At 55.9% G+C, this 114,740-nt stretch carries 103 protein-coding genes and 1 riboswitch (1 of these 104 running past the window's edge); of the genes, 62 read left to right on the forward strand and 41 right to left on the reverse strand.

The genetic code is table 11. The annotated features are described in order from the left end of the window. Together K0I63_RS03390 and K0I63_RS03395 are read right to left on the reverse strand one after the other, a co-directional pair. Positions 1-1,773: the 5' portion of a nitric-oxide reductase large subunit gene (locus K0I63_RS03390; protein ID WP_220082528.1), read on the reverse strand. Its footprint begins 519 nt before the window's first position; 1,773 of the gene's 2,292 nt are visible here — the first part of the coding sequence; its start codon is at positions 1,771-1,773; its stop codon lies beyond the left edge, outside the window. A gap of 292 nt (positions 1,774-2,065) precedes the next feature. Continuing rightward, complete coding sequence (locus K0I63_RS03395) at positions 2,066-2,992, reverse strand: LpxL/LpxP family Kdo(2)-lipid IV(A) lauroyl/palmitoleoyl acyltransferase (RefSeq protein ID WP_220082529.1); 927 nt, start codon at positions 2,990-2,992, stop codon at positions 2,066-2,068. Between the two features lie 105 nt (positions 2,993-3,097). On the opposite strand from K0I63_RS03395, the gene hldE reads away from it, so the two are divergent. Together hldE and K0I63_RS03405 are read left to right on the forward strand one after the other, a co-directional pair. After that, positions 3,098-4,528 (forward strand): bifunctional D-glycero-beta-D-manno-heptose-7-phosphate kinase/D-glycero-beta-D-manno-heptose 1-phosphate adenylyltransferase HldE, encoded by a 1,431-nt coding sequence (hldE, locus tag K0I63_RS03400; RefSeq protein ID WP_220082530.1) that lies wholly within the window; start codon positions 3,098-3,100, stop codon positions 4,526-4,528. Further along, positions 4,525-5,361, forward strand: coding sequence for a hypothetical protein (locus K0I63_RS03405; RefSeq protein ID WP_220082531.1), 837 nt, complete (start codon positions 4,525-4,527; stop codon positions 5,359-5,361). The genes hldE and K0I63_RS03405 overlap by 4 nt, the downstream gene beginning before the upstream one ends. A 70-nt stretch (positions 5,362-5,431) precedes the next feature. Here K0I63_RS03405 and K0I63_RS03410 read toward each other — a convergent pair whose 3' ends face one another. The 4 genes from K0I63_RS03410 to K0I63_RS03425 all read right to left on the reverse strand — a co-directional run bounded on the left by K0I63_RS03410 (position 5,432) and on the right by K0I63_RS03425 (position 8,814). After that, a complete protein-coding gene (locus K0I63_RS03410; protein WP_049766562.1) occupies positions 5,432-5,716 on the reverse strand; it encodes a hypothetical protein in 285 nt (94 codons plus the stop codon). Positions 5,717-5,980: 264 nt separating this feature from the next. Continuing rightward, positions 5,981-7,363, reverse strand: a complete 1,383-nt coding sequence (locus tag K0I63_RS03415; RefSeq protein ID WP_011864468.1) for an NAD(P)(+) transhydrogenase (Re/Si-specific) subunit beta — start codon at positions 7,361-7,363, stop codon at positions 5,981-5,983. A 6-nt stretch (positions 7,364-7,369) separates the two neighbouring features. Continuing rightward, on the reverse strand, positions 7,370-7,645 hold the full coding sequence (locus K0I63_RS03420; RefSeq protein WP_011864469.1) for an NAD(P) transhydrogenase subunit alpha part 2: 276 nt from the start codon (positions 7,643-7,645) through the stop codon (positions 7,370-7,372). Further along, positions 7,645-8,814 carry a Re/Si-specific NAD(P)(+) transhydrogenase subunit alpha gene (locus K0I63_RS03425; RefSeq protein ID WP_220082532.1) on the reverse strand — a complete coding sequence of 390 codons (1,170 nt, stop codon included), beginning with the start codon at positions 8,812-8,814 and terminating at the stop codon, positions 7,645-7,647. Before K0I63_RS03425 ends, K0I63_RS03420 begins: the two co-directional genes overlap by 1 nt. A 331-nt stretch (positions 8,815-9,145) precedes the next feature. Between K0I63_RS03425 and K0I63_RS03430 the strand changes: the two genes are divergently transcribed. The 4 genes from K0I63_RS03430 to K0I63_RS03445 all read left to right on the forward strand — a co-directional run bounded on the left by K0I63_RS03430 (position 9,146) and on the right by K0I63_RS03445 (position 15,647). After that, positions 9,146-10,930, forward strand: coding sequence for an assimilatory sulfite reductase (NADPH) flavoprotein subunit (locus K0I63_RS03430; protein WP_220082533.1), 1,785 nt, complete (start codon positions 9,146-9,148; stop codon positions 10,928-10,930). 77 nt (positions 10,931-11,007) lie between these two features. Then, complete coding sequence (gene cysI, locus K0I63_RS03435) at positions 11,008-12,705, forward strand: assimilatory sulfite reductase (NADPH) hemoprotein subunit (protein ID WP_220082534.1); 1,698 nt, start codon at positions 11,008-11,010, stop codon at positions 12,703-12,705. Then, positions 12,698-13,450 (forward strand): phosphoadenylyl-sulfate reductase, encoded by a 753-nt coding sequence (locus tag K0I63_RS03440; protein WP_258406164.1) that lies wholly within the window; start codon positions 12,698-12,700, stop codon positions 13,448-13,450. Before cysI ends, K0I63_RS03440 begins: the two co-directional genes overlap by 8 nt. Positions 13,451-13,931: 481 nt before the next feature. Next, positions 13,932-15,647 (forward strand): hypothetical protein, encoded by a 1,716-nt coding sequence (locus K0I63_RS03445; RefSeq protein WP_220082535.1) that lies wholly within the window; start codon positions 13,932-13,934, stop codon positions 15,645-15,647. Positions 15,648-15,748: 101 nt separating this feature from the next. Here K0I63_RS03445 and K0I63_RS03450 read toward each other — a convergent pair whose 3' ends face one another. The 3 genes from K0I63_RS03450 to K0I63_RS03460 form a co-directional block, all read right to left on the reverse strand. Further along, entirely contained in the window at positions 15,749-16,279 is a 531-nt protein-coding gene (locus K0I63_RS03450; protein WP_220082536.1) for a peroxiredoxin family protein, read from the reverse strand. A gap of 76 nt (positions 16,280-16,355) precedes the next feature. Further along, a complete protein-coding gene (locus K0I63_RS03455) occupies positions 16,356-17,822 on the reverse strand; it encodes a S41 family peptidase (RefSeq protein WP_220082537.1) in 1,467 nt (488 codons plus the stop codon). Positions 17,823-17,866: 44 nt separating this feature from the next. Beyond that, complete coding sequence (locus K0I63_RS03460; protein ID WP_220082538.1) at positions 17,867-18,793, reverse strand: phospholipase A; 927 nt, start codon at positions 18,791-18,793, stop codon at positions 17,867-17,869. A gap of 232 nt (positions 18,794-19,025) precedes the next feature. On the opposite strand from K0I63_RS03460, the gene cobA reads away from it, so the two are divergent. Continuing rightward, the gene (gene cobA, locus K0I63_RS03465) at positions 19,026-19,847 is read left to right on the forward strand and encodes a uroporphyrinogen-III C-methyltransferase (RefSeq protein WP_220082539.1); all 822 of its coding nucleotides are present in this window, start codon (positions 19,026-19,028) and stop codon (positions 19,845-19,847) included. A 23-nt stretch (positions 19,848-19,870) separates the two neighbouring features. Here cobA and K0I63_RS03470 read toward each other — a convergent pair whose 3' ends face one another. After that, positions 19,871-20,707, reverse strand: coding sequence for a TIGR03899 family protein (locus tag K0I63_RS03470; RefSeq protein ID WP_220082540.1), 837 nt, complete (start codon positions 20,705-20,707; stop codon positions 19,871-19,873). A gap of 97 nt (positions 20,708-20,804) precedes the next feature. Next, positions 20,805-21,971 carry an MFS transporter gene (locus K0I63_RS03475; protein ID WP_220082541.1) on the reverse strand — a complete coding sequence of 389 codons (1,167 nt, stop codon included), beginning with the start codon at positions 21,969-21,971 and terminating at the stop codon, positions 20,805-20,807. A gap of 202 nt (positions 21,972-22,173) precedes the next feature. Here K0I63_RS03475 and K0I63_RS03480 point away from each other — a divergent pair, with 202 nt between their 5' ends. The 5 genes from K0I63_RS03480 to K0I63_RS03500 all read left to right on the forward strand — a co-directional run bounded on the left by K0I63_RS03480 (position 22,174) and on the right by K0I63_RS03500 (position 27,844). Then, on the forward strand, positions 22,174-23,610 hold the full coding sequence (locus K0I63_RS03480; protein ID WP_220082542.1) for a hypothetical protein: 1,437 nt from the start codon (positions 22,174-22,176) through the stop codon (positions 23,608-23,610). A gap of 33 nt (positions 23,611-23,643) precedes the next feature. Next, complete coding sequence (locus K0I63_RS03485) at positions 23,644-24,792, forward strand: imelysin family protein (protein ID WP_220082543.1); 1,149 nt, start codon at positions 23,644-23,646, stop codon at positions 24,790-24,792. Between the two features lie 114 nt (positions 24,793-24,906). Then, positions 24,907-26,538, forward strand: coding sequence for a di-heme oxidoredictase family protein (locus tag K0I63_RS03490; protein WP_220082544.1), 1,632 nt, complete (start codon positions 24,907-24,909; stop codon positions 26,536-26,538). Positions 26,539-26,733: 195 nt separating this feature from the next. After that, complete coding sequence (gene hemG / locus K0I63_RS03495; protein WP_220079907.1) at positions 26,734-27,255, forward strand: menaquinone-dependent protoporphyrinogen IX dehydrogenase; 522 nt, start codon at positions 26,734-26,736, stop codon at positions 27,253-27,255. Positions 27,256-27,319: 64 nt separating this feature from the next. Further along, positions 27,320-27,844, forward strand: a complete 525-nt coding sequence (locus K0I63_RS03500; protein WP_220082545.1) for a cytochrome b/b6 domain-containing protein — start codon at positions 27,320-27,322, stop codon at positions 27,842-27,844. 87 nt (positions 27,845-27,931) lie between these two features. Here K0I63_RS03500 and K0I63_RS03505 read toward each other — a convergent pair whose 3' ends face one another. Further along, positions 27,932-28,804, reverse strand: a complete 873-nt coding sequence (locus K0I63_RS03505) for a LysR family transcriptional regulator (RefSeq protein ID WP_220082546.1) — start codon at positions 28,802-28,804, stop codon at positions 27,932-27,934. Between the two features lie 109 nt (positions 28,805-28,913). On the opposite strand from K0I63_RS03505, the gene K0I63_RS03510 reads away from it, so the two are divergent. Further along, the gene (locus K0I63_RS03510) at positions 28,914-29,993 is read left to right on the forward strand and encodes a linear amide C-N hydrolase (protein WP_220082547.1); all 1,080 of its coding nucleotides are present in this window, start codon (positions 28,914-28,916) and stop codon (positions 29,991-29,993) included. A gap of 76 nt (positions 29,994-30,069) precedes the next feature. On the opposite strand, the gene K0I63_RS03515 is transcribed toward K0I63_RS03510, so the two are convergent. Next, a complete protein-coding gene (locus K0I63_RS03515) occupies positions 30,070-31,134 on the reverse strand; it encodes a DUF2955 domain-containing protein (RefSeq protein WP_220082548.1) in 1,065 nt (354 codons plus the stop codon). Continuing rightward, positions 31,124-32,158: an HlyD family secretion protein gene (locus K0I63_RS03520; protein ID WP_258406930.1), complete on the reverse strand. Its 1,035-nt coding sequence runs from the start codon at positions 32,156-32,158 to the stop codon at positions 31,124-31,126. Before K0I63_RS03520 ends, K0I63_RS03515 begins: the two co-directional genes overlap by 11 nt. A gap of 426 nt (positions 32,159-32,584) precedes the next feature. On the opposite strand from K0I63_RS03520, the gene K0I63_RS03525 reads away from it, so the two are divergent. Together K0I63_RS03525 and K0I63_RS03530 are read left to right on the forward strand one after the other, a co-directional pair. Further along, positions 32,585-32,992, forward strand: coding sequence for a hypothetical protein (locus tag K0I63_RS03525; protein WP_011864490.1), 408 nt, complete (start codon positions 32,585-32,587; stop codon positions 32,990-32,992). Between the two features lie 66 nt (positions 32,993-33,058). Then, positions 33,059-33,766: a DUF4328 domain-containing protein gene (locus K0I63_RS03530; RefSeq protein ID WP_220082550.1), complete on the forward strand. Its 708-nt coding sequence runs from the start codon at positions 33,059-33,061 to the stop codon at positions 33,764-33,766. Between the two features lie 88 nt (positions 33,767-33,854). On the opposite strand, the gene K0I63_RS03535 is transcribed toward K0I63_RS03530, so the two are convergent. From K0I63_RS03535 to nfsB, 3 genes are all read right to left on the reverse strand, one after another. After that, positions 33,855-34,517 carry a thiol:disulfide interchange protein DsbA/DsbL gene (locus K0I63_RS03535; protein WP_220073107.1) on the reverse strand — a complete coding sequence of 221 codons (663 nt, stop codon included), beginning with the start codon at positions 34,515-34,517 and terminating at the stop codon, positions 33,855-33,857. Between the two features lie 184 nt (positions 34,518-34,701). Continuing rightward, on the reverse strand, positions 34,702-35,361 hold the full coding sequence (locus K0I63_RS03540) for a DNA-J related domain-containing protein (RefSeq protein WP_220082551.1): 660 nt from the start codon (positions 35,359-35,361) through the stop codon (positions 34,702-34,704). Between the two features lie 161 nt (positions 35,362-35,522). Continuing rightward, entirely contained in the window at positions 35,523-36,176 is a 654-nt protein-coding gene (gene nfsB / locus K0I63_RS03545) for an oxygen-insensitive NAD(P)H nitroreductase (RefSeq protein ID WP_220082552.1), read from the reverse strand. Between the two features lie 331 nt (positions 36,177-36,507). Here nfsB and K0I63_RS03550 point away from each other — a divergent pair, with 331 nt between their 5' ends. The 5 genes from K0I63_RS03550 to K0I63_RS03570 all read left to right on the forward strand — a co-directional run bounded on the left by K0I63_RS03550 (position 36,508) and on the right by K0I63_RS03570 (position 41,226). Beyond that, positions 36,508-37,338, forward strand: a complete 831-nt coding sequence (locus tag K0I63_RS03550) for a hypothetical protein (protein WP_220082553.1) — start codon at positions 36,508-36,510, stop codon at positions 37,336-37,338. Between the two features lie 174 nt (positions 37,339-37,512). Then, positions 37,513-38,592 (forward strand): endonuclease/exonuclease/phosphatase family protein, encoded by a 1,080-nt coding sequence (locus K0I63_RS03555; protein WP_220082554.1) that lies wholly within the window; start codon positions 37,513-37,515, stop codon positions 38,590-38,592. Between the two features lie 189 nt (positions 38,593-38,781). Further along, positions 38,782-39,915 carry an AI-2E family transporter gene (locus K0I63_RS03560; RefSeq protein ID WP_220082555.1) on the forward strand — a complete coding sequence of 378 codons (1,134 nt, stop codon included), beginning with the start codon at positions 38,782-38,784 and terminating at the stop codon, positions 39,913-39,915. Between the two features lie 4 nt (positions 39,916-39,919). Then, positions 39,920-40,846, forward strand: a complete 927-nt coding sequence (locus tag K0I63_RS03565) for a hypothetical protein (protein WP_220082556.1) — start codon at positions 39,920-39,922, stop codon at positions 40,844-40,846. A 191-nt stretch (positions 40,847-41,037) separates the two neighbouring features. Further along, positions 41,038-41,226: a hypothetical protein gene (locus K0I63_RS03570; RefSeq protein WP_220082557.1), complete on the forward strand. Its 189-nt coding sequence runs from the start codon at positions 41,038-41,040 to the stop codon at positions 41,224-41,226. Here K0I63_RS03570 and K0I63_RS03575 read toward each other — a convergent pair. From K0I63_RS03575 to rihA, 4 genes are all read right to left on the reverse strand, one after another. Next, positions 41,223-42,164 (reverse strand): DMT family transporter, encoded by a 942-nt coding sequence (locus K0I63_RS03575; RefSeq protein ID WP_220082558.1) that lies wholly within the window; start codon positions 42,162-42,164, stop codon positions 41,223-41,225. The genes K0I63_RS03570 and K0I63_RS03575 overlap by 4 nt on opposite strands. A 148-nt stretch (positions 42,165-42,312) precedes the next feature. Further along, positions 42,313-42,534: a ribosome alternative rescue factor ArfA gene (locus K0I63_RS03580; protein ID WP_220082559.1), complete on the reverse strand. Its 222-nt coding sequence runs from the start codon at positions 42,532-42,534 to the stop codon at positions 42,313-42,315. Positions 42,535-42,760: 226 nt separating this feature from the next. Continuing rightward, a complete protein-coding gene (gene rbsK, locus K0I63_RS03585) occupies positions 42,761-43,675 on the reverse strand; it encodes a ribokinase (RefSeq protein WP_220082560.1) in 915 nt (304 codons plus the stop codon). Between the two features lie 43 nt (positions 43,676-43,718). Beyond that, complete coding sequence (gene rihA, locus K0I63_RS03590) at positions 43,719-44,726, reverse strand: pyrimidine-specific ribonucleoside hydrolase RihA (RefSeq protein ID WP_258406931.1); 1,008 nt, start codon at positions 44,724-44,726, stop codon at positions 43,719-43,721. Between the two features lie 614 nt (positions 44,727-45,340). On the opposite strand from rihA, the gene K0I63_RS03595 reads away from it, so the two are divergent. Further along, on the forward strand, positions 45,341-46,723 hold the full coding sequence (locus K0I63_RS03595; protein WP_144199540.1) for a Na+/H+ antiporter NhaC family protein: 1,383 nt from the start codon (positions 45,341-45,343) through the stop codon (positions 46,721-46,723). Positions 46,724-46,827: 104 nt separating this feature from the next. On the opposite strand, the gene nhaD is transcribed toward K0I63_RS03595, so the two are convergent. Next, the gene (nhaD, locus tag K0I63_RS03600) at positions 46,828-48,303 is read right to left on the reverse strand and encodes a sodium:proton antiporter NhaD (RefSeq protein ID WP_220082561.1); all 1,476 of its coding nucleotides are present in this window, start codon (positions 48,301-48,303) and stop codon (positions 46,828-46,830) included. Positions 48,304-48,609: 306 nt separating this feature from the next. Further along, positions 48,610-49,470, reverse strand: coding sequence for a pirin family protein (locus K0I63_RS03605; protein WP_220082562.1), 861 nt, complete (start codon positions 49,468-49,470; stop codon positions 48,610-48,612). Positions 49,471-49,828: 358 nt separating this feature from the next. Between K0I63_RS03605 and K0I63_RS03610 the strand changes: the two genes are divergently transcribed. The 5 genes from K0I63_RS03610 to K0I63_RS03630 all read left to right on the forward strand — a co-directional run bounded on the left by K0I63_RS03610 (position 49,829) and on the right by K0I63_RS03630 (position 54,084). Further along, complete coding sequence (locus tag K0I63_RS03610; RefSeq protein ID WP_220082563.1) at positions 49,829-50,410, forward strand: hypothetical protein; 582 nt, start codon at positions 49,829-49,831, stop codon at positions 50,408-50,410. Positions 50,411-50,424: 14 nt separating this feature from the next. Beyond that, positions 50,425-51,507 (forward strand): rhomboid family intramembrane serine protease, encoded by a 1,083-nt coding sequence (locus K0I63_RS03615; protein WP_220082564.1) that lies wholly within the window; start codon positions 50,425-50,427, stop codon positions 51,505-51,507. 183 nt (positions 51,508-51,690) lie between these two features. Further along, positions 51,691-52,053 (forward strand): response regulator, encoded by a 363-nt coding sequence (locus K0I63_RS03620; protein WP_011864509.1) that lies wholly within the window; start codon positions 51,691-51,693, stop codon positions 52,051-52,053. 186 nt (positions 52,054-52,239) lie between these two features. After that, positions 52,240-52,836: a hypothetical protein gene (locus tag K0I63_RS03625; RefSeq protein ID WP_220082565.1), complete on the forward strand. Its 597-nt coding sequence runs from the start codon at positions 52,240-52,242 to the stop codon at positions 52,834-52,836. A 417-nt stretch (positions 52,837-53,253) separates the two neighbouring features. Then, entirely contained in the window at positions 53,254-54,084 is an 831-nt protein-coding gene (locus tag K0I63_RS03630; RefSeq protein ID WP_220082566.1) for a hypothetical protein, read from the forward strand. A gap of 88 nt (positions 54,085-54,172) precedes the next feature. Here the strand turns inward: K0I63_RS03630 and K0I63_RS03635 are convergent, their stop codons facing one another. The 3 genes from K0I63_RS03635 to K0I63_RS03645 all read right to left on the reverse strand — a co-directional run bounded on the left by K0I63_RS03635 (position 54,173) and on the right by K0I63_RS03645 (position 56,417). Further along, complete coding sequence (locus tag K0I63_RS03635; protein WP_220082567.1) at positions 54,173-54,850, reverse strand: SDR family NAD(P)-dependent oxidoreductase; 678 nt, start codon at positions 54,848-54,850, stop codon at positions 54,173-54,175. A gap of 142 nt (positions 54,851-54,992) precedes the next feature. Further along, the gene (locus K0I63_RS03640) at positions 54,993-55,472 is read right to left on the reverse strand and encodes a YbaK/EbsC family protein (RefSeq protein WP_011864513.1); all 480 of its coding nucleotides are present in this window, start codon (positions 55,470-55,472) and stop codon (positions 54,993-54,995) included. 117 nt (positions 55,473-55,589) lie between these two features. After that, positions 55,590-56,417, reverse strand: coding sequence for an SseB family protein (locus K0I63_RS03645; RefSeq protein ID WP_220082568.1), 828 nt, complete (start codon positions 56,415-56,417; stop codon positions 55,590-55,592). Positions 56,418-57,277: 860 nt separating this feature from the next. On the opposite strand from K0I63_RS03645, the gene katG reads away from it, so the two are divergent. Beyond that, positions 57,278-59,548 (forward strand): catalase/peroxidase HPI, encoded by a 2,271-nt coding sequence (katG, locus tag K0I63_RS03650; protein ID WP_286670299.1) that lies wholly within the window; start codon positions 57,278-57,280, stop codon positions 59,546-59,548. 1,004 nt (positions 59,549-60,552) lie between these two features. On the opposite strand, the gene K0I63_RS03655 is transcribed toward katG, so the two are convergent. The 3 genes from K0I63_RS03655 to metH form a co-directional block, all read right to left on the reverse strand. Continuing rightward, the gene (locus K0I63_RS03655; protein WP_220059929.1) at positions 60,553-61,485 is read right to left on the reverse strand and encodes a hypothetical protein; all 933 of its coding nucleotides are present in this window, start codon (positions 61,483-61,485) and stop codon (positions 60,553-60,555) included. After that, complete coding sequence (locus K0I63_RS03660) at positions 61,478-61,753, reverse strand: hypothetical protein (RefSeq protein WP_220082569.1); 276 nt, start codon at positions 61,751-61,753, stop codon at positions 61,478-61,480. Before K0I63_RS03660 ends, K0I63_RS03655 begins: the two co-directional genes overlap by 8 nt. Positions 61,754-62,453: 700 nt before the next feature. Then, positions 62,454-66,176 (reverse strand): methionine synthase, encoded by a 3,723-nt coding sequence (gene metH, locus K0I63_RS03665; protein ID WP_220082570.1) that lies wholly within the window; start codon positions 66,174-66,176, stop codon positions 62,454-62,456. Between the two features lie 329 nt (positions 66,177-66,505). Here metH and K0I63_RS03670 point away from each other — a divergent pair, with 329 nt between their 5' ends. The 17 genes from K0I63_RS03670 (at position 66,506) to K0I63_RS03750 (ending at position 83,977) form a co-directional block, all read left to right on the forward strand. After that, positions 66,506-67,117: a histidine phosphatase family protein gene (locus K0I63_RS03670; RefSeq protein ID WP_220082571.1), complete on the forward strand. Its 612-nt coding sequence runs from the start codon at positions 66,506-66,508 to the stop codon at positions 67,115-67,117. A 51-nt stretch (positions 67,118-67,168) separates the two neighbouring features. Further along, positions 67,169-67,347: riboswitch (cobalamin riboswitch) on the forward strand. Positions 67,348-67,451: 104 nt separating this feature from the next. Continuing rightward, positions 67,452-68,408 carry an ABC transporter ATP-binding protein gene (locus K0I63_RS03675; RefSeq protein ID WP_220082572.1) on the forward strand — a complete coding sequence of 319 codons (957 nt, stop codon included), beginning with the start codon at positions 67,452-67,454 and terminating at the stop codon, positions 68,406-68,408. Next, positions 68,395-69,438: a FecCD family ABC transporter permease gene (locus tag K0I63_RS03680; RefSeq protein ID WP_220082573.1), complete on the forward strand. Its 1,044-nt coding sequence runs from the start codon at positions 68,395-68,397 to the stop codon at positions 69,436-69,438. The genes K0I63_RS03675 and K0I63_RS03680 overlap by 14 nt, the downstream gene beginning before the upstream one ends. A 132-nt stretch (positions 69,439-69,570) precedes the next feature. Beyond that, a complete protein-coding gene (gene cobT, locus K0I63_RS03685; protein ID WP_220082574.1) occupies positions 69,571-70,599 on the forward strand; it encodes a nicotinate-nucleotide--dimethylbenzimidazole phosphoribosyltransferase in 1,029 nt (342 codons plus the stop codon). A gap of 41 nt (positions 70,600-70,640) precedes the next feature. Further along, complete coding sequence (locus tag K0I63_RS03690) at positions 70,641-71,408, forward strand: adenosylcobinamide-GDP ribazoletransferase (protein WP_220082575.1); 768 nt, start codon at positions 70,641-70,643, stop codon at positions 71,406-71,408. Then, complete coding sequence (cobU, locus tag K0I63_RS03695; protein WP_220082576.1) at positions 71,405-71,953, forward strand: bifunctional adenosylcobinamide kinase/adenosylcobinamide-phosphate guanylyltransferase; 549 nt, start codon at positions 71,405-71,407, stop codon at positions 71,951-71,953. Before K0I63_RS03690 ends, cobU begins: the two co-directional genes overlap by 4 nt. Before the next feature lie 12 nt (positions 71,954-71,965). Further along, a complete protein-coding gene (locus K0I63_RS03700) occupies positions 71,966-73,570 on the forward strand; it encodes a cobyric acid synthase (protein ID WP_220082577.1) in 1,605 nt (534 codons plus the stop codon). A gap of 14 nt (positions 73,571-73,584) precedes the next feature. Next, positions 73,585-74,214, forward strand: coding sequence for a cob(I)yrinic acid a,c-diamide adenosyltransferase (gene cobO / locus K0I63_RS03705; protein ID WP_220082578.1), 630 nt, complete (start codon positions 73,585-73,587; stop codon positions 74,212-74,214). A 358-nt stretch (positions 74,215-74,572) separates the two neighbouring features. Further along, the gene (locus tag K0I63_RS03710) at positions 74,573-75,397 is read left to right on the forward strand and encodes a cobalamin-binding protein (RefSeq protein WP_220082579.1); all 825 of its coding nucleotides are present in this window, start codon (positions 74,573-74,575) and stop codon (positions 75,395-75,397) included. Between the two features lie 48 nt (positions 75,398-75,445). Beyond that, positions 75,446-75,829: an MAPEG family protein gene (locus K0I63_RS03715; protein WP_041406383.1), complete on the forward strand. Its 384-nt coding sequence runs from the start codon at positions 75,446-75,448 to the stop codon at positions 75,827-75,829. A gap of 349 nt (positions 75,830-76,178) precedes the next feature. Next, entirely contained in the window at positions 76,179-77,441 is a 1,263-nt protein-coding gene (locus K0I63_RS03720; RefSeq protein ID WP_011864527.1) for an efflux RND transporter periplasmic adaptor subunit, read from the forward strand. Between the two features lie 23 nt (positions 77,442-77,464). Further along, positions 77,465-77,689 carry a hypothetical protein gene (locus tag K0I63_RS03725; RefSeq protein ID WP_220082580.1) on the forward strand — a complete coding sequence of 75 codons (225 nt, stop codon included), beginning with the start codon at positions 77,465-77,467 and terminating at the stop codon, positions 77,687-77,689. Between the two features lie 64 nt (positions 77,690-77,753). Next, positions 77,754-78,476, forward strand: a complete 723-nt coding sequence (locus K0I63_RS03730; RefSeq protein WP_011864529.1) for an ABC transporter ATP-binding protein — start codon at positions 77,754-77,756, stop codon at positions 78,474-78,476. 11 nt (positions 78,477-78,487) lie between these two features. Further along, positions 78,488-79,798 (forward strand): ABC transporter permease, encoded by a 1,311-nt coding sequence (locus K0I63_RS03735; RefSeq protein WP_220082581.1) that lies wholly within the window; start codon positions 78,488-78,490, stop codon positions 79,796-79,798. Between the two features lie 10 nt (positions 79,799-79,808). Then, positions 79,809-81,005: an ABC transporter permease gene (locus K0I63_RS03740; RefSeq protein WP_220082582.1), complete on the forward strand. Its 1,197-nt coding sequence runs from the start codon at positions 79,809-79,811 to the stop codon at positions 81,003-81,005. 114 nt (positions 81,006-81,119) lie between these two features. Further along, positions 81,120-82,604 (forward strand): sigma-54-dependent transcriptional regulator, encoded by a 1,485-nt coding sequence (locus K0I63_RS03745; RefSeq protein ID WP_220082583.1) that lies wholly within the window; start codon positions 81,120-81,122, stop codon positions 82,602-82,604. Continuing rightward, positions 82,604-83,977 carry a sensor histidine kinase gene (locus tag K0I63_RS03750; RefSeq protein ID WP_220082584.1) on the forward strand — a complete coding sequence of 458 codons (1,374 nt, stop codon included), beginning with the start codon at positions 82,604-82,606 and terminating at the stop codon, positions 83,975-83,977. Before K0I63_RS03745 ends, K0I63_RS03750 begins: the two co-directional genes overlap by 1 nt. A gap of 86 nt (positions 83,978-84,063) precedes the next feature. Here the strand turns inward: K0I63_RS03750 and pyrC are convergent, their stop codons facing one another. Beyond that, a complete protein-coding gene (gene pyrC, locus K0I63_RS03755; protein WP_011864534.1) occupies positions 84,064-85,092 on the reverse strand; it encodes a dihydroorotase in 1,029 nt (342 codons plus the stop codon). A 248-nt stretch (positions 85,093-85,340) separates the two neighbouring features. On the opposite strand from pyrC, the gene K0I63_RS03760 reads away from it, so the two are divergent. From K0I63_RS03760 to K0I63_RS03775, 4 genes are all read left to right on the forward strand, one after another. Then, positions 85,341-87,041 (forward strand): FAD-dependent oxidoreductase, encoded by a 1,701-nt coding sequence (locus K0I63_RS03760; protein WP_220082585.1) that lies wholly within the window; start codon positions 85,341-85,343, stop codon positions 87,039-87,041. 88 nt (positions 87,042-87,129) lie between these two features. Next, complete coding sequence (locus K0I63_RS03765; protein ID WP_220082586.1) at positions 87,130-87,558, forward strand: YeeE/YedE family protein; 429 nt, start codon at positions 87,130-87,132, stop codon at positions 87,556-87,558. A gap of 8 nt (positions 87,559-87,566) precedes the next feature. Further along, positions 87,567-88,037 (forward strand): DUF6691 family protein, encoded by a 471-nt coding sequence (locus K0I63_RS03770; RefSeq protein WP_220082587.1) that lies wholly within the window; start codon positions 87,567-87,569, stop codon positions 88,035-88,037. Between the two features lie 366 nt (positions 88,038-88,403). Beyond that, positions 88,404-89,672: a diguanylate cyclase domain-containing protein gene (locus K0I63_RS03775; RefSeq protein WP_220082588.1), complete on the forward strand. Its 1,269-nt coding sequence runs from the start codon at positions 88,404-88,406 to the stop codon at positions 89,670-89,672. Positions 89,673-89,702: 30 nt separating this feature from the next. Here the strand turns inward: K0I63_RS03775 and K0I63_RS03780 are convergent, their stop codons facing one another. From K0I63_RS03780 to yjjX, 6 genes are all read right to left on the reverse strand, one after another. Then, entirely contained in the window at positions 89,703-90,458 is a 756-nt protein-coding gene (locus K0I63_RS03780) for a phosphatase PAP2 family protein (RefSeq protein WP_220082589.1), read from the reverse strand. Positions 90,459-90,667: 209 nt separating this feature from the next. Continuing rightward, entirely contained in the window at positions 90,668-91,120 is a 453-nt protein-coding gene (locus K0I63_RS03785; RefSeq protein WP_220082590.1) for a SufE family protein, read from the reverse strand. A gap of 20 nt (positions 91,121-91,140) precedes the next feature. Next, positions 91,141-92,352, reverse strand: coding sequence for a cysteine desulfurase (locus K0I63_RS03790; protein ID WP_220082591.1), 1,212 nt, complete (start codon positions 92,350-92,352; stop codon positions 91,141-91,143). Positions 92,353-92,456: 104 nt separating this feature from the next. Beyond that, positions 92,457-93,497, reverse strand: coding sequence for an NADP(H)-dependent aldo-keto reductase (locus tag K0I63_RS03795; protein WP_220082592.1), 1,041 nt, complete (start codon positions 93,495-93,497; stop codon positions 92,457-92,459). Positions 93,498-93,620: 123 nt separating this feature from the next. Beyond that, the gene (locus K0I63_RS03800) at positions 93,621-94,589 is read right to left on the reverse strand and encodes a bifunctional helix-turn-helix transcriptional regulator/GNAT family N-acetyltransferase (RefSeq protein WP_258406932.1); all 969 of its coding nucleotides are present in this window, start codon (positions 94,587-94,589) and stop codon (positions 93,621-93,623) included. A 136-nt stretch (positions 94,590-94,725) separates the two neighbouring features. Then, positions 94,726-95,298 (reverse strand): inosine/xanthosine triphosphatase, encoded by a 573-nt coding sequence (yjjX, locus tag K0I63_RS03805; RefSeq protein ID WP_220082593.1) that lies wholly within the window; start codon positions 95,296-95,298, stop codon positions 94,726-94,728. 454 nt (positions 95,299-95,752) lie between these two features. Here yjjX and K0I63_RS03810 point away from each other — a divergent pair, with 454 nt between their 5' ends. Together K0I63_RS03810 and K0I63_RS03815 are read left to right on the forward strand one after the other, a co-directional pair. Beyond that, positions 95,753-97,024, forward strand: a complete 1,272-nt coding sequence (locus K0I63_RS03810) for a serine/threonine transporter (protein ID WP_220082594.1) — start codon at positions 95,753-95,755, stop codon at positions 97,022-97,024. A gap of 56 nt (positions 97,025-97,080) precedes the next feature. Beyond that, positions 97,081-98,448 carry an L-serine ammonia-lyase gene (locus K0I63_RS03815; protein ID WP_220082595.1) on the forward strand — a complete coding sequence of 456 codons (1,368 nt, stop codon included), beginning with the start codon at positions 97,081-97,083 and terminating at the stop codon, positions 98,446-98,448. An 86-nt stretch (positions 98,449-98,534) separates the two neighbouring features. On the opposite strand, the gene K0I63_RS03820 is transcribed toward K0I63_RS03815, so the two are convergent. Continuing rightward, complete coding sequence (locus K0I63_RS03820) at positions 98,535-98,978, reverse strand: GNAT family N-acetyltransferase (RefSeq protein ID WP_220044314.1); 444 nt, start codon at positions 98,976-98,978, stop codon at positions 98,535-98,537. A gap of 141 nt (positions 98,979-99,119) precedes the next feature. On the opposite strand from K0I63_RS03820, the gene K0I63_RS03825 reads away from it, so the two are divergent. Together K0I63_RS03825 and K0I63_RS03830 are read left to right on the forward strand one after the other, a co-directional pair. Beyond that, positions 99,120-99,425 carry a DUF4234 domain-containing protein gene (locus K0I63_RS03825; RefSeq protein WP_220082596.1) on the forward strand — a complete coding sequence of 102 codons (306 nt, stop codon included), beginning with the start codon at positions 99,120-99,122 and terminating at the stop codon, positions 99,423-99,425. Positions 99,426-99,592: 167 nt separating this feature from the next. After that, positions 99,593-100,891, forward strand: coding sequence for a dicarboxylate/amino acid:cation symporter (locus K0I63_RS03830; RefSeq protein WP_041406394.1), 1,299 nt, complete (start codon positions 99,593-99,595; stop codon positions 100,889-100,891). Between the two features lie 90 nt (positions 100,892-100,981). Here K0I63_RS03830 and K0I63_RS03835 read toward each other — a convergent pair whose 3' ends face one another. Further along, entirely contained in the window at positions 100,982-101,395 is a 414-nt protein-coding gene (locus tag K0I63_RS03835) for an META domain-containing protein (protein ID WP_220082597.1), read from the reverse strand. Between the two features lie 196 nt (positions 101,396-101,591). Between K0I63_RS03835 and K0I63_RS03840 the strand changes: the two genes are divergently transcribed. Next, positions 101,592-101,831, forward strand: a complete 240-nt coding sequence (locus K0I63_RS03840) for a hypothetical protein (protein WP_220082598.1) — start codon at positions 101,592-101,594, stop codon at positions 101,829-101,831. A gap of 25 nt (positions 101,832-101,856) precedes the next feature. Here K0I63_RS03840 and K0I63_RS03845 read toward each other — a convergent pair whose 3' ends face one another. Both K0I63_RS03845 and K0I63_RS03850 read right to left on the reverse strand, forming a co-directional pair. Further along, complete coding sequence (locus K0I63_RS03845; RefSeq protein WP_220082599.1) at positions 101,857-102,801, reverse strand: GGDEF domain-containing protein; 945 nt, start codon at positions 102,799-102,801, stop codon at positions 101,857-101,859. Between the two features lie 219 nt (positions 102,802-103,020). Continuing rightward, positions 103,021-103,977, reverse strand: a complete 957-nt coding sequence (locus tag K0I63_RS03850; RefSeq protein WP_220082600.1) for a nucleotidyl cyclase domain-containing protein — start codon at positions 103,975-103,977, stop codon at positions 103,021-103,023. A gap of 121 nt (positions 103,978-104,098) precedes the next feature. Between K0I63_RS03850 and K0I63_RS03855 the strand changes: the two genes are divergently transcribed. The 3 genes from K0I63_RS03855 to K0I63_RS03865 all read left to right on the forward strand — a co-directional run bounded on the left by K0I63_RS03855 (position 104,099) and on the right by K0I63_RS03865 (position 105,575). Further along, positions 104,099-104,659 (forward strand): GNAT family N-acetyltransferase, encoded by a 561-nt coding sequence (locus tag K0I63_RS03855; RefSeq protein WP_220082601.1) that lies wholly within the window; start codon positions 104,099-104,101, stop codon positions 104,657-104,659. Between the two features lie 14 nt (positions 104,660-104,673). After that, positions 104,674-105,075 carry a hypothetical protein gene (locus tag K0I63_RS03860; RefSeq protein WP_220082602.1) on the forward strand — a complete coding sequence of 134 codons (402 nt, stop codon included), beginning with the start codon at positions 104,674-104,676 and terminating at the stop codon, positions 105,073-105,075. 62 nt (positions 105,076-105,137) lie between these two features. Then, the gene (locus K0I63_RS03865; protein ID WP_220083368.1) at positions 105,138-105,575 is read left to right on the forward strand and encodes a VanZ family protein; all 438 of its coding nucleotides are present in this window, start codon (positions 105,138-105,140) and stop codon (positions 105,573-105,575) included. A gap of 69 nt (positions 105,576-105,644) precedes the next feature. Here K0I63_RS03865 and metK read toward each other — a convergent pair whose 3' ends face one another. Continuing rightward, positions 105,645-106,796, reverse strand: coding sequence for a methionine adenosyltransferase (metK, locus tag K0I63_RS03870; RefSeq protein WP_220073159.1), 1,152 nt, complete (start codon positions 106,794-106,796; stop codon positions 105,645-105,647). A 523-nt stretch (positions 106,797-107,319) separates the two neighbouring features. On the opposite strand from metK, the gene tkt reads away from it, so the two are divergent. The 6 genes from tkt to K0I63_RS03900 all read left to right on the forward strand — a co-directional run bounded on the left by tkt (position 107,320) and on the right by K0I63_RS03900 (position 114,614). Next, the gene (tkt, locus tag K0I63_RS03875; protein WP_220082603.1) at positions 107,320-109,314 is read left to right on the forward strand and encodes a transketolase; all 1,995 of its coding nucleotides are present in this window, start codon (positions 107,320-107,322) and stop codon (positions 109,312-109,314) included. Between the two features lie 133 nt (positions 109,315-109,447). Continuing rightward, the gene (gene epd / locus K0I63_RS03880; RefSeq protein ID WP_144199445.1) at positions 109,448-110,464 is read left to right on the forward strand and encodes an erythrose-4-phosphate dehydrogenase; all 1,017 of its coding nucleotides are present in this window, start codon (positions 109,448-109,450) and stop codon (positions 110,462-110,464) included. Between the two features lie 102 nt (positions 110,465-110,566). Beyond that, complete coding sequence (locus tag K0I63_RS03885) at positions 110,567-111,742, forward strand: phosphoglycerate kinase (protein WP_220082604.1); 1,176 nt, start codon at positions 110,567-110,569, stop codon at positions 111,740-111,742. Positions 111,743-111,894: 152 nt separating this feature from the next. Further along, positions 111,895-112,959, forward strand: coding sequence for a class II fructose-bisphosphate aldolase (fba, locus tag K0I63_RS03890; protein WP_011864561.1), 1,065 nt, complete (start codon positions 111,895-111,897; stop codon positions 112,957-112,959). A 211-nt stretch (positions 112,960-113,170) separates the two neighbouring features. Beyond that, the gene (locus K0I63_RS03895; RefSeq protein WP_220082605.1) at positions 113,171-113,911 is read left to right on the forward strand and encodes a DUF481 domain-containing protein; all 741 of its coding nucleotides are present in this window, start codon (positions 113,171-113,173) and stop codon (positions 113,909-113,911) included. 247 nt (positions 113,912-114,158) lie between these two features. Then, positions 114,159-114,614, forward strand: coding sequence for a winged helix-turn-helix domain-containing protein (locus tag K0I63_RS03900; protein ID WP_011864563.1), 456 nt, complete (start codon positions 114,159-114,161; stop codon positions 114,612-114,614). The last annotated feature ends 126 nt before the right edge of the window (positions 114,615-114,740 follow it).

Below are 114,740 nucleotides of genomic sequence, written 5' to 3' on the forward strand. Positions count from 1 at the left end.
CATGATGGCCCACTTGTAGCGAATCATCCAAGGGCTGGCATTACGCATACGGTAGCTCTCGATGGCTTCGAAGCCGATGAGGGCTAGCGGAACCACTTCCAGTGCCGAGAAGATGGCGCCCCAGGCGATCACACCCGTTGGTGTACCTGTGAAGTAGAGGTGGTGCAGGGTACCGATAAGACCACCGGTGAGGAAGATAACCGTGGCGAATAGTACGGCGCCGTTGGCACTGCGGGCACGGATGAGTCCCAGACGAACCAGCATCAGGGCGATCACCGAGGTCGCAAAGGTCTCGAAGAAGCCTTCAACCCATAGGTGAACGACCCACCAGCGCCAGTATTCGGCGATGGCCAGGTTGGTGTGCTTGCCCATGAAGAGACCGGCACCGTAGAAGAGGCCGATGGCGACACAAGAGGCGTACAGTACCCAGATCACAGGGCGCATCTCGCCTTGAATCTTAAGGGCTGGGCGCATGGCGGCGGTGACCAGGGTTAGCCAGATCAACAGGCCTGCCAGTAGCAGTACCTGCCAGACACGGCCGAGGTCGATATATTCATAGCCTTGGTGGCCGAAGAGGAAGTTGGTATCCAGGTCGAAGTACTGCTGTACGCCGATCCATTCACCGGCCATAGAGCCCAGTACCACAACAACCAAGGCTACCCAGAGGACGTTGACGCCCAGACGTTGGAACTTAGGCTCATATCCAGATAGCGCAGGTGCGATGTAGAGGCCTGTGCCGAGCCAGGCGGTGGCGATCCAGAATACCGCTAGCTGGGTATGCCAGGTACGGGTGACCGAGTAGGGCAGTATCTCTGCCAGTGGGATGCCGTAGAAGTTTTGCCCTTCTACCGCGTAGTGCGCCGTCACGCCCCCTAAGAGGATCTGCAGCAGGAAGAGGCCGACCGCGGTGACGAAATACTTACCCACGGCCTTCTGTGAGGCGGTAGGCTTCTTGAGGAACAGAGGATCTTGCTCGGCTGGCTTAGGCAGCTCTTCATGTTTGCCTGAGGCGTGGTGCCATACCAGGGCGCCAATACCGGCGATAAGGGTGACGATACTCAGGATAGACCAGACGATGTTGTCTGAGGTTGGGGTGTTACCCAGCTGAGGATCGAAAGGCCAGTTGTTGGTGTAGGTATACTCTTGTCCTTCACGCTCTGTGATGGCGGCCCAGGCGCCCCAGAAGAGGAAGGCGTTGAGCTGTTGGCGACGCTCAAGGTCAGGCACTGTGCCTTCCTTCATCGCATACTGTTCGCGCAGAGTTGAGAGCTTAGGATCGTCGCCGAACAGAGACAGGTAGTGGTCTGATACCTGGCCGATGGCCTGAATGCGGGTATCAGACAGGCTGATGCGAATCTCGCCATTGGCCGAGGTAGTCAGGGTGTTGCGACGTAGGTCGTCACGCAGCGACTGCTCAAGACCGGCCTGTTTAATCGAGTCCAGCTCGTTGAAGCTTCTGCCAAACTGCGCCTTGGCGGTGATATCTAACCAGGCCTGCGCCTCACGGTGTAGCCAGTCGGCGGTCCAGTCTGGGGCGACGTAGGAGCCGTGACCCCAGATAGAGCCTAGCTGGTGTCCGCCCATAGAGCGCCAAACCAGTTGGCCGCGCTCTATATCGTTTTGAGTGAACAGGGGTTGACCCTGCACATCGGTAAAGGCGGTGGGGATAGGGGGTTTTTCGCGATAGATCTGACTGCCTATGCTCAGCAGTACAGAGAAGGAAGCGATAAGTACTATCAAGAGTGCTATCGCCGTTAGCCGTTGTTTATTCATAGAGCCTCTCAGCGCAATATATTGTAGGTGTGGAGTATCCTGCTATAGCAGCTAACGTGCCATACTTGTAAGTTGTTGATTATTTCAAAATAAACATATATTGGTGTCTTATTAAATTGTCATAATGACAATTATGGCAAAGTGTAAAAATGACACAGAATGTCAAAAAGACAGTGTGTATTTTGTCTGTGTCGATTTGATACTTGTTGGGTTATGGGGAGATGTGCGGCAAATAAAAAAGCCAGCCTAAATGGCTGGCTTTTACCGAGCGACTAACGCTTTGGCAGTCGGGCTAGCGATAGAGCGACGGGTCATCCTTATTGGGACGGGTCTTGAAGCGTCTATGCAGCCACATGTATTGGGCTGGGCTGCGTTCGATGATCTCTTCTATGATGCGGTTACCCCGCTTGGCATCTTCCAGCTCGTTTTCGCCGGGGAAGTCTTTTAGCGGCGCTTGTATCTCTATGGTGTAACCCTTGTCATCTTCATTGCGCACCACAATGAAAGGCAGCACCTTGGCCTTGCCCAATTTGGCTAGGGTGGTGGCGCCCGTGATAGTCGCGGCCTCAGGCACGGCGAAGAAGGGGATAAAGACGGCGCTTGAACGGCCGAAATCTTGATCCGCCGTATACCAGATCACATCTGGATTGCGCAGGCTGCGCACCATCTGTCTGAGATCCCGCTTGGGCACCAATCCCTTGTTGGAGCGCAGACGTCCCTTAACCTGAAGGTATTCCATCAGCGGATTGTTGTGGGGGCGGTAGACGCCTATGCCCGGCTGAAACTGGCCGAAGATGCGAGCGCCCATCTCCAGAGGTAGACAGTGTACGGCGAAGAGGATCACGCCCTGTCCGGCAGCCAGGGTCTGCTCAACATGCTCGCGGCCTTTAATGGTCATGTGGCTCTGAATGCGCTCGTCACTCCACCACCAGGCGTTGGCGATGTCGAAGATCGCCTTGCCCGTCTCTTCGAAGTTGCGGGTCAAGAGTTGCTGCTGGTCTGCCTGGCTCATCTCGGGGAAACAGAGTGCTATGTTGCGCTTGGCGGTATTGACGCGACTGCCGGCTATCGCCATGGCCAGGCGGCCTATGCTTTGTCCCAATTTCATCTGAGCCCGCAGGGGCAGAAGTTGGGTCAGACGCATAAAGCCGACACCTAACCAGATGAGCCAATACTTGGGATGGAAAAATTGAGCGGAGAATTGAGCGTTTTCGACCACGGTTGACCCTATGGGGTTTACAAAAATTACTGCTTATTCTAACTCAATTTGTTGGGAAAATTAGGTATAATCAGGGATTAATTTTCGCAAAAAGATAAGTGCCATATGAAGATTTCTCTGCCAGCTTTCGAAAAAGCAAACGTTCTGGTCGTCGGTGATGTGATGTTAGACAGATACTGGAGCGGTCCTACGGGGCGCATTTCGCCCGAGGCGCCTGTGCCCGTGGTACGAGTGAATCAAATCGAAGACAGACCCGGCGGGGCAGCCAACGTGGCCTTGAATATCGCCACTCTTGGCGGTCAGGTGAGCCTGGCAGGTATCGTCGGTGAGGATGAAACCGCCGCGGCCCTGACCCAGGGCATAGAGGCGCTTGGCGTCGTACCTAAGTGGCACACAGTTGCCGAGCTTCCCACCATCACTAAGCTCCGGGTGATGTCGCGCAATCAGCAGCTGATTCGCCTCGATTTCGAGGAGGCCTATCCGGCCGAGCAGAGCCTGGCACTGCTGGCGAGCGCCGAGAAAGAGCTGGATAAGGTAGCCGTGGTTGTGCTGTCCGATTACGCCAAGGGCGCAATCGATAAGCCCGAGGCTTTCATCGCCAAGGCCAAGGCCAAAGGGGTCAAGGTGCTAGTGGATCCTAAGGGTAGCGACTTCTCCCGTTATCGCGGCGCGACCTTGCTGACGCCTAACATGAGCGAGTTCGAACAGGTGGTCGGTAAGGTTGCCGACGAGGCGGATCTGGTGGCTAAAGCCAAGGAGCTCCTCAAAGAGTTCAACTTCGAGGCCCTGTTGGTGACGCGCTCCGAGAAGGGGATGACGCTGATCACCGCCGATGCCCCCGAGCTGCATATTCCGACCGTTGCCCACGAGGTCTATGACGTGACCGGCGCCGGTGACACTGTGATCTCGGCCCTGGCCACCTCGCTAGCGGTAGGTTGTGAGCTGCCTGTGGCCTGCGCCCTGGCCAACACGGCCGCGGGCATAGTCGTCGGCAAGCTGGGCACCTCTACCGTGAGTCGTATCGAGCTGATTGCGGCGCTTAATCTGAGTCATGGCGAGAGCGGCTACGGGGTGGTCAGCGAAGATCAACTGGCCTACGCCCTGGAGCAGGCCAAGCTGAAGGGCGAGCGCGTGGTGATGACCAACGGCTGTTTCGACATTCTCCATGCCGGTCATGTGAGTTACCTGCAGCAGGCGAGGGCGCTGGGTGACAGGCTTATCGTGGCGGTTAACGATGACGACTCGGTGAAGCGTCTCAAGGGCGATGGCCGTCCGGTTAACAAGCTGGATCGCCGTATGGCCGTACTGGCGGGGCTGGCCTCGGTCGACTGGGTGGTGCCATTTAGCGAAGACACGCCGCAGCGCATCATCTCCAGACTGCTACCCAATAAGCTGGTGAAGGGCGGCGACTATAGTGTCGAGGATATCGCCGGTGGCAAAGAGGTGATCGCGGCTGGTGGCAGCGTCGAGGTGCTGGGCTTCGAAGATGGCGTCTCTACCACGGCCATCATAGAAAACATCATGGCCAAGCAGTGATCCCAGAGACGTTATTGATCGCCAGCGCCTGGTTCTGGGCGCCTATGCCTCAAGGTCAGGCCCTGGTGTGTCAAACGTCTCACATTCAAGAGTGCCTCGGGCAGTTACCGAGTAATGCCAGGGCACAATTACCCCTCAATCCTCAGACGCTTTTGAGCCAGATGGCTCGGCGCGGCGCCATGGTCAGGCCGCTGACCGATGCCGATATTACCGGTCTTGTGTTGCTGCATGATGAGCGAATCCCCAAGGCATATTCGGCGCTGTGGAATGGTCAGGTCTATGCCCTGCCGATAGAACAGGCCTATCAGATGACGTTGGCCCATGAGCTGGGGCACCTGGCGGTGAGCCGCTCGAACTCCATCTACCTAAAAGCCGACAAGCTAACCCCCTATCAACACGAGTGGTTGGCGGACTTCTATCTGCTCTGGTTCCTGGCCAGAGAAGGGCAGGCCGAGACACTGGCCTGGCAGCAGTATCACAGGCGTAACCTGGAGGTGTTTGAGAGCGTGACGGCCATCTCTCACTGGTCGACCCCTATGCTCGCACAGCTTCTGGACAGGTACAGCTGGCAGGCGCTTGGGGCATTTGAAAATTTCGATTCGCTTATCGACGCCATCTATCCAGAGCTGATCCAGTATGATCAGGAGACGCTCGATGAGTTTGCCAGCCTGCTGCACTGGCTGTTCGGCGCCGCGAATCAGGCTAAGTTACCCCAGTATATGTTTTGGCGGAGAGCTGAGATGGGGGCGTTTATCCGCCCGACCCTGAGGCAGCTGATGGGTGAGCAGGCCGCCGAGAACTGGATGACGGAGCAGGCGATGCAGGGGGAGTAGTCGCGTGGTTTTAGCAATCGTTTGTGAGTCAGATAGAAAATAAAAAGGAGCCAGAGGCTCCTTTTTTTGCTTATTGCTTTCGAGGTGGACGGCGTTCGCGCAGGACGACATCTGGATGAAAGTCGATATCACCTTCGTCGTCAATGGTAGCGAGTTGATCTTCCTGTTTGGCGATAGCGGTACTCGTCGTTGGGGTTTGCCTCACAAAGAGCAGCTGATAACCAAGTTTCGCTAAGGTGTAGAAGGCGAATCGCTGCGCCGTCGTCAACCTGTCCCAATGTTCGTTAGCGTGAGCCTGAGAAACGCGCCTATCCTCGAAAGATAGCAGTCCATTATTTAGCACTTGAGTTTGCATTTTCAAAGCCTCTTTAGGAAACGCTAACATTGTTACATGATGATTATATAATCAGATGTTAATCCAATATGCAAGCGATTCACCCGGCCAAAGCGCGGCCTCTCAGGCTAAGTATAGCCGAAATGTTTAGATAACTTTCCACCAAAAAGCAAGGCGGTGGCGGGTAAAAAATAAACTGCAAACTAATCAATAAGATTTATCTAATTTTATTTTCAACAGGCAATAAAAAAGGCCGTTAAACGGCCTTTTTTCGATTTTGTGCGCTTAGTCCGCTTCTTTGAGGGACTGGGTCAGATCGACAATCGCCTTCTTACCGTCGCCAAACAACATCAGGGCGTTGTCCTTGGCAAACAGCGGATTAGGCAGGCCGGCGAAGCCCGGGCTGAGTGAGCGCTTGACGACCACCACGGTACGGGCCTTGTCGACGTTGAGAATCGGCATGCCGTAGATAGGGCTGCCCTTGTCTTCACGCGCCATAGGGTTGGTCACGTCGTTGGCACCGATGACGATGGCCACATCTGTCTGTTCAAACTGGGGATTGATCTCATCCATCTCGATCAGCTGCTCATAGGGCACCTCTGCTTCGGCCAGCAACACGTTCATGTGGCCAGGCATACGACCGGCAACCGGGTGGATGGCGTACAGCACCTGGGCGCCGCGCGCCTCCAGTACCGAGGCCAATTCGCGCACCGCGTGTTGCGCCTGAGCCATCGCCAGACCATAACCAGGGACGATCACCACGCGCTCTGCGGTTTCCAGTAACATGGCCACCTCTTCCGGCGAGGAGGAGGTCACCTTACCGGCATAGACTTCGTCGGCATCTACCGTCTCGCCACCTTCGGCCATGACGCCGAAGAGCACGTTAAACAGTGAGCGGTTCATCGCCTTACACATGATCTGGGTCAGGATGATGCCCGAGGCGCCAACCAGAGAACCCGAGACGATCAGTACTGTGTTGCCCGTGATAAAACCTGTGGTCGCGGCCGCGATCCCCGAGTAGGAGTTCAGCAGGGCGATAACCACTGGCATGTCGGCGCCGCCGATAGGCACCACCAGGAAGAGACCCAGTAATAGCGATACGGCCACCAGGGCGTAGATGAAGGTCGGATTGCTTGGTGTGGTGACCACGGCGACGGTCAGCACCAAGGCGGCGATCAACAGGCTGGCGTTAATAAATTTGTTGCCCGGCACCCGGATTGGATTGCCCGAGATCAGCTCCTGCAGCTTAGCAAACGCCACGAAGGAGCCAGACAGGGTAACAGAGCCGATGAGCACGGTCAGACCGATTGAGATCAGCGCCACCACATGAGTCGCCGAATCGGGATCTAGGAAGCTCGCCAGGGCGATAAACAGCGAGGCGCCGCCACCGAAACCGTTAAGCAGGGCCACCATCTGCGGCATGGCGGTCACCTGGATCTTGGTGGCCATTACGGCGCCTATGGCACCCCCCAGCAAGATACCTGCGATGATCCACTCATAGCTTAAGATGCTCTTATCCAGCAGAGTCACCACCACGGCGATAAACATACCCAGGGCCGACAACTGGTTACCACGCACCGCTGTGCGCGGCTTGGTCAGCCCCTTGATCCCTAAAATAAACAGACTCGCAGCCACAAGGTAGGCGAGATAGATAATCGTCATACTCATGTTGGCTTATTTCCTCTTAAACATGGCAAGCATACGGTTGGTGACCATGTAGCCACCCACAACGTTGATGGTGGCCAGTACCACGGCGATAAAGCCCAGCACATTGACCCAGAGTCCCGCGCCTGAACCGGCGGCGAGCAGGGCGCCGACCAGGGAGATCCCCGAGATGGCGTTTGAGCCCGACATCAGCGGCGTGTGCAGGGTCGGCGGCACCTTAGTGATCAGCTCAACCCCAAGGAATACTGCCACCACGAACAGGGTCAGTAGTAATAAAATTTCCATTATTGAGCCTCCTCTGTTGCCGCAAGTGGCGGCAGTGATAACAGATCACGTAATCTGGCGTTAGCCACCTCACCCTGATGGGCCACGACTGTGTCGCGGACAATCTCGTCGTCGAAATCCAGGTTTAACTGGCCTTCATTGTCGACGATCAGTTTGAGCAGGTTCTCTATGTTGGTGCCATACATCTGGCTGGCGTGGGTCGCGGCGCTGCCCGGCACATTTGAGGGCCCGAGTATGGTAACGCCGTTGTGGACAACGGTCTGGTCCAGCTCCGTCAGCTCGCAGTTACCGCCGGTTTCGGCGGCAAGGTCGACGATAACTGTGCCAGGTTTCATGGCATCCACCATCTCCTTGGTGATCAGCACGGGCGCCTTGCGGCCTGGGATGGCGGCCGTGGTGATGACGATATCCTGCTGGGCCAGCACATTGGCCATCGCCTGCTGCTGACGCTTGAGAAAATCATCGCTCTGCTCGGCGGCGTAGCCACCCTTGGTTTCAGTGTTCTCGGTTTCCAGATCCAGCTCAACCGGTTTGGCACCTACAGAGAGGATCTGCTCCCGGGCGGCCGGGCGAATATCATAGGCTTCTACCACGGCGCCCAGGCGCTTGGCAGTGGCACAGGCCTGTAGGCCGGCGACGCCGACGCCCATGATGAAGGCGCGGGCGGGTTTGAGCGTACCGGCGGCTGTCATCATCATAGGGAACATGCGCGGCGCCTCATGGGCGGCCAGCAGCACGGCCTTGTAACCGGCGATGGTGGCCATGGAGGAGAGGATATCCATGCTCTGGGCGCGGGTGATCCGCGGTACCAGCTCAAGTGCCAACGCGCTGGTACCTGTTTGGGCCAGGGCGGCGGCATTTTCCGGTTGCGCCAGGGGATCCATCATGCCGATAAACAGCTGCTGGGGCTTCGCCTTGGCCTTGATCTCCTCGAACTGCTCACCCTTGAGGTTGACCAGGGTGATGATATCGGCGCCGAGTACCTCGTCTCTGTTGGCAATAACGGCTCCTGCTTCCTGATAGGCTTGATCGCTAAAGCCCGCAGCGAGACCCGCTCCGCTCTCCACGAGAATTTGGAGGTTTTTTTTGATTAACCGAGTCACATTGGCCGGGATCAACGCAACGCGTTTTTCGTCGGCATGGCTCTCTTTAGGTAGACCTAGTTTCACTGAGAAACCTCTTAGTTGGGGACAGACGTCGTTTGAATTGTTGGCTCGCTATTGTGGCGAGTCTGGACTTAGACACAAGCGCGAATTTTTCATAATCAGCGCTGGTGCACTGGTCGGAGCAAAAAGTTTGCGCCAGTCCACAAAATTTCATTTCAAATTCTGTGGTTAAGGGCACAGCTTAAGCAAATATCGCTCACCACTCTCACTTTTGTAGCTCAAATTATGACCTTTGCATATTCCAAAAATGAATTAAAAATTAGATTTTATTCTTTTTTGCTTTTCTCTTAAGCCACTAAGCTAGGCTAATTACACTGTTATAGGGCCGTCTTCCATGCTGTTAAAAGAGCTTTCATCACTGGCTTCTCCTCTGTCTGCGACGCAGGTGGATAAGCTTAAGCAACTCACCTCTGAACTCAACGCCGTGCAACTTGCCTGGGTAGGCGGTTACCTGTCGGCCACGGCCGAACTGAGCGGCGTGGCCGGCGAGGTGCAGCAAGCGCCCCAGCAGACCATCACCATTCTCTACGGCAGCCAGACAGGTAACGGCCGCGGTATCGCCACCGAGCTGGCAGAGAAGGCGCAGGCCCAGGGCTATAGCGTCAATCTGGTCTCCATGGCCGACTACAAGACGCGCCAGCTCAAGCAGGAGACACTGCTGCTTGCCGTGGTGAGCACCCATGGTGAAGGCGAGGCGCCGGACGACGCCATCGAGCTGCACAAGTTCCTGGCCTCTAAGCGCGCCCCTCAGCTAGACACCCTCAACTATGCCGTATTGGCGCTGGGAGACTCCAGCTATGAGTTCTTCTGCCAGACAGGTAAAGATTTTGATGCGCGCCTGAGCGCACTGGGCGCCAAGGCGATCGTGCCGCTCACCGAGTGTGATGTGGACTACGAGAGCGCGGCCAGTCAGTGGCAAGAAGCCGTGTTGGGCGCGGTCAAGCCATTGGTGGGCACCGGCGCCAGCGTGGTCTCCATCGGTAGCGCAAGCAGCACAGTCAGCAGCTCAGCCTTCAGCAAGCAGAAGCCCTACAGCGCCGAGCTACTGGTGAGTCAGAAGCTCACCGGCCGCGATTCGGACCGCGACGTGCGCCATGTGGAGATAGACCTTGGCGAGTCGGGCCTGAGCTATCAGGTGGGCGATGCCCTGGGCGTCTGGTTCAGTAACAGCGACGCCCTGGTGGATGAGATCATCCAAGGCCTGTCTCTGGATGGTGAGGCCGAGGTGACTCTGGGTGACGCGACCTTGACTCTAGCCCAAGCCCTCAAAGAGAAGCGCGAGCTGACCCAGCTCTATCCTGGCCTGGTGCAAAACTGGGCGCAACTGAGCGGCAACGAAGAGTTGCAGGCGATCAGCGAAGACAGAGAGCAGACCCGCCAGTTTATCCTCAAGCATCAGCTTGCCGACCTGGTGGCCAAGTATCCTGTGGATATCGGTGCCTTCCAGCTGGTCGAGCTGCTGCGTCCAATTACCCCAAGACTCTACTCTATCGCCTCGAGCCAGTCTGAGGTGGAGAGCGAGGTACATCTGACCGTGGCCCTGGTGGCTGATGAGCGCGACTCGGGCACCCGCTTTGGCGGCGCGTCCCACTTCCTGGCAAGCGCCGAGGAAGGCGCCGAGGTCAAGGTTTATGTGGAGCCGAACAACCACTTCCGTCTGCCAGAAAACCCAGACACGCCTGTGGTCATGATTGGCCCTGGTACAGGTGTGGCGCCGTTTCGTGCCTTCATGCAGGAGCGTGCGGCCCAAGGCGCCCAAGGTGACAGCTGGCTCTTCTTCGGTAATCCGCACTTCGAGCAGGATTTCCTCTATCAGACAGAGTGGCAGCAGTATCTCAAAGATGGTGTGTTGACCCGTTTAGATTCCGCCTTCTCGCGGGATCAGGCCCATAAGATCTATGTGCAGCATCGCATACTGGAGCAGGGCGAGACCTTGTGGCAGTGGATCGAGCGCGGCGCGCATCTCTATATCTGCGGCGACGCTGAGCGCATGGCCAAAGATGTGCATCAGGCGCTGATCGAGGTGATCAAGCAGCATGGCGGCAAGAGTGAAGAGCAGGCCGAGGCCCTGCTCGAGAGCCTGCGCAGCGACAAGCGTTACCAGAAAGACGTTTATTAATTGAGACAGGCGCCAGTCGCCGACAGATTAACTTGCATGGGCAGAGCCGGTGCAAAAGAGACAATAGGGCAGCAGCCATGAGCGACCAGAAATTATCAGTAAACGAGTACCTAAAGACCGACAGCAACTACCTGCGCGGCACTATCGAAGAGGGGTTAGACACCTCGCTGACAGGTGCCTTCAACGACGCGGATCAGCAGCTGATCAAGTTCCACGGTTTCTACCAGCAGGACGATCGCGATCTGCGTAACGAGCGTAAGGAGCAGAAGCTAGAGCCTCTCTACAGCTTCATGCTGCGCGCCCGTGTGGCTGGTGGTGTCTGTACGCCTAAGCAGTGGCTGGGGGTAGATAAGATAGCTTCGACCCTGACCAGCTCCAACAGCATTCGTCTGACGACCCGCCAGACCTTTCAGTACCACGGTATCCCTAAGCGTAACCTCAAGACGCTGATCCAGGATCTGGACAGAGAGGCGCTCGACTCTATCGCCGCCTGTGGCGACGTGAACCGTAACGTCATGTGTAACCCTAACCCGGTAGAGTCCAAGCTGCATCAGCAGGCCTACTACTGGGCCAAGAAGCTGTCGGACAACTACCTGCCACGCACCAAGGCTTACGCCGAGATCTGGTTGGGCGATGACAAGGTGGCGGTGAGCGAGAGCGAAGAGGTGGAGCCTGTCTATGGCAAGACCTATCTGCCACGTAAATTTAAGATGGCCGTGGCCGTGCCGCCGGATAACGATGTGGATGTCTACACCAATGACCTTGGCTTCATCGCCGTGGCCGAAGAGGGTGAGCTGGTGGGCTTTAACATGGTGGCCGGTGGCGGCATGGGCTCGACCCATGGCGAGGTCGCGACCTTCCCGCGTTTGGGGGATGACTTTGGTTTCATCAAGGCCGAAGACTGCCTGAAATTTGCCGAGGCCGTGCTCAAGGTACAGCGCGATTGGGGTAACCGCTCAGATCGTAAGCAGTCGCGCCTCAAGTACACCATAGTCAAGTATGGTTTTGAGGCCTTTAAGGCAGAAGTGGAGCAGCGCGCCGGGGTAAAATTTGAGCCTAAGCGTGAGGTGGTGATCGGCGATCGCGGCGATCGTTACGGCTGGATCAAGGGCGTGGATAACCACTGGCACCTGACCCTGTTTATCGAGGGGGGCCGTATCAAAGATCTGCCGGGACAACCGCTGCAGACCGGCCTGCGTGAAATCGCTCTGGTACACAAGGGTGATTTTCGCATGACAGCCAACCAGAACATCATCATCGCCGGTGTGGCCGAAGAGGATAAGGCGCAGATCGAGGCTCTTGCCCGCAGTCATGGCCTGATGGGTAAGCTGATCAGCCCGACCCGTGGCCACTCTATCGCCTGTGTGGCGCTGCCAACCTGTGCCCTGGCGATGGCCGAGGCCGAGCGTTACTTCCCAGATTTCATGACCAAGGTGGAGGCACTGCAGGAGAAACATGGCTTCCTGGAGCAGCCGATAGTGATCCGCATGACGGGCTGCCCTAACGGCTGTGCCCGTCCATTCGCCGCCGAGATTGGCCTGGTGGGTAAGGCGCCTGGACGCTACAACCTCTATCTGGGGGCGAGTTTCGAGGGTACGCGCCTCAATAAACTCTATCGTGAGAATATTCAGGAAGCCGAGATTCTGGCGGCCTTGGACGAACTGTTTGCCCGCTACGTCAAAGAGCGTGAAGCTGGCGAAACCTTTGGTAACTTCACCGTGCGTGTCGGCGTGGTGAAGGCGGTTATCGATGCCGCTAAGGATTTCCATGGATAATTCAGTGATCTCTGCCCAGGCGCTGCAAGCATTGCTTAGCGCGCCCAAGGCGGAGCAAGACGCAGAGCTGGCTCGAGTCAACGCCTTCCTGGCGGGACTGACGCCCGCCGAGCGGGTGATCTGGGGCCTGGCTTACCTGCCGGGCACCCATGCGCTGTCATCGAGCTTCGGTATTCAGGGCGCCGTAATGCTGCATCTGGTCACCCAGGTACAGCAGGATATCCCGGTGATCCTCACGGACACTGGCTATCTGTTTCCCGAGACCTATCAGTTTATCGATGAGCTGACCGAGCGACTCAAGCTCAACCTTAAGGTGTATCGCGCGCCCATGACCAGCGCCTGGCAGGAGGCTCGTTTCGGTCGCCTGTGGGAACAAGGGCTGGATGGCCTGGAGCAATACAACCGCCTCAACAAGGTGACTCCTATGCAGACGGCACTTAAGGAGCTGGAAGTAGGCACCTGGTTTGCTGGCCTGCGCCGGAGCCAGTCCAGCACTCGCGAGGACCTGCCGATTCTGGCGATCCACGGTGATCGCTACAAGTTGCTGCCAATCTTAGAGTGGAGCAACAAGGATGTGCATGAGTATCTCACCAAGCATGACTTGCCATACCACCCGCTTTGGGAGCAGGGCTATGTGTCGGTGGGCGATACCCATTCGAGTCGCCCGCTGGAGCTGGGGATGACCGAAGAGGAGACCCGCTTCAACGGCCTCAAGCGTGAGTGCGGTCTGCACTATGAGATCTAACGCTGCGGAGTAAATCTCACTGCACTAGCAGTATGATTAATTAGTACTTTTTTCTGATTTGTGCACTTTTTTTACACAGGGTTATGCACAGAACAGAAATTTGAACTATAGTGGTAAGTTCCCGTAGATGGTTTTGGATTGTTGTCTGTATCGGATCCCACTTGGATCCAGTCGCTTTCTCTTCCTCTTTGATGCGACAGGCAGAGCCGCCGACAAGATCGAAACCCAACTCGCTTGGCGAGAGCTAGATGTTTGATTGGTCTGCTGGCGCATGCTAATTAATAGCCATAGGCCCTGGATAGTCCGCTGCGGCTATCCAGGGATATCCCCGCTAATCTTATTTCCCTTTTTATTCATCTATATAGTAATATCGACCCCATTCTTTTCTTATACCAATCAAAGTAAGTCATTGATCGGTATTACGTGCTTGCCAGCTTGGGATAGGCCCGACTGCTGCGCGAATTAACAGGGAGTTTAGTGAATGAAGAAGGCATTAGTGGCGGCGGCGATCCTTGCCATAGGCGCGGGGGGCTACTGGGCGATGCAACAGGCGCCTAAGTCGGTGGATAATCAGGTATTGGCCTATGTACCTGCCGATACCCCCCTGTTTTCCGCACAGTTTGAGCCTTTTCCCATAAAGGACTATATCGACGCGCTCCCAGAGGCGCAGAAGCAATATCCCGTAGAGATGAAGACCCTGCTGTCTGAGGACGAGGATCCCAGAGCCCAGTTTATCTTCAGGGTGTTGGAGCGTTACTTCGACGCCTCGAAAGATGGCCAGCAGCTGATCGATACCTTCGGCCTGCCCGAGAAAATCACCAGTTATTTCTATACCTTAGGCGTCTTGCCCGTGATCAAGCTGGATATCGCCAATCCAGATCATCTCTGGGCGGTGCTGGATAAGGCCGAGGCCGAAAGCGGCCTGACCCACACGGCGAAGCAGCTTGGCGAGGTCAAGTACCGTGCCTATCGTCTTACCGACGAGGGCGAGAACGAACGCGTTGATCTGGTGTTTGCCATCGACAAGGGCATGCTGACCCTGACGCTGGAAACCAGCTTCCTCGAGCCTGAACTGCTTGAAACCGCACTGGGGCTAAAGCCGGTTCAAGACTCGCTGGCCAAGGCTGGTACGGTCGATGAGATCATCAAGAAACACGGCTTTAAAAAGGACAGCGTCAGCTATATCAATCATCAGGAGTTAGTGAAGGCGATCACCACCCTGGATGCTAATCAGATGGCGCGTCAGCTGACCAAGATCTTTAAGTTGATTCATGATGATCCCTTCGTTGAGCTGCGCTCTCAAACCTGTCAAAGCGAGCTGGCCGGCATCGCCGCAAACTGGCCACGCACAGTGATCGGTTATACGGATTTCGAGGTGAAGAACAAGCGGGCCAAGATAGGCTTTAGCACTGTTATCGAGAGCAATAACCAGGTGATCCTCGGCGCCCTGAGTCAGATGCGCGGCTTTATTCCGGCCCATACCAAGCGCATAGACGCTGGGGTGTTCTCCATGGCCCTTGGCCTGGATGTGAATCAGTTTGTGCCTAGCATCTCTAAGATCTGGGATGATCTGCTTACCCCAAGCTATCATTGTGAGCCGCTGGCGCAGCTACAGGGTGAGATGGAAGGGCAGAGCCCGGCCATGCTCGGCATGTTTACCGGTATGGCCAACGGCGTGAAAGGGGTCTCCTTCTCGCTGCTGGATTACGCCCTAGAGCAAGACACCCAAGAGATCTCCCTTAAGGATCTCGATGCCATCGTTACCCTGACGGCGGACGACCCGGCGACCCTGTTTAACATGGTGAAGCCGTTTGCCCCCGAGCTGGCCAATGTCAATCTGCCTAGCGACGGTAGCACGGTCGACCTTGGCGCAGCGCTGCAACTGCCGCCATCCCTCGGGGTGCGGGCGCAGATGGCGCTTAAGGGTCAACACCTGACCATCTACACGGGCGAAAAGAGCCAGGCGATCGCCGATAAGCTTGCCGATGAGAAGCCAACGGCGAATGGCCTGTTTTCTATGACGGCCGATTACGCCAAGCTGTTCACCCCTGCCATGAACCTGATGGCCATGAGCGGCGAGCCTATTCCTGAGGAGCTGGAGGCGCTGAAAGATTATCGTACTCAGCTGAAGGTGGGGATGGATATCACTGCCAAGGGGATCGTCATCGACAGCCTGGTGGAGACCCGCAACGACTAAGCGTCATTCATCGTTGCAAATAAGTCATTGCACATAAGTCATAGCAAATAAAAAGCCCCGGGGCCTGAGCGCACGGGGCTTTTTTTATTGCTAATTTTAACTTACTCGGCCTTGGCGATGCCTAAGGCAGCCAGGTTGGCGGCGATATCTTCGGCGGCCGTCTTAGGATGAATATCTTCATCGATTTTCAATATGGTGCCGTCCTCGCCTATGTAGAAGGTGACCCGGCTGGCGACGCGCACCAGGTTGAGCACGTCATAGGCCTTGGCGGTCTCCTTGGTGGGGTCGCTGAGCATAGGGAAATCGGCCTTCTGCTCCTTGGCAAACTTCTGGTTGTCTTCGAGATCATCGACGCTGGCCATCATGTATACGGCCTTGTACTGACGGATAAGCTCCCCTTTCTCCACCAGAGATTTGCACTCTAGCGTACAGCCTCGGGTATTGGCCATGGGGTACCAGGCCAGTACCAAGGTCTGTTTGCCCAGGTAGTCGCTGAGCTGATAATAGTGGCCGTCGGTGGCCTGTAGGCGGAAATCTGGGGCCTTATCGCCCACCTTGAGATCGGTGGCATTGGCCTGTGCGGCGAGAAGTAGGCTCATGCCGAGCAGGAGTCTGGTGACTAACTTATTCATGTGTGATCCTTTTTAGTGAGTTGGCTGTGTTAGTTGTAGGCTTGGTTATATTAGCTGCTTGTATTAGCTACTTGTATTAGTTACTTGTATTAGTTGAAGTCGGCGCCTGGCTGTCTGTATCCGGCGCAAACAGGGCGATCAGGTTTTCCCAGTAGACGGCATCATCCAGTGGCTGCTCGATATCCGGCTGGGTCGGCACGCCCGATAGCGCCTTGCCCGTGGCGTCATATACCTGGGTGGCGTTGAAACTTATCTTAAAGCCACTGTTTGGCAGGGTGAGCTGCTGCTGTCTGCCATATTCCCCCCGCGTCGCCTCACCCACCACTAAGGTGTCTGGCCAGGTCTTGGCGAAGTGGGCTACCCACTGGCACTGCTGACGACAATCTGGGCCGATCAGCAATATCAACTTACCCCGTTTAGGACGGGGAAGATACGACCAGGGTAAGCTGGCCAGGTGCCAAAACTTGGCCTGCCAGGGGCTAAAACCGGGTTCCTCTTCGGGCAGGTGTGGGCGTAGTAGTTCCAGCTGTAACTGCTCCGCCTGACTCAGGCTAGCGGGCGGCAGGAAGCCTAGGGGCTTGAGGTAGTCGCTGCGCAGATTGGGCCCCTTCTTGTAGCGTGCCACGGCCTGCAGGGAATCTGGCCAGCCCGCCAGTAGCGGCGGCCTGATGTCCGGGCTGAATGCCTGGGCCAGCATTTTCAGCAGTTCATCGCCCGCGCCATGAGCCTGACGCAGATCCAATATGGTGACTGGGCTGGTCAGCGAGTGCTTGAGATGCTGCCCGAGGGGGCTGCCTGGATTGAAGCTCGACAGGTCATGGAGGCTAAACACCCCTTGCAGGTCGGCACTGACCTGCTCATTGTCATTGCCACTGAGCGCCTGAGGTGGCTTGCTGGTCAGCGCCAGGCTAACTTGGTGGCCGTTGCCCTGCTCGTCGCTCAGGGTGAGGCGACAGTGCTCGCTGGGCGCCAGGCCTATCTCGCGCCTGAGCATGGTGATCATCGTAAGATACCTGGCCTGTTCGCTTACCGTGTCGGCCAGGCTGGGGGGCAGAAAGCCCTGGGTGGCTGCTACCCAGAGGGCGATGGGCAGGCCATCGATATGGGTGATAAAGGGTGCCTCACTGTCCAGTGGGCGATTGTCCTGGGTCAGCGCCAGCCATTTATCGTCTAACTTGCGCAGCTTGATCGGCAGATAGGCCTGGGCGGTAACACCCTCGAGCCGAGCGCTGGGATCGTCAATGGCCGTCAGTATCTTAAGCAGTTGCTGGGCAAATAGCTGACGCTCACCGCCCAGGGGCAGCTGGCCAAGGGCCTTGTTGATTTGGGTTTCCAGGCTCACTAAGCGCTGGGGGGAAGCGGCTGCGCTGGCGGAGTATTGGCTGAGATGCTGTTGCAGATAGTTAAGATCAGACAGCATCTCCCGGGCGGAGAGCTGCGGCTTGGGCGGCTCCTCGCGCAGGGCGATCACCGTCAGCTGAATACAGCTCAGCAGCATGATGAGGCCGAAGCCATTGATGATGCTCTGGTGTCCGAATTTCATTCTGCTTCCTAATGCGAGCGGCGGGCATAGCGCGCCGCCTATGGTTAGAGAATGTCGTTGATTGCGAAGCCGATGCCGATCCGCTGGGTATGGGCGTTGTAGTCGATAAGACTCTCGCCATAGCCATTAAAATATTGTGTATAGAGACGCAGATTGCCAATGATGGGATAGCTCCAGGTAAACTCCACCGCGCCGCGGTTAGGGCTCTCTAGGTTGTTGCGCAGCATCAGCGAGAACCTGTGTTTGTCTACACCATAGACCCCCATGAGCTCGAAGTTGCCCATGTAATCCAGGATATCCGGGTTATCGTCTCCCTTGGGTGAATCGGGCATCTCTTTCTCATCTTCCGGTATACGCCACCACACCTTGGTGGCGAGGGCGAAGGGGCCGCTATCGAACACCATGGTGCCATAGATACGGTTCCAGCTGCGGGACAGATCACCGGACTTGCCGTTGGACTGATGTACGGCGCCGACGCCCCAGAAGGAGTTGGTCAGCGGGCCTATCTGCCAGTCGTTGTTGAACAGCATGAAGATCTCTGGTTCATGGTTGGTTTCGCGAAACGGCGAGGAGATATCCTTGTTATACACCTGCCAGTAGGACTGGTTGGTGTAGGCGAAAAACAGGTGGCCGTTGTCGCCGAACACGTTATACATCAAGGGAAACTTAAAGCTAATCTGAAACTTGGCTTCCAGGTTATCGATTTCCGAGTTGTTCTTGGCCAGCTCGTCGGCAAAGGGATCCCTATTGGGAGAGCTGTTATAGGTCACGGGCAAGATGTAGTTGACCTTGTGCGGCGTGATCACGAAGGGCCTCTCCGAGGTGGCCAGCTCATCTTCGACGCGCTGGTCCAGCAGCGAGCTATCCTCTGTGGTTTTCTTCTCTTCTGTGGGCTCGGCGCCCAGGCAGGTTGCAGGCAGTGAACATAGGGTGATCAGGGGAAGCCATTTAAGGTATTGGGTGGTTTGCATCCTTGTTTCCTCTCTTGTCGCAAGCTTAGCGCGTCGTCTCCAATCTAGGCTATGTTGTAACATTTGCGCCCGCCGCGCGCACCTATTTTAATTCTGTCTACTTGATTTGTTTCATGAAAATTTCGCCAAGCCCCACTAATAACTAAAAAGTATAAAACCTAATAAACTTCTATTTTTTATGGAATAAGAATGACGCTATATTAACCTCATCACTATTGTATGAGATGCGGATATGGAACTATTTACTCTACCCGGGCAGCAGGCACAGGGCAAAGTCTGGCTTGTGGGTGCCGGCCCTGGCGACATTGAGCTATTAACGCTCAAGGCCTACCGCATCCTGAAGAAGGCCGATGTGGTCTTGTTCGACGCCCTGGTGAGCGATGAGATCCTGGCTTTAGCGCCGAAAGAGGCGGAGTTGATCGCCGTGGGCAAGCGCGCCGGTAAACACAGCGCCGCCCAGGAGGAGATCAACCAGCTTTTGGTGACCAAGGCTTATACCCGCAAGAATGTGGTGCGTCTCAAGGGGGGCGACCCCTTCATCTTCGGCCGTGGTGGCGAAGAGCTGGAGACCCTGGTAGAGGCGGGGGTGGAGTTCGAAGTGGTGCCAGGCATCACGGCGGCCAGCGGCACCTCTGCCTACGCAGGTATTCCCTTGACCCATAGGGATCATGCCCAGGGAGTCACCTTTATTACCGGTCACTGCAAGTTAGAGAGTCGTCCCATGGACTGGCAGTCCTATGCCAACAGCGCCAATACGCTAGTGGTGTATATGGGGATCCTCAACGCGGCCAGCATTCAACATGGGCTTATCTCGGCCGGGCGCTCGTCCAAGACGCCGGTGGCCATCGTCTCAAAGGCGACCACGGCGGCTCAGCAGCGCTTTATCGGCACCCTAGGTGAACTGGCGGAACTGGCAGCCGATCCGGCACTGGAGATGCCAGCGCTGATGATCATAGGTGAGGTGGTTGGCCTGGCCGATAGCCTGCACTGGTTCAATCCAGAGACCAGCCCTAAAACCCTGGATGCGGCGCTGAAACAGTCGCTAGGTCAGTAATCTACGTTTCAGTAATCTTCTTTTCAGTAGTCTACTTTAAAGTCTTTCTTAAATAGTGCCTGCAGCGCGCGGGCATACTCTTCATCTGCCTTGGGGCGCACCAGCTGCGCCAATTCGTCGCCAGTCGGCGTCAGTCGATAATAGCTAAACACTAAGTGCCCGTGCTTGGGCGTCAGCGTCATGCGCTTGCCCGACAGGGTAAAGCTGATGGGGTTCTTGGCGTTGAGCTGGCCCGTCTCAAACTCGCTCCTGTGCAGCAGGCCCGCATCCACCAGAGTGAGCACAGAGGAGTAGGGCAGACCAAATTGCGACAGGGCGATCTGGGTGGTATCCGTCTTGCGAAACAGCTGGCCTATGCCGCCGGCGTGGCGAAAGCCGATCACCAACTTGAGCTTAGATTCGTTGTTGAAGGTGACTGCCATCCCCAGGGCCTTCTCGAACATCTGCGCCTCTTTGTGGGTCAGCTGCTTCAGGGTCGCCAGACTCCTGAGGCTAAAGCTGCCTGGGCTGGTGATCTCATTGGCCAGGATCCGTCCCCACAGGGCCTGCATGTTGCGGTTGTGGATCTGCTCCGCCAGCTGAAAGAACTGGTGGATCCAATCGGGGTCGAGATCCGCCCCGGTCACATCAGATGGCGTATGGGAGAGGGCGATGGCGTAGATGTTTTCCAGGTTAGCCTGATACTGGCTGGCGAGCTTGCGCAGGCGATGGTCCGAGCGCTCGGCCACCGAGGCCTGAGAGGGACGGTAATCCTCATCGCTGCCTAGACCGATAAGGCGCCCAAGCAGCAGGGCCTTGCGGCGGGCAGATACATCGGGTTGATTGGACCCTGAATTGGATAGCTTAACGATCTCGGTCATAATCTTTTCTTGTGAATAGTCTTATCTTGTAAATAGTCTTATCTTGTGTCGCTTTATCGTCCGATTCTATCTGAATTTCTAGCCCCAAGCCCTAGTTTCAGGCGTTGGCCGGCCAGTTGACATGCTTGTCCTGGGCCGGATGGCGTGGAATGTTGAAGGCTAGCACCAGTGAGCAGAGGGCGAAGCCTGCCCCGATAAAGAACACCCACTTATTGGAGTAGAGCCAGAGCATCCCCAGCAGCGCCGGGATCACCACGGCCGCGATATGATTGATGGTGAAGCTGACCGACATGGTGGCGGCGATATCTTTGGGCTCGGCGATCTTCTGGAAATAGGTCTTGATGGCGATGGCCATGGCAAACAGCAGATGATCCAGCACATAGAGCACGGCCGCCATCTCCGCCTGCTGCACGAAGGCGTAGCTGGTGAAGATCACTATCAGGCCCACATACTCTATCATCAGGGCGTTGCGCTCGCCGATGCGGCCGATAAAGCGGCCAATGGCGGGAGCGAACAGCAGGTTGACCACATAGTTGATCAGAAACAGCGCGGTGATCTGGCTGACGCTATAACCAAACTTCTCCACCATCATGAAGCCGGCAAACACCATGAAGATCTGTCGCCGCGCGCCGGAGAAGAAGGTCAGCAGATAGTAGAGCCAGTAGCGTCGTCTGAGGATCACCTTCTTGTGTTGCACCTCGCCTTGGGGAAACTGGGGGAAGTAGAGGGTCAGGGCGAGCACCATCAGCAGCCCCAGGCCCCCTATGATGGCGTACATCCACTGATAATCCAGATGCAGATAGGTCATCACAATCCAGATGCTGCCGTAGCCGGTGAGGGCCGCCGCCGAGCGCCAGGCCAGCGCCTTGCCCAAGAAGCCTGCGGTCTCCCCCTTGTCGACCCATTGCAGGGTGAGGGACTGATTGATGGTCTCATAGTAGTGAAAGCCCACCGACATCAATACTGTCGTCAGATAGAGCCCCAGTACCTGGGGGAAGAAGCCTGTGATGCCGACCCCTATGGTCAGCAGGGCGAGAGAGACCAGGGCGAAGGTCTGTTCTCTGAGCAGCAGTAAGATGAAGATGGCGGTAAAGGCCAGAAATCCGGGTACCTCCCGCAGACTCTGCAATATGCCTATCTCGGCGCCGGTAAAGCTGGCTCGCTCGATGACGAAGTTGTTCAGCAGCACCTGCCACACAGAAAACACCAAGGACATCACGAAGGTCATCAGCAACAAGAGGGTTTGTGGGTTCTTCTTTAACATTCCATTGGCTTCCAGTCTTTCCCGGGGCGATCAGTCTACCCCATAGCTTGGGCGGCACAAACTGGTTTCAATCATTACGCCCTAGCATGCTTTGTCATCAATTTGTTATTAACAAATGTAAATTGTAATGCAAATTATTCTCATTTGAAATATTGTGCCCGCAATTTAATGGGGGATGCTGTTTATTCAGCATGGAGAGAAGATGACACTAAAATTAACCACCTTAGGGATGGCTATCGCCGGCTTGCTGGCGGGCAATGCCTATGCCGACACTCAAACAACCAATACCGCGACCAATACCGCCACCTTAGCCGAGTCGATCGCCAGGCAGGAGCAGGCGCTTATTCAGCTGAAACAGGAGCTGGCCCAGCTTAAGGCGCAACAGGCCGACAAACAGGCAGAGCAACAGGCCGAGCAAGAGATTGACCGACAGGCGCTGACCAAGGCGGTACAGGAACAGGTTGCTCTGGAGGCCGCTAACAGCCCCTGGAGCCGCTTCAAGTTTGAATCCTACGGCAGCATGAATTACACCAGCGACGAGTATTTCGATAACGTGCAGGACACCTCGCCCGAGCGTCGCGGCCGCCTGGATCTGGAGCGGATCGTCACCGAATTTGGCTACCAGTTCAACGACGAGTGGGACATGGAGGTGGAGATCGAATATGAACATGGCGGCACGGGCAGCGCCCTGGAATATGACGGTTTCGACGAGTTCGGCGAGTTCGAGTCGGAGGTCGAAGCCGGCGGTGAGGTGATGATCGAGAAGGCCCAGCTCAGGTATCGCCCGAGTAAAGCCTTCGGCGTCAAGTTCGGTAACATACATCTGCCTGTGGGGCTTTCCAGCGTGCTGCACAAGCCTAACCAATACCTGACCGTACTGCGTCACCGCAGCGAGGCGGCCATGTTGCCCGCGGTGTGGAACGAGACGGGTATCGGCATCTTCGGCGACCTGGGGGATTTTCACTATCAGGCTCAGGTGGTCAGCGGCCTCAACTCTGAGTATTTCCGCACCTACGACTGGATAGCATCGGGCCATCAGAAGCGCTTCGAGCACATCAACGCCGACGAGCTGGCCTATGTGCTGCGCCTGGATTACGGCAGCTTCAAACAGCCAGGTCTGGCCCTAGGCGCCGCCTACTACTATGGCAACACCAGCGGTAATCGCCACAAGAGCAACAAGCTGGCCGGTGATGGCAGCGTGAGCCTGCTGGCGCTTTCCGGTGCCTATGTGGACGGCCCCTGGATACTGCGCGGGCAGTATCTGCAGGGCACCCTGGATGATGCCGATGCGATCACTCAGGCCAACAAGACCACCCCAGGCCTCAAGCCGGGTAACTTCGCCCAGCTGGGCAGCAAGGCAGAGTCCTTCTTCGTCGAGGCGGGGCTGGATCTCAACCACTTCTTCTCTGTGCCGCTGACTGTGTTTGCCAACCTGGATTACGCCAACCCGCTGAGCGAGGTGGAAACCGGTACGGCCACCAAGCGCTATGAGAACACCTGGACCAGCGTCGGCATCAACTACTCACCGATCCCCGAGATAGTGATCAAGGCCGAGGGCGGCCTGCATCAGGTGGCGGTAGCTGCCATCCCGGATACCCATTTCTTTGCCCTGGGCGTGGGCTATCAATTCTCGCTCTAACGGCCGACAACTTTGATTTTTATGGAGAGACAGATGAAACAATTTAAATATGGCGCGATCGCATTGGCACTCATTTCGGCCCTGGCGGCCTGCGGTGGTTCGGGCAGCGATGAGCCCGAGGTGGTGGTGCCCGAAACTGGTTTTAGTTTCGATGCCGACGCCCTGATCGTCAACCTGAGCGACGAGGTGATCGTCAAGGGTTACAGCACACTGGCGGATCGCGGTGAGGCTTTGCTACAGGCCACCCAGACCCTGGTTGCCACTCCGACCCAGGCCAACCTTGAGGCGGCGCAGTCGGCCTGGAAGGCGGCCCGTCAGCCCTGGGAGCAGGGCGAGTCACACATCTTCGGCCCGGTGGACTCTCTGGGGATCGACCCACACCTGGATAGCTGGCCGCTGAACACCACAGATCTTAAGACGGTATTAATCAACAGCAGCGGCTTCGATGCCGAGACCATCAAGGGCTGGAACGATGACGTGCAGGGCTTCCACACCATGGAGTTTCTGCTGTTCGGTGACGGCATAGACGACAACGTCAAGCAGATAGGCGAGTTGACCGCCAATGAGCGTGACTACCTCATGGGACTGGCCGAGGTGTTTCGCGACTACACCAAGCAGCTGGCCGATGCCTGGCTGGTCAGCCATGACGGCCAGAGTGGCAAGGCCTATGGCGAGTTGCTGAAATCGCCTGGCGTCGATGGCAACACCTTCTACAGCTCGCAGGTGGGCGTGTTGGAGGAGCTGATCAAGGGGATGATCGGCATAGTCGATGAGGTGGGCAACGGTAAGATCGCCGATCCCTTCGGCGGCTCGCTGGCCAGCGCCGACACCTCCAAGGTGGAGTCGCAATACTCTTGGAACTCGCTGACCGACTTTAGCGACAACATCATAGGGGTACGCAACGTCTATCAGGGCGAGTTCACCGGCGAGGCCGACAAGCAGGGGATCATCGACTTCGTGCGCGCCGCTGACAGCGAGCTGGCTAGCCGGGTTGCGGCAGAGATAGACGCTGCCATCTTGCAGATCCGCGCCATCGAAGGCACAGGCAAGATGCCGTTCCGTCAGGCGATAAAAGATGAGGCGGGCCGCGCGCGCATCCAGAAGGCGGTCGATGCCCTGGCCACCCTGCAGGCGAGTCTGGAAAACCAGGTGTTGCCGTTACTCAAAGAGTGGAAGGTATAAGGCCAGTTAAGAAGAGAGCCCAGGCTCTCTTTTTCTTGCCTATATAACCTCATAAAAACAAAGGCTAAATGGCAAAAGGCCCATTTAGCCCGACTGCAATAAAGTGTGATAAAGATGATGAATTGCTTAACCAAATCCTCCGCCCTGTTGGCGGCCTTGACCCTAGCTCAGACATTGGCGTTGACCGGTTGTGGCGGCTCGGGTGATGAGATAGAAGTGCCAGAGCCCGAGAAGCAGTATCCCGACTATACCCAGGTGACGGCATTGGGCGGTGACACCACCACCTTCGATGCCTCGAGTTCGGGCCACGGCTATTCGACGCCGGCGCTGAATCTCAACCAGGCGCAGCTCGCCCAGCACCTAAGCGGTGACCTGAATTTTGAGACCGCCTTTACCACGGCGCCCAACGAGGAGCATCCAGAGCTCGACGGCCTGGGGCCAGTGTTCAACAACGCCGACTGTAACTCCTGCCATCAGCGCGACGGTCGTAACTCGACGCCGATAGTGCCCGCAGGGCATGCGCGCATTAAGCTGGGCTCCGAGGCGGGGATCTTCCTGCGTATTAGCAAGGCGCCGGACCAGCCCTGCCTGCAAGGGACGGCAGCGAACAACTACTGCGCGCCTATCCCTGTGCCAAACTTCGGCACTCAGCTGTTCCACCGCGGGGTGCTTAAGGCCAGGGAAGACTGGCAGCAGAACCTATTCGGCGGCCAGGCGGATGTCTACCTCTCCTACGAGCTAATGACGGTAACCTATCCCGACGGCACTGAGGTGACGCTCAAAAGACCACTGTTTGCGGTGGAGAACCCCTTCGATGCGCCGGGTGAGAGCCTCAACAGCATCAACGTCACCTCTGAGCTTTTGCAGAGCGATGTCTTGATGGGTTGGCGTAACGGCATGCCTGTGTTTGGTCTTGGGCTGCTGGAGGCGATCCCCGAGGCGAGCATTCTGGCGCTGGTGGATGAAAACGATGCCGACGGCGATGGCATTTCAGGGCGGGCAAACTATGTGTTCGACGCCGTCAAGGCCCAGCGCGGCGAGAGCCATCCCGTCTCTTTGGGGCGTTTCGGCTGGAAGGCCAACACCCCCAGCGTACGGGTGCAGTCATTGGGCGCGCTGCGCGGCGATATTGGGATCACTAACCCCTTGTTTCCCGAGGAGAGCATCCAGGGCACCAGCATGCATGACAGCTACCTAACCCGCACTGGGTTTGTCGATACTGGCAGCGGCGTCGACGGCGAGCCGGAGGCGAGCGCCGAGTTCAGCGACGACGTGGTCTTTTACGCCGAGACCCTGGCGGTGCCAGCGAGGCGCCAGGTGGATGATATTAAGGTGAGGGAAGGGGCGCGACTGTTCGAACAGGTCAACTGCAGCGGTTGTCATCAGCCTAAGTTTGTCACCAAGAGCAGCGGCGAGATCGGCGGCCTGCCTATGATAGAGGCCCTTAAGGGGCAGACCATCTACCCTTTCACAGATATGTTGCTCCATGACATGGGTGAAGGCCTGAGTGACGGTCGCCCCGACTTCCTGGCCAGCGGTAGCGAGTGGCGCACCCGGCCGCTATGGGGCATAGGCCTGACCCAGACGGTCAACCCCCAGGCGGGCTTCTTGCACGATGGCCGCGCGGCGAGTGTGGAGGAGGCGATCCTCTGGCATGGCGGCGAGGCCCAGGCCAGTACCGATAAGTTTATGGCCCTGACTCAAGAGGAGCGCTCGCAACTGCTGGCCTTCGTGATGTCCCTCTAAGGGTTAGAAAGATGATGAAAAGCGTGGCCTAGGCCGCGCTTTTTTATGACAAAATGTATCCAGAAGGCAATTTGTGACCTCGGTAAACTTAAGCCGGATTTTGCCCTTAGTCCTCGTGATCTGTTTCAATTAAATATTGCCCGATTTCCCCTATCATGATGCTATAGCAAGAGTTAAGTCGACTTAGGGGCCTTCGTGAGCAAAATATTAATCATCTATTCCAGTGTGCATGGACAGACCCGTAAGCTGTGCGATTTCATGCAGCGCGAGCTCGAGGCGCTGGAACATAGCGTCACCTGCGCCAGCATAGACAACCCGCCCGCCCTGGAAGGGTTCGATAAGATAGTCCTGGGCGCCAGCATTCGTCACGGCAAGCACAATCCCAGGGTGTATGACTTTATTCGCGAGAACATCAAGGTGCTGCAGGAGAAGGCCAGCAGTTTCTTTTCGGTAAGCTTAGTGGCGCGCAAGCCCGCCAAGAATACCCCTGAGACCAACCCGTACATGCAGGCGTTTCTGGCCAAGTCGCCCTGGCAGCCTAAACTGCTGGCGGTGTTCGGTGGTAACCTGGATTATCAGGGTTATAACGCCCTGGATCGCAATATCATACGCTTCATCATGTGGATCACTAAGGGGCCGACGGCGCCGGATACCAAGGTCGAGTACACCGACTGGGACAAGGTGAAATACTATGCCCAGCAGGTCGATGCGCTCTAGTATTGCGTGCTTTCGTAAAGTGCAAGCGTCAAGATAGCGTGAGTCATATCAAGGGGAGAGCAAGATGAAGACACTGACCAAGCTGCGCGAGGTGCTGGAGACCTATCAGCATCTGTTTGTCATCCTGTTAACCCTGTTTCTGGTGGGCACCAGCGGCTGGCTCATGATGGGGCGGGGGCTGCGGGCTAACGCCTCGGTCTGGGACATCCTGCATGTCTACCTTGGGCTGCTGGCGGGGATCTTCTCGGTCACCATGTTGGCGATCAACCTGATGCGCGGTCAGTGGCGACAATATTTTCCCTATCTGGTGGGCGACTTTACCCAGCTGAGTAACGATGTATGCGGCCTGAAGCGGGGCAAGTTGCCCCTGGCCGGTGGTCGCGGCTTGTTTAGCGTGGTCGAGGGGATTGGTATGCTGCTGTTTGTGGCGGTATCCGTTACCGGCCTGATGTGGTTTATCACCCAGGGCAGCAGCGAGGCCCTCAACTGGCGTAGCTATCATCACAGCCTTGCCCATGGTTTCATCGTCTTCATGGTGATCCACGCCCTGTTTGCTCTGTCGCACCTGCTGGACTTTATTCGCCGCTAGGCCAGGGCTAGGCCAGGGCTAGGCCAGGGCTAGGCCAGAGCTAGCGCCCGCGAGAGTTTAAGCGCCGCAAGACAAGGCTAGAGTTGATCACTCCTCATCGATCAACTGCTCGATAAACCAGTTGCCCGCCTGGCCCAGTCCCTCCTGCCAGATAAGATCTATGGGCCAGTGATTGCCCTGCTTACCATAATCGAAGTTCAGATCCTTAAGCTTACCCTCCTCGATGAGCGGCTGGGCGAGCGCCTGTGGATACATGGCAAAACCACAGCCCGCTAGCAGTAACTCCCGCAGCTGATAGAAACGCTCGACGGTCACCAGCTTGCTGGAGTAGCGCATCACCTCGAGGTAATGGGGCAGTATGATGTTGCCCGCAGGCGGCATCAATTGGTGATGGTGATCGAAATCTTCCAGCTCGGGGGCACTTCTTAGCTGCGCCAATGGATGCTGGGGGGCACTCACCAGCAGCCATTTAATACGGCTGATGGTTTGGATGTTGACCCCCCTGAGGTTTGCCAGGCGATTGGGTGCGATGATGATATCGCACTGAAGATTTTGCCAGTCCAGGGTCTCCGCCTCGACTATGTTGATTTCCAGATCTGGGTAGCGCGCCGCTAGCTCGCCGATGAGCCGGGTGTATTCGGGGTAACAGGTATAGGGATGCAGGCAGATGGAGAGCTGGCTCTCTATTCCTTCGCTCATCATCTGTGCCTGGCGCTCCATGGCGATAAGCTTGGGCAGAATCTCCAGCGCCTTCACATAGAGGCGTTTGCCCTCCTGGGTGAGCTGTGGTTTCTTACCGCCATGGCGCTCGAACAGGGTCAGCTCCAGATCAAACTCCAGATGTTGTATCGCCTTGTTGACCGCGGCGACGCTGACCCCCAGCTCCTTGGCGGCGCCGGAAAAGCTGCCATGCTGGGCTACGGAAACAATGTATTGCAGTCTCTCTGTGGTGATGATCATCGGCGAACCTTTAACTTTAGGTTGATAGTTCTTAGCGTAGCACTTTTTTCGCCTTTGGTACGATTAACCCGTCAACGAATCAACATCCTTAGTTACGGAGATTGTTACCATGAAAAAAGTACTACTAAGCACCACTATCGCAGCCCTATTTGCCACTACTATGGGCGCCGCCATAAACGCCGAAGCCTGTTCTCGTCTGGTGACAGAGACCCAATACGGCACTATGTTAATGCGCACCGCAGACTGGGTGAGCACAGCCCCCTTCGACGGTCACATGTCTGTCTTCCCTGTCGGCACCGAGCGCACCATGCGTGGTCAGGTTGCCGAGTACCAGCAGGCCATGACTAAGTGGCAGACTAAGTACCACACCCTCTCTATCGAAGAGCATGGCGCCTTCAGCGGCTTGTCGGGTCAGACTTCTAACGAGAAGGGACTCAGCGTGATGGCACTATCTCAGCATGACAGCGAGCCTTATCTGAGCCAGCACAAAGATAATGGCGCGCCAGCGGTCAACACCGCCGACGTAGTGAGCTTTATCACCGAGCGTTATGCCACCACCGCCGAGGTGAAAGCGGCTCTGGATAATGGTGAGTTCCAAATCGCCTGGGCCTCTGCGCCAAATGGTATGGAGCACGCTGCGCCGCTGCACTACTCTGTGGTCGATGCCGACGGTAACATCATGCTCATCCAACTGGTGAAGGGCGGTGAGCAGAAGATCTATCTGGGTGATGCCGAATCGGATCTGCGCGTCAAGACTAACGACCCGCTGCAGGAGAAGCACAGAGAGTATATGCAGCAGTTCGACCTTAAGGATCCTAGCGTTGCCACTAAGATGCCTTGGAGCATCGGCGGCCTGGAGCGTAACTCTCGCCTGCTGGCCATGTCGACTCACATGGACTTAGAAGGGCTGAGCTACACAGAGACAGTTGCTCGTCAGAAGGGCACCTTCGATGCGGCGGCGCTGGTGCCATTCGGTGTGCAGGACCCTAAGACGGGCGAAGACTACCCAAGCTTCTTCAGCATGCAGTACAACCTGGATAATGGTGATATCTGGTTCCGCAGCCTGATGAGTGGCAAGGAGATCAAGTTTAACCTGGAAGACACTAAGCATTTCAAGACGCCAATGCATGCCGATATCATGGCTCAGGTAGACAAAGGCGCTCAGACCATCACCTGGTCTAAGATGTAAGCTAGGCGAATGCCTTAACAAAATGGGTTTAAAAAAGCGCGGCTTAGGCCGCGCTTTTTCTTATCAGCCCCTATGGCTAGTTGCCAGCTTGTGCCGCCTCAGGTTCCTTTGCGGGAGCATTGCTAGGCCCCTCATCGGAGCGCTTCTCTTCATCCGCGCCCGTCTCATGGTGCAGCAGGCTGAGCAGCAGGCCACCAATAATGATGGCGATACTGATAGAGATAAGACGCACCAGCTGGGCATAGAGGGCATCGGATCCTATGTGGGTGATGATCTGATACACAAGCACCACAAAGTTGGTAAATAGCAGCTGATAGATGGCCAGGGGAGTGGCTCGCCTGATGGCAAAGCCCGCCAGTTGCAGGCCGCAGAAGATGGCCATTCCCAACACTACCCAGGTCGGCAGACCGAAGGCGAAGGTCAACATCACGGGGAAGGTGAACAGGATACCTATGGCCGTGGTGATCAGACGATTCTGTTTGAAGCTCTTGTGCTCCTTGGGATCCGCCAGCTTGATCATGCTGCCTATGGTGATAGCAATCAGCATGCTCTGGGAGCTGCCGATGCCGATCAGCGCCGCGAGTACTATGGTCATGGCGGTGGTCTTAAATAAGATGGTGCCCATATGGGTGCTGCTGCCATCGGCCTGGGTCTCATCGGCCAGTATGTCTTGCTCGTCGCCGGGAAACAGCAGGAAACTCAGATAGGTGAGGATCAGCGCCAGGACCGCAGATTTCATCAGCAACCAGGGCAGCACCTCGATGGGCGCCTGCATCTGCTTACTCATGATGGTCATGATGATCACCACGATCAGCATCAGAGTGGCGAGCAGATCTTTGCCGTCGTTGTGGCTGCGATAGAAACTCCAAAACAGCAGCGACCAGCAGAACAGCAGGTAGCCGCTGGGGGAGTCCAGTAAGAGCCCGCCGATAAACACCAGTCCCAGGCTGACAAACAGGACGATCAGCAGCAGCTTGAGCATCAGGCTCAGGGGCGGACGCGAAGGCATCAGGGTGAGAAAGATCACCATGAACATGGGCGCCAATATGGCTAGCGGCGCCGCCTGGGACCAGAGGTAAAACAGCAGCGCCAGCGGGCCGAATACCAGGCGTATGATAGGGTTGGCTGGGCTATGAAACATAGGTCCAGATACTCACTATCTGCATCCAGATGCCGGCCAAGAACTCGCCTATGCTGCTCTGCTCTGTGTAGAAGGCCACTGTGGCCTGAGAGCCGTAGCGAATATTGCCTGGCGGTTTAGTGCCGGTGAAGACTATGTTGACCGGGTAGCGCTGGGCCTTGATGCCATTGCTGTCTGCGGTAAGAAACCCTGTATTCTGGTCGATATTGTTACTGCCGCCCGTGCCCCAGCCTATGCTGTCGACCTTGCCTTCTAGCACTCGTCCCGGCAGGGCATCGAGGACTATCTCCACCTTGTTGCCCACCTTGATATGCTCCAGCGAGTTTTCTCTGACCAAGGCCGAGATCCACACGCCCCTTGGGTCGATAAAGGTCAACATGGGCGAGCCGACGTTGGCGCGCTGGCCCAGGGTGAGCTGAAGGTTGGTGACCACGCCCTTAGAAGGGGCCTTGACCTGAGTCTTTTGCAGATCCAGCTGAGCCTTCTCCAGGTTTGCCATGGCCGCGAGGATCTGCGGATTGTCCTGACCTGCCGGGCCCAGGGCCTGTCTGGCCTGCACTAACGAGGCCTCGGCCGCTTCGAGATTCGCCTGGGTTCTGTCTCTGGCCTCGATGGCATTGTCCAGCTCTGCCTGGCTGAGTACCCCCTGTCCGGCCAGCTCGCTGACGCGCGCGGCCTGCTCCTTAGCGTTGTTACGCGCGGCGATGGCATCTACCACCTTGGCCTGTGCTACCTCTACCGCCGCCGTGCTGGCACCGATATTCTGCCCCGCCAACGACAGATTGGCCTGAGCCGATTGCAGGGCAAGACGATAGTTGCGCGGATCGATCTGAAACAGGGGCTCGCCGGCCTCGACGATCTGGTTATCTCTGACGCTCACCTCTGTGATGTTACCGGCGACCTCTGAGGCCACCCTTACCAGATAGGCATGCACCCTGGCATCGCTCGTCATGGGCGTTACCCTGTCGGCCCACAGGCTATAAAGCCAGACGACTAAGATTAAGCCTATGATGTAAAAACTCATTTTCCGTGATGATTGTTCCGCAGCAGACATGCCTTCGCCTCGATGAATAGAGATTGTTTCATGGTAAACCTCGATCCTGTTACCAGCAAGTAACAAGTCTCGTTTTAGTGGTGTTTATATGACCTAGGTATCTAAAAAGGCGGGGAAAGAGAGTTAGCCTGATTTAGCCTAGGTCTTGGCAAGCTTATTGTGAAGGGCTAAGAGCAGAGCTAGGCATAGCCTGCTTTGCAGAGCATTGCGAGTATGTTAGCTTGGGAGCGTATCGCCATGGCGAGCGGATAAACGTCTTCGTCGGTGCGTGCAGGGAATGGGTCAATTCATGGAAGGCATCTGGGATCTCTCCTGGCAAATACACTCCTTCAGCAGTCTAGATTTACCGACATTGCCTAATGTTTTTCGCTAAAAAAATTAGAGGATTAATTAGATATGCCTAGATTGAGCAAGGTGAATTTGCTGTTTCTAATCGGCCTTGGCGGCTGCCAGGTCTCCCTTAACGGTATCCCACCTATGCCCGAGGTGATCGAGCTAGCCGATGGTACCTATAAGGTGTTTGTTGCCCACCCCAGTAAGACACAGGTGGTGAAAACCTCTAAAGGATTCATGAATAAGATATGTAGTGATAAGGGACTGAGTTACGACATCATCTCTGAAAATATCGAGATGACGGGTGAAGCCATCGACCAAACCAAGAAATCTTCCTCTGTATCAGTCTTGGGCGTGAGCCGCACCGAATCAGAATATGAAACTAAACATATGCAGGAAGGGGAGGTGCATTTCAAGTGTGTCCCTGAGGATGAAGCGGCCTCAAGCCTGGTGCATCGCACGACGCCTTGAGCTGGTGCCTTACAATTAGCGCTTTAGTAAACGGATAATGCCAGAAATAATAATAGGAAAATCAAAATGTCAGGGAATATCTTTAAATTTAAAGATGCAAGACTATTAACTCAATGGGTGCGTTATCTGCTTTATGCCCAAGTCTTTGTTGCATTGCTCGCGATTAGCTCCAATTACATGGAATATCAGTTGCTGATGGATTATCAGTCTGGGGCTTATTCTTCAGAGGAGCAGGCGATTGCCGATGGTGACGAAAATGATCGACGCCAGCTGGGGGTGGCAGGTCTCTATTTTGTTGTCTTTATCGTTTCGGGGATCATGATCCTCAAGTGGATATACAGGGCGAACTTCAACGCGCGTCAGCTGGGCGCCACTGATATGAGCTTCACTCCTGGCTGGTCCATCGGTTACTTCTTCATTCCCATCTTCTGCATCTGGAAACCCTATCAGGCGATGAATGAGATCTGGCAGGCGAGCCATGATCCCGAGAACTGGAGTTTGAGCGGCTTCAACTCCAGCATCAGCCTGTGGTGGCTACTATGGATCGTCAGTAATGCCCTGGGTCAGATGGTATATCGATTAACCGATAGGGCAGAGGAGTTACAAGATTTCATTAATCTCAACATGCTAGCTCAAGTATCAGAGGTTTCCACTATCTTATTGGCCTTCGCTACCCTAAGTGTGATTAACACTATTTACCGAGCACAGACCGAGGCGTTGGCGCGGGGGGAGCAACAGACCTATCAGGGGGCGCAGCAGGTGGTTGTCGGCTAACGCCACAAGGTTAAAGCCAATGCGATTAATAACAACGAGAAACGAAAAAGGCGCCGTAGGGCGCCTTTTTTATGTCATTTTGCCGAGCCTATTTGTGCTCGACGGCTAGGTAGTTGATCAGATCGATCAGCTCACCCAGGGTGCGGATCTGGCTTAGGTTGACCGCATATTTATCGTTAACGATAAAGGTGGGCACACTCTGAATGCGGAACTCACGCTGCTGGGCGCGCCATAGGTCTAGCTTACTGCTGACCGTCTTACCATCGGCGATTTCGTCATACTTGCTGATATCGATCCCCTGATCGGCGAACACCTTCTTGATGTCGTCGCGGGTATTAATAGCAGGTTTCTCATGGGCGCTATGGTCATGATCATGGCTGTGTCCGTGGCCGCCTTGCTCGCCCTGAATGGCGCTAAACATGGCGTGGACCATCTTGTCTTCGACGCCCAGCTCCTGGATCACCCCAAGTGAGCGCATTACCTCTGTGCCTATGTCTGAGTTCATGAAGTCCACATGCTTGCTGTCGAAGCTCACTCGCTTGTCCAGGTTAGCCTTGATGTCTCCCAGGAACTGAGTCTCCATGTTGAAGCAGTTGTGGCAGTAGAAGGAGTAGAACTCGGTCAGCTTAGGGCTGGCACTGGGGGCCTTGTCAGACACCGTCATGAAGTGTTGCCCCTCGACAAACTGGGCGGCAAAACTGGTGAGCGGCGCCACGGCTAGGGTCAGGGCGAGTGCGATATGTTTAATCATGATGATCCTTAAATTGATAGCGTCGTTGTGCAATCAATGGCTAACGTCAATCGACAATAGGGTTAGCCTAAATGCCAAAGCTTAATTATGACTGAAGGCGCAGTGAGAAACAGGGGCCAGAGTGTGACCTGAGCTTAAGTTCTGCGTTTTGTTTGTCGGTAGAAAGGGCGGATCTGTGACGGGGCTAGCGCGACTCTCTCAGTGTCTGCCAGGCCTCGCAGACCCGCTTAAACTGAGTGGCGTCGCCGCCGTCACGATCGGGGTGCCATTGCAGGGCCAATTTTCGCCACTGCTTGCGTATCTCTCTGTCGCTGGCGTCTTGGGGCAGCTCGAACACCTCAAGCGCCTGACGCTTGGGCAGGGCGTCGTGGCGGGTGCCGATATAGTCCTCATAGCGCTGCCAGAAGGATTCCAGCATCTCCTGAATGATATCCGGGCAGGTGTCGTAGTGCTGCCAGTCCTGATAGTAGCTTCTCAGGGCGTCATCCTGACTCAGCTGGCTATCTAAATTGCTGGGAGGAATGCGAAAGATCTGTATCTCCATCGCCCTGACCTGCAGGTAGCTGCCGGGCAGTAGCATGGCCTGTAACTCGAACAGGGCGTTCATCAGCAGGAAATTCTGCTTAAACAGGGCCTTCTGTGGGTCTGTGTCCAGCGCGCGCATCAGGCCTTTCTCTTGTAGGGCAGCGGCCAGGTGATGCACCTTCCAGCTACGATTGCTGCGCTGTAGCAGGGTGAGGAGCGGCCAGATGAGCGGGTTATCACCTTTGATGGCGAAGCATTGGCTGGACGATGAGGCGTCTTGCAGCCTAGCGGCTGTCGGGGTCGATTTGGCAAGAAGCATACAGGTGTCTCATCCGTGACTGGCGATAATTTCTACTATGACAATGGTGAAAATAGAACGCAAGTCTTATCGGTTGAGCCTGGGCTAGTCGGGCCAGCAACCAATGAAAAGGCGATGCATGGCATACGCATCGCCCTATGGCAGATCATGAGTTGAGACGATTAGAGCTCGGTGAAGAGCGTCTCGATAGGCAGGCGCGATTTAGGCAGCTTGGCGTTAAAGTCATCCTCGCTGTGATAACCCAGGGCCACCACCACAGAGGCGGCGTAGCCTTTGGCCGGCAGCTCCAACACCTGGTTGAGCTTAGTGGCGTTGAAGCCTTCGATTGGTGTAGCGTCAATATCCAGCAGGCTGGCGCCCAGCAGCAGGTTACCCAGCGCCAAGTAGACCTGCTTCTCCATCCAGTGCTGGCTGTCTTTCAGCTCGATTCTGTGCATGTTGGCGAAGAAGGAACGACCATTGTGCTGGCCCTGTTTGGCGGCTTCGTCGGCGAAACGGCCATCCGCATCTTCCTGCTCGAGTACCTTTAATAGGTGGGCCTCATCCATGTTTGTCTTAGTGCAGAGCACCAGCACGTGGGAGGCGTTGAGGATCTTGGCGGTGTTGAAGGCGAAGTCGCTGGTGGCCTCGGCGATCTGCGCCTTACCTTCCTCGGTCGAGGCGAGCACGAAGTGCCAAGGCTGTGAGTTGGTCGACGATGGGCTCATGCGAAGCAGCTGCTTGATCTCCTCGACCTTGTCGTCGGCGATCTTGCGGCTAGGGTCGAATGCCTTAGTGGTGTAGCGCTTATTGGTGTAGAAACTGAGTTGTTGCATGACAAGCATCCTGTAATTGAGTCGATTCTTTATGTCGATTCTTTATGTCGATTCTTTATGTCGAGAGTGAGGCTGATTCTACGTGACTCTTTCACCGATAAAAACAGAGGAAAGTCACATATACTTTCAAAAATATATTGATAATAGGCGGTCGCCAGTCTGCTGAGGCCATTATGATCGTCTAGGCATAACCCTTAGCGATTGCTCAACGGATAACAGTCGCATAAGTGAAGCTAATTACCTGACAAAAAAGATGATTTATGCTTAACTTTCAGAGCTGTCATCTTGAGTCGAGCGCTCCGCCCGACTCGCCTACGCCGGAGAAGAAAACATGGCTTTTCGAATCGATTCATCCATCATCGCCTGGCCCCTGATGGGGGCATTGTTGAGTGCGCCCGCCATGGCCCTGGACTGGCGCCTGGGCATAGGCGGACACGATTACTATGTGGATGAGGCTGACTCCCACACCTTAGGTGCTGGGGTGAGTATCGGCCTGACCCATCTTACCGAGAGTGAGATCAAGCTTACCGGCGAGCTGAATATCTTCGTGGATCATGATGTGGACGAGCTCGACCCCGACCATATTCCCGTCTGGTTTAGCTCTTACTACAGTGCCAGTGGCGACCTCTTCTCGCTATCCCAGCATTCTCGTCTCTTTTGGGACATAAGCCTGGGGGGCAAGCGTAATACCGTCAGCTCGGTGGAGAAACAGGTCAGGCTGTTTCCGGCCCTGGGTTATGGCTATCAGAGAGAGGCTTTTCAGGCCGACGTTAAGCTGGGAGGCGGTTACTACTTCCTTGAGATCGACGATGATGTGCCGCGCATGCGTGGCTATGACAGGGAAGATTTCCAGAATAAGACAGGCGCCTATACGCTGGCCGCGGCGACCCAGTTTGCCCTGGGTAAAGATTTCGATCTGAGCCTGGCGGCGCAGCAGTGGCACGATGGCAGCGATTGGCTGGAGAACCAGCTGGAGGCGCGCCTCAGCTATGACGCCGACCATTGGTCATCTAAGAGTCAGCTCGTCTTCAGCGTGAAATATAACGAGTATAATCTGGATTCCTATGCCAGGGTGCCAGTGGACTCGCCGGACTATCTGCCAATCCTGCCTTGGAACAAAGATCTCTTCGTCAGAGTCTATTTCGACATGCCCTGGGGTTAAGCCTAGTTGCACCTTAGATAGAAGAGATGCGTAATGGTGCTAGCGGCAGGGCTTGTCTACTCATGATGGCTTTGCCGCGAGTAAGGGCCTTGCGGCTAGTATAGGTTTGGCCGTTAGTATAGATTTGGCAGTTAGTATAGGTTTGGCAGTTAGTAGAGGCGTAGAGGAGGGGACGTGACCCAAACGTCAGCAGCGGCGGGCCAGATACGAATCGCCAGTTTCAATCTGTACAACTTCATCGCGCCGCCCGACGCCTATTACGATTTTAATAACATCTACACTCAGGCCCAGTGGCAGCAGAAATGTGACTGGATAAGGCGCTACCTGGCGAGCCATGACCCCTGCGTCATCGGCTTTCAGGAGGTGTTTTCGATAGAGGCATTGCAGGCCCTGCTGGCCGAGGCGGGTTATCCCTATTTTGTTACCGTCGACAGGCCCGAGGTCAGCGACGACTTCATCTATCGCCATCCAGTGTTGGCCCTGGCCAGCAAGTACCCCATCCTTAGTTACGAGCCATGCGACATAGATCAGACGGTCGCTAGCCTCATGGGGATTGCTCCCGGCTTTCAATACAGTCGCCTGCCCTTGAGGGCGACCATAGCGCTGCCACATCTTGGCCCCTGCGACTGTTATGTGGTGCATTTTAAGTCCAAGCGGGCTCAGTTTGAGCCCGAGATAGCGGTGACGCCAGACTCCGGGAGCGAGCCTGCCGCAACGGGGGCTCAGAGCGATGGCCTGACCATTGAGAAGCGTGGAGCACTGTTTGCCATCGAGGCGGCGGCCAAGTGGGCTTCTTCGCTGATACGAGGCAGTGAGGCGAGCCTGCTGCGAGTCGCCATCGCCAGGCGCCGTATCGATACCCGCTACCCAGTGATCCTGATGGGCGACTTTAACGATAGCCTGGCCGGTGGCGTGTTGTCGGCCCTGGTGAGTGAGGATAGTCGCCTGCTTGGGAGCTTGGGTGAGGAGGCGTTTCATGACTATCGTCTGCAGGATGCCTACCTGCTTCATGAGCGCTCCGAGTACAGCCCTACCTCGGTGGCGCGGGCCCCGACCCACTATCACCTTAATCGCGGCGAGGTGATCGACTATATCCTGCTCTCCAACGAGTTCGATCCCCATAATCATCAGTGTCTGGCACAGGTGAGTCAGTATCACACCTATGATAGCCACCTGATCAATCCGCAATATGATCGCGACAGCCACAGCACAGATCACGCCCCCGTGATGGTCAGCCTCAAGATCAGGGAATAGGGCGAGGTCCAAAGAGGCAAAATGTGGGCTATATTCTTGTTTTACTTGTGGGATTAATTAACACTATCGGCTATATTTTGCTCAGACTAGGTGGTGAGGCCTAAAGCAAAGATTCTAGTTTAGCGTTTAACGCTTTGGGCCTTGGTCGGGTTATCGGTACGCACTTACACACGCTGGGAAGGGAAAGTTATGGACAATGAAGCCAAGGCGCAGCAGCGCAAAGAGTTTATCGGTAATATGACGGAATCGGCGATTCGCATCGGCCTACTCGCCATCTTAGTGATCTGGACCTACGACATAGTGCGGCCCTTTATCGTGCCGGCCCTGTGGGGTGCCATCATCGCCGTCGCCCTGATGCCGTTAACCCACAGATTAGAGCGCATGTTAAAGGGACGTCGTGGCCTGGCCGCGACCCTTATCGCTCTGGTGGGGATAGCCCTCTTGGTGACCCCTTTCGTGGTCGTCTCGGGCTCCATCTTCGAGGGGGTCTCCAACACCCTTAAGGTGCTGCAGAGCGGCGAGATCCACCTGCCAGAGCCGACCCAGCGAGTGGCGGAAATTCCCATCATAGGCGAGCGCCTGTTTGAGGTGTGGCATAACATCGCCAGCAACCTGGAGAAGGCGATATTGCACTTCCTGCCGGAGATCAAGGCGGGCTTCTCCGCGCTGGCTGGGGTGATAGGCAGCAGCCTGGCCACCCTGGTGATGTTTATCATCTCGCTGCTGATCGCCGCCGGCTTCATGGCGAACTCAGAGCAGTGCGCCGCTGCCATGAGTAAAGTGGCGGTGCGGGCTGTCGGCCCCAATGCCCACGCCTGGACCAGTCTGACCGCCGCCACCATCCGCAGCGTGCTCCTCGGGGTGGTCGGTGTCGCCTTCATCCAGGCCATGCTGATCGGCTCTGCTTTGTTTGTCTTCGGCTTGCCCGCCGCCGGACTGCTCACCCTGGTGGCCCTGTTCCTGGGGATCGCACAACTGCCGGCGCTGATCATAGTATTGCCCCTGATTGGCTATGCCTACTCCTCCATGGAGGGCACCTCGGCAACCATCTTCAGCGTGTGGATCTTCCTCGGCGGAATCTCGGACAATATCCTCAAACCTATGTTGATGGGCCGGGGCGTGGATGTGCCCATGCCGGTGATACTGATAGGTGCCATCGGCGGCATGCTGTTTGCCGGGATCATCGGCCTCTTTCTGGGTGCCGTGGTGCTCGCCATCTGGTATGAACTCTTCATCGCCTGGTTAAATGGTGGAGAACCCGAGGCGGTATTGGCCCAGACGGAAGCGCCTGAGTCACCGCGCGATGCCGAGACGGCGGAGTAGGTCTATGCTGGATGCCGTCTGCCGGGTCGAGGGCCAGGCCGAGAAAATCTATTCTGTGTTTACCTTTCAGCGCCTCAGCGAGCAAGAGATAGAGGCGCTGCGCCAGCAGCTCTATTGCCCCGTGTGTGACGGCAAGGCCTATTTTCGCAAGGCCTCGCGCGACGGCAAGGCCGCCTGTTTCGGCTCGCGCTATCATCTGGTGGACTGCAGCGAGTTTAATCCCTCGGCCAGTCGCAAACAGGAGGAGCATGATGCCCTGGAGGTGAATCAGCAGCTGCTGGAGAGTGACGCCCTGAAGATAGACTTCAGCATGCCGCTCAGGCGTAAAGCGTCGCCTTCGCAGCAGGCTCAGACCAGAAAAACTCAGGCCGAACAAGCTCAGGCCAAACATGAGCCAGCGGAAGGCGTACAGAGCCCCAAGGGGAGTTATCTCGCTGAGGCTAAATCAACAGCCGAGCCAAAAGCTGAATCTGAGCACCAGCCGAAGGGCTCGCTAGAACCTAAGATAGCGACCCAGGGGCTACAGAAACTCCTTCACAGCCTGCTGCGGGGCAGCGATCTGGCCAGCTCAGATCTCTGGGTCTATACCGACGACAAGTACCGCTGGCGGGCCAAGAACCTGTTCGTCAACTTTGCCGATGCCGAGCCCAACGAGCGTCACGCCCCACGCATGTATTGGGGCACCATCTCCCACGCCGATAAGGCGCTGCTCTGGCTCAATCCCGCCGACTGTAAGGATGTGGGCATCCCCATCGAGGAGGTGAAGGACGAGCTGTGTAAGAAATACGATATCCAGCAGCGGGAGGATCTCGAAGGGGCCGGTATCATCCTCTTCGGCAAATGCTTCTGGAACAAGGACAAGACCCGCAAGATCATCCAGCTGTGGAACAAGGACCTTAGTCGGCTGCATCTGGTGAAGGCCGAGGATTAGGAGGCGTTTTGCATTGCAAAGCGCATTTTCTTGACGCCGCTTGGGCTTTCCTCTCTGCTAAGCATCGTCAAATCATATTAACAACCCCTGCCGATTGAACCACTTGAGTGGCTTTCTCATGGATTGGTACGCCTTATGCTCAGCTAGGTTATCGAACCAGATACCTCTATTTTGAGGATAAGGAGTCGGCGATGAGGTTATGCAATCAAGCTCCCCCGCTGGGATTTGTGGTCAACCGGACCCTGTATGCCAGCAGCGAGGCCTACCGGCAACGTATCGACTATATCTGCAAGTTAATGCGCCTGGCGGGCGCGGACAGGGGCCAGGCAGACAGAGGCCGCACCCGACGCGAGCGCCAGGCCTGCCTGATAAAGCGTTAGAGCTGTGAGGTGACTCTGGCTCTTCGTCGGGCCAGTAGGGTATCGCCCCACTGAAACAGGCCGAGCCCCGCCAGCACCAGGCCGGCACCTATCATCAGGGTCTGGGAGATCTGCTCATGATTCACCATTGCGCCCAGGGCCATGGCAAATACCGGGGTGATCAGTGTGACCAGGGCGACTGTGCTGGCATTGAGGTGCTGCAGAATATAGAAGTAGCCGATGAAGCCTATCAAGGAGCCGAAGATCCCCAGGTAGAAGATGGCGGCGATGGAGCGTGTCGACCAAGTCTCCACCGGCAGGCTGGCATCGAATATCAACCAGGCCAGGGCAAACAGTGGGGTCGAAAACAGCAGGGCGCCGACCGTGCTGGCGATGGGGTGAATCGCCAGATCCACCGTCTTGATTAGCACGCCGCTGAGGCTGAAGAGAAATACGGCAAAGAGGATCAACACCAGGCCAATCCAGGTATCACTGCCCAGGGCGAGCTTGGCCGAACAGACCACGCCAAGGCCGCAGAATGCCAGAATGAGCGCCATGATCCGCATGGGGCTGAATTTAGGTTCGTTTAGCAGCCGCTGTGCTAACAGGCCTGACACCAGCGGGGAGAGGCCGAACAGCAGCGACATGGTGCCCGAGGCCAGATAACGGGCGGCAAAATAGCTCAGCAACATGCCGCCCACTATGCCTATGGCCGAATAGGCGTAGAGTTTGAAGGCGGTGCGATGCCAGGGCAGGCGTATGCTGCTAAAGAGGATGATCAGGCTGCCTATGATCAGGGCGATCACCATGCGCGAGAGTACCGCCATGGTGGGATGCACAGTCTCGCTGCTCCAGACGATCCCCAACGGAGTCGTCGACCAGATGAGCACCACGGCCAGAAACGAAACTGGCACCAGGCGCGGCAGTTGAGCTGCGTCGGCTTGAGTAGGGGAAGACATGCTAGCGGGGCCCTGGTACAAAAATAAGCAAAGAGTGATAGAGGCGATTTTGACCCAGTTTGCGTGGGAAAGCTATTGCCAAATGTGCTGTTGAGAAAAATTACTGATGTGGGATAAAAGGGGATGGAATGAGGTGTCAGTAGACGGCTTAGCACGCAATGGCGGGGCTTAATAAGTCAAAAGGGGCATTGCCCTTTAGCATATGCCCCTTTTGTTGTTGGCGTTTGTATGACCCTTTGCCTTTCTTGGGTTTCTCGACGCGCATCTTAAACAGTTCGCTGGTGACTATCGCCTTTAAGGCGTTGTCCTTGATGACGCCACGGCCGCTCTCGTGGGGAGCGTGCGCGTTGCGGCGCGATTGTTTGCTCATGGTTGTTCCTCTTACTATCAGTATTAAACTGTCTGTATTGTCGTGCCTGACTCTGTCAGGCGGCGCAAGATTACTTCTTGGTTGCTTAAAAAGCAAACAGTATTTTATCACAAATTAGCAAATAATGTTTTAGCTTTTAATTCAGTTGCTTATGTTTAACTGTATAGGGTGGTATAGGGTTGACCCCTGCCTCAAAGAAGAGGGCAAGGGTCAACCCCAAAGCTTGCTAGATATCTGCCAGTTCGTGGCGATAGGGGATGGCGCGCTGGGCACCGGCGCGGGTCACCGAGATGGCGGCTGCGCGGTGGGCAAAGGCGACGGCCTCCTCGACAGACTTGCCCTCGCCAAGGGCCACCATGAGGGCGCCGTTGAAGGTATCGCCGGCGGCGACCGTGTCTACGGCTTTCACCTGAACGCCTGGGATCAGAGCGCAATAGTCCTTGGTGCTGAGCAGGGCACCTTGCTTGCCCAGGGTGATGATCACCGTCTGCGGCCCGAATTGATGCAGCATCTGCGCCGCCATTCTGGCGCTCTGCTCATCGGTCACCTCTATGCCAGTGATGGCTTCGGCCTCTGTCTCGTTGGGGGTGATCACATCCACCAGGCGGAACAGATCTTTGCCGATCACCATGGCCGGTGCCGGGTTGAGTATGGTGGTCACGGCATGTTTCTTAGCGTGCTTTAAGGCATCCAGCACAGTCACCGCCGGGGTCTCCAGCTGCACCAGCAGATAATCGGCCTTTTCGATCAGCTCAAGATGGGCCTTGAGCGCCTCAGGGGTCAGGGTCGCGTTGGCGCCGGCTGAGACGCCTATGATGTTCTCGCCTTTATCGGCGACGAAGATCATCGCAGTGCCCGTGGGTTGATCGTCCGTATAGGTGATGCCATCGGGCGCGATGCCATCTTGCTGCCAGGCCTGGGCCATTGCCTGACCTATGGCGTCCCGGCCCAGATGACAGATGAAGTCGACCCGGGTCTCGTCTTGGCTAAGGCGTGCGGCGGCCACCGCCTGATTAGCCCCCTTGCCGCCGTGTTCCAGCCTATAGCCGCGACTCATCAGCGTCTGTCCTGCGCTGGGCAGGTGTTCCAGGTTCATCACATGATCGGCATTGGCACTGCCGAGGATTAACAGTCTGGTCATAGTGTCCTCTCGCCTGAGGGGAGGGCGAACCCTCCCTGGGCTATTAATTATAGGCGCTGAGGCAGTCGACAATCAGGTCGACGAAGCCTTGGCGATCTAAGTCAAACAGCACTGTGGCGTTAGGGGTCTTGCCTGTGAGCTGATAGCGATCCACTACAGTCATCCCTTGGGTATATTCCCCCTTGGTCTCGACGCCGACCCAGCACTCCTGGGCGGTGAACAGCTCAGGTTTTAGCAGCCAGGCGATGGTGCAGGGATCGTGCAGCGGCGCGCCGGTGAAGCCCCACTTAGGATCTCTGTGGTAGATCATGAAGAAATCCAGCAGCTCGGCGACACACTGGGCCACAGGGTTGGGGATGGCGCGGATCCGCTCAACATCCTCATCCATGATCTGCGCCTCGTGGGTCACGTCCAGGCCGCACATGGTGATAGGAATGCCCGATTTGAACACCATATCGGCCGCCTCTGGGTCGACGAAGATGTTGAACTCGGCGGCCGGGGTCCAGTTGCCAACCCCCGCGGCGCCGCCCATCAGCACGATTCGCTCAATCTTGCTGTGCAGCTCGGGATAGTTAGCGATAAACAGGGCGATATTGGTCAGTGGCCCAGAAGGTACTAAGGTCACGGGCACTGCGCTCTGACGCACCTTCTCGGCCATCAGCTCGATGGCGTTTTGCGTTAGGGGATCAAAGCTGGGATCTGGCAGCTTAGGGCCGTCGAGGCCGCTCTCGCCGTGGACGTTGTCGGCGATAATCAGCTCCCTGGCCAGAGGCTTCACCGCGCCGCCGGCCACCGGCATGTCGGCGCGGTTGAGCAGGGTCAGGATGCGCAGGGCGTTGTTGAGCGTCTTGTCTGGCGTCTGGTTGCCCGCGCTGGTGGTGACCGCCAACGGATTGAGGCGCTCGCTGCTCAGCGCCAGGATCAGGGAGATCGCATCGTCATGGCCTGGGTCGCAGTCGAGAATAATCGGGGTCGCCGAGGCGAGCGGGCGGATGGCTTTTGGAGAAGCGTTTGCTGCGTGAGAATGTGGGGCAGCGTTTGATTGGGTCATGGTCATGCTCCTTTGATTGACACCTGTGGCAGAGTAACACGCTTTAGGTGCGTGTCATCTTTGAGATGAAAATTTGTGATTAAGCAGACAAAGCATGTCTTTGGCCGCAAAGATAAACTGAAACGGGCTCAGTGGTTTATCGAGATGACAGCTTATCGACATGCCGGCTTATCGACATGGCGGCATATCGAGTTGCTGGCGAATGGGGTTAGCGGTTGATCGACCTTTTTGAGGGGCAATCCCGCCTTCGAAGATTAATTGAGCATGGCCTTATTAATTAAGCGCTTTCACTGCATAAGCTTAATTTTGAAGGCGTGCGAAATTAGCGCATTCTATTTTACTTATATTGTTAATTATCAATGGTTTGGTTTGTTTGTGTTTGAGGTCGAAAAATTATTTATCGCCGGATAACTATTTCTGATTGACTCAGTCTCCAATGCAGATTATTTTGCGCCCGATGTTTTAGCTGGGGTACAAAAATAAAGGCATGGTTCGCTAAGGGCGAACGTCGTTATGTCCATAATAAAGCAGCAATTAAGCGTATAAACTTTGGGGTTTTACGCCGAGTAAAATGAGTTTGCCGTATCGGCTCAATTTTAGAAGGACCTTAAGCCATGTCTGACGCGACAGCCTTAAGTCTTATCCCACCTGTGGTGGTCTTGGTGTTAGCGGTTTGGCTACGCCGTCCAATCCTTTCGTTAATCATAGGTGCCTTAGTGGGTCTGGTCTTGTATCAACCCGATCAGGTGCTGAATAACTTCTCTGATATCTCGCTCTCTGTCATGGCCGATGAAACCATAGGTTGGTTGATTCTGGTGTGTGGCGGTTTTGGCGCCCTGATCGCCCTCTTGGTTAAGACGGGGGGCTCCATGGCCTTCGGTCGCCATGCGCTCAAGTATGCCAAGGGGCCTAAGTCATCTCTGCTGATGACCTTTATCCTGGGCGTGGTGATCTTTATCGACGACTACCTCAATGCCTTGACCGTGGGTTCAACCATGAAGTCGGTGACCGACAAGTTTAAGGTGTCGCGGGAGATGCTGGCCTATGTGGTGGACTCTACCGCCGCGCCCATCTGTGTGCTGGTGCCGCTATCGACCTGGGCCGTCTTCTTCGGCGGTTTGTTGGTGGACAACGGCGTGGCGGGCGAGGGCCAAGGGATCAGCGTCTATATGTCGGCCATTCCCTACATGCTCTACGCCTGGTTGGCGGTGGCCATGGTGCTGCTGGTGATCCTGGGTATAGTGCCTGCTTTCGGTCCGATGAAGAAGGCGCAGCTGGCGGCTTTGGCGGGTAAACCGGCCAAGGCGGTCGATGCCATTGACGAGGTGCAGACCTCGGATGATTACAGCGTCAAGGCGATCGAAGAGGAGTTTAAGCATGCCGATAACCTGGGCAAGCTGCATAACTTCATGGTGCCAATAATCTTGCTGGTGGGCTTTACCGTTTACTTCGATATCGACGTGCTCAAGGGGTTGATCGCCACGTTGGCGGTGACCCTGCCTTACTATGGCGTGCAGCGTCTGATGCCTCTGTCAGAGATGATGGAGCAGATGCTCGACGGCTTTAAGTCTATGCTGCCGGCCATAGGCACGGTTATCGCCGCCTTCGTGTTTAAGGATGTGTGCGACAAGCTGATGCTGCCGCAATATGTGATTGGCAATCTGAGCCCCTTCATGACCTCACAGTGGCTGCCGGCCGTGGTCTTCCTGACCATGTCGATTCTGGCCTTCGCCACTGGCTCTAGCTGGGGGATCTTCGCGGTGTCTATCCCTATCGTGATGCCATTGGCCCAGGCGGTCAATGCCGATATTCCTCTGGTGATCGGCGCCTTGCTGTCGGCCTCATCCTTCGGTAGTCAGGCCTGTTTCTATTCAGACTCTACCGTGCTGGCGGCCCAGGGATCAGACTGTAATCTGGTGAGCCATGCGGTGACTCAGCTGCCCTACGCCCTGCTGGCGGCGGGATTGACCTTTATCGGTTTCCTTATCTTGGCTTAAGTCAGTAAGAGAGATGCAAGAGAAAGGGGCGTTGACTAGTCTAGTCAACGCCCCTTTTGATTAACCCATAGGGTGACTACAGGTAATCTAACCTTTACGACACTTTAGAATAGTGAGCTGTTCAGCCAGAGATGCACCAGGATACTGGCGACGTAGCCCAGGGCGATCACGGGCGTCCACTTGAGGTGGCTGGCGAAGGTGTAGATGCCGCGAGCCTGTCCCATCAGGGCCACACCGGCGGCGCTGCCGATAGAGAGCAGACTACCGCCCACACCTGCGGTGAGGGTCACCAACAGCCATTGGCCAAGAGCCATCTCAGGGTTCATGGTCAGCACGGCAAACATTACAGGGATGTTATCCACGATTGAGGAGAGTACACCCACGGCGATGTTGGCATAGGTGACGTCCCAATGGGTATACATGGCCTCGGAGACCAGGCTGAGGTAGCCCATGAAGCCCAGGCCACCGACACAGAGCACCACACCGTAAAAGAAGAGCAGGGTATCCCACTCGGCGCGGGCGATGCGGCTGAATACATCGAAGGGCACTACGTTACCTAGCTGCTCCAGGCGCTTGAGGTTGTTGTCGCGCTCCGCTTGCTCTTTGGCCTTGAGCACCGCCTTGGGGAAGCTCTTACGCAGGTAGAAGCCGAAGAACTGCAAAAAGCCGAGGCCCGTCATCATGCCGAGCACGGGTGGTAGACCCAGCAAGCTGTGGGTGCAGACGGCGGTGGCTATGGTGAGCAGAAACAGGCCGACTATGCGTCTTGCGCCGCGCTTCATCATCACCTTCTCCTCTTCCGCTTCTTGCACCTGATTGACGATGAAGGCGCTCATAATCGCCGCCGGTACCAGGAAGTTAACCAAGGATGGGATGAAGAGATCGACGAATTGCTCGAAATGCACCACGCCTTTTTGCCATACCATCAGGGTGGTGATATCGCCGAAAGGACTGAAGGCGCCGCCGGCGTTGGCCGCCACCACTATGTTGATACAGGCCAGGGCGATAAACTTCTTGTTGTCGCCGCCCACCTTCATCACTACGGCGCACATCAACAGGGCCGTGGTCAGGTTATCGGCGATGGGGGAGATGAAGAAGGCCATGAAGCCGGTGAGCCAGAAGACGGTGCGCTGACTAAAGCCCTTGCCCACCATCCAGGCCCGCAGGGCGTCAAACAGGTTGCGCTCCTCCATGGCGTTGATATAGGTCATGGCAACCAGCAGGAAGAGCAGCAGCTCGGCATACTCCAACAGGTTGTGCTTGAAGGCGGTCTCGGAGAGCTCCGACATGCCATGCTGCACATAGATGTAACCTATGATGCCCCAGATCAAACCGGCGGCGACCAGCACAGGCTTGGATTTGCGCAGATGCAGCACCTCTTCACCCATCACCAGTAGATAGGCCAGGACGAAGATCACCACGGCGACATAGCCAGCGCCGGTGGCGGTGAGATCTAACAGCTGCCCATGGGCCTCGCCACTGCTGGCAAAGACAGCCGGGCTAAACAGTGCGGCCAAACATATAACTAAGCTTGCTAAGGTACTGGCAAGGTTGCCAAAGTGGGGCTTAAGGTTTCTCATTAAGTATTCTCTGTGTTAGGAATAGCTTAAAAATTACCACAGCTTTCCTGCTGTAAATTTTGATGCGCCTCAAGTTTATGTGTATTAGTTACGGCTAAGTCACATAAAATTGACAAAATTATGTATGAAAAATAAATATTTACCTACAAAGTGGTAATAAACCTATCGTCAGAATTGTGACGATTGCGCGTTTTGCGTTGTTAGAAACTTAGCACAGGATCACGCTTTTGGCGCCTGCGGATGCTGCTGAATTTACATAAAAAAAGAGGACCCTAGGTCCTCTTTTTGTGTGGTTTATCTCAGGCATTAGTCCTTGATGCTGCCAAATCGACCCGCCTGATAGTCGGCGATCGCCTGCTGGATCTCCTGCTCAGTGTTCATCACGAAGGGGCCCATGTGCACTATCTTCTCGCGAATGGGTTGACCGGCAAACAGCAGGGCACCGGCGCCTTGTTCGCCCGCCTTAAGCGAGATGAGCTGCTGGCTATCGACAATCAGGTATTGTCCCGCGCTATAGGTTTTCTCCGGCGCTGCCTGGCTGACTATCTCTCCCTGATAGAGGTAGAGGCCGACATATTCGCGTTCATGCAAGTCCAGCTTGGCCGAGCCATTTGGCGCGAGCATGAGATCGGCAATCTTACCTTGACCCGCTAGCTGTTGAATCGGCGCCTCGATGGGATCGGCCCCCGTTAACTGCCAGCTGCCGGCCAGGGCGCGCAGCTTGGCGCCGCTGTCGTTTTCGGTCTCGGGTAGCGGCTCATCTGTGCTGTCGCGATAGATGGCCGGGCGCATCTTCTCCTTGGCGGGCATGTTGAGCCAGATCTGAAAGCCGTGCAGGCCATCCTGGGCGTCGGCCAGGGGCATCTCTGAGTGCACCACGCCGCTGCCGGTGCTCATCCACTGCACATCGCCAGCCTTGATCGCCTTGACGTTCCCCAGCTGATCCCTGTGCTCGAAGCCCCCCTTGCGGATATAGGTAAAGGTCTCTATGCCGCGGTGAGGGTGGGGCGGGAAGCCACCAATATAGTCGTTGGCGTCGTCTGACTTGATCTCGTCCAGCATCAGGAAGGGATCGAAGCGGGTATTCATAAAATCGGCCACACGGCGGATGTTGACGCCGTCGCCATCCATAGCCGGGCGGGCGGTAAATTGGCTGATCACTTTCATCGTTAGTACCTCATGATTAGGAACCGCCTGGTGCTGCTTCAGTACTGTTTTAGTGCTGCTTAAGTGTAGCTGGCGGGAATGGGATCAGCCTATCACTTGATTAATCGAACGAATATCGCTAAATACCGCATATTAGCTTCTAAAAAATAGGATGGTTAGTCGGGTTATGATTAGCCAATTGGCGAAGGCCGAGTGAGGGTTTTATCAAGAAAAAGATTGGTAATCCTTGTTTTTGTTATCAAAATTTAATCTCTCTGTACAAAATCATCATTGGCCTGTGTTAGTATTCGCGCTTGCCTCGCTTCCCCCATTATTGTCATGGGGCGGCGAGCCTGTTATTTGTTACCGGAGCCAGGATATGGATGTTAATGACAAAGCCGCCTTTGATGAGGGCAAGCGCTTTCCCCGTTTAGACAATAGGGAGCTGGTAAAGACCAGCTTCTGGATCAGCCAGATCTTCATGATCATCGCCACGGTTGCCGGTGTCTATCTGGCGGCTCAGGAGGGCTTGTCTCAGGCGATCACCTTCGATAATCTGACCAACAAACAGAACAACTATTACCTGCGTCATGCCCTGTACGATGAGGTGCAGGACAATGTCGGCATCATCAACGAGTACGCCGACTTCATCGCAGGTAAGGCGCCTTTTGACATCAAGAATCACAGGCCTGCGCTGGCCACCTTCGTGTGGGAGAATATGCGCTACTCGCCCTATACCCTGGAGACGCCGCCTCAGCTGCTGTCGCAGACGCGGCGCTTCTACCTGCAGGTGAACGATATCATCGGCAAGATTGAGGGGCGTGTCTATGGCGCTAAGTATGGCGGCGACCTGCTCAAGGCCCAGACCAAAGCGATGAGCGACAACACCCTGCCTGCATTGAAGGCTAACTACACTGCGTTGGCCGATGAGCTGAGACGCAACGACATCACAGTAGATTAGGAAAGGAACTCCCCATGACCAATATCTGTCCGGGTTGCCACGATGGGCGACTGAGAGTGTTTAAATTTCACGGCGAAGAGGTAGATTGCTGCCGCCAGTGCGGTGGCCTCTGGTTCGAGAATGGTGAGCTGAACGCCGCCCTGTCTAAGGCGGATAACGGCGACGATAACGTGCGCATCGAAGAGACCCTGGGCGATCAACTGGGGATCTCCAGTCGCTGCTGTCATCGTTGCGACCTTGCCATGCAGCGCTACCATCTAATGGCTGGCTATGAGATTGAGGTGGATCTGTGCCACGGCTGTAGCGGCATCTGGATAGACGAACATGAGCGCACCAAGGTGGTACAATCGCCCAAGGTGCGCCAACTGCTGGAGGAGTTGAATGGCAGCATCAGTGTCAAGACCTGGCTGTTCCAGTTCCTCTCTAAGATGCCGGTGGAGTTTAACCTCAAGCCTAAGTCTACGCCCCTGGTGACCTATCTGCTGCTGGCGCTCAATATCCTGATCTTCTTCGCCTATGGCTTTAACCTGAGCACCACAGATATGGTGTTTGAAAACTTCGCCATGCGTTCGAACGATCTGCTGGCGGGTCATCATCCCTGGACCCTGTTGAGTCACATGTTCCTCCACGGCGACATCATGCACCTGGCGGGCAACATGTATTTCCTCTATGTGGTGGGGGATAACCTGGAAGATGTGCTGGGCCGCGCTAAGTTTTTCGCGCTCTATCTCCTGTGTGGCCTGGCGGCCGCCGCGGCGCAGATCGCCGCCGATCCTGGCTCCGGCATCTATATGGTGGGTGCCAGCGGCGCCATTGCCGGCCTGTTCGGCATGTACCTCATGTGGTTCCGCCACGCTAGCCTGACCTTCATGTTTGTGGTGTTTCAGAAGAAGCTCAGCCCTATGGCCTTTTTCGCCATCTGGCTAGGCTTCAACATCTTTGGTCTGGTAATGGCCGGCCAAGGCGTGGCCTACTGGGCCCACATAGGTGGCTTCGTGATGGGGCTTATCCTGGGCGTGACCTTAAAGACTCGGGTGATGAATAATAATCCTATGCTGGCGCTGCTCAACGAGCCTGAGGTGAAGATCGCCCGCTAGCTATCTTATGGTGATTTAAGGCCCCGTCTTTGGATGGGGCTTTTTTATGGCCGCGTTTTTTGTGGCTGAAACTTAAGCGAAAAAGCCGGGTCTAAGCTGTAGGCTTAACGAGTCGTGGCAGGCTGGTATTCAGGCCAGACTTGGATACAATGTAATCAATTTAACAGCGAGAGCGAGAGATAAATGTCCAGAGCGAAAATCTTGATCATAGATGACGATCCCGTCTGCACCGGGATATTACTCGCCATGCTGGGGGACGACTATGACGTGACCTCGGTGAACTCGGGGAGCGGCGGCATAGAGGTGCTGAAATCCCTGACGCCGGATCTCATCTTGCTGGATATCACCATGCCACATGTCAACGGCTATCAGGTGATCCAGTATCTTAAGGGCAGCGAGGAGACAGCCAAGATCCCCTTGGTGGTGATAAGCTCGCTGGCGGAGCAGTCGGACAAAGACTTTGCCCTCAAGCTGGGGGTGGATGACTATATCACCAAACCTGTGATGCCAGATGCTATTCAGGAGATGATAGAGGCTTACCTCTAACCCATATTCATACCTCTGTCTCGATTAGATGTGCATATCTGAGCCATTTATCTATCGACCAGCTTCTCACTAGACAGGCCTGAGTGGGCTGAGCTATCTTATGGCGGCAACAAGGATGTCACCGCCTGGTCGACCGACCATCACCGGCTCTTAACATCACCGATTTTTCACATCAATAAGGGATTAATGATGAAAGCAACACTCTTACTACCACTGTTTTTTATCCTCACCAGCGCCCAAGGCACCGAGCTGCCCGACAACGCCCCCTATGACTTGGCTAGCATGGAGGTGGACGTCGATAAATTTATCGAGATGAATGTCTCGCATATGAAAGCCGGCGGCGACTTTACCGCCATGGAGCAGGTATCTGGGATCGACAGCGGCAAGCTGGAGCGTGGTTACCGCAGCGCCATGAAGTTCTGTTTCGATAAGTATGAGCAGATGACAGAAGAGAACGCCGACGCCTTGTCCAACTGTTTCATCGACCAGACCGCCACTGAGGTGGGCGTGACTAATCAGCAGTTTTACGCCTGGCTGGATGAGCTCGACCGTCAAGACGCCGCCAATCCCGACTCCTTGGATGCCATCTTCGACGAGATGGATAGGGTTAGCGAAGCCATCTATGCCCTGCAGGATAAGCCCGAGCGCAGCGCGGCGGATGAGGCGCAGCTCGAGGCGTTAGAGCGTCAGCTTATCGAACTCACCGAGAAGCGTGACCGGGTACAGGCCGAGGAGACAGAGGCGGTAGCCGTTGAGATGGAAGCCATCTTCAAGCGCAAGTAATACAAGGTTAATCGCACGGCTAACTGTGTGAGCAGCCTAATTAAAAAAGGCTCGGTACTGAATTTGCCTTCAGGCCGAGCCTTTCTCTTTATGGATAGGGTTAGCAGTATCTCGAATGCCAATTCGAGTGCTAGCTTTAGTGTCTGCTTTTGTTTAAGTCTCGCTGATTCTTGCAGCCGCCTTGCCTGGCTATTTTCCAAGAGTATGCTTGGCATAATCGGGAAGTATTACAGCGCAGATTTTCTAGTATGGATTTGTTACGGATGACAAACTCAAATCAAGGAGATTGCGATGAAAAAAACAATTGCACGCTGCCTATGCTTAACCGCCCTCTATTGCGTAAACCTCCAGGCGACTCAGCTATATGTTTGTGATAATTGTACTCAGACGAAACTTAACGCCCTGATAGAGATACATGTGGAAGCGACTCATTCCCTAGAGACGAGTGGCTCTGAAATAAGTGGCTCTGAAATAAGTGGCTCTGAAAAAAATGCTTATGAGAGTCTGGTTGTCCTGGACAGAGAGAAGGCGACGGCGACCGAGTTCAGGCTGCGCTACGCAGAAGATAGTCCGGCGACCGCTTCGGCCCCCTATGTTGTCGAGATTAATAGCGACAAGCCACATCTGCTCGAAGCCGCTAGCGCATTGGCCGAACTCAAGGCCATCAATTTGCAGCTAGCCAAACAGGCAAAGCAGGGCATTAAATTGCCGCCAGATACGGGGTTTATCACGGTTGCCGACGCCTTAAGGGAGACCGCCGATTTTGAGGGCGTTCTAGCGACCGACTTAAGTAGCGCAGATCTCTCAAGACTCAATGAACGGGTCACCCGGTTGAGTCATCAGGTGCAACGACTCGGTAATGCGCTCGGTTTTAGCTACCGAAATGTTGCGACCATCTTGGGGCTTTTGACGCAAGAGCGTTCCTGGGTCGTCAGTTTATCAGACTCCTCCCAAATCCTGGTCGATATCCGTCTAAAGGCATTCGATGATCAATTGCGATTAGCCTTCAAAGCCATTCCCGAACTGGCAAGAGACAACCTAGGTAAACGAGTGCCGCTTTCTGAGATAGCCAGTGACGGTTATGGTTTCGGTGGAAGTCTGGCTCAGGCACAGAGTTACGCCGAGCTGATGCGAGGCATGGGGATCGAAGGTTCGGTTCCTAACAAGCACGGCAAGATCTACTGTACAGTCACCAAGCAGGCAGGAGCCCGGCCGGATAAGACCAGCTATGGCTTCGCCTGTAACTAGGGGGTAACAAAGGCTCGGTACTGAATTTGCCTTCAGTCCGAGCCTTTGTTGTTCTTCTGCTGTTAGTCTAACTTAGCGCTAGCCCAGCCTAACCTCTTGCGATGGTGATATCGGCTATATGGCCATGGGCGGTGGCCTTCAGGGCGCCCTGTAGCATCTCGGCGGCTTCGTCTGCGCTCATGAAGCTGGAGGTATCGAGAGACTTACCGCTGCTAGGCCAGAAGCCTGTGTCCATGCCGCCGGGATAGACGGCGATGATCTTCATCGGCTTGCCCTTGAGTTCCAGACGCACCGACTCGATAAAGCCACGTACGGCCCATTTCGCCGCGCAGTAGGTCGACTCCCCCGCCTTGGGCTGCTGGGCCGCCGTCGACATCACCACCACCAGATGCAGCGGCGTGTCCTGATAGCGTTTCACCAGTTCGCGTACCAGCAAGATGCTGGAGGTGACGTTGTTCTGCATCAGCTTGTGGATCTCATCGGCCTGCTGCTCGGCGATGGGGCCGAAGTAGCCGCTGCCGGCGCAGTGAACCACAGTGTCGAGTGCGGCGCCGCCGCTCATGGTCGCCAGGGTATCGAGTAATGTCGCGACGCCCTGCTCATCACAAAGGTCGGCCGCTAGCGGGTGCAGATTCGTTGACGCTTGTGCGACGCCGGCCAATCTGGCCTGGTTGCGACCCGAGATCATCACCTGCTCGCCCAGATCGGCGTATCGCTTGGCCAGGGAGGCCCCCAGGCCGCTGCTGGCACCGGTAATTAATATCATGATTCATTCACTTAGAAGCTGTGTTAGGTTGACCTATTATGCCGCAACTTGCGCTCGATGCCAGTGGGCGGAATATCTAAGCGATGTGAGCGTGAACCTGGGCAGAAAAAAGGGAAGCCGCAGCTTCCCCGATAAGAGAGGGTTAGTGGATGCTCTGATAGCTGAATCTCAGGTGTTTTGCGTCTTTGATCAGCTTGATGAAATCTTCGCGGCTGAGCCTGACCAGGCTGGTGTGATCGCCGGCCTCTAGGTAGAGCTCCTTGGCCTCGATCAGCAGGTCGTCATAGATGGTCTCGATATTGTAGGCCGCGCCGAGGGAGGGGATGGCGCCATGCTCGCAATCGTCAAACATTTGGTAGACGGTTTGCTCCTTCACCAGATGCAGATCGCGGTTGAGCTTGTCGCCCAGCGCCTTGAGGTTGATCTTATGATTGGTGGGTAGCACAGCCATGACCCTGCGTCCCTGATGATCCTCCAGAATCACCCCCTTGGCGACTTGGGCGGGGGCCAGCTGGGCGGCAATGGCCGAACTGATAGAGTTGTGGCTGTGGCGGTGCAGCACTATCTCATAGTTCACTTCATGTTCCGCCAGGTAGTGATTTAAGCGGTTTGAAATACTCATATACTTGCCTCGTTAACGTTGTGAAACGTTATCGCTAAGTATAGTTCAGCCAGGCCCCAATGCTGGCTGAGTAGCGTCTTTCATCGATTAAGTCACCCGCCGAGCCTGGCTTGCCGATCAGCTAAACCAGGTCTTGAATTTGCTCAGCAGCGAAGGGCGATAGAAGGGCTCAAGCTTCTTCAGGCAGAAGTCGCTTATCTCATCATGTTTGTCACTTCTTAGCAGGTAGGGGCGTATCTCCCAGCCATGAAGCTCAATCTCTCTATGCAGGTTGCGGCAATCGCTGCGAATGCGGCTGAAATCATCGCTAATCCTGTCTCCCTCCAGGGTGAGCGCCAGGGTGAAGGCGCTGTCTGTGCCGCCGCGGCGGATATCCAGCTCGCATGTTTCGATGAAATAGCCCGCCTTGACGCTGGGGTAGTTAGCCAATATTTGGCGCACCGCGCCAAACATGGGCAGCCCATCATCAAGAACCTTACCAAGCAGCAGGAGCTGATTGCCCTGGGGAAGTAGCGCCATGTCGGGCAGCAACATATAGCGGATCTCATCGCTGCTGACGACTTTCGACAAATTGCTATTGGGGTTGAGCGCCATATCCATCTGGTTGGTCAGTAGCAGCTGAAATGCCTGAGGCGCATCTATCTCTATCTGACCGTGAAATTCTGTGCCCTCACTCTCCATTATGGCCTTGGCCTGATCGACCGCCTCCTGGGAGGTAAACAGCGGGACGAAGTAATGCACCTGATCATTGCTGACGGGGATGTGCCATTGCATGATGGAGAGCTCTGTGGTGCCATCGGGCTGAGGATCTTCTTGGCCATCGCTCAGCAGGTAGAGCCTGGCCTTAATCAGCTGTTCATAGAGGGCTTTGGCCTGGGTGTGATCGGCAAGCGCCTCCTGCAGGGCGGTTTCGAGGGCGTTGCTCGGGGTGAGTGTGACTTCCATTTTCTTAAATCCTTGTTGCCAGCTGGTATAGACCAGACATCCTGGTGAGTAGGCATAGTAGATCAAGGTGTTAGTTGGGTCTAGAGGGGAGTGGGGGCAAACTTCGTTTGGGATTCTATTCCTCACTCGAGGGGGAGTTGGTCTGGCGACCGAAGAAAGTCGTGGGTTTTCAACCCACACCCGGGCAAGGAGGACTGCTCGTCCTCGCCAAATACTTCCTTGTAAAAAAGCCAGTTCGGCATCCCTGCCTCTCGTTCGTAAGCACAATCATCAAAGATGATTATTCACCTTGCATCTCCCCGTGCCGCCCCAGACGAAGTTAACTGCATTGGTTAGGAGCCTCATACTCCAATGAAAATCGCCTAACGACTCGGATGGGACTCCTGTCCCCCCGAGCCTTAGCCATCGTCCATGATGGCTATACGGCATTTTCATCTACGCATTTCGGCTCTGGCATCCTGCTTTGCTCTAACTCCTGCATCCATGCAGTCGTCGGCAACTTCGTTGAGGATTTGCTGTAGCCACGACCTGTATTGTTGTTGCTAGTACCATCTCACTGAGATGGTTGTGCCGATCTTTTCGAGGCAGTGTGGGGCAGAGGTTTGTCGGGCTATGGTCAGAACTGTGGTTTTTGCCACTAAAATTACTTTATTGTTTTCGATTAAGATAATCGTTTTTATTCGATATATGCTTTTAGCATCTTGCTTCTAATATATTCCTGATGACTAAATAATGCCCTGGAAATTTAGCCTTGCCGCTTGCTGTCTCTTTTTTGTTTTTTTGCGGCTTGGCGAAATCCACTCTGGGCTGACAACAGGCTTCGCCTCGGCGAAGCGTAATTAACCTGAAGGAAGCTAACCATGAAAGGAAAAACAGTAAACAAGCAAACGCTCGCGGCGTTAGTGAGTGCCTTGTTGGTGTTTAACCCTGCCGTCGCCGATGAGCAAGAATCCGCACAGATGACTAAGCCCAAAGGGGCTGCCGCCACTGGCACCGCCAAAGCGTTTCAACCCAAGAGCAAACAATTTTGGTGGCCCGATCAATTGGATCTTTCCCCGCTGCGGGATCACGACTCCCGCTCCAATCCCTACGGCGAAAGTTTCGACTACGCCAAGGCCTTCAACTCGCTGGATCTCGACCAGGTAAAAACCGATATCGATCATCTACTCACCCAATCGCAGGATTGGTGGCCTGCCGACTATGGCAACTATGGTCCTTTCTTCATCCGCATGACCTGGCACAGCGCAGGTACCTATCGCACCTTGGATGGCCGTGGTGGCGCTGGTGGCGGACAGCAGAGATTCGAGCCGTTAAACAGCTGGCCCGATAACGCCAGCCTGGACAAGGCGCGCCGACTGCTCTGGCCGGTGAAGCAGAAATATGGTGAGGCGCTCTCCTGGTCAGACTTAATTGTGCTCGCGGGCAACGTCGCCCTGGAAAACATGGGATTCAAGACTTTCGGATTTGCCGGTGGTCGTAACGACGACTGGGAGCCAGACATGGTGTACTGGGGACCGGAGGTCGAGATGCTCGCCAGCGATCGTGAAGACAGAGACGGCAAGCTGCAAAGGCCCTTAGGCGCGACCCACATGGGGCTCATCTATGTCAATCCGGAAGGCCCGAAAGGGGTGCCAGATCCATTAGGTTCAGCCAAGAATATCCGCACCGCCTTCTCCCGTATGGCGATGAATGACGAGGAAACTCTGGCACTTATCGCCGGCGGCCATACCTTCGGTAAGATGCACGGCGCCCACAAGCCGACAGATTGTCTGGGGGCAGAACCTGCCGCGGCAGGCATCGAAGCTCAGGGGCTGGGCTGGCACAACAAGTGTGGCAAGGGCCACTCAGAAGATACCATCACCAGTGGCCTGGAAGGGGCCTGGACTCAGGCGCCGACTAAGTGGACCTCGCTCTATCTGAGTAACCTGCTGACCTACGACTGGCAACAGACCCGCAGTCCTGCCGGTGCGATCCAGTGGATCCCAACCGACGAGTCGGTGCAGAAGGCCGTGCCCGATGCTCATGTCAAAGGTAAGTTTCATGCGCCCGTGATGACCACGGCGGATCTCGCGCTCAAGTATGACCCAGAGTATCGAAAGATCGCCGAGCGCTTCCTGGCCGACCCGGAAGAGTATCGTCTGGCCTTTGCCAAGGCCTGGTACAAGTTGACCCACAGAGACATGGGGCCTGCCCGTAACTTCCTCGGTAAAGAGGTGCCTCAGGGCAGCTTCATCTGGCAAGATCCAATCGATGATAAGACCCAATCGCGTCTCAGCGCCGGCGATATCAAGCAGCTTAAAAAAGCCATCAGCAAGTCTGGGCTGAGCGTTGCCGAGCGCGTGCGCCTGGCCTGGGCGTCGGCGGCCAGCTATCGTCAATCAGATATGCGTGGCGGCGCCAATGGGGCGCGTATCGCTCTGGCTCCGCAGAAGGATTGGGCGGTGAACAACCCAGCCGAAACCGCCAAGGTGTTTAAGACGCTGGAGGCGATTCGTGCCGACTTTAATAAGGGCGCCGGTAAGAGTCAGGTTTCCTTGGCCGATCTTATCGTACTCGCGGGGGCGAGCGCCCTAGAGCAGGCCGCCAAGCAGGCGGGCTTTGAGGTCGCCGTGCCTTTCACCCCAGGACGAGGTGATGCCACACAGGCGCAGACGGACGAAAACTCCTTTAGCCTGCTGGAGCTGCATGCCGATGGCTTTAGAAACTACTTCGACGTAAACCACAGCTATAAGTCGCCCACCGAGATGCTGGTGGATAAGGCCGACCAGCTGGATCTGACGGTGCCCGAGATGACAGTGTTAGTCGGTGGCCTGCGTGCCCTCGATGCCAACTATCAAGGGACTAAGCACGGGGTGTTGACCCAGCGTCCCGGCACGCTTAACAATGACTTCTTCGTCAACCTGTTAGATATGTCGACCCTGTGGCAGAAGTCAGATGTCGATGGCATCTATCAGGGGCTGGATCGCAGCAGCGGCAAACCTAAGTGGACCGCCACCTCGGTGGATCTCATCTTCGGCTCTAACTCTGAACTGCGCGCGGTTGCCGAGGTATATGCCTTCGATACCTCTAAGCAGAAGTTTGTCGATGATTTCGTCGCCGCCTGGGTCAAGGTGATGAATTTAGATAGATAACAGGGGAGTGTCGGTCTGATGACCGTTGTAAGTCGTGGAACTCCGTTCCACACCTGGGAATGTGCGGCCTGACGGCCGAGATAAGTCGTGGGACTCCATCCCACACCCGGGCAAGAGGGGGGATCTCCAGCAATCCCCCTCTTGCATCTCCCCTTGCCGCCCCAGACGAAGTTACATGCATTAGTTAGGAGCCTCATACTCCAATGAAAATCGCCTAACGACTCGGATGGGACTCCTGTCCCCCCGAGCCTTAGCCATCGTCCATGATGGCTATACGGCATTTTCATCTGCGTATTTCGGCAACTTCGATGGGGATTTGTTGTAGCCACAACCGGTAATGATAGGAGGTTAGCTTGCCAGATGAGGGAAGTGATTAGAGCAAACTTTTTTGGATATTAACGTCTTGTGATTCCATCCCACACCCGGTCAAGAGGGGGATCTCCAGCAATCCCCCCTCTTGTATCTCCCCCTGCCGCCCCAGACGAAGTTACATGCATTGGTTAGGCGCCTCATACTCCAATGAAAATCGCCTAAAGATTCGGATGGAACTTCTGTCCCCCCGAGCCTTAGCCATTGTCCATGATGGCTACACGGCATTTTCATCTGTGTATTTCGGCTCTGGCATCCTGCTTCGCTCTAATTCCTGCATCCGTGTAGTCGTCGGTAACTTCAATGGAGGGCTATCAGATATGAAATATAGTAGCTAAAATTACGATTAGAAAATACAACTAGATTTCTTACTCTATATCTAGTTCCTGTGTTGAATAGTTCGTGATTTTTAGAATTAGTCGATGCTTTGCATAATGTTTTGGTAGGTTGGTTAAATAACAAATTTAGTTAATAAATGTGTCAGTTGAACTGGTCTGTATCATATTGGTATAAAACTAATGATGTGAAAGCGTTGTGGATTTATGTTTCTATCTTAGTATTTGAATCTGTGTTCTAATATTGCCTTTCGGCTCTTGTTTTTAACGCATATAGAGCCGAAAGGTAAATTTAAGGTTTTATTCTGAGCTTTTCATTCTTTTTAGATCGATGATAATTACAGAACCTCCACCACCTCTTACTGTTGCGCTTCCATCTCCAAAATATACATTGATACCTTCTATTGTGACTAAGTAGTTAGCTAGTGCGACTAAATCACCAACTTCTTGTTGATTTTTTTGACTGTCTTTTACATTTCTTAGGTACTCATTGACAGTATACTTTGAACGAGGGATTCTCTTCCCTGTAGCATCGTAGGCATCTTTAAAGGTCAATTCAATAGTTATTCTAGTTCCACCATATAATACTGCGTGGGATACGCCGAATGTAACAGATGTATTATCCTTGAATACAAAATTTACGTTTACACTCATTGGGTTAGATAAAGAGATTATGCCTTTTCCAATGCCAAAGTTATTCCTTATTACTGCCCATTGTGAATCTGCAACTGAATATTGCTCTTTCATTTCAGGCATATTGTTAATCAGCTCTGTTGCATACCCAGTGAAATCTTCTTTAGCTTCTAGAGCCGTGAAAGCAGAATCAAAGCTGCCATCTTCTGGCAAAACAATAGGCGAGCTAAAAAGCTCTTTTTGAGCTTTCATTTGTGCAGCTAAAATTTTTAGGATAGGCGTTCCCATTGTTTGAGCTAATTGGCTATTTGGGCCATGAGTTGTAATGTGCTTGGCCCAGTATTCAGGTCTATAACTCTCTTCGTCCCAATCACTTCCACCACTACTTATGGTTCTATATTCATCAATCGTAATTTGACTATTTTGAACATCATAGACGTATACTTTATATGTGTTTGAATTACTTATATCACTGGCCATGAGGCTTTTTTGTGCCGCAGTACAATCACTGCAATCTACGATTGCATTCGTTTGAGCTTGTGCAAATAAAGATGCAAAAAATAGTATTAAAGTTGAGGGGATTTGTATTAGTTTATTCATGTTCTACATACTCCTTTATTGAGAACAGATTGTTGTTTTTACATATATCGAATGTAAAGGGAGGGTAATATCCTGTCAACCCATAAATATTAATGGTTTTTTGCTGTTTTTGTAGGGGGTTATTTTTAAATATGTTTGTTTTGAATTTGTTTTGAATTTGTTTTGAATTTGTTTTGAATTTGTTTTGAATTTGTTTTGAATTTGCTTTGGGTTTGTTTTGAATTTGCTTTGGGTTTGTTTTGAATTTGTTGTTGGCTTGCTGGGGCATTTTGTTTCTTATGTTGGTTTTTTGACAATTCTTATATTTTTTGAGGATAACGCACTCAATGGGTTAAATGTATAGACGTTGTGGGTACCGGGTGAAGATGGAGCGAGTAAAAGGCTGAGCAGCATAGGGCTAGCATTTTATATTGCTATGGTGAGCATCATTTTATCTGGGCTAATATTTTCTAGCCTGTATCCCAGCTCGTTTATGGGCATAATCACTCAAAGTTTTCTAAATGCCATAGTTTACGCGCTTGTAGTGGCGATTCCCTTCATTGCCCTAGAAAGGTATTTAACTCAAAAAGGTATCCTGTTAGATACCAATGACCAGGGGGACTGACCCTTCAGAATAGGTTAGATGCTACAACAAGTCCCCATCGAAGTTGCCGAAATACGCAGATGAAAATGCCGTGTGACCATCATGGATGATGGGCAAGGCTCGGGGGGACAGGAGTCCCATCCGAGTCGTTAGGTGATTTTCTTTGGAGTATGAGGGCAAACAACTTCGTCTGGGGCGCCGAGGGATTTCCAAAAGGGGAACAGGCGCTTTTCCCCTTTTGGTCGGATGTGGGTTGAAGACCCACGACTTCTGCGGTAGCAAGACCGCTAATCTTCACGGATATTGGGAGGTATCCCAACATTTAATTCCAAACGAAGTTTGGACAATCAAAGGAGTCAAGGTTATGACTCCTGATCACTTCCCGTTAAACATCATAATCGAGTACCGGCGCCAACCAGCGCTCTGTCTCCTCGATACTCATCCCCTTACGCTTGGCGTAATCCTCCACCTGATCTTTACCTATGTTGGTCACGCCGAAGTAACGTGACTGTGGGTGGGCGAAGTACCAGCCGGAGACGGCGGCGGTGGGGAACATGGCGTAGCTCTCGGTGATCTTGAGATCTATGGTCTCGTCGGGCTTTAGTAGCTCCCACAGCAGGCCTTTCTCTGTGTGATCCGGGCAGGCGGGGTAACCGGGGGCCGGACGTATGCCCTTGTATTTCTCGCGGATCAGCGCCTCGTTATCCAGGTTCTCATCGGCGGCGTAGCCCCAGAACTCCTTACGCACCCGCTCGTGCATCCGTTCGGCGAAGGCCTCGGCCAGACGGTCGGCTAGACACTTGAGCATGATGGCGCTGTAGTCGTCATGGTTGGCCTCGAAGCGGGCCACATGTTCGTCGATGCCGTGTCCTGCGGTGACGGCGAAGCCACCCATGTAATCGGCGACGCCAGAGTCTTTCGGCGCGACGAAGTCGGCGAGACAGAAGTTGTCGTTGCCCACACGTTCTATCTGCATCCGCAGATGGTGAGTGGTCATCTCAACCTTGCTACGGCTCTCGTCTGTGTAGATCTCGATATCATCATAATTGACCGTGTTGGCCGGGAAGAGGCCGATGACCGCCTTGGCCGTGAGCCACTTCTCATCGATTATGGTCTTGAGCATCGCCTTGGCATCTTGATAGAGCTTGCGCGCCTCTTCGCCTACCACCTCGTCATCGAGGATCTTGGGGAAGTGGCCGTGTAGCTCCCAGCTGCGGAAAAATGGCGTCCAGTCGATGCGATCGACCAGGTCTTCCAGCGGATAGTCGTCAAACACCTGTCTGCCCAGTTGATTCGGAACGAAAGGCGTATGGGCGTTCCAGTCTTGCTGGCAGCGATTTTCCCGTGCGGCCTCCAGGGAGACGATCTGCTTGCGCTTGGCCTGTGAGTTGCGTTTGTCGCGCATCACCCGATATTCCTCGTAGGCGGCATCTATGGTCGCCTGACGGGTCTCCTTGTTGATCAGCTTGGCCACCATGGGCACGGCGCGCGAGGCGTCGGCGATATAGATGGCGCCTTCGGGGGCGTGGGGTGCGATTTTCACTGCGGTGTGGATCTTGGAGCAGGTGGCGCCGCCTATGATGGAGGGAATATTCAGCCCCGCCTTGTGGAAGGCTTTGACGTTGTGCACCATCTCATCCAAGCTCGGGGTGATAAGCCCCGACATGCCTATGATATCTACCTTTTCCGCCTTGGCGACCTCTATGATCTTCTCGACGGGCACCATGACGCCGAGGTCCACCACCTCGTAGCCGTTACAGGCTAGCACCACGCCGACGATGTTCTTGCCTATGTCGTGCACGTCGCCTTTAACCGTCACCATGAGGATCTTGCCGTTGGACTCGCCCTCGACTTTTTCCGCCTCTATGTAGGGGTTGAGGTAGGCCACCGCCTTCTTCATCACCCGCGCCGATTTCACCACCTGGGGCAGGAACATCTTGCCCGAGCCAAACAGATCGCCGACCACGTTCATGCCATCCATCAGCGGGCCTTCGATCACATCCAGCGGACGACTGGCCAGCTGGCGGGCTTCTTCGGTGTCCTGGTCGATAAAGTCGGTGATCCCCTTGACCAGGGCGTGCTCCAGCCGTTTGTTGACTGGCCAGCTGCGCCACTCGAGATCTTCCTTCTTGGCGCCCGCCGCACCGTCGCCACGGTACTGCTCGGCGATCTCCAGCAGTTGTTCTGTGTTGTTGGACCCTTCCACCGGGCAGGGCAGATTCTGCACCACGGCCTCTACCCTGGCCTTAAGCTCGGGATCGATATCGTCATAGATCGCCAGCTGCCCGGCGTTGACTATGCCCATGTCCATCCCCGCTTGGATGGCGTGATAGAGGAACACGGCGTGGATCGCCTCGCGCACCGGGTTGTTGCCACGGAAGGAGAAGGAGACGTTAGACACGCCGCCGGAGATCATGGCATGGGGCAGGGTACGTTTGATCTCGCGGGTCGCCTCGATGAAATCCACCGCATAGTTGTCGTGCTCGTCGATGCCGGTGGCGATGGCGAAGATGTTGGGGTCGAAGATGATATCTTCCGGCGGGAAGCCGACCTTATCCACCAATACCCGGTAGGCGCGGGTACAGATCTCTATCTTGCGCGCCATGGTGTCGGCCTGGCCAACTTCGTCGAAGGCCATGATGATGGCCGCCGCGCCGTAGCGCTTCACTAGGGTGGCCTGCTCGATAAACTTGGCCTCGCCCTCCTTGAGGGAGATGGAGTTCACCACGCCCTTGCCCTGAATGCACTTGAGTCCGGCCTCGATCACCTCCCACTTGGAGGAGTCGATCATGATAGGCACCCGGCTGATGTCCGGCTCGGAGGCGATAAGGTTGAGGAACTTCTGCATCACCTCGACGCCGTCCAGCATCCCCTCGTCCATGTTGATATCGATGATCTGGGCACCGTTTTCCACCTGATCCCGGGCCACCGACAGCGCCTCTTCATATTCGCCCGTCTTGATAAGGCGTAGAAACTTGGCCGAGCCGGTCACGTTGGTGCGCTCGCCCACGTTCACAAACAGGGAATCGGCATCTATGGTCAGCGGCTCCAGGCCTGAGAGGCGACAGGCCACCGGCAGATCGGGCAATTTACGGGCGCTATGCTTGATGACGGCGGCGCGGATCGCCTTGATATGGTCTGGCGTGGTGCCGCAGCAGCCGCCTATGATGTTGAGCAGGCCTTCCTCGGCCCAGGGGCCAATCACCTCGGCCATCTGCTCCGGGGTCTCGTCATAGCCGCCAAACTCGTTGGGCAGGCCGGCGTTGGGGTGCGCCGACACATAGCACTCGGCGATCTTCGACAGTTCCTCCACATAGGGGCGCAGCTCCTGTGGCCCCAAGGCGCAGTTGAGGCCGATGGAGAGCGGCTTCACGTGGCGCAGCGAATTATAGAAGGCTTCTGTAGTTTGGCCCGTCAGGGTGCGGCCCGAGGCATCGGTAATGGTGCCCGAGATCATCACGGGCAGGCGTTGGCCCAGTTGTTCGAACAATGTCTCGATGGCAAACAGCGCCGCCTTGGCATTGAGGGTATCGAAGATGGTCTCGACCATGATGATGTCCGCGCCGCCCTCGATAAGGGCCTGGGTCGACTCGATATAGGCTTCCACAAGGTCATCGAAATGGATATTACGATAGCCAGGGTCGTTCACATCCGGGCTGATAGAGCAGGTGCGGTTGGTGGGGCCGAGAACCCCGGCCACATAGCATTGACGGCCGGTTTCGGCGGCCACCTCATCACAGGCGGCGCGGGCGAGGCGAGCGCCTTCTAAGTTGATCTCCCGTGACAGCGACTGCATCTCATAGTCGGCCATGGCCACCTGAGTGGCGTTGAAGGTGTTGGTCTCTATGATGTCGGCGCCTGCCAGCAGGTAATCTCTGTGGATCTGCTTGATAAGCTCGGGTTGGGTCAGCACCAACAGGTCGTTGTTACCCTTGAGATCGCAGGGCCACTCGGCAAAGCGTTCGCCGCGAAAGTCGGCCTCCTCCAGTTTGTGGTTCTGGATCATGGTGCCCATGGCGCCGTCGAGGATCAAAATTTCCTTATCGAGCCGCGCGCGGATCGCGTCGTTAATCTGCCTTACGTTTCGAACAGGGGATTGGGTCGCCATAACTTTCACCTACTTCAACTGACCTATTGCCTAAACTGCCGCGTCTATCGATTTGACGTGCTATTTTTATTTTGGATGTATAAACGTATAGACGTCTATACTAATCGACTTATAATACCCAGGGCAAGTCAAATGAGTATAAGCTTAAATCTGGTTTGGCTTCGAGGAAGAATGGCGGCTAAGCCGCGTTCTCATGGCAAAAGGCTCTCCCCTTGAAAGTGGGTGAATCTGAAAGTTTTTCAAGGCCTTATTTATCTTTCATTGCCAAGGGATACTTCCAGAGAGTATCCTGCTAACCATCTAGATTTTAAAGGTTTAATGCTGCAGTTATGACGCAAACGACACTCTATTTGATGCGCCACGGCGAATGTGAAGGCGGCAATCTGCTGCGCGGCCATAGCGATCAACCTCTCACAGAGATAGGCTTCGCCCAGATGCAGCTGGCCTATGCCAAGCTGCCCCAGGCGGTGGACAGGGTGATCAGCTCGCCGCTCAAGCGTTGCCGTGTATTTGCCGAGCACCTCACCGCTAAGAATCAGGTGAAGGTGGCCCTGGATGCCGGGCTCAAGGAGATCTACTTCGGCCGCTGGGATGGCCAGCCTATCCCTGAGCTGCATGCCGATCATGGCGAGGAGTTGAGTGCCTATTGGCAAGACCCTTGGGCCAATCCGCTGCCCGAGGGGGAGCCCATGGCTGAGTTCGAGCGGCGTGTCGACGAGGTGGTCGAGCAGTTGGTGCATCAGCATTGCGGCGAGGCCTTGTTACTGCTCACTCACGGCGGCGTGATACGCCACCTGATGGCCAAGGCCCTGGGGGTAGAGCGCGCCGTGGGCTTCTATACCCGGCTGAGTTTGGACTACGGCAGCGTGGTCAAGATAAGTCACTATCGCGACAAGGCGGGGGAGGGCTACTGGCGTCTGCACTGGCATGACGCCGATTGAGTCTGTCCTTGTGTCTGCGGCAAAATTTAGCATAATAACCGGGCGCAGGGACCGCCTGCGCCGGGAGTATGGTGTCGAGATCGCCAAGGCGATAACTCGGACTTAATAGGGAATTGGGGAAGGCCTCGCGCCGCTAGCCCAAACTGTGCCCGCAACTGTGAGTGTGCCGCTAGGTCTAAGTCGACCGGTTTGCCACGAGTCAGGATACCTGCCTACTCTCCAACCACTATCTCAAGCGGGTGACTTGAGGGAGCCAATAGATGAAGAATACCTCGGGGCCGAGTCTGGTCCAAGGGCGAGGGCGCCTCGGCGCTGCTCCCCGGAGGGCGCGATCTTGAGCGCCCCTAGTCAGGCATCACAAACAGAATCACTCCTGTCTCACGGCGCCAGTGAAGGATCGAACCTAGGTGCAGGCGATGGCGCCTGCGCGCGCCCGGCGCTGTCGGTACGGGATCTCAGCTGGCGCTGCGGCGAGCGCGCCATCCTTTCTGGGGTCAAGTTGGATCTGCTAGAGGGTAAGATGCTGGGGATCATAGGCCCCAATGGCGCTGGTAAGTCCAGCCTGCTGCGCTGCCTCTATCGTTTCCTTACGCCTAGCAGCGGCGAGATCCAACTGTTTGGTCAGCCAATCGCCAGCCTGAGCGCCAGGGCCTTTGCCCGCGAGGTGGCCGTTGTGCTGCAAGACACGCCTCAGCATTTCGACATGACCACGGCCCAGCTGGTGGCATTGGGGCTTACGCCACATAAGGCCGCCTTCTCCATGACCACTAAGGCTGACCGCCTGGCGGTGAGTCAGGCCCTGGAGACAGTTGGGCTCAAGGATCGCGCCGGACAGACCTATGCCTCCCTGTCCGGGGGCGAGAAGCAGCGGGCGCTGATCGCCCGCGCCATAGTGCAGCAGCCTAAGCTGTTGATCCTCGATGAGCCCACCAATCACCTGGATATCCGCTATCAGATCCAGATCCTCGAGCTGCTCAAGGCCCTGGGGGTGACTGTGGTGATCTCGATTCACGACCTCAATCTCGCCAGCGCCCTGTGCGATCAGCTTTTGCTGCTGGATCAGGGCAAGGCGGTGGCTCAAGGCTCGCCCAAACAGGTGCTGAGCGAGGCGCAGATCGCCAGGGTGTTCGGCGTCTGCTGTCAGGTATCGTCCCATCCACAGCACGGCAACCCGCAGATTAACTATTTCTATGGCTATCACCTTCAAGATGGCGGTCAGAGTGCTCAGCACTGCAATGACTTGGGTGACCAGCCCCTTGAGGCGAAGGAGGCTAACCATGATGAGCGCTAGCCTGAGTCTGGGAAGAGGCTATAGTCCGCTGCAACACCTGGCCTTCGTCTGCCTGGGACTGCTGACCCTGGCGACTCCTGTGCTGGCGGTGAGCTTCGGCGCGGCGCAGATAGGCGTCGCCGAGGTGCTTGAGGTGCTGCTGGCCAAGCTGAGCGGCGCCGATCCCGGCGGCGTGACCGCAAGAATATTGATTGAGCTGCGCCTGCCACGCATCCTGCTGGCCTTCATTGCCGGCTTCGGCCTGGCGCTGGCGGGCGCCGTGTTGCAGACGGTGACTCGCAATCCCCTGGCCGACCCCTATCTGTTTGGCATCTCCTCGGGCGCCAGTCTGGGGGCGGTTGTGGTGATCACCCTGCTGGGCGGTGTCGGCGGCGCTTTGGCCAGTGTCGGCCTGCCGCTTGGCGCCTTTATCGGTGCCAGCCTGGCGGTGCTCATGGTGTTGGCCCTGTGCGGGCGGGATCTCAACACCCAGATAGAGCGCATGTTGCTCTCCGGGGTGGCGATCTCCTTCCTGTTTGGCGCGCTGGCCAGCCTGATGCTCTATTTCTCCGGGCCGCAATCGGCCGCCTCTGTGCTGTTCTGGAGCCTGGGCAGCTTTGCTAAGGCGAGCTGGCAGATGCTCTGGCTGCCCTGGCTGCTGGTGTTGGCGGCGAGCGCCATCTTGCTACTGCTTAAGCGGCAGATCCTCGCCATTCAGGCGGGGGATGAGACCGCCCATACCCTGGGCATTCGGGTGCAGCGCCTGCGTCTCGTCAGCCTGCTGCTCTGCTCGCTGATCACCGCCGTCCTGGTGGCCAACTGTGGCGGCATCGGCTTCGTCGGCCTGATGGTGCCCCACATGGTGCGGCTATTGCTGCCCGGGCGTTTCGCCCTGCTGCTGACGGCCCTGGTGGGCGGCCTGTTTATGATCTGGGTAGATGTGCTGGCGCGCTGCCTGCTCAGCTATCAGGAGCTGCCGGTGGGGATCATCACGGCTGTGATAGGCAGCCTCTTCTTCCTGTTTATCCTGGGCGGCAAGCGTGGCAACTAGCTTAGGTCCTCTGTGTATGGAAGGAGAAGCGTCAGGATGGAGAAGAGTATTGAACTGTGCCGAACTATGCCTGCAAAGAAGGTGTGGATTGGAAAGAATCGAGAACGAGGGCGAGCGATATGAGGTACCAGTATGTTTGAAGTCACTGAGGTAAGTAGCGAGTTCGATGCCAAGATCCAGCAGAAAATAGACACTAAGACCAAGCCTCTCGGCGCCCTCGGCGCGCTCGAGACCCTGGCGATGACTATCGCCAGGGTGCTGGGTCCAGACAAGCCGCAGATAACCAAACCAACCCTTTTGGTGTTTGCCGGCGATCACGGCATCGCCGCCTCCGGCGTCTCCATCGCGCCGAGTGAGGTGACTACCCAGATGGTGATGAATTTCCTCAAGGTCGGCGCGGCCATCAATCTGTTCTGTGCCCAGGGAGGGATCACCATGGAGGTGATCGACTGCGGCATCGCCCAGGAGATTCATGATCAGCCTAAGCTTATCAACCACAGGTTGGGGGCTGGCACAGGTGCGATTCATCGCGAGCCCGCCATGACCCTGGGCGCGGTCAAGCAGGGCTTCGCCATGGCCAGGGAGCGAGTCGCGCTGCATCACGGCCGCGGCTGTAACCTGATCGCCTTCGGCGAGATGGGCATAGGCAACACCAGCTCGGCGGCGGCCATCATGGCGGCGCTGATGGGGCGCGAGGCGGCCGAGTGTGTCGGTCGGGGCACAGGCATAGATGCCGCCACCCTGGCACGCAAACAGCTGCTGGTGGAGCAGGCGCTGCATCTGCACCGCGAGCAGCTTGACGACCCCTATGGCGTGCTGGCCTGCCTGGGTGGCTTCGAGATAGTGCAGATGACGGGCGCCATACTGGCGGCGGCGGAGCTGAAGATGCTGGTGCTGATCGACGGCTTCATCGCCACGGCGGCGGCGCTGGCGGCGGTGACTATCGCGCCCCACGCCCGGGACTATATGATCTTCGCCCACGAGTCTGGCGAGCGCGGCCACAAACTGATGCTGGAGCATCTCAATGCCCAGCCGCTCTTGTCTCTCGGACTGCGTCTTGGTGAGGGAACCGGGGCGGCGCTGGCGGTGCCCCTGGTGCAGGCGGCGGCCAAGTTTTACAACGAGATGGCCTCCCTCGAAGAGATGGGCATTTCGATTTAGCGGCAATAGCAATCTAAGGAACCAAAAGGGAAAGCGCGAAGATGTTTGCCAGAGAGTTAAACCTGTTTTTTATCGCCATGGGCTTCTTTACCCGGACCCCCATGCCGACCTGGGTGAAGGTCGACAATGAGCGGCTCAATCAGGCCAGCCGTTACTTCGCCTTGGTCGGCGTGCTTGTCGGTGGCCTCTGCGCCCTGGTCTATAGCCTGGCGACTCAGGTATTGCCTATCAGCGTCGCCATCTTACTCGCCATGGTGGCCGGGCTACTGCTCACCGGCGGCTTTCACGAAGATGGCCTGGCGGATACCGCCGACGGATTCGGTGGTGGCTGGCAGGTGCAGGATAAGCTCACCATAATGAAAGACTCGCGGGTTGGCACCTATGGCGTGCTCGCCCTAGTGATGAGCCTGCTGTTCAAATTTGTGCTGCTCAGTGAAATTGCCCTGTTCGATGGCGATCTTGTGATGGCAGCCTTGGTGGTGGGCCACTGCCTGAGCCGTATGGTGGCGGCCTCCTTAATCTTCACCGAGACCTATGTGCGTGATGACGACAGCAGCAAGAGCAAACCTCTGGCCCAGTCGCAGACCCCCAACGAGCTCGGAATTTTGCTGTTGACCGGCATTCTCACCCTCTGGCTCAGCGGTATCGCCTCGGCGCTCTCGCTCTGTTTGGTGTTGCTGGCGGCGCGCCAGCTGCTGGTACGCAGTTATCGTCGTCAGATCGGCGGCTATACAGGCGATGTGCTGGGGGCGACCCAGCAGGTGATCGAGCTGCTCTGTTACCTCTTTATCCTGGTGATCAGCCTATGATGCACCTGGTTCTTGGCGGCGCCCGCAGCGGCAAGTCTCGCCACGGCCTTTCCCTGGTGGCCGATTATGTGGCCAAGGGGTATGAGTGCCTGTTTGTGGCCACCGCCCAGGGGCTGGATGAAGAGATGCGCGCGCGTATCGCCCGCCACCAGGATGAGCGCAGTGAGGATGGTTTGCCCTGGCAGACCCTGGAGTGTCCGCTACACTTGAGTGCCTGTATCGAAACTCACGCCAGGGAGAAACGGGTGATCTTAGTCGATTGCCTCACCCTCTGGCTCACCAATCAGCTACTCGAGGGCGATGACTGGCCGAGCGCCAAGGCGGCGCTGCTGCGCACCTTGGAAACTGCGCCCGGAGCTGTCGTGCTGATCAGCAACGAGGTGGGCTGCGGCGTGGTACCTGCCGACCCCTTGAGTCGCCGCTTCGTCGATGAGGCGGGTTGGCTGCATCAGGCGATCGCTCAGCGAGCCCAGCAGGTGGTCTTGGTCACCGCGGGTCTGCCGCTGATCCTCAAGGATGAGACGAGCCAGGGCGCCAAGGAATAGGAAGAGAAGCCAATGACACCAGATAACTTAAGTAATCAGTGCAACCAGAGTAAACAGAGCGAGCAGGGCAATAGCAATCAAGAGGCGAGTGGCAATATCTTGATGGTGCAGGGCACTACCTCGGATGCGGGTAAGAGCACCCTAGTGGCGGGTCTGTGCCGCTACTTCGCCCGTCAGGGGCGCAGGGTGGCGCCCTTCAAGCCGCAGAATATGGCGCTCAACAGCGCGGTGACCCTTGATGGCGGTGAGATAGGCCGCGCCCAGGCGCTGCAGGCCGAGGCCTGTTACCTCGCCCCCCACACAGACTTTAATCCCATTCTGCTTAAACCTAATTCGGATACCAGCTCCCAGGTGATAGTCCAGGGCAAGGCCCTGTCCCACATGGAGGCCCAGACCTATTTTGGCAAAGACAGCCAGGGCTATCGCACCAAGGCGATGGCGGCGGTGCTGGACTCGCTGTCACGCCTGGAGCGGCAGTATGAGCTGATCCTGGTGGAAGGGGCGGGCAGCCCGGCGGAGATCAACCTGCGGGAGGGAGATATCGCCAACATGGGCTTCGCCGAGGCGGTGGACTGCCCGGTGATCCTGATCGCCGACATCGACAAAGGCGGGGTGTTCGCCCATATCGTCGGCACCCTGGCGCTGTTGTCTGCATCGGAGCAGGCCAGAGTCAGAGGCGTGGTGATCAATCGTTTTCGCGGTGACATCTCCCTGCTTAAGCCCGGCCTGGATTGGCTAGAGGCCAGGATAGACAAGCCCGTGCTGGGCGTCTTGCCCTACCTTAATGATCTGCATCTGGAGGCCGAGGACGCCCTGGATGCCCGTCAGGTGAGCAGTGGCAACACTCGCTTTCGGGTGTTGGTGCTGGTCTTTCCCCGCATCAGCAATCACACAGATTTCGATCCTCTCAGGCTGCATCCGGATATCGACTTGCGCTATCAACAGGTAAACGAGGCCTACGACGGTCAGGCAATTGATGCCGATCTCATCATACTGCCCGGCAGCAAGAGTGTGCGGCAGGACCTGGCCACCATGGTCGAACAGGGCTGGGATCGCGCGCTTAAGCGCCACCTGAGATATGGCGGCAAGGTGATAGGCATCTGTGGCGGCTATCAGATGTTGGGGCTGGCCATCGAAGATCCCCAAGGGGTCGAGGGCGAGGCTGGCGACAGCGATGGCCTGGGGCTGCTGCCCATAGTCACAGAGCTGACCTCTAACAAGCGTCTGGCTCAGGTTAAAGGCACGATAAAACTGGCGGGTGAGCGCGCAAGCATCGCAGGCTATGAGATCCACTGTGGCCGCTCCACGCTGTTATCTAAGGCGATCAAGCCCCTTGTCTTAGAGAGTGACGAGGGCAATCAGTTTAACGAGGGCTGTCTGTCCCATGATGGCCAGATCCTGGGCAGCTATCTGCATGGTCTGTTCGACAGCCCTGAGGCCTGTGCGCTGCTCCTTAGCTGGGCCGGGCTCAGCAGCACGGCCGTGGTCGATCCTGAGGCGATCAAACAGGCACAGTTAGATCGCCTGGCCGATACCCTGGCCGAGCATCTGGACATGGCGAGGCTGAGCGCCATCCTCGCCGAGACGCCACTAAGGCGCCCAAACAAGAATAATTAATGAGAGGAGAGAAGATGAGCGCGGATAAGCAGGCGGAAAACCAAGCGGAAAATCATAAGGCCGAGCGTCATAAGGCGCGCCAGCAGAAGGTGAAGGAGGCGGTGGACGCCAAGATCGCCAAGGCCCAGACCGAGAAGGGCGTGCTGCTGGTGATGACCGGCAACGGCAAGGGCAAGACCACGGCGGGTTTCGGTAACATCACCCGCGCCGTGGGTCATGGCAAGAAGGCCGCCGTGGTGCAATTTATCAAGGGCAACTGGCCCTGCGGTGAGCGCGCCGTGCTGGAGAAGGTGGGGGTCGAGTTTCATGTGATGGCCACCGGCTTTACCTGGGAGACCCAGGACAGAGAGAAGGATACCCTGGCGGCGCTGAGTGCCTGGGAGGCGGCCGAGACCCTGCTGAGCGACGACACCATAGACATAGTGCTGCTTGACGAACTCACCTACATGGTGAGCTATCACTATCTGGATCTGGATAGGGTGCTGACGGCGCTTAAGAACCGTCCGCCCATGCAGCATGTGATCGTCACAGGGCGTGCCTGTCACAGGGCGATTTTGGAGCTTGCGGATACCGTGAGTGAGGTGCAGCCCATAAAGCATGCATTTGAGAGCGGCGTTAAAGCCCAGCTCGGCTTTGACTACTGATTTCTGCCTGTTTGCTCCTGTGGCGGTATTGTCTGCGCCGACTCACCCAATCACATACTCATGTATGCTCATGGGCTGAGCCAGCTTGACGGCTTAGCCACAGAAGCAAACAGTTTGAAATGAAGAATATGGGCTTCATGACGCAATTTAGATTTCTGCCTGTTTGCTCCTGTGGCGGTATTGTCTGCGCCGGCTCACCCAATCACATATTCATGTATGCTCATGGGCTGAGTCAGCTTGACGGCTTAGCCACCGTGGCGATCTCTGTGAAAAATAACTATGAAGCTGCGGATTTAAATGAGTGGGGGCGCGAAATGAAACTGTTCAGTCTGCTTACTATGAAAAGGGAAAAGGATAGATGAAGATGAGGGTTAAGCTGTGGCTGTTGTTGGCCTTGTTGCTGTGTGTGCCTGGGCTTAAGGCGGCGCCTGCGAAGCGGATCATCGCCCTGTCGCCCCATGGGGTGGAGATGCTGTTTAGTATCGGGGCGGGGGACAGTGTGGTCGCGACCACAGATCATGCCGATTTTCCCGATGCGGCCAAGGCGATCCCGCGGATCGGCGGCTACTACGGCATACAGATAGAGAAAGTTATCGAGCTCGACCCGGATCTGATTGTCATCTGGGGCAGCGGCAACAAGCGCGAGGATATCGAGCGCCTGACCCTGTTGGGTTATCCCATCTATGACAGCGACCCTAAGACGTTGGAGGCGGTGGCTGACGATCTGTTGGCGCTGGGTAAGCTGACCGGCAAGGAGGTTGAGGCGCAGCGGGTGGCCGAGCAGTATCTTATCGGCCTCAAGGCGCTCACCAAGGAAAATCGGGCCAAGGCGCCGGTGCGGGTCTTCTATCAGCTCTGGTCAGTGCCCCTGATGACGGTGGCCGAGGGCAGCTGGATAGAGCAGATCATCCAGGTCTGTAACGGTGAGAATGTATTTAGCAACGCGGGCAACGAGTATCCCCAGGTGAGCCTGGAGGCCGTGCTGCTAAAGCAACCTCAGGTGATATTGCAGAGTCAGGATGAGGGCAATGTGCGCGGCATCGACTGGTCTGCCTGGCAGGAGATCCCGGCGGTGAAGCAGCGCCACATCTATCAACTGGATGCCGACCTCTTGCATCGGGCGACTCCAAGGGCCATCTTAGGGATTGAATCTTTGTGCAAGGCCCTGGACAAGGCAAGATAAACACAAATTAAAATTAAAACAATGTGCTAAATAATAAGGAGATAAATGATGACTATGCTACTGGCCTGCCTACTCTTTGCCATGTTGCTTCCCTACCTGGCCAAGGTGCCCGTGGCCATGGCGATGGCCAAGCAGGGTGGCTATGACAACGCCTACCCCAGAAGCCAGCAGGCTCAGCTGACCGGCTTCGGCGCCCGCGCCCTGGCAGCACATCAGAACGCCTTCGAGTCCCTGCTGATCTTCGCCGTGGCGGCGCTGACCGTGATCGCGCGGGACAAGGTCGACGACACGGTTGGTCTGTTAGCCCTGGTACATGTGCTGGCAAGATGTGCCTATCATCTCCTCTATCTGCTGGATAAGAGCACCTTGCGTTCGCTTTCCTGGTTCGTGGCCATCATCGCCGCCTTCGCCATCTTCGCTCGGGCGTTTTAACTCCTTCCTCAATGCCCACTCAGTGGGTTCGCCATGAGCGCAGCCCTTTACCTTCTGTGGTTGGGGCTGACGCTTACTGGCTCGCTAATCTTTCAAGCGTTTTAACGCACTATCAGGCTTTCTCCTATGTCCGTACTTTTTCACGTGTCCGGCTTTCCTCATATGCGGACACTCGGGGAAAATGACCGGACACTTTTGCGGGTGTCCGCGGACACTTTCATGAAATACTTAGCGGACATCTTTGTCTAAGTTATTGAAAGTTAGTGAATATAAAAGTTGGCACGGCAATTGTAATCCTAATGGGCAGAAATCGACTCGGTCGAGTAACGGACACTGTTAGGGATAAACAATGATTAAAGATACCAGCGCACAAGATAAGCAAGTTGCCCCCAGCCTGGGACGTCGCATCAAATGGCCTGTCACTATCGGCGCAGGCGTTCTCCTGGTTTCTGGTCTGGTGTGGGCCAGCGTCAGTGGCAGCAGCGTGAGCGAGTCTATCGACCGTAGCGAGCTGCGTTTTGCCACCCTGGAGCGCGGCACCTTAGTGCGTGATATCGCCTCTACCGGCAAGATAGTCGCCGCCAACGCCCCTATCCTCTACGCCCCAGAGAAGGGCACAGTGACCCTAATCGCCAACCCGGGTGACAAGGTGGAGCAGGGCCAGGTGGTTGCCACCATCGAAAGCCACAGCCTGACCAACAACCTCAAGCAGCAACAGGCGCTGCTGGAAGGGATGCAGAGCAGCCTGGAGCGTGCCCGTCTTGACGCCCGTCGCGACCAGCTTAAGGCGATACAGACCCTGGACATGGCCAAGGTGGATCTCGAGGCGGCGGATCGCGAGAGTCGCCGTGGCGACCAGCTGATCGAGTCCAGCCTGATCTCTAAGATAGATTATGAGAAGAGCAAGGATGAGCTGCACAAGGCCAAGCTGCTTTACGCCCACGCCCAGCAGGAAGCCGAGCTGATGAAAGATACTCTCAGCTTCGAGCTGAAGAACAAGGCCTCAGAGGTGGATCGCCAGGCCCTGGTAGTTGCCGAGCTGGAACGTCAGGTGGCGGCGCTGAATATCACGGCCCCCGTCGGCGGTATCATAGGTAACTGGCTGACGGAGCAGAAGGCCCGTATCGGCCAGAGCCAGCCCATATTAACCGTGGTGGATCTGAGTGCCTTCGAGGCCGAGCTGGCGGTGCCAGAATCCTACGCCGACGAGCTGGGTATTGGCATGGATGTGGAGCTTAACTTCGGCGGCCAGCTGGTGATGGGTAAGCTGTCGGCCATCTCGCCCGAGGTGCGTAACCGTGAGGTGACTACCCGAGTGCGCTTCGAGCAGCAAGCTGCCCTACACCTGCGTCAGAACCAGCGTCTGTCTGCCCGCGTCTTACTGGAAAATCGTCCCGACGTGCTCATGGTCAAGCGTGGTCCCTTCGTCAACAGTGGCGGCGGCACCCTGGTCTATGCCGTCAAGAACGACCTGGCCGAGCGCACCGAGATCCAACTGGGTGCTCGCAGCATGAGCCACATAGAGGTGGTCTCGGGCGGTGAGGTCGGCGACCAGTGGATCATCTCCTCCACCGACGCCTTTAAGAACGCCGAACAAGTATTGATCCGCTAAGGAGCGAAGCGATGAAGACCCTGATGATAAAGCTACATCCAGAACGAGTGGTCGCAGGACTGGCCTTACTGCTCCTGCTGGTGGCGACTCAGGTCTATACCCAGGATGCCTCAGACTGGTTTCTGTTCGGGCTCAACATATTAGAAGCGACCGGCATGCACGGGCAGCCGGTCGATAGTAACCAACTTCCCGACGTCGCCAGAGTTGGCGGTGATTTAACTCAATGGTTATTGGCTCGATTGTCCTAGTTAGTCCGGGCATAGGCGCAATAACAAACTGAATAACGCGATACAAAAACAAAGGATACAACCCATGTTAACGATGAAAAATATCAACAAGGTGTTTAAAACGGATTTGGTGGAAACCCATGCGTTACGGGATTTCAATCTCGAGGTTAAGGAAGGTGAGTTTGTCGCCGTCACCGGGCCGTCTGGTTCGGGAAAGACCACCTTTCTCAACATCGCCGGCCTGTTAGAGGGCTTTACCAACGGCGAATATCATCTGGACGATGTCAACATCTCTAACCTGAGCGATAACAAGGCGGCCGCCATTCGCAACGAGAAGATAGGCTTTATCTTTCAGGGCTTTAACCTGATCCCCGACCTTAACCTGGCGGAGAATGTCGAGGTGCCACTGCGCTATCGCGGCTTCAACGCCAAGGAGCGTCAGCGCCGCGTGAAGGCCGCGCTGGAGCAAGTGGGTCTGGGGGCACGTATGAAGCATCTGCCATCACAACTTTCCGGTGGTCAGCAGCAGCGTGTGGCGATTGCCCGCGCCCTGGCTGGCGAACCAAGATTTCTCCTCGCCGACGAGCCAACAGGTAACTTGGACAGCCTGATGGCTCGTCAGGTGATGGAGCTTTTAGAAGAGATCAACAAGGCGGGCACCACCATCATCATGGTGACTCACGATCCCGAGTTGGCACGTCGCGCCCAGCGCAACATTCAGATCGTCGACGGTCAGGTGTGTGACTTCACCCTGTACCAGGGCGGTCAGTCGCACCTGGTCGATACGGCCGAAAAAGTGGCCAGCTAAGGAGAGCAAGCATGTTTCTATATTACGTCGATCTCGCCTGGCGCAGCATACGCAAGACGCCGATTCTGTCGCTGCTCATGGTGCTGGCCATCTCTGTGGGGATAGGCATCACCATCACCACGCTTAACGTCTACAGCATGATGGCCTATAACCCGGCCGGTGAGCGCTCCGAGCAGCTCAACGCGATTCAGCTCTGGTCACAGGGCCCGGATTCCTGGGACGACTTTCATCGCCTGGTCACCTATCAGGATGCGATGAACCTGCGTAAGGGCAATGTGGCTAAGGCCCAGGCAGCCATGTTCCGTAGTGGCATGGCGGTGCAGACAGACGATCCTGAGGTGTTGCCAAGGTTGCAGGGCATCAGGGTGACCGATGGCGACTTCTTCAAGATGTTTGAGGTGCCCTTCATCTATGGTAATCGCTGGGACAAGGCGGTGGATCTCGACCCTGCCTATCAGGCGGTGATCGGCGAGAAGCTTAACCAGAAGCTGTTTGGCGGCGAGAATAGTGTGGGCAAGACCATCTACCTCAACCGTAAGCCCTATCAGGTGGTGGGTGTGATCGGCGACTGGAATCCTCAGCCTAAGTATTATGACCCCACCAGTGGCGCCTTCGCCAAATCGGAGCAGATCTATATTCCATTTTCGCTGGCGGCAAACGAGGAGTTTAGCGTCTGGGGCAACTCGTCGGGTTGGAAACATGAGCCGATGAACAACTATCAGGACAGGTTGAATTCGGAGAAGGTGTGGTTGGAGTACTGGACCTATCTGCCAACGAGTGAAGATCGCGCCGCCTACAAGAGCTATCTGGCCAACTATGTGGAGCAGCAGAAGGAGCTGGGCCGTTTCACCGATAACAAGTCACCTGTGGATTCAGTGCTCATGTCTGACGTCGCCGACTGGTTGGAGCGCAGCCATGTGGTGCCTGAAGATAACAAGATTCTGGTGGGACTGAGCGCCTTGTTCCTCAGCGTCTGCCTGATCAATATTCTCGGCCTGATGCTGACCAAGTTTCTTAAGCGTGCGCCCGAGGTGGGTGTCAGACGTGCCATCGGCGCAAGCCGGGGACAGATCTTCTCTCAGTACATGGTGGAAGTGGGCGTCATCGGCCTGTTTGGTGGCCTGGTGGGACTGCTATGGGCCTGGGGCGCCCTCTATGCCCTGTCGGCACGCTTCGGCGTCTCCGAGGGACTGACCCATCTCTCCATGAGCATGTGGTTGATCACCCCAACCATCGCCGTGGGCACCGCGCTGCTGGCCGGACTCTATCCTGCCTGGGTGGTATGCCGCACTAAACCAAGTGTCTACTTGAAGAGCCAATAAGGGATTGAAAATGCTTAACATTAAACCAATTTTTAGCAGCTTGCTCCGCAGTAAGAGTGGTCCGGTATTGCTACTGGTGCAGATTATCCTGTCGGTGGCCATAGTCGCCAACGCCAGCTTTATCATCCATGAGCGTCTCGAGCTGATGCAGCGTGACTCAGGGATTAATGAAGAGGAGGTGTTGACCTTTAGTGTGTTTAACTTCGATCCCAGCATAGATATCGAGCAGCAGAACAAGATAGATCAACAGATCCTGCGCGGTTTGCCTAACGTGCAGGCGGCCACCTCCACTAACATGTTGCCTCTGAGCGGCAGTGGTTGGTCGAGCACCCTTAACCTGGGACCAGATCCTGAGACGGCCAAGTCGACGCCACAGTTTGCCATGTACCTGGGCACAGAGCATACGGTTAAGACGCTTGGGCTCAAACTCATCGAGGGACGCAACTTCTACGCCGATGAGATCAATAAGAGCGTCAACGATCCCGGTAAGCTGGCGATCATCTCCAAGGCGTTTGGTGAGGCGGTATGGCCGGGTGAGTCGGCCATCGGCAAGTTGCTCTATATCGATGACGAGCAGCTAGAGGTGATAGGCGTGGTGGAGAAGTTCCAGGGCGCCTGGGTCGACAGTGACGATTTGGAATACAGTGTGATCCACAACGTCGATTTTGCGGGTTATAGCTATATGGTGCGCGCCGAAGTGGGTCAGCACAAGGCGTTGCAAGATGCCATCACCAAGGCCTTGATGAAGGAGAATCCTAATCGGGTGATCGATGACTTCCAGTCTGTCGCCGAGGTGAAGAAGCGCTCCTACCGAGATCACGAGCTGATGATAACCGTGCTCTCCATGATGGTGGTCCTGCTGCTGTTGATCACTAGCCTGGGCCTGACCGGTATGGTGATGTTCAACATCCAGCGCCGGACCAAGCAGATAGGCACTCGCCGCGCTCTGGGCGCGACCAAGGGGGATATCCTCAGCCTCTTCCTGGTGGAGAACTACCTCATCTGTCTCTCGGGTGGCGTATTAGGGGCCAGCCTGGCGGTGCTGCTGGGGCAGCAGCTGATGAAGTACTATGATCTGCCGCAGCTCAACCTGCTCTACCCGCTCATGACGGTAGTAGGCATGATGCTGGTGACTACAGTGGCCGTGGTACTGCCCGCGCGCAAGGCGGCGAACATCTCGCCGGCCATGGCGACCCGCAGCGTCTAAGCCTAGTCTTTAACTCACGGCGCTAAACAAGAGACACCGAAAGCGTTTGCCCTTTTCATCGGCGGCGCTTTCGGTTAGTTTGTTGCTCTGCAAGTAAAAAGTTAATAAGAATATATGGATACGATTCTCATCGTCGACGACAATCAGGCAGTATGCAGCGCGCTCTCCCTGATGCTCGAACTCAATGGATTTAAGACCCTAACTTGTTTCTCCCCGGAGGAGGCACTGAGCCAGGTGGCCGAGCAGGAGATCGCCCTGGTGATCCAAGATATGAACTTCACCCAGGACACCACCTCGGGCGAGGAGGGCAAGCGCCTGTTCTACGATATCCGCGCCAGTCAGCCGCAGCTGCCCATCATACTCCTGACCGCCTGGACTCAGCTGGAGCTAGCGGTGGAGCTGGTGAAGGAGGGGGCCGCCGACTACATGGGCAAGCCCTGGGACGACGATAAGCTGCTTAACAGCGTCAACAACCTGATTTCCCTCCACGCCCTGTCGCGGCAGAATTCGCAGCTGGCGCGCTCCGAGCATCAGCGGATGTCGGCGATCAAGGATGCCGATCTGTGCGGCATCGTCTTCGGCAGCGGCGCCATGCAGCGCTGTATCGATCTGGCGCTGCAGATAGCCAAGTCCGACGTATCTGTGTTGATCACCGGCCCCAACGGCGCCGGTAAGGACAAGCTGGCGGACATACTGCACGCCAACTCCCCCCTCAAACATAAGCCCTTCATCAAGGTGAATATCGGCGCACTGCCGATGGAGCTGCTGGAGGCAGAGCTGTTTGGCGCCGAGGCGGGCGCCTTTACCGGGGCCAACAAGGCGCGCATCGGCCGCTTCGAGGCGGCCGACGGTGGCACCCTGTTTCTCGACGAGATAGGCAACCTGCCGCTGTCGGGTCAGGTGAAGCTGCTGCGGGTGTTGCAGACCGGCGAGTTCGAGCGTCTGGGCAGCCATCAGACCCGTAAGGTCAAGGTGCGGGTGATCAGCGCCACCAATGCGGATCTTGCCGAGGATATCGCCAGCGGTCGTTTCCGCGAGGATCTCTTCTATCGCCTCAATGTGATTGAGCTGGCCTTGCCGCCTCTCAATCAGCGCCAGGACGATATCCTGCCCCTGGTGAATCACTTCATCGGTCAGGACTTTAGCCTGAGTAAGCCGACCCAGCAGGCGCTGGTGAGCTACCCTTGGCCGGGCAATGTGCGCGAGCTGGAGAACGCCTGTAAGCGGGCGGTGATCCTGGCCGCCAGCCCCACGCTGACCATGGCCGATTTTGGTTTAAAGCCTGTGAGTGGTTTAAAGCCTGTTAGCGGCTTAAATCCTGTGAGCGGCACACCATCGACCAGCTCGGTTTCTGTACCTAGCCCGGTAGCGTCGCAACAGGCTCAGGAACAGAGACAGAATACTCGTTTCGCGGAGCAAGAGGCGGAAACTGACAGAGCACCCAAGGTTGATTCAGCTAGCCGCGGCGAGCCTACGGGGGCCGATATCGAGCTGGCCCTGGCGGAGCATAATGGGGTGATCGCCCGGGTGGCCAAGTCCCTGGGGCTGAGCCGTCAGGCGCTCTATCGCCGCATGGAAAAATTTGGGATTGAGAAATAATGCCGATGCTGCGCACTAAGCTCATCTGGGGCAATGTGATTGTCAGTCAGCTGGCGCTGGCCCTGTTCATCCTGCTGCTAAAGATGCTAGCGCCCGAGCTGTATCAGGAGGTGGCGCCCGAGCTGATAGTTGCCTGCCTGCTGCTGTCCGGCGGCTTTGCCTGGCTGCTCAGCCGCTGGTTGACCCGAGGGCTGTCGACTAGCCTCAAGGCGTTGGAGGTGGGGCTGCTCAACATCAAAGACAATGATTTCAGCGTGAACATTCCTGTGACGGGGGACAGCCAGCTCAAGGCGCTGGCCAGCCTGTTTAACGAGTCGGCGGCCGTGCTGCGCCGCGAGCGTCAGTATATCTATCAGCGTGAGTTGCTGCTGGATAAGGTGATCCAGAGCTCGCCTAACGTCATGGTGCTGCTCGACGATCGCCAGCGCATCATCTACGCCAACGACGCCGCCCGCCACCTGTTTGCCCAGGGGGCGCGCATCGAGGGCAGCATGTTAGATGAGTTGCTGGACGGCGTCAGCGAGGAGCTGGCCGGTGCGGTCAACAATCCCAAGGGGGGACTGTTTACCCTGGCGAGTGTGGAGGAGGGCGGCGAAGATGAAACCTGGCATCTCTCCCGTGGACGCTTCCTGCTCAACGGTCAGTATCACCATCTCATTTTGCTCAAGCAGATGACCCGTGAGCTGAACCGTCAGGAGGTGGCGGTATGGAAGAAGGTGATCCGCATCATCAGCCATGAGCTCAACAACTCGGTGGCACCCATCGCTTCTATGGTCAATTCGGGCCGCAAGCTCACCGAGCCGCTGGATGACCCTAAGCTTAAGCTTATCTTCGACACCATAGAGGACAGGACCAGCCATCTGAGCCAGTTTATCTTCAACTATGCCCGCTTCGCCAAGCTGCCCCTGCCCAAGAAGAGCGAGGTGGATTGGCATAAGTTAGTGACTCAGCTGGCGGAGCATTTCCGCTTCACTCTGGTGGGTGAGCTGCCACGGCGCTGCGGTTATTTCGACCTGATTCAGTTGGAGCAGGTGCTGCTGAATCTACTCAAGAACGCCCATGAGTCGGGCTCGCCCGAGGAGTCGGTTAGCCTGAGTGTCAGGGAGCAAGGCCTGAGTGATGGCAGCGACGGGGTGACTATCGAGATAACCGATGAGGGCAGTGGCATGTCGCCGGAGGTATTGACTCAGGCGCTACTGCCTTTCTACTCCACCAAGCAGTCGGGTACCGGCCTTGGCCTGCCCTTGTGTAGGGAGATCATCGAGGCCCATGACGGCCGTATCAGTCTGCACAATCGCGAGCACAAGGGGCTGCTGGTGCGGATCTGGCTGCCCTATGATCAGGCTCAGCAGCTCGGGCAGGCAAGCGCCTAAACAAGCTGCTTAAACAAGAATCTTAGAGACAAAAACACCGCCAATTGGCGGTGTTTTCTATCTGGCAAAGCCGTGTACTAACGCTGTTAGTCTTCTACCTGCCAGTCGATGGTTTCACCGGCTCGGATAGGTACCACACCTGTGTCACCCAGCGGATAGGTGGCGGGCACCTCCCAGCTGCGTTTCACTAGTGTGATGCTGTCAGTGTTGCGCGGCAGACCGTAGAAGTCTGGGCCGTTGAAGCTGGCGAAAGCCTCTAATTTGTCTAAAGCGCCCACCGATTCGAACGCCTCGGCGTAGAGCTCGATGGCGGCGTGAGCCGTGTAAGAACCGGCGCAGCCACAGGCGGCCTCTTTACGGTCCTTGGCGTGGGGCGCCGAATCTGTGCCCAGGAAGAACTTCTTGCTGCCACTGGCCGCAGCCGCCAGTAGTGCCTGCTGGTGGGTGTTGCGCTTCAGGATAGGCAGACAGTAGAAGTGCGGACGAATACCACCGGCCAGCATATGGTTACGGTTGTAGAGCAGGTGATGGGCCGTGATGGTGGCGGCCACGTTGTCGGAGGCGCCCATGACGAAATCCACTGCATCTTTGGTGGTGATATGTTCCAGCACTATCTTGAGTGAGGGGAAGTCGGCAACCACCTGCTTGAGGGTGTTGTTGATGAAGGTGGCCTCGCGATCGAAGATGTCGATGCTCGAATCTGTAACCTCGCCGTGTACCAGGAAAAGCATGCCGACTTCCTGCATCGCCTCCAGCACAGGGTAGATGTTCTTCACATCGGTTACGCCCGAGTCTGAGTTAGTGGTCGCGCCCGCAGGGTACAGCTTGGCGGCCACCACCTTGCCCGACGCCTTGGCGGCGCGGATATCCTCGGCCGTGGTGTTGTCGGTGAGGTAGAGCACCATCAGCGGCTCGAAGTTGGTGGTGCAGACAGCCTTGATGCGCTCATAGTAGGCCAGTGCCGAGTCGACATTGGTGGCCGGTGGCACCAGGTTAGGCATGATGATGGCGCGGCCCATGTAGCGGCCAGTGTCTCTTACGGTATCGGTCAGCACGTCACCATCGCGTAGGTGAACATGCCAGTCGTCGGGTCGGGTAATGGTTAATTTGGTCATCGAGGACTCTTTCTTTTGCGTGGACTGGCTGGATCTTATGTGGCTGGCCAGGGCCTGTAAAGGGCAAACTGAGTTTTATCCTCGGGATAAAGGTGGACAATATTTAATAAAGTCTTGCTCACTTTGCCATCGAGATCACTGTTTTTATCATTCGCTTAGATTTTTCTAATAAAAGGAATTTGCATGTAATAGCGAATGTAATACACTTTCGGCCAAGGTCTGTTTAGTGCAGTAGGAGAAGCATTGAGATGAAGAAGATACTGATCATTGGTGGCGTCGCGGGTGGCGCATCGGCGGCGGCAAGGGCGCGTAGACTCAGCGAAACTGCTGAAATCATTATGTTTGAGCGCGGCGAGTATGTCTCCTTTGCCAACTGTGGCCTGCCCTATCATATCAGTGGTGAGATCGCTCAGCGCAGCGCCTTAGTACTGCAGACGCCAGAGAGCTTCAAGGCCAGATTCAATGTCGAGGTGCGGGTTAAGCATGAGGTGGTCGCCATAGATCGCGCCGCCAAGTTGGTGATCGTCAGACGACTGCTCGATGGCAGCGAATATCAGGAAAGTTATGACACCCTGCTGCTCAGCCCCGGCGCGGCGCCTATCGTACCGCCAATCCCGGGTGTGGATAATCCGCTCACCCACTCCCTGCGCAATATTCCCGACATGGATAGGATCCTGCAGACGATCCAGATGAATAATGTCGAGCATGCCACTGTGGTTGGCGGCGGCTTTATCGGCCTGGAGATGATGGAGTCACTGCATCATCTGGGGATCAAGACCACTTTGCTTGAGCTTGCCGATCAGGTGATGACACCTGTGGATCGCGAGATGGCAGGCTTTGCCCATCAGGCAATCCGTGACCAGGGCGTAGATCTGCGTCTGGGTACGGCCCTGTCAGAGGTGAGCTATCAGGTGCAGACCCATGTGGCCAGCGACGCCGCCGGTGAAGACACGGCCCATCAACACATCAAGGGACACCTGAGTCTGACTCTGAGCAACGGCGAGCTGCTGGAGACAGATCTCTTAATCATGGCCATCGGCGTGCGCCCCGAGACTCAGCTGGCTCGCGACGCTGGGTTAGCCATCGGCGAGCTTGGTGGCATCAAGGTCAACGCCATGATGCAGACCAGCGATCCCGCCATCTACGCCGTAGGTGACGCCGTCGAAGAGCAAGACTTTGTGACCGGCCAGGCCTGTCTGGTGCCGCTGGCGGGCCCGGCAAACCGTCAGGGCCGTATGGCGGCCGACAACATGTTTGGCCGCGAGGAGCAGTATCAGGGCACCCAGGGCACGGCGATCTGTAAGGTGTTCGATCTCGCGGTGGGTGCCACAGGTAAGAACGAGAAGCAGCTCAAGCAATCGGGTATCTCCTTCGAGAAGGTCTATGTGCATACCGCCAGCCACGCCAGCTATTATCCTGGCGCCGAGGTGGTCTCCTTCAAGCTGCTGTTCGACCCGGTTAAGGGCACCATCTTAGGTGCCCAGGCCGTGGGTAAGGATGGTATCGACAAGCGTATCGATGTGATGGCGGTGGCCCAGCGCGCCGGCATGACGGTTGAGCAGCTACAGCATCTGGAGCTTAGCTACGCGCCGCCCTATGGCAGTGCCAAGGATGTGATCAATCAGGCGGCCTTCGTGGCCAGCAATATCATCAAGGGCGATGCGACACCGATCCATTTCGACCAGATAGACAATCTCAGCGAAGATCAGCTGCTGCTGGATGTGCGTAACCCTGGCGAGCTGCAGAATGGCGGCCTGGAAGGCGCGGTTAACATTCCCGTGGATGAGCTGCGCGATCGCATGCATGAGCTGCCAAAAGATAAGGAGATCATCATCTTCTGTCAGGTGGGTCTGCGGGGCAACGTGGCCTATCGTCAGCTGGTCAACAATGGCTACCGTGCCCGCAACCTGATTGGCGGCTATCGCACCTATAAGTTCGCCAGCGTGTAAACGCCTTATTGATAAAAGATTTAGTTATAGATAGGCGGGGCATCTTGCCCCGTCTCTTTCCCTTTGCGACAGATGAAAGAGGTACTCGATGTTTTCATCACTCGCTATCGCCCTGTGCGGTGGTCTCTTGATTGGCTTGGCGGCAAGCCTGCTCCTGGTGGTTAACGGCCGCATCGCCGGTATCAGCGGTATTATCTCTGGCGCCCTGTGGCGCCGCGGCTCGAGCCTTTTTGGCTGGCAGTTCTATTTTCTCGCGGGTCTGGTGCTCAGTGGCCTGCTGCTGGCCGAGCCTTTCAAGGCCTGGCTGGCTATCGAACCTGTGTTGCTGAGTGAGCGTGGGATAGCCGCGCCGACTCTGCTGCTGTCGGCGCTACTGGTGGGACTCGGCTGCAGCCTGGGTAACGGCTGTACCAGTGGCCATGGCATCTGCGGCATAGGTCGTCTGTCGCCGCGATCCATCGCCGCGACCCTGGTCTTCATGCTGGTGGGCGTCATCGCCGCCGTGCTGCTGAACTAGGAGGGGCCATGCGTAACTTATTTGCCTTACTCTCTGGCCTGTTGTTTGGTGCCGGTCTGCTGCTCTCTGGGCTTGCGGATCCCGCCAAGGTGCTTGCCTTCTTAGATATCAGTGGCGTGGTCAACGGCCATTGGGATCCTAGCCTGATGCTGGTGATGGGCGGCGCCCTAGGGGTCTATCTGCCCGTCTATCTGCTGTGGGTAAAACCCAGGATGGCGCGCAGCGAGGGCCCTGTGCTGGACTGCCAATATCATCTGCCCAGCAAGACCCGCATCGATGGGCCGCTGATCGTCGGCGCCGCACTGTTCGGCCTGGGCTGGGGCATGCTCGGCATCTGCCCTGGGCCTGCCGTGGTCAATCTGGCGAGCCTGGATCCCATGGCGCTAGCGTTTATGGCGACCATGGTCTTGGGGGCCTACCTGGGACGCCTGATAAACAGGATGATCGCCCGCAGGTTGCCAGGGCCGGTTGAGGCCTAAGCGGCTTATTTTTATGTAAAAGTGCTTGGCAGCATCACGCTTTGATGCTTAGCTAGTAGGCAGAAGTTAGGCTGGATCTATAAGGCTATTACTTTTATTCCTGACTCGAGTGATGACAGAAGTGACGGCATGAGTATTAGCATGAGTTCTGGCCAGCTACCCTGGTGGAGGCTGCTATGCACTCGTTTCTGTTTCGACAACCCTTTGCTACGCTGGCGGCGAGCCGATTTGCTTTTGCATTAGCGATTCCGTTAATTATTTCGTCAGCGGCTCTATCTCTGTCAGGCCTGCGCCATGGCTGAGATGTCGCTTCCGCTCCTTCTTATTATATTCCTGGCTATCGGCCTGATAGCCGTTGCGGCATGCATGCTTGTTCTGCGCTTTATCCGCAGGCGCCCCGGCGTCGACTTTTCTGCCCTGGAAAATTCTATCGAGGATGGTCTGATCCTTATCGACGTTCAGGCGAAGATCTTGGTCCATAATGCCCAGGCCGCGACCTTGATGAAGGCCGAGGGGAGTGACCTCTCTGGGCTGCCCCTCAGCCTCTGGCTCAAGGATTCCAGCGGCGAGCAGCTGCAGGTATTCGCAGACCGTCAACTTGGCACCAGCCTGAACCTAGGCCATGAGATCTTAAGCTTTACCCGCCTGGCCCGTGAGCCCAGGGGGCTGCTGCTCTTAGTGCGTCATCACAACCTGGAACAGGACATTCGCCAGGATATCGCCCGTTATCACCACAGCCAGTATTTCGCCAAGATAGGCACCTGGGACTGGCAGGTGGGCACTGACACCCTCTATTGGTCCGATGCCATCTTCGGCATCTTCGGTTACAAGCTGGGGGAGGTCACCCCTAGCTATGAGTTCTTCTACTCCCGGGTGCATCCCGAGGATCGCGACAAGGTGAAGGCGGGGGAGGCGCGCTGCATCGCCACCGGCGAGAACCATGACGAGGAGTATCGCATCCTCTGGCCCGATGGCTCTGTGCACTGGGTGCGCGAGACGGGCAACCTGGTGAAGGATAGCGATGGCCAGCTCGTGAAGATGGTGGGGGTGGTGCGCGATATCACCCAGGAGAAGGCGCTACACCATAAGCTCGAAAAGATGGCCCACCAGGACCCCTTAACCGGACTGCCCAATCGGCTGCAACTCGAGCTACGCCTGAGTGAGGCAATTCGCGCGGCGTCGCAGTGTGGTGGTCGCCTGGGGCTTATCTTCATCGATCTCAATCAGTTTAAGGCGATCAACGATAGCCTGGGGCATCAGGTGGGGGACCGTGTCTTGATGACGGCGGCCACCAGGCTGCAGAGCCTCAAGGGGTCAGAGGATCTGGTGGCCCGCATCGGCGGCGACGAGTTTGTGATGCTATTGCCCCAGTGGCCGGCTGATAGGCCATTAGAGGAAGAGGCGGCGCGACTGGCCGAGGCGCTGTTTGAGCGATTCGCAGAGCCTGTTATTCAGACCGGCAGGGGAATAGCGGCCAGCATAGGTTTCGCCATCTATCCGGATCATGCCGCCCATATGGATGCGCTGCTGCATGTGGCCGATCAGGCCATGTATATCGCCAAGGGGCGCGGCGATAACCAATATCATCTGGGGCCGGATCATCGCATGGATCTCGGCCACCGTCTGGCCCGTTAAACCAAATTAACTTTTGACCTGTTAAGGCGATTAGCCTCGGGCGGTTTCCAGCGCCGGGCTAACCGAGGGCTCTGGCTGGCGACGCAGGAACAGGGCGTAATACCAGGTCAGCGCCGAGAACCAGGAGATGGTGAGGGTCCAGACATCGTGGGAGATGAAGTGGGCGCCCCTGAGCTGCTGGGCAATGCCGAAGGTGAGCCCCAGCAGCAGACCGAAACCAAGGCCGAACCAACGATAGCGCGGTGCGTAGGCCAGTGCGAAGAAATAGAGCGCCACCCAGGCATAACCGCCGCTGGAGTGACCGGCAGGGAAACACTGACCCGGCGAGTTAGCATCAAACTGACCCGAGAACAGCGAGAAATAATCCGCGCGGCCACCGAAGATCTTCAGGTGCCAGGGGCAGTCCAGGTGTACGAATGACTTGCCCAGCCTCACCAGCAGCACGCTGCTCAGTACGCTCATGAAGAGAAACACCAGGCCTCTGCGATAGCTGGCCAGGGCAGGTTTCTTATAGCTAAGTCCCAGTAGGGAGAGGACGGTGACGCCAAGTAAGATCACTAAGTTACGACCGCCGACATGGATCAGATTCTCCGTGACCCAGGCGTTGCGTAGCGGCCAGCCATCGACGCCGCCCTCGAGACGAAATAGCCACTGACCCAGGGCGATATCCAGATGAAATAGCTCTATCAGGCTGACGGCCAGCAGGAAGCAGACGGCGGGCAGCATGAGATGATAGCGCCAGAAGGCGGGTGAGCTAGCAGTGTCTAATGACTTAGCAATCGACATAGAAAAGTGTCCCATCGGCACCTAAGGTCTGGTGCGAAGATAAAAAATTCAGGCTAGGACAAGATTCTAGGGGGAGGGGCGTGAATTATATGTGAATTACCCGGCCCCATGGGGGGGCCGGTGTCTTGGAGCGGGATTTAGCTGTGGCGCTTAATCTGTTAGTTGGTTTGGCTCGAAAGTCGTATTTGCTTGCTAGTCGAATTTAGCCGCTAGCTGGGCTGAATAGCGGCGGCTTTGATCGCCTCGGCCAGCGCCAGCACGCCGTTGGTGCGCGATGGGCTCAGCTGACCGCTCAGCCCCAGTCGGTCGAAGTACTCGTGTAGATCTAAGGCGGCTATGGTTTTCTTATCCTGCCCCTGCACCGCGGTGAGCAGCAGGGCGATCAGCCCCTTGACGATGCGGGCATCGCTGTCGGCCAGGTAGTAGTGTCTGCCGTCTATCTCCTTGTGATAGAGCCAGGCGTTGCTCTCGCAGCCTCTGACCTGTGCCGACTCTTGTCGAAGTTTCTCATCCAGCGGCGGCAGGCGTTTACCCAATAACATGAGGGCGCGGTAGCGCTCCTGCCAGTTGGCGGCCTGGGTGAAGCCTGGCAGTATCTCCTGGGGATCCAGGATTAGGCCGGTAAAGGCCGCTGTGGATGGGCTTGGCTTGTTATCATTCATTTGGACATTGTCTCATACATTTAAAGCAGCAACTCTTTTACCGATTTTAGCGCCTGGATGAAGCGATCGACATCTTCATCATTGCTATAGACGCCGAGGGAGGCGCGGCAGCAGCCAGACAGCCCCAGGGTCTGCATCAGGGGCATGGCGCAGTGATGACCGCAGCGCACGGCGATCCCCTGCTGATCCAGCAAGATCCCCACATCTTGGTGATGCTCGCCAGCGAGGTTAAAGGCCACGGCGCCGATATTGTCCTGGTGGGCGCCATAGAGGCTGATCCCACCCAATGCCCTAAGCTCATCCTGTAGGCGCTTGAGCAGAGCCTGCTCATGGGCCCTGAGTTCGGCGCGGGGCAGGGACTGGATAAAGTCGATGGCGGCCCCAAGACCTATCACCTCGGCGATGGGCGGCGTACCTGCTTCGAGTCGATTGGGCAGGATATTAAATGTGGTGCCTTCGAAGCTCACCTGCTTGATCATCTCGCCGCCGGTGAGCAGGGGCTCGAGCTTGTCGAGCGCTTCATAGCGGCCATATAAGATGCCTATACCCGTCGGACCATACATCTTGTGGCCGGAGAAGAGATAGAAGTCGCAATCCAGGGCCTGCAGATCCACCTCGAGATGAGCGATCGCCTGGGCGCCGTCGATAAGGGTCAGTGCGCCTACCGCCTTGGCCTGAGCGATCATCTCTTTAACGGGATTGACAGTGCCGAGCACGTTGGAGACATGGCTGAGGGCGACGATACGTGGGCTGCGCTCAAGCAATGCTTGATAAGCTGCCTGATCCAGGCGCGCCTCTGGGGTCAGCGGGATAGGCTGTATCTCGGCGCCGGTTTGCTTGGCCAGCATCTGCCAGGGCACTATGTTGGCGTGGTGGGCGGCGCTGTCTAACAGAATCAGATCCCCAGCCTTTAGCTGGCTGGCCAGCCCCAGGGCCACCAGGTTGATCCCCTCTGTGGTGCCATGGGTAAAGATGATCTCTTCGCGGCGGTTTGCCTTAATGAATGTCTTTACCTTGTCGCGCACCGCCTCATATTGGCTGGTGGCGCGGGCAGACAGTTGATGGGCGGCTCGGTGCACGTTGGCATTATCCGCCTGATAGTAGCGGCCCATGGCGTCGATCACCCCTTGGGGTTTCTGACTGGTCGCGGCCGTATCCAGATACACCAGCGGATAGTCGCCGAGTGACTGGGTGAGAGCGGGAAACTGGCTGCGCAGCTGGCTAAATTCCATCGATTGGGTCCGTCGCGTGGTTCAAACAAAAAAGGCGCTCAGATCTTGGGAGATCTCAGCGCCTAATGCAAGTTCAATTAGCCTTTTAGGGCATCTCTACGGATTTAGGGGCAGGGAATGCGGTAGATGGCCGCCAACTCGTCGATTCGGCCCATCAACTCGGCGCTCAGGCTGACCGAGGTGCTGTCGATATTCTCTTTCAGCTGCGCTAGGTTGGTCGCGCCTATGATGTTACTGCCGACGAAGCGGCGGCCGTTGACGAAGGCCAGTGCCATCTGCGCCGGGCTGAGGTTGAACTCCCGCGCCAGCTCCACATAGGCTTGGGTGGCATCCAGGGCCATCTGCGAACCTGTGTAGCGGGCGAAGCGCTTAAACAGTGTGAGTCTCGCCCCCTCTGGCCATTGGCCGCCTATGTATTTACCGCTCAGGGCGCCAAATGCCAGTGGCGAATAGGCCAGCAGTGGCAGCTCTTCCCTGTGGGCGATCTCCGCCATGCCCACTTCGAAGCTGCGATTAAGCAGGTTATAGGGATTCTGCACGCTGATGATGCGCGGCAGGCCGTGCTTCTCCGCCAGCTGCAGATACTTCATCAATCCCCAGGGGGTCTCGTTGGAAACGCCTATGTAGCGGATCTTACCCGCCTTGATCAGATCGGCCAGGGCCTCCAGGGTCTCGACTATGGGGGTGAGCTTCTCATCATCCTGCTGCTCATAGAAGAGCTCGCCGAAGAAGTTGGTGTTGCGATCTGGCCAGTGGAGTTGATAGAGATCTATGGTCTCAATCTGCAAGCGCTCCAAGGAGTCGTTGACCGCCTGGTGGATATTGCGCCAGTCCAGCGCCATGTTCTGACGGATATAGTCGCTCTTGCCGCCGGGGGCCGCCACCTTGGTCGCGATAATGAGATCGTCACGCTTGCCCCTGGCCTTCAGGTAGTTACCCAGGATACGTTCGGTCTCGCCCTGGGTCTCGGCCTTGGGCGGTACGGGATACATCTCGGCGGTATCGATAAAGTTGATGCCTTGTCCGATGGCGTAATCGAGCTGCTCGAAGGCCTGGGCCTGAGTATTTTGTTCACCCCAGGTCATGGTACCCAGGCAAATTTTACTGACGTCTAAGCTGGAATGGGGGAGTCTTGTATAGTCCATTCAAATCTCCAGAATGCGCAAGAATTACTTCTGAGGCTAGCAAGCTTTCTTAGGAAACACTAGATAAATTACTTCATGGTGAAGTAACAAAATATCTTAATGATTTTCTTGAATTTTTAATGGCTAAAGTTTAATCAGCATAGGCATTTCACAGGCATCGTGACCCGTGTTGCCAAGGGGGGCATCCAGGTGCTCGAAGCCCAGTTTTTCGTAGAGGCTGACCGCCTCACTCAGGCAGGCGGTGGTCTCCAGATAACAGTGGCTGAATCCCTGGCTACGGGCAAACTCGAACGCCTGCAGAGCCAAGCGCTTGGCAAAGCCCTTGCCCCTGAGTTTGGGATCGAAATACATCTTCTGTAGCTCACACACCTCATCGTGACCCGGTAGGGGAGCGATCCCCACGCCGCCCAGCACCAGGCCCTTGTAGTCGACCACCCAGTAGTGGGCCTTGTCGGCCTGATAGACGCTGTAGAGATCGTCCAGGGTTGGGTCGGCGACGCTGTAGCCCTTGTCCGGTGTCAGGCCATACTCGGCAGAGACGTTGCGGATCACCCGGGCGATATGGGGGTTATCCTCCTGGGTGAGGCCGCGGATAGTGTAGCCCTGCTGGGCGCTGGCCAGATCCATGGCGCGGGTATATTGGCGTAGGCTGGCTTCCAGCTGGGCGATCTGCTCGGGCGAGAGCTGGGCCAGGATCTCCTGGTACATCTTGTTCTGTTGCTCGTTCAGGCTGTTGAGTTGGCGTTTGCCCTGAGCCGTGAGTTGGCACAGCGAGCTGCGACTGTCTCTGGGGTTGTTGCGACTCTTGGCAAAGCCCTTGTCACACAGTTGGCTCACGGCGCGGCTGGCATTGGACTTGTCGATATTCAGCGCCAGGGCCAGCTGCTTTATCGACAGCTCTTGGGTGCTGAGTTCGATCAAGGCGTGGGCCTGCACCGGCGACAGCGGCTGATCGCCGCAGGCGGAGTTGAGCATGCCCAGTTGCCTCACCAGTTGCCTCGACAGGCTGCGCAGCGACGAGCAGGTCTGGGGCAGTTCGACGGCCTGAGCGAGACTGGCATCATCGAGCATCGAAGGACAAGATTGTGACATGGTTAAGATCCGAGTGAGCTATATAGTTGCGATATACATCTAACTTAGATCCCTAAAAAGAGAAATGCAAGTTTTTGCTAATGTAGATAAATTCGGCAGGCTCATCTTGGTTGGCCTGCCTTCTCCTGGCGCCGAATTAGCCAAAGATCTCCGGGTTGAGCAGCGGCGCCATCGCCAGCACGATCGCCTGGGTGTAGACGCTCTCGCGACTGGCCTTGCCCTGGGTAAAGAGGCCAATGGCGCCCCCCTTCTGCTTGATATTGACCGTGTTGAACAGCCTGTCCATTACATCGCCAAGTTCCTCGCCGGCCACCAGGGCATCATACACCGGGGCGGGCAGGGGCATCTGCGCGCTGCGACCTATGCTCAGGCTGCCTCGATGGACGATAGCCATGTAGGCGTAGGTGGCCGCACCGTGATCGAACAGATCGACGCCGCCCTCCATGGCGATATAGAGATCCGCCGTAAGGCGCTCATCGCTTTTGCCTTGCTGCTCGCAGTAGCGGGCGCGGTTGATGGCGCCTTCGCGGGTCTCTGAGTCCGTCATCGGCTGGGCCGCGACTCCTGAGGGGGCGTGCATGCCTTGGCAGAGGATCTCGGCGTCTGGAAACAGCAGGCAGAGGGCGTTGCGGGCCGCGCCTATCTTGACCGGATTGGTCGAACCGACCGTGATACGAATGATGGCTTGTTGGCTAAGAGCGCTGGGCATGGGTATTCCAAAAGTGAATGAATCGACAGGGCACCATTTTGCCATAAAGCGCCTCGGGATGCATGGGCGGGCAAGCACCAGGCGCGGCGCGATATTTAACCTAGCGGATGTGCGCAAATGGCATCTTACTGCGGCGAAACAGGGCTAAGCGGCAGGGGGCCGCCATAGCGCCGGGTTAACAGATGTAAAAAAGGGTAACGCGCTTGTGATGTTCTGGTTCGCTTTGGTTAGCGTGAGATTGCCGTTATGAAAATTTACAACACAATAAGTTAGATTCGGCTCACAAAGCCGATTCATTCTGAAAATTCATTACAAAAAGAGGTGTCAGATCAATTTCTCGCGTCCTGCCTGCTATATGCTACGCCCGAATTTTAGTCGTGCTCGTCAGGCGGAAAAACGCCGCGGGGCGGGGCGTCGAAACACTCAGATGCTAGGGCATCGATAAGGTTATTTTATGCAAAACGAAGCGACAATCTCTGATGTAAACCTCGCGCAGCGCCAAGGTTGGACTCGCAGCGACACGACCTGGATGTTGAGCCTGTTCGGCACCGCCGTCGGCGCCGGTATCCTGTTTCTACCCATCAATGCCGGCATGGGCGGTTTCTGGCCCTTGGTGCTGATGGCCGTGATTATCGGCCCCATGACCTACCTGGCCCACAGAGGCCTGTCTCGCTTCGTCTGCTCCTCCCAGCGTCAGGGCAGCGACATCACCCATGTGGTCGAAGAGTATTTCGGTGTCGGCGCCGGTAAGGCGATCACCTTGCTCTACTTCTTCGCCATCTACCCCATAGTGCTCATCTATGGTGTGGGCATCACCAACACGGTCGACAGCTTCATCGTCAACCAGCTGGGCATGGCCTCGCCACCACGCTTCCTGCTGTCCGGTATCTTAGTGCTGGGCATGATGTCTGTGATGGTGTCTGGCGAGAAGTTTATGCTCAAGGTGACTCAGCTGCTGGTGTATCCACTGGTGGGGATCCTGGCCTTTATGTCGCTGTACCTGATCCCAAGCTGGAAGATGGACGCCCTGATGGAAGTGCCTGCCGCCGGTGAGTTTCTCGGTACCGTCTGGCTGACTATTCCAGTGCTGGTATTTGCCTTCAACCATTCGCCAGCCATCTCACAGTTCTCGGTATCGCTGAAGAAGCAGTACGGTAGTAACGCGGCCAAGAAGGCCGATGTGATCCTGCGTAACACCAGCATGATGTTGGTGGGCTTCGTGATGCTGTTTGTCTTCTCCTGCGTACTGTCGCTGAGTCCAGCCCAGCTGGCCGAAGCCAAGGCGCAGAACCTGCCGATCCTCTCATACCTGGCCAACGTACACGCCAGCGGCTTCGTTAGCTATTTCGGCCCCATCATCGCGGTGATCGCCATCGTCTCCTCATTCTTCGGTCACTACCTGGGCGCCACTGAAGGCCTCAAGGGGATCATCACTAAGCAGCTGCGTAGCAGCAACAAGGAAGTGTCGGACGCCAAGATCGACAAGTTTATCCTCGGCTTCATGTTCCTGACCATCTGGGGCGTTGCCGTGATCAACCCAAGCATCCTGGGGATGATCGAGGCCCTAGGCGGCCCTATCATCGCCGCGATCCTCTACCTCATGCCTATGTATGCCGTCTACAAGGTGCCTGCGCTCAAGGCCTACCGTGGTCGCATCAGTAACATCTTCGTGATCCTGGCAGGCTTGCTGGCGATGACGGCCATACTGTTTGGCATGCTCTCTTAATCGACTCATGTTACGCCCGGCGACTCTCCGCCGGGCGAATCTAAGTGGAAGCATTTATGGTTAGCGCATTTGATATTTTTAAGATAGGTGTGGGTCCCTCCAGCTCGCACACTGTCGGGCCGATGAAGGCCGCCAAAGGTTTTGTTGACGATCTGCGTCAGCGTGGAGAACTGCTGAGCATCACCAGCGTCAAAGTGGATATCTATGGCTCCCTGTCGCTCACCGGCAAGGGCCACCATACAGATAGCGCCATCATCATGGGGCTGGCGGGCAACAGCCCTGAGACGGTAGATATCGACCTGACCCCTGAGTTTATTCGTCAGGTGGCCATGACCTCCTGTCTGCCACTGGGCACAGAAGGGCATGGGGTCGACTTTCCGCCCGAGGCCGTGGTGTTTCACCCCGAGGCCCTGGCGCTGCATGAAAACGGCATGACGTTGAGCGCCTATGTCGGTCAGCAGTGTGTCTATCACAAGACCTATTACTCCATCGGCGGCGGCTTCATCGTCGACGAGGAGCATTTTGGCATGACCGCCGCCAACGAGGTGGTCTTGCCCTATCCCTTCGCCAATGCCGAGGAGCTGCTGGTTCTATGCCAAGAGACGGGCATGAGCATCAGCGCCATCATGATGGCCAACGAGCGGGCGCTTCACAGTGAGGCCCACATTGCCGAGGGTTTCGAGGCGGTTTGGCATACCATGAAAGAGGCGATCGAGCGCGGTTGTCACACCGAAGGCGTGTTGGCTGGGCCGCTGCGGGTGCCGCGCCGAGCGCCGGCGCTGTTTCGTCAGCTGGCTACCGGTGAGCGCCTGTCGGCGGATCCCATGATGATCGTCGATTGGGTCAACATGTTCGCCCTGGCGGTGAGCGAAGAGAATGCCGCCGGTGGCCGGGTGGTGACCTCGCCGACCAATGGCGCGGCGGGGATCATCCCGGCCGTGTTGGCCTATTTTGACAAGTTCATTCAGCCGGTGGGCCCTAAGGAGTACAGCCGCTACTTCCTCGCCGCCGCGGCCATTGGTGGCCTGTATAAGCGCAACGCCTCTATCTCCGGCGCCGAAGTGGGCTGCCAGGGTGAAGTGGGGGTTGCCTGCTCCATGGCGGCCGCCGGGCTGGCTGAGCTGATGGGGGGCAATCCGGCTCAGGTCTGCATCGCCGCGGAGATCGGCATGGAGCACAACCTGGGACTGACCTGTGATCCTGTCGCCGGTCAGGTGCAGGTGCCCTGTATCGAGCGCAACGCCATCGCCTCGGTGAAGGCGATCAACTCGGCGCGTATGGCGCTGCGGCGCAACAGCGAGCCCAGAGTTAGCCTGGATAAGGTGATCGCCACCATGTATGAGACAGGCAAAGATATGCATGTGAAGTATCGCGAGACCAGCCAGGGCGGCCTGGCGATCAAGGTTACCAGCATCTGCGCCTAAGCTCTTGTCTGAGCAATTGGCTTAAGCTATGCGCCTGAGCCACAAAAAAACGCCCATCTGGGCGTTTTTTTATGCTTGGTTACCGGCTACTTTTCTTCATACATCAGGTAGTAGCTCTGCTTCATGCCGAGGGCCTCGTAGGTCTTCTGCGCCTTATGATTCTCCTGCTCCACATAGAGTCTGAAGCTGGCGGCGCCGCCATTGTCCTCGGCTATCTGTTTAACCGCCTCATACAGCTTGCCATAGATCCCCTGGCGACGATTCTGCGGGCGGATATAGACGCTCTGGATCCAGTAGTAGTCCTTGGCGCGCCAGTCGCTCCATTCGAAAGTGACCATGAGGGAACCCAAGATTTCGCCGGCTTCCTCGGCGACCAGGTAGAAGCCGCGTGCGGGGTTTTCAAGCAGCGTCTGTACGCCTAGAGTGAGGGTTTGTTGATCTAGGCTGAGCCCCTCGGTTTCATTGGCCATGGCCTGATTAAACTGCACCAGTGCGGTGAGATCCGATTGTTGGCCTTTTCTTATTTGCATTATCGCCTCCTTAAATTTGGCCATACTCTAGCACGCTTCATGGCCAAGCAAAGGCAGAATTTTTTCGATTGCTCCTTAGACTAAAGTCTAACTCTGCTATGCTTTGAAGAAGGGAGTGCTAAGTGTCTATGGGGTGAGGCGATGAGTGATTATGACCAGAATGATCTTACTAAACTCAATCAAAATCAGCGTGATAGCTTGGCGCTTGGCCGGGAGCAGGAGGCGGTAAATCATCTGCTGCATTTTCTGCTGACCCTGGTTACCCTAGGTCTCTGGGGCCTGGTCTGGTGGCACCTTATCCTAAAGTCCCAGGGCAAGGCGGAGAGGCTGTTTCATGGCTTCGACGACGCCTACTGGAGCCACCTCATCGAGCGCGAACAACCCCCTGCGGCCCTGCATACCTTCAGGGTCGATGCCAAACAGGAGTCTGCCTACTTCGAGGCCTGATGGGGCCTCTCTTGATATGAATCACAGCTTACTCCAGGTTTATCTGATATTATCCCCGTCCCATTTGCGTCTGCTGTCAGCTGCGTTGCTACTTGCTCCGTTGCGACAGGCTCCTCTGTCATAGGGCGGCAGGACGAAACCACTCTCGCGATTCAAGGTTATTAATGATGCGTCAACAAACCTCTTCTTGGCTGGGCCGTGCCTGGTCTGGCTGGATGTCTGTGCCCCTGTGGCTACAAATCCTTATCGGTATGCTGCTGGGTATCTGCGCCGGCCTGGGCCTGGGCGAACAGGCGGTGCTGCTTAAACCAATAGGTACGCTTTTTGTCAACACTATCAAGATGCTGATTGTCCCCTTGGTGTTCTGTTCCCTGATCGTGGGGGTGACCTCTATGCAGGACACCGCCAAGATGGGCCGCATCGGTTTTAAATCTTTCGCCTTCTATCTGGGCACTACCTCAATCGCCATCACGCTCGGTCTGGCCGTGGGTCATATCATGCAACCCGGCGCCGGACTGGCGATGACCTCGGCTGAGAGTCACAACGCGGTGAAAGAGGTGCCTTCTATCATGGAGACACTGATCAACATAGTGCCAACCAATCCTATTGCGGCGCTGGCCAGCGGGCAGATCCTGCAGGTGATCGTCTTCGCGGTGGCCCTGGGTATTGCCTTGGTGTTGATCGGCGACCATGGTAAGCCGGCCATCAAGGTGTTCGAGAGCCTGGCCGAGGCCATGTATAAGCTGACCGATATGGTGATGAAGCTGGCGCCATATGGGGTATTTGGCTTGATGGCCTGGGTAGCCGGTGAATATGGCATGGATATGTTGATGCCGCTGATCAAGGTGATTTTGGCGGTTTATATCGGCTGCGCCCTGCATATCATAGGTTTCTACAGCCTGGTGCTCACCTTCGTGGCCAAGCTCAACCCTATGCAGTTCTTCAAGGGGATCAGCAACGCACTGGCGGTGGCCTATACCACCTCGAGCAGCGCCGGCACCCTGCCTGCCAGCATGAAGTGCGCCAGCGAATCCTTAGGGATCAATAAGAAGATCTCAAGCTTCGTGCTGCCCCTGGGTACCACCATCAACATGGATGGCACCGCCCTGTATCAGGGGGTCACGGCGCTGTTTGTTGCCCAGGCTTTTGGGATCGACCTCACCTGGGTCGACTATATCACCATCATTCTCACCGCGACCCTGGCCTCAATCGGCACCGCCGGGGTGCCGGGGGCGGGTCTGGTGATGCTGACCCTAGTACTGACCACTGTTGGCCTGCCGCTGGAAGGGGTGGCGATCATCGCGGGTATCGACCGTATCTTGGATATGGCGCGTACCGTAGTGAACGTGTCCGGGGATCTGGTGGCGACCACAGTGATCGCCAAGTCTGAAGATGAGCTGGATCTCGAGCACTACAACGCCGACGCCGAGCAGAGCCAGATACTGGCAGAGCGCCTGGATAGCTAGTGTTAAATAGCTAGTTTTAAACAGCTAAGCCGAGTTTTAGACATAAAAAAAACCGCCAATCAGGCGGTTTTTTTGTGTCGGCAATAGCGCTTACTGCTTGCTGAGGACCAGCTGGGTTTCGCCATCGGCGTCGCTGAGCAGCAACTTGCCTTTGACCAGCTTGACCTGGGTGACCTGAGACATGGCCTGCATGACATTGCGCTCCTGCTGCATCAGGGCGTCGACACAGGCTTTCATCGTGCTACCGGCGGGGGAGAGGGTTAGGGCCTGACCGTCTAACTGATACTGGCCGAAGAACTGGTTACAACTGTTGTTGCCGCTCAATGCGCCATCTTCGGCAAACACCAGCTGGGCCGGGCTGTAGTCGATGACGGCTTTACCCTGGGCGGCCTCGATATGCCAGCTACCTAAAATATTCAGATCCTCGCCGCCTGTGAGGGATGCGCTTTGACAGGCAGATAAGCCGAGCAAGGTACCGGCGATAAACATAAACTTCTTAAACATGGGGAAACTTCCAATTCTGTGAGACTGATATTTTGACAAGCTTACGCCTAATTAAAAAGCCTTATTCGGGGTTTTTCCATGATATTTTGTTCATGGTAAGCTGTTTCCACTGTTGGCCCAGCTGCTTCGACGACAAACTAGGCTGACGACAAACTGTGCCGACGACAAGCTCTGCTGAAAGGGGAAAGACGAAGCTATGATGACAGGATTAAAACTGGCCCACTGGTTGGGACTCGCCATGGTGCTCGCCGGCCTTGGGATCTATGGCCTGACCTCCTGGACCGAGCAGATCCAGGGGATACTCTTGGTTTCAAGCCTGATAGGCCTGGGGCTGGTGATGATGTCGCCTTTCCCCATAGTGCTCTTTTTTCAATGGGCAAAGGCGCAGGATCAGAGCCAAGACGCACCTGAGTGCGAGAGCCAGCGCGAGAGCTAGCGCAAAACTTAAGGCTTAACTCGCCCTAGGCCTTTACGCCGCCTTGTTGTTTCAGCTCTCGGTTGGCATGTAGATTCTGTCTCGCCGCCTCCACCATGGGCTCGATGGCAAGATGTGTGGTGGGGGTGAAGAAGCTCACGCCTATGGCGATCTCCGCCTTGATCTCTTCCTTGGCGATCTGCTTGAGCAATCGCTTGGTGAGAGATTCGAGATTGGCCTGACTGTCGACGAAGGCCAGTATGGCAAACAGGCCATCTTCGATGCGCGCCGAGACATCGGCGTCACGCATATTATGGTGTATCACCCGGGCTAACTGCCTCAGTCCCTGACTCTGTTCCATCACTCCCTTATAAGCTGTCATGTCCTGCAGCAGGACGATACCCGCATGGGAGCCGAAGCGGCGACTCAGGCTCAGCTGTCTTGGCGCCATCAGGTTGAAGCCATAGGGGTTGAGCATACAGGTGAGATCGTCCTGTACCGACATCATCTGAATCTGCTGCATCAAAAACAGGTGCTTGAGCTCCGCCTGGATCAGCGCCTTGGCGTTTTCCATCAGGGGCAGGAGTCGCTGGAAGTGTTTACTGCGCTGGCTGTCGCAGATCAGCATGACACCGAAGGGTTGACCGTCTGACCAGTAGAGGGGCAGGGCCAGCAGGCTGTTAAAGCGTGCCAGGTGACTCTTGGGATCTTGGCTCTTGGTCAGATCCAGCAGGCCGTAGGCGGTGTGGTTCTTGAGGGCCTGGGTGAGGCTGGCATCATGAAACTGAGTACCGGCATAGAGATTGAGATCCGTGTGCTGACGACTACAGACCACCTGATACTCGCCGTCGATAAACTGCAGCACCACACTGGCCTGAGCCTGATAAAATTCATTAAGTAGATCAACTTGTTGCTGCCAACGCGGCAGGGTAATGGCGGGATGGTCGGCTTCCCTAAGCCAAAGGCTGGTATCGGCGCATTCTAATAGCATAGTAGTGCTCGCTTATTGTTATTATTAAATTGCATAACTCGCTAGATAAGGTGGGTCAGCCGAAAGACTGACGACACAAAGTGTTTACATCATACTCAAAAATCATATGTTGTGAGAATGTAAATTTTCAATTTTGCGAGCAAAATCTGTTTTTTCGTTTTTCGAAGTTAACTTCTAACGCCTGTCTCTAATGCCAGTTTCTAGCGCCAGCCTCTAGCATTAGGCCTCAGTCTCAATTTCATCATCTTTCTGCTGAGACTTGAGTTGCTGCTTGGCCTTCTCCAGCATGGGCGCCAGCTTGGCCGAGGAGTCGGGGGCGAAGAAGGAGTGGCCCGAATCCAATTTGAGGCGATCGTTTTGTTGTAGCAGCAGTTTCTCGACCCTGTGGCTGATGTGGTTGAGATCCCGCTCGGTATCCACAAACACCAGTACCACGAACTGGCTGTGGCTGTAGTGGGCGGCTATGTCGGCGGTGCGTATGGTGTCCTGAATGATGTTGCCCAGCAGGCGGATATGCTTGTCCTCTATCTCGTCGATCAGCGGCGGATTGGGGTAGAGCTCGAAGAAGAGGATGCCGGCATGGGCACCGAAGCGACGGCCGAGGTTGAGCTGTCGCGGCGCCATCATGATGAAGCCATAGTGATTGAGCATGCCTGTGTCGCGATCCCGCATCGACAGTGATTCGATGCGCTGGCTCTGACACAGGAGTGCCAGGTCCTGTTGCAGCAAGATCTGGAAGGGTTCCAGCATGAAGGCGTTGGTGCTGGCGGTCTCCTTGTTGGCGGGATTGATCACACACAGACAGCCGAATACAGTGCCGTCGGGCCAGAGGATCGGCCTGGACAGCATGCTGCTGGCGGTGGCGAGATCTTTGGGGAGTTCGGCGTTGGATTCCCGACTCAGATCCAGGTTGACCCCTTCGGGCTGACTGTTGGACAGGCGGGTGAAGAGTTCGAATTTCTCGTTATACAGGGTGCCGGAAAGAAACCTGCGGGTATCGTTGATGGAGCTGACGATGATCTCAAAACCCAGGTCCGTCTGCTGGGCGACAAAGGCGACATCGGCTTCGAAATAGCGTTTCATCAGCTCGCACTGATGCATCCACCTGACTAAGTTGATTTGCGCGTTATCGTTTTCAAGTATACTCACACCTGTGTGAATGTTTTCCGGCAGCATGATCGGCTCTAACCTATTGGTGTTTCAGGTGTGTTAAGTGTGGTAGTCGATTAGCTATTTTGCAAATAACCCGAAGATTTAAGGGGATATTCTTGTTTCTTCACAGCATAGTGAGTCCGTCATGGTGATCCGTCTGGCAACCCGCGCCGACCTAGATGCCATCGCCGCCCTGGAAGCGAACCAGTGGGAGGCCGAGCTTGCCCCAGATCAGCGCGGCGGCATGATGACGGGCCAGAGTTTTAGTCGCCAGCAGTTAGATGAGCTGATCCAGAATCATTGGTTGTTGCTGGCCGACGTCGGCGGTGAGATCGCGGGTTATGTGATCGCCGGTCGCTGGCCTTTCTTCGGTAACTGGCCCCTGTATCGTTATCTCCTGAAGCGACTCGAGACCGATCGTTTTGAAACTGGCTCGGGTATAATCAATAAAGCCAACAGCTGTCAGTATGGTCCCATCTGGATAGCGCCGTCCCAGAGGGGGTCTGGCTTGTTCTTTGAGTTAGTGTCTGAGCTCAAGAAAGAGGTGGCACCTCAATATTCCTACATGGTTACCTTTATCGCCGAAGAGAACGAACGTTCCTTCGCCGCCCACACCCAGAAGGGGAACATGCAGGTGCTGGACTTCTTCGAGTTCGATGGCCGCGGTTACTATCTGCTGGCGGCCGATACTTCAGGCGCTATCTAGGGGAGGGCGACCTTATGACGAGCAATAATACCGAGAGTGACATGAATGAGAGCAAGATGGCCGAGAGCAAGATGCAAGGCCTCCCGACACGTCTCGCCGAGCTGTTTGAGCCCTATGCTGGCGTCAGCCTTAGCGCCCTGGATAACTTCAAGCTGCTCAAAGCCTTGGCGGACCAAGCGGCGCTTAACTGTGAGTGTCTCGAGCTCAGCGGTGAGCCGCGCGCCATCTATGTCGCGAATTGTGATGGGCACTGGTTTGATTGTGGCTTTAGTAATGCCTATAGCGCCGAGATACGGCCTATGACGCAGCCATCTGAGGCGCAGTTGGCGACGGCTAACAAGGTCGAGGTGCCACTGTTAAATGCGCAGCAGCTGAGTTTCATGTGCATGCAGTATGCCCATTTCGATCATTGTTAGCCGAGACTGATGAAGTTGCATCAGAGAAATGGAATGAAGATATCAAGGATGAGTCGTTTGTGATGGTGAGAGCCTTTGCCCTGCTGGGCGTGTTATTTAGTGGTTTCCTGGTCTGGCTGATCGTCAGCGCCGATGCCGGGCGCACTAACCCCTTGTTTGAGCTGGCCCATGCGATGCCCTATGGCGATAAGCTGGGGCATATGCTGCTGTTTGGTACATTGACCCTGTTTGCCAATGTTGGCAGCAACTTCAGGCGCGTCTCTTTCGGGCGACTTTCTTTAGGGCAGCAGTCGTGTTGGGGAATGAGACCCTATCTGGGGGCTGTGGTGGTGGCGATTGTGGTGATCATCGAGGAGTGCAGTCAGCAGTATTTTCCCAGTCGCACCTTCGATGGCTATGACCTAATGGCCGATGGGGTCGGCATCATGCTCTTCAGCATGGTGAGCCTCTATCTTGAGAAGCGATTCTCTACTGGCAATGAGATCTCTAGTCGCAACTAATATATCTCATTGACCAAGATACAAAAAAGCCGCCAAAGGGCGGCTTTTTGCTGACTGGCATAACCAAGCTTATAGCTTAGCGTCTGCGCGCAGGGCTTCAGCCTTGTCGGTGCGCTCCCAAGGGAACTCGTTACGACCGAAGTGACCGTAAGCCGCAGTTGCCTTGTAGATAGGACGTGCCAGGTCGAGCATTTCGGTCAGGCCATAAGGGCGCAGATCGAAGTGTTGACGAACCAGGCCGATAAGCACTTCTTCAGAGACCTTGCCTGTGCCGAAGGTCTCTACGCTGATAGAGGTTGGCTCGGCCACACCGATAGCGTAAGACACCTGAATCTCACAGCGATCCGCCAGACCGGCAGCCACTATGTTCTTCGCCACATAACGGGCCGCATAGGCCGCGCTGCGGTCAACTTTTGATGGGTCTTTACCCGAGAATGCACCGCCGCCGTGACGAGCCATGCCGCCGTAGGTGTCGACGATGATCTTACGACCCGTCAGACCACAGTCACCCATAGGACCACCGATAACGAAACGGCCGGTTGGGTTGATGAAGAACTTGGTGTCCTTGTTCAACCACTGTGCCGGTAGCACAGGCTTGATGATGGTTTCCATCACGCCTTCGATCAGATCAGATTGGCTGACGCTGTCGCAGTGCTGGGTAGAGAGCACCACGGCGTCGATGCCGACGATCTTGTTGTCTTCATAGGCGAAGGTCACCTGGCTCTTGGCATCTGGACGTAACCAAGGCAGGGTGTTGTCTTTACGCACTTCTGACTGACGCTTCACCAATGCGTGGGCATAGGTGATCGGGGCAGGCATGAGGACGTCAGTTTCGTTGCTGGCGTAACCGAACATCAGGCCCTGGTCGCCGGCGCCTTGCTCTTTAGGATCGGCGCGATCGACACCCTGGTTGATGTCTGGAGACTGCTTACCAATGGCGTTGAGTACCGCACAAGAGTCGGCATCGAAGCCCATGTCTGAGTGGGTGTAGCCGATCTCGCGAACCGTCTTACGGGTTAGCTCTTCAATATCGACCCATGCAGAAGTGGTCACCTCACCACCTACCATCACCATGCCGGTTTTGACGTATGTTTCGCACGCCACACGTGCCTTAGGATCTTGCTCTAAGATCGCGTCGAGTACCGCATCAGAAATTTGATCGGCGATTTTATCTGGATGACCTTCTGAGACCGACTCAGAGGTAAACAAGTGCTTTGCCATAATGGAAAAATCTCGTCTTTAAACAATTCGAATGTGTAGAAGTATCTACATCTAGACGGCCATTTTAGTGGAAATCAGATCGGATAACACCCTTTTCGATGAAAATTGTGGAGTAAAACCGGGTAAATATTCTAATGCTTCGGATGAGTTTAAATAAAAGTACAACTTAAAATATTGTTAATGTTGGATTTTTATTGTTGTTATAAGGCCGCTATTTTTTATTGCCAAAGGATCGCTTAGGCCAGTCTGATGACGATCGCGGTGAGTCGGGTCTGCCTGCTCAGTCTTGTGCTCGCAAATTTTGGTGAGGGCGACGGAGAAGTTTAAGCGGCGAGGTGAGGTTTTGCCTGGGGTCATCTTGAGTGTCACTGAGGTGCACTTTTTCGCGTCTAGATGGATTTAATCTAAGCTAAAGGGCGAATTTTATTTGCGTCCCATCCACGAGTAGGGGAAAATATGCCCCCATTGTTGCCCGCAAAATCGGCCCGCAAAATCCCCAACATTCAAATCAGCAGGAGAGAGCATGTCATCTCGTAAAGAACTCGCAAACGCTATCCGTGTGTTAAGTATGGATGCCGTTCAGAAAGCCAACTCTGGTCACCCAGGTGCGCCATTGGGAATGGCCGATATCGCCGAAGTGTTGTGGAATGATTTCCTGAAGCACAACCCGAACAATCCAGAGTGGGTCGACCGCGACCGTTTCATCCTTTCAAACGGCCACGGCTCTATGCTGATTTACTCTCTGCTTCACCTGACGGGTTATGCACTGCCGATGGATGAGCTGAAGAACTTCCGTCAGCTGCACTCTAAGACGCCGGGTCACCCTGAGTATGGTTACACCCCAGGTGTTGAAACCACTACAGGTCCACTGGGCGCGGGTATCAGCAACGCCGTAGGTATGGCGATTGCCGAGAAGACTCTGGCGGCGCAATTTAACCGTCCCGGCCACGATATCGTTGACCACTACACCTACTGCTTCCTGGGTGACGGCTGTCTGATGGAAGGCATCTCTCACGAGGCCTGTTCACTGGCGGGTACCCTAGGTCTTGGCAAGCTGATTGCCTTCTGGGATGACAACGGCATCTCTATCGACGGTCACGTCGAAGGCTGGTTCACCGACGATACCGCCAAGCGTTTCGAATCTTACGGCTGGCATGTGATTGCCGGTGTCGATGGCCACGACAGCGATGCTATCCGCAAAGCAATCGCAGAAGCCAAGTCAGTCACCGACAAACCAACCATGATCTGCTGCAAGACCATTATCGGTTTCGGTTCACCAAACAAGTCTGGCAGTCACGACTGTCACGGCGCGCCACTGGGCGATGCCGAAATTGCGGCGGCTCGTGAGTTCCTAGGTTGGGAGCACGGTCCATTTGAGATCCCTGCAGACGTTTACGCGGGTTGGGATGCCAAAGAAGTGGGCGCGGCCAACGAATCTAGCTGGAACGAGAAGCTTGCTGCCTATGAAGCCGCTTACCCAGAACTGGCTGCTGAATATAAGCGCCGCGTGATCACTGGTGAACTGCCAGCCGATTTCGAAGAGAAGGCACAGGCCTTCATCAAAGAGTGTCAAGAGAAGGGCGAGAACATCGCCAGCCGTAAGGCATCACAAAATGCTATCGCGGCCTTCGGCGCTATCCTGCCTGAACTGCTCGGCGGCTCGGCTGACCTGGCCGGTTCTAACCTGACCCTATGGTCTGGTTCTAAGGGCATCCAGGAAGATCCTGCCGGTAACTACATCTACTACGGTGTGCGTGAGTTCGGTATGAGCGGCATCATGAACGGTGTGTCGCTGCACGGTGGTTTCATCAACTATGGCGCGACCTTCATGATGTTCATGGAATATGCGCGTAACGCGGTACGTATGTCTGCGCTGATGGGCATTCAAAACATTTTCGTTTACACCCACGACTCTATCGGTCAGGGTGAAGATGGCCCGACTCACCAACCGGTTGAGCAGCTGGCTAACCTGCGCATGACACCAAACATGATGGTATGGCGTCCATGTGATGCGGCAGAAACTGCCGTAGCTTGGAAGATGGCTATCGAGCGTCGTCAGGCACCGACTTCACTGGTATTCAGCCGTCAGGGTCTGCCTGCACAGCCACGCAGCGAAGAGCAACTGGCTAACATCGCCAAGGGTGCTTATGTGTTGCAAGATTGCGCCGGTACGCCAGATCTTATCCTGATCGCAACCGGTAGTGAGGTGCAGCTGGCACTGGATTCGGCTAAGGCACTGACCGAGCAAGGTAAGGCGGTACGCGTGGTCTCTATGCCATCTACCGATGTGTTTGACGCGCAAGACGCCGACTACAAAGAGTCTGTACTGCCTAAGTCAGTCACCAAGCGTGTGGCCATCGAAGCGGCTCACGTCGATTACTGGCACAAGTATGTCGGTTTCGACGGCGCCATCGTTGGCATGACCACCTTCGGTGAGTCTGCTCCAGGCGGCGCGCTGATGAAGCACTTCGGCTTCACCGTTGAGAATGTGGTTGCTAAGGCAAGCGCTATTCTCTAAGGCCTAGCGCCTGCAAAAGGGCATAGGGCAAGCAGTTGCTCTATGCCATGATGACTCGGCTTATCGATAACGATAGGCCGTTGTCGCATCAAGAAAGCCTATCTCAGGACGGTGTTAGGAGTAGAAGCACTTAATGATTAAAGTTGCTATTAATGGTTATGGCCGTATCGGTCGCTCGATTCTTCGTGCTCTCTATGAGTCAGGCAAACGGGATCAGATCCAGATTGTCGCCATTAATGAACTCGCCAACCCCGAAGCCATGCTTCATTTGACCCAATACGATACTACCCATGGTCGTTTTCAGTCTCCCGCGTCACTCGACGCCAACGTGATGACCATAGGGGATGATCGTATCCAATTGCTCCATGAGGCCGATGCCGAGAAGCTCCCCTGGCAATCCCTGGATATCGATATCGTGTTCGAGGCCACGGGCGCCCTCATCGACCGTCAGGCCTGTGAGGCCCACATCAGGGCCGGCGCCAAACAGGTGCTGATCAGCCATCCCTCATCCGGCGATGTGGACGCCACTATCGTCTACGGCGTGAACCATCAAGATCTCAAGGCCGAACATAAGGTGGTCTCTAACGCCTCCTGCACCACCAACTGCCTGGTACCCATTATCCAGGTGCTGGACCGTGCCTTTAAGGTGCGCAGCGGCGCCATCACCACCATCCACTCGGCGATGAACGATCAGCAGGTGATCGATGCCTATCATGACGACCTAAGACGCACCCGCGCGGCGGGGCAGTCGATCATTCCGGTAGATACCAAGCTGGCCAGAGGGATCGAGCGGATCTTGCCCGAGATGAAGGATAAGTTCGAGGCGATATCTGTGCGCGTGCCGACAATTAATGTGACTGCAATTGACTTATCGGTCACCTTAGATAAACGTGTCGATATCGATACAGTGAACCAGGTATTATCTCAGGCGGCAAATGGCTCATACCAAGGGGTTGTGGGCTATACTAATGCGCCATTGGTATCGTGTGATTTTAACCATGATCCCAGATCCAGTATCGTCGATGGCACCCAGACCCGGGTGAGCGACGGCCATCTGGTGAAGTTGCTGTTGTGGTGTGACAACGAGTGGGGCTTTGCCAACCGTATGTTGGATACCAGTTTAGAGATGATAAAGGCCGTTAGAGCCTGATTTTATAGATTTTAAACCTATGGCCGGTGAAGCGTCCCGGCGGTGGGTAGCCCAGTTTTGCTTTAACTTTTATTTTTAACTTTAAACTTAAGGAAACGTGAAATGGCGATTATCAATATGTCAGCGTTAGATCTTCAGGGCAAGCGTGTGCTTATCCGTGAAGACCTCAATGTCCCTGTCAGCAACGGTGTGGTTACCAGCGATGCGCGTCTGCGTGCTTCTCTGCCAACCATCAAGCTGGCGCTGGAGAAAGGCGCGGCCGTGATGGTGATGTCTCACCTGGGTCGTCCGACCGAAGGCGAGTACAACAGCGAGTTCTCAATGCAGCCGGTTGTGGATTACCTGGACAAGGCGCTGGATTGCCCGGTACGTCTGGCCAAAGACTACCTGGACGGCGTAGAAGCCAATGTCGGTGAAGTCGTGGTGTTCGAGAACGTGCGCTTTAACGTGGGTGAGAAGAAGAACGACGAGGCGCTGGCCAAGAAGTTGGCTGCCCTGTGTGACGTGTATGTGATGGACGCCTTCGGCACCGCACACCGCGCCCAGGCATCGACTCACGGTGTTGGCCTGTACGCTCCTGTAGCCTGTGCCGGTCCACTGCTTGCCGGTGAGCTGGAAGCCCTGGGTAAGGCGATGGACAACCCGGCGCGTCCGCTGGTAGCCATCGTAGGTGGCTCTAAGGTGTCGACCAAGCTGACCGTACTCGAGAGCCTCTCTGGTATTGTCGACCAGCTCGTCGTGGGTGGCGGTATCGCCAACACCTTCATCGCCGCAGCCGGTCACAACGTAGGTAAGTCGCTTTATGAAGCGGACCTAATCGATGAAGCCAAGCGTCTGGTAGCCAATGCCCAGAGCCGTGGCGGCGACATCCCAGTACCGACCGACGTCGTCGTGGCGAGCGAGTTCAGCCCAACGGCGAGCGCGACCCTCAAGGCGGTCGATCAGGTGGCAGATGAAGATATGATCTTCGACATCGGCCCTGACAGCGCCGAGGCCCTGGCCGAGATCCTCAAGAACGCCGGCACCATCGTCTGGAACGGCCCGGTAGGCGTGTTCGAGTTCGACCAGTTCGGTGAAGGCACCAAGCGTATCGCCCAGGCCATCGCCGACTCTTCTGCCTTCTCTATCGCGGGCGGTGGTGACACCCTGGCGGCGGTCGACAAATACGACATCGCCGATAAGGTCTCTTACATCTCTACCGGTGGTGGCGCCTTCCTGGAATTCCTGGAAGGTAAGGAACTGCCTGCTGTGGCTATGCTGGAAAGCCGCGGCGAATAAGTAAAAAATAATTAGTATTATAAGAAACCGCCGATAGTCGGGTCGCAAGGAGTTCGCGCCCCGGTTATCGGTATCAAAATCTGTCCATACGATAGTGACCTCGGTGGTTAAGCGGGCATAGCCCGATAGTCACCCTATTATTGGAGTTAAAAATGGCCTTAATTTCCCTACGTCAACTGCTAGACCATGCCGCAGAGCACGGATACGGCGTTCCCGCGTTCAACGTTAACAACCTGGAGCAGATGCGCGCCATCATGCAGGCGGCAGAAGCCACAGACAGCCCGGTTATCGTTCAGGCGTCAGCCGGTGCGCGTAAGTATGCTCGTCCTCAGTTCCTTAAGTATCTGATGGCGGCGGCGCTCGAGCAGTACCCAGATATCCCTGTGTGTATCCACCAGGACCACGGTACTCACCCTGACGTGTGTCAGCGTTCTATCCAGCTGGGTATGTCTTCAGTCATGATGGACGGCTCACTGATGTCAGACGGTAAGACACCGGCTTCATACGAGTACAACGTCGACGTGACCCGTAAGACGGTTGCCTTCGCCCACGCCTGTGGTGTGTCGGTAGAGGGTGAGATCGGCTGTCTGGGTAGCCTGGAAACTGGCCAAGCCGGTGAAGAAGATGGTGTTGGCGCCGAAGGTATCCTGAGTGAAGATCAGCTGCTGACCACGCCGGAAGAGGCGGCGCGTTTCGTGGCCGACACTCACGTGGATGCCCTGGCCATCGCAATCGGTACCAGCCATGGTGCCTACAAGTTTAGCCGTAAGCCTACCGGCGACGTGCTGCGTATCGACCGTATCAAAGAGATCCACGCACGTATTCCTAACACCCACTTGGTCATGCACGGTTCTTCTTCTGTGCCGCAAGAGTGGCTGGAAGTGATCAACCAGTATGGCGGCGCCATCCCTGAAACTTATGGTGTGCCACTGGAAGAGATCGTCGAAGGTATCAAGCACGGCGTACGTAAGGTTAACATCGACACCGACCTGCGTCTGGCCTCTACCGGTGCGGTACGTAAGTTCCTGGCGGAGAACCCAAGCGAGTTCGACCCTCGTAAGTTCCTCAAAGCCTCTATGGATGCGATGGCAGACATCTGTACCGTTCGCTACGAAGCCTTCGGTGCGGCGGGCATGGGTTCTAAGATCAAGCCTAAGTCACTGCAGGCCATGTATAAGGCATACCAGTCTGGCGAGTTAGATCCACAGGTGAACTAATTCGGTCTGACGACCCAATATAAAAAAGGCCCGCCTATTTGGTGGGCTTTTTTTATGGTAAAAACGCCACAAAGAGTAAGGACTAACTCTCGCCCTTAGCTGAGCTGCTAGTTCAAAATGCTGGAAAGGCAAGCGCAATTTTCATTTCTGTGCGCCGGATGATACTATTGCGCCAATTTTTAAGGGACTTAGATAAATAGGTAAACAGATAATGAAAAAATTGCTGACGGCTACGGCCATCCTGATGGCGGCCCCTTTTGCAGCGCACGCGGGCGCCGATTTCGTTAAGGGTGACAGAACCTTTGCCGCCGACGCCGAACTGGGTGCGACGGTAACTACGGGTAACACAGAGACGACCTCTCTCAAGGGCCGTCTGGACATGAAGCACGAGCTGGGTAACTGGGAAAACCAATACCTGCTGGAAGCCCTCTACAAAGAGGACAGCGGCGAAGAGACAGGTAAGCGCTACTACGGCCTGGTACAGGGCAACTACAAGTTCAGCGACGTGAACTATATGTTTGCCAATGCCAACCATGAGATCGATCCCTTTACCGGTTTCGATTCTAAGTCGACGATTTCTGCCGGTTATGGTCACAAGTTTATCGATACCGAGAAGACGACCTTCGCCGTCGAAGTGGGTCCAGGTTTCCAGTACAAGCGTCTGGACGATGAGAGCGCCGCCGAAGCGGGTTACGACACCGAAGAGAGCTGGGTGGCGCACGGCGTGATGAACTTCGAAACCGAGATCACCGACAACTCTAAGTTCAAGCAGCTGTTTGTGGCCGATTACGGCGAGAGCCTGGAAGGCCGCTCTGAAACCTCTATCACGGCTAATATCGTTGGCGCCCTGGCGATGAAGTTTGCCGTTATCGTGCGTTACAACAGCGAGCCGCTGGATAACAAGAAGAGCACAGATACCGAAACCAACATGACGCTATTGTACTCTTTCTAATAGGGTTTTTATTGGGTTTAAGAGACGCCTTTCGGGGCGTCTTTTTTTTGTCTGAAATCAGCCTGAAATTAAGCCTAAACGGGCTTAAATCTGTATCGGGATGTATCATAATTATTCAGATAATTTAATGGGTTATGTGCTGATTGTCACGAAAGTTGCCCGGCTAAAATGTCACACTAACAACTAGACGCTAGCCTTAACAGGCATCGCGATATTTGTGTAATTCCCCCTTAAGTGTGAGACCCGGATGCAGATAGGTTGCTGTTGGTTTGAGCCGTCCCAGTCGACGCTGTCGAATCAGGACAATGACACCAGCTGGCTTATGCCAGGTGCGGAGTTTGCCGTGCTTAAACTATTGACCGAGCATCGTGGTCAGGTGATGTCCAATGCCGACCTGTTGGCCTGCCTACCCGAGGATGACGCCAACATGGCGCGTCTGGTGCAGGCGGTGGATCGCATCCGTTTCTTTCTCGGCAGTCCGTCGGGCAAGCTACTGGAGTCGGTGGACGATCAGGGTTACATTCTGCACAGCAAACTCTCGCCCCACCGCGAGCTGCTGGGCAACGGGCCTATCCGCCGCATGACCAAGCAGCAATATATCTTGCTGATCTCTCAGCTATTGCTGCTGTTTCTGCTCATCTATTCTGTGTTTGAGCCCTTCAATTATCTGCCCTCGTTAGCCGAGATCATCGGCGAGCAATAACCCCTTCTTCGAGCTATGGTCGTGTCCCGCTTGCTGGGCAGGTTTAGCGCTGGTTTAGCTTTGATTTAGACTTAGGCTTTATTTAGCTGACAGCTCTCTGCTGTTGCCGCAAGAGTGGCAAGAGCG

The organism is Shewanella rhizosphaerae (assembly GCF_019457655.1).
GTDB classification, from domain to species: Bacteria; Pseudomonadota; Gammaproteobacteria; order Enterobacterales; family Shewanellaceae; genus Shewanella; species Shewanella loihica.

Excerpts from the sequence above, each read along its gene's own strand:
- hldE (WP_220082530.1), top strand. The coding sequence starts at position 3,098 with ATGAAGATTTCTCTGCCAGCTTTCGAAAAAGCAAACGTTCTGGTCGTC.
- K0I63_RS03410 (WP_049766562.1), bottom strand. The coding sequence starts at position 5,716 with ATGCAAACTCAAGTGCTAAATAATGGACTGCTATCTTTCGAGGATAGG.
- K0I63_RS03415 (WP_011864468.1), bottom strand. The coding sequence starts at position 7,363 with ATGAGTATGACGATTATCTATCTCGCCTACCTTGTGGCTGCGAGTCTG.
- K0I63_RS03420 (WP_011864469.1), bottom strand. The coding sequence starts at position 7,645 with ATGGAAATTTTATTACTACTGACCCTGTTCGTGGTGGCAGTATTCCTT.
- K0I63_RS03430 (WP_220082533.1), top strand. The coding sequence starts at position 9,146 with ATGCTGTTAAAAGAGCTTTCATCACTGGCTTCTCCTCTGTCTGCGACG.
- cysI (WP_220082534.1), top strand. The coding sequence starts at position 11,008 with ATGAGCGACCAGAAATTATCAGTAAACGAGTACCTAAAGACCGACAGC.
- K0I63_RS03440 (WP_258406164.1), top strand. The coding sequence starts at position 12,698 with ATGGATAATTCAGTGATCTCTGCCCAGGCGCTGCAAGCATTGCTTAGC.
- K0I63_RS03445 (WP_220082535.1), top strand. The coding sequence starts at position 13,932 with ATGAAGAAGGCATTAGTGGCGGCGGCGATCCTTGCCATAGGCGCGGGG.
- K0I63_RS03450 (WP_220082536.1), bottom strand. The coding sequence starts at position 16,279 with ATGAATAAGTTAGTCACCAGACTCCTGCTCGGCATGAGCCTACTTCTC.
- K0I63_RS03455 (WP_220082537.1), bottom strand. The coding sequence starts at position 17,822 with ATGAAATTCGGACACCAGAGCATCATCAATGGCTTCGGCCTCATCATG.
- K0I63_RS03460 (WP_220082538.1), bottom strand. The coding sequence starts at position 18,793 with ATGCAAACCACCCAATACCTTAAATGGCTTCCCCTGATCACCCTATGT.
- cobA (WP_220082539.1), top strand. The coding sequence starts at position 19,026 with ATGGAACTATTTACTCTACCCGGGCAGCAGGCACAGGGCAAAGTCTGG.
- K0I63_RS03470 (WP_220082540.1), bottom strand. The coding sequence starts at position 20,707 with ATGACCGAGATCGTTAAGCTATCCAATTCAGGGTCCAATCAACCCGAT.
- K0I63_RS03475 (WP_220082541.1), bottom strand. The coding sequence starts at position 21,971 with ATGTTAAAGAAGAACCCACAAACCCTCTTGTTGCTGATGACCTTCGTG.
- K0I63_RS03480 (WP_220082542.1), top strand. The coding sequence starts at position 22,174 with ATGACACTAAAATTAACCACCTTAGGGATGGCTATCGCCGGCTTGCTG.
- K0I63_RS03485 (WP_220082543.1), top strand. The coding sequence starts at position 23,644 with ATGAAACAATTTAAATATGGCGCGATCGCATTGGCACTCATTTCGGCC.
- K0I63_RS03490 (WP_220082544.1), top strand. The coding sequence starts at position 24,907 with ATGATGAATTGCTTAACCAAATCCTCCGCCCTGTTGGCGGCCTTGACC.
- K0I63_RS03500 (WP_220082545.1), top strand. The coding sequence starts at position 27,320 with ATGAAGACACTGACCAAGCTGCGCGAGGTGCTGGAGACCTATCAGCAT.
- K0I63_RS03505 (WP_220082546.1), bottom strand. The coding sequence starts at position 28,804 with ATGATCATCACCACAGAGAGACTGCAATACATTGTTTCCGTAGCCCAG.
- K0I63_RS03510 (WP_220082547.1), top strand. The coding sequence starts at position 28,914 with ATGAAAAAAGTACTACTAAGCACCACTATCGCAGCCCTATTTGCCACT.
- K0I63_RS03515 (WP_220082548.1), bottom strand. The coding sequence starts at position 31,134 with ATGTTTCATAGCCCAGCCAACCCTATCATACGCCTGGTATTCGGCCCG.
- K0I63_RS03520 (WP_258406930.1), bottom strand. The coding sequence starts at position 32,158 with ATGAGTTTTTACATCATAGGCTTAATCTTAGTCGTCTGGCTTTATAGC.
- K0I63_RS03525 (WP_011864490.1), top strand. The coding sequence starts at position 32,585 with ATGCCTAGATTGAGCAAGGTGAATTTGCTGTTTCTAATCGGCCTTGGC.
- K0I63_RS03530 (WP_220082550.1), top strand. The coding sequence starts at position 33,059 with ATGTCAGGGAATATCTTTAAATTTAAAGATGCAAGACTATTAACTCAA.
- K0I63_RS03535 (WP_220073107.1), bottom strand. The coding sequence starts at position 34,517 with ATGATTAAACATATCGCACTCGCCCTGACCCTAGCCGTGGCGCCGCTC.
- K0I63_RS03540 (WP_220082551.1), bottom strand. The coding sequence starts at position 35,361 with ATGCTTCTTGCCAAATCGACCCCGACAGCCGCTAGGCTGCAAGACGCC.
- nfsB (WP_220082552.1), bottom strand. The coding sequence starts at position 36,176 with ATGCAACAACTCAGTTTCTACACCAATAAGCGCTACACCACTAAGGCA.
- K0I63_RS03550 (WP_220082553.1), top strand. The coding sequence starts at position 36,508 with ATGGCTTTTCGAATCGATTCATCCATCATCGCCTGGCCCCTGATGGGG.
- K0I63_RS03560 (WP_220082555.1), top strand. The coding sequence starts at position 38,782 with ATGGACAATGAAGCCAAGGCGCAGCAGCGCAAAGAGTTTATCGGTAAT.
- K0I63_RS03565 (WP_220082556.1), top strand. The coding sequence starts at position 39,920 with ATGCTGGATGCCGTCTGCCGGGTCGAGGGCCAGGCCGAGAAAATCTAT.
- K0I63_RS03570 (WP_220082557.1), top strand. The coding sequence starts at position 41,038 with ATGAGGTTATGCAATCAAGCTCCCCCGCTGGGATTTGTGGTCAACCGG.
- K0I63_RS03575 (WP_220082558.1), bottom strand. The coding sequence starts at position 42,164 with ATGTCTTCCCCTACTCAAGCCGACGCAGCTCAACTGCCGCGCCTGGTG.
- K0I63_RS03580 (WP_220082559.1), bottom strand. The coding sequence starts at position 42,534 with ATGAGCAAACAATCGCGCCGCAACGCGCACGCTCCCCACGAGAGCGGC.
- rbsK (WP_220082560.1), bottom strand. The coding sequence starts at position 43,675 with ATGACCAGACTGTTAATCCTCGGCAGTGCCAATGCCGATCATGTGATG.
- rihA (WP_258406931.1), bottom strand. The coding sequence starts at position 44,726 with ATGACCCAATCAAACGCTGCCCCACATTCTCACGCAGCAAACGCTTCT.
- K0I63_RS03595 (WP_144199540.1), top strand. The coding sequence starts at position 45,341 with ATGTCTGACGCGACAGCCTTAAGTCTTATCCCACCTGTGGTGGTCTTG.
- nhaD (WP_220082561.1), bottom strand. The coding sequence starts at position 48,303 with ATGAGAAACCTTAAGCCCCACTTTGGCAACCTTGCCAGTACCTTAGCA.
- K0I63_RS03605 (WP_220082562.1), bottom strand. The coding sequence starts at position 49,470 with ATGAAAGTGATCAGCCAATTTACCGCCCGCCCGGCTATGGATGGCGAC.
- K0I63_RS03610 (WP_220082563.1), top strand. The coding sequence starts at position 49,829 with ATGGATGTTAATGACAAAGCCGCCTTTGATGAGGGCAAGCGCTTTCCC.
- K0I63_RS03615 (WP_220082564.1), top strand. The coding sequence starts at position 50,425 with ATGACCAATATCTGTCCGGGTTGCCACGATGGGCGACTGAGAGTGTTT.
- K0I63_RS03620 (WP_011864509.1), top strand. The coding sequence starts at position 51,691 with ATGTCCAGAGCGAAAATCTTGATCATAGATGACGATCCCGTCTGCACC.
- K0I63_RS03625 (WP_220082565.1), top strand. The coding sequence starts at position 52,240 with ATGATGAAAGCAACACTCTTACTACCACTGTTTTTTATCCTCACCAGC.
- K0I63_RS03635 (WP_220082567.1), bottom strand. The coding sequence starts at position 54,850 with ATGATATTAATTACCGGTGCCAGCAGCGGCCTGGGGGCCTCCCTGGCC.
- K0I63_RS03640 (WP_011864513.1), bottom strand. The coding sequence starts at position 55,472 with ATGAGTATTTCAAACCGCTTAAATCACTACCTGGCGGAACATGAAGTG.
- K0I63_RS03645 (WP_220082568.1), bottom strand. The coding sequence starts at position 56,417 with ATGGAAGTCACACTCACCCCGAGCAACGCCCTCGAAACCGCCCTGCAG.
- katG (WP_286670299.1), top strand. The coding sequence starts at position 57,278 with ATGAAAGGAAAAACAGTAAACAAGCAAACGCTCGCGGCGTTAGTGAGT.
- K0I63_RS03655 (WP_220059929.1), bottom strand. The coding sequence starts at position 61,485 with ATGAATAAACTAATACAAATCCCCTCAACTTTAATACTATTTTTTGCA.
- K0I63_RS03660 (WP_220082569.1), bottom strand. The coding sequence starts at position 61,753 with ATGCCCCAGCAAGCCAACAACAAATTCAAAACAAACCCAAAGCAAATT.
- metH (WP_220082570.1), bottom strand. The coding sequence starts at position 66,176 with ATGGCGACCCAATCCCCTGTTCGAAACGTAAGGCAGATTAACGACGCG.
- K0I63_RS03670 (WP_220082571.1), top strand. The coding sequence starts at position 66,506 with ATGACGCAAACGACACTCTATTTGATGCGCCACGGCGAATGTGAAGGC.
- K0I63_RS03680 (WP_220082573.1), top strand. The coding sequence starts at position 68,395 with ATGATGAGCGCTAGCCTGAGTCTGGGAAGAGGCTATAGTCCGCTGCAA.
- cobT (WP_220082574.1), top strand. The coding sequence starts at position 69,571 with ATGTTTGAAGTCACTGAGGTAAGTAGCGAGTTCGATGCCAAGATCCAG.
- K0I63_RS03690 (WP_220082575.1), top strand. The coding sequence starts at position 70,641 with ATGTTTGCCAGAGAGTTAAACCTGTTTTTTATCGCCATGGGCTTCTTT.
- cobU (WP_220082576.1), top strand. The coding sequence starts at position 71,405 with ATGATGCACCTGGTTCTTGGCGGCGCCCGCAGCGGCAAGTCTCGCCAC.
- K0I63_RS03700 (WP_220082577.1), top strand. The coding sequence starts at position 71,966 with ATGACACCAGATAACTTAAGTAATCAGTGCAACCAGAGTAAACAGAGC.
- cobO (WP_220082578.1), top strand. The coding sequence starts at position 73,585 with ATGAGCGCGGATAAGCAGGCGGAAAACCAAGCGGAAAATCATAAGGCC.
- K0I63_RS03710 (WP_220082579.1), top strand. The coding sequence starts at position 74,573 with ATGAAGATGAGGGTTAAGCTGTGGCTGTTGTTGGCCTTGTTGCTGTGT.
- K0I63_RS03715 (WP_041406383.1), top strand. The coding sequence starts at position 75,446 with ATGACTATGCTACTGGCCTGCCTACTCTTTGCCATGTTGCTTCCCTAC.
- K0I63_RS03720 (WP_011864527.1), top strand. The coding sequence starts at position 76,179 with ATGATTAAAGATACCAGCGCACAAGATAAGCAAGTTGCCCCCAGCCTG.
- K0I63_RS03725 (WP_220082580.1), top strand. The coding sequence starts at position 77,465 with ATGATAAAGCTACATCCAGAACGAGTGGTCGCAGGACTGGCCTTACTG.
- K0I63_RS03730 (WP_011864529.1), top strand. The coding sequence starts at position 77,754 with ATGTTAACGATGAAAAATATCAACAAGGTGTTTAAAACGGATTTGGTG.
- K0I63_RS03735 (WP_220082581.1), top strand. The coding sequence starts at position 78,488 with ATGTTTCTATATTACGTCGATCTCGCCTGGCGCAGCATACGCAAGACG.
- K0I63_RS03740 (WP_220082582.1), top strand. The coding sequence starts at position 79,809 with ATGCTTAACATTAAACCAATTTTTAGCAGCTTGCTCCGCAGTAAGAGT.
- K0I63_RS03745 (WP_220082583.1), top strand. The coding sequence starts at position 81,120 with ATGGATACGATTCTCATCGTCGACGACAATCAGGCAGTATGCAGCGCG.
- K0I63_RS03750 (WP_220082584.1), top strand. The coding sequence starts at position 82,604 with ATGCCGATGCTGCGCACTAAGCTCATCTGGGGCAATGTGATTGTCAGT.
- pyrC (WP_011864534.1), bottom strand. The coding sequence starts at position 85,092 with ATGACCAAATTAACCATTACCCGACCCGACGACTGGCATGTTCACCTA.
- K0I63_RS03760 (WP_220082585.1), top strand. The coding sequence starts at position 85,341 with ATGAAGAAGATACTGATCATTGGTGGCGTCGCGGGTGGCGCATCGGCG.
- K0I63_RS03765 (WP_220082586.1), top strand. The coding sequence starts at position 87,130 with ATGTTTTCATCACTCGCTATCGCCCTGTGCGGTGGTCTCTTGATTGGC.
- K0I63_RS03770 (WP_220082587.1), top strand. The coding sequence starts at position 87,567 with ATGCGTAACTTATTTGCCTTACTCTCTGGCCTGTTGTTTGGTGCCGGT.
- K0I63_RS03775 (WP_220082588.1), top strand. The coding sequence starts at position 88,404 with ATGCTTGTTCTGCGCTTTATCCGCAGGCGCCCCGGCGTCGACTTTTCT.
- K0I63_RS03780 (WP_220082589.1), bottom strand. The coding sequence starts at position 90,458 with ATGTCGATTGCTAAGTCATTAGACACTGCTAGCTCACCCGCCTTCTGG.
- K0I63_RS03785 (WP_220082590.1), bottom strand. The coding sequence starts at position 91,120 with ATGAATGATAACAAGCCAAGCCCATCCACAGCGGCCTTTACCGGCCTA.
- K0I63_RS03790 (WP_220082591.1), bottom strand. The coding sequence starts at position 92,352 with ATGGAATTTAGCCAGCTGCGCAGCCAGTTTCCCGCTCTCACCCAGTCA.
- K0I63_RS03795 (WP_220082592.1), bottom strand. The coding sequence starts at position 93,497 with ATGGACTATACAAGACTCCCCCATTCCAGCTTAGACGTCAGTAAAATT.
- K0I63_RS03800 (WP_258406932.1), bottom strand. The coding sequence starts at position 94,589 with ATGTCACAATCTTGTCCTTCGATGCTCGATGATGCCAGTCTCGCTCAG.
- yjjX (WP_220082593.1), bottom strand. The coding sequence starts at position 95,298 with ATGCCCAGCGCTCTTAGCCAACAAGCCATCATTCGTATCACGGTCGGT.
- K0I63_RS03810 (WP_220082594.1), top strand. The coding sequence starts at position 95,753 with ATGCAAAACGAAGCGACAATCTCTGATGTAAACCTCGCGCAGCGCCAA.
- K0I63_RS03815 (WP_220082595.1), top strand. The coding sequence starts at position 97,081 with ATGGTTAGCGCATTTGATATTTTTAAGATAGGTGTGGGTCCCTCCAGC.
- K0I63_RS03820 (WP_220044314.1), bottom strand. The coding sequence starts at position 98,978 with ATGCAAATAAGAAAAGGCCAACAATCGGATCTCACCGCACTGGTGCAG.
- K0I63_RS03825 (WP_220082596.1), top strand. The coding sequence starts at position 99,120 with ATGAGTGATTATGACCAGAATGATCTTACTAAACTCAATCAAAATCAG.
- K0I63_RS03830 (WP_041406394.1), top strand. The coding sequence starts at position 99,593 with ATGCGTCAACAAACCTCTTCTTGGCTGGGCCGTGCCTGGTCTGGCTGG.
- K0I63_RS03835 (WP_220082597.1), bottom strand. The coding sequence starts at position 101,395 with ATGTTTAAGAAGTTTATGTTTATCGCCGGTACCTTGCTCGGCTTATCT.
- K0I63_RS03840 (WP_220082598.1), top strand. The coding sequence starts at position 101,592 with ATGATGACAGGATTAAAACTGGCCCACTGGTTGGGACTCGCCATGGTG.
- K0I63_RS03845 (WP_220082599.1), bottom strand. The coding sequence starts at position 102,801 with ATGCTATTAGAATGCGCCGATACCAGCCTTTGGCTTAGGGAAGCCGAC.
- K0I63_RS03850 (WP_220082600.1), bottom strand. The coding sequence starts at position 103,977 with ATGCTGCCGGAAAACATTCACACAGGTGTGAGTATACTTGAAAACGAT.
- K0I63_RS03855 (WP_220082601.1), top strand. The coding sequence starts at position 104,099 with ATGGTGATCCGTCTGGCAACCCGCGCCGACCTAGATGCCATCGCCGCC.
- K0I63_RS03860 (WP_220082602.1), top strand. The coding sequence starts at position 104,674 with ATGACGAGCAATAATACCGAGAGTGACATGAATGAGAGCAAGATGGCC.
- K0I63_RS03865 (WP_220083368.1), top strand. The coding sequence starts at position 105,138 with ATGGTGAGAGCCTTTGCCCTGCTGGGCGTGTTATTTAGTGGTTTCCTG.
- metK (WP_220073159.1), bottom strand. The coding sequence starts at position 106,796 with ATGGCAAAGCACTTGTTTACCTCTGAGTCGGTCTCAGAAGGTCATCCA.
- tkt (WP_220082603.1), top strand. The coding sequence starts at position 107,320 with ATGTCATCTCGTAAAGAACTCGCAAACGCTATCCGTGTGTTAAGTATG.
- epd (WP_144199445.1), top strand. The coding sequence starts at position 109,448 with ATGATTAAAGTTGCTATTAATGGTTATGGCCGTATCGGTCGCTCGATT.
- K0I63_RS03885 (WP_220082604.1), top strand. The coding sequence starts at position 110,567 with ATGGCGATTATCAATATGTCAGCGTTAGATCTTCAGGGCAAGCGTGTG.
- fba (WP_011864561.1), top strand. The coding sequence starts at position 111,895 with ATGGCCTTAATTTCCCTACGTCAACTGCTAGACCATGCCGCAGAGCAC.
- K0I63_RS03895 (WP_220082605.1), top strand. The coding sequence starts at position 113,171 with ATGAAAAAATTGCTGACGGCTACGGCCATCCTGATGGCGGCCCCTTTT.
- K0I63_RS03900 (WP_011864563.1), top strand. The coding sequence starts at position 114,159 with ATGCAGATAGGTTGCTGTTGGTTTGAGCCGTCCCAGTCGACGCTGTCG.